The 115,343-nt window shown below is 37.3% G+C and carries 110 protein-coding genes, 1 other RNA gene, 1 pseudogene and 1 riboswitch (2 of these 113 cut by a window edge); of the genes and pseudogenes, 93 read left to right on the top strand and 19 right to left on the bottom strand.

Annotation, left to right across the window (positions count from 1 at the left end):
- The 28 genes from spoVAC to N0O92_RS06020 all read left to right on the top strand — a co-directional run.
- A protein-coding gene (spoVAC, locus tag N0O92_RS06155; RefSeq protein ID WP_315613778.1) for a stage V sporulation protein AC crosses the window boundary here: on the top strand, window positions 1-270 show its 3' portion. The gene continues 195 nt to the left of window position 1, outside the view; the window shows 270 of its 465 coding nt (coding positions 196-465); its start codon lies beyond the left edge, outside the window; the stop codon is at window positions 268-270.
- 14 nt (window positions 271-284) lie between these two features.
- Window positions 285-1,289 carry a stage V sporulation protein AD gene (spoVAD, locus tag N0O92_RS06150; RefSeq protein WP_315613777.1) on the top strand — a complete coding sequence of 335 codons (1,005 nt, stop codon included), beginning with the start codon at window positions 285-287 and terminating at the stop codon, window positions 1,287-1,289.
- A 2-nt stretch (window positions 1,290-1,291) separates the two neighbouring features.
- A complete protein-coding gene (spoVAE, locus tag N0O92_RS06145) occupies window positions 1,292-1,645 on the top strand; it encodes a stage V sporulation protein AE (protein WP_034628827.1) in 354 nt (117 codons plus the stop codon).
- Window positions 1,646-1,650: 5 nt separating this feature from the next.
- The gene (gene spoVAEA / locus N0O92_RS06140) at window positions 1,651-2,226 is read left to right on the top strand and encodes a stage V sporulation protein SpoVABEA (RefSeq protein ID WP_315613776.1); all 576 of its coding nucleotides are present in this window, start codon (window positions 1,651-1,653) and stop codon (window positions 2,224-2,226) included.
- Window positions 2,210-3,697, top strand: a complete 1,488-nt coding sequence (locus tag N0O92_RS06135) for a spore germination protein (protein WP_315613775.1) — start codon at window positions 2,210-2,212, stop codon at window positions 3,695-3,697. The genes spoVAEA and N0O92_RS06135 overlap by 17 nt, the downstream gene beginning before the upstream one ends.
- A 331-nt stretch (window positions 3,698-4,028) precedes the next feature.
- Window positions 4,029-5,348 (top strand): diaminopimelate decarboxylase, encoded by a 1,320-nt coding sequence (lysA, locus tag N0O92_RS06130; protein WP_315613774.1) that lies wholly within the window; start codon window positions 4,029-4,031, stop codon window positions 5,346-5,348.
- 144 nt (window positions 5,349-5,492) lie between these two features.
- Window positions 5,493-6,266, top strand: coding sequence for a DeoR/GlpR family DNA-binding transcription regulator (locus tag N0O92_RS06125; RefSeq protein ID WP_315613773.1), 774 nt, complete (start codon window positions 5,493-5,495; stop codon window positions 6,264-6,266).
- Window positions 6,267-6,375: 109 nt separating this feature from the next.
- Complete coding sequence (gene kduD, locus N0O92_RS06120) at window positions 6,376-7,134, top strand: 2-dehydro-3-deoxy-D-gluconate 5-dehydrogenase KduD (protein ID WP_396334471.1); 759 nt, start codon at window positions 6,376-6,378, stop codon at window positions 7,132-7,134.
- 22 nt (window positions 7,135-7,156) lie between these two features.
- Complete coding sequence (gene kduI / locus N0O92_RS06115) at window positions 7,157-7,987, top strand: 5-dehydro-4-deoxy-D-glucuronate isomerase (RefSeq protein WP_315613772.1); 831 nt, start codon at window positions 7,157-7,159, stop codon at window positions 7,985-7,987.
- A 52-nt stretch (window positions 7,988-8,039) separates the two neighbouring features.
- Entirely contained in the window at window positions 8,040-9,443 is a 1,404-nt protein-coding gene (uxaC, locus tag N0O92_RS06110) for a glucuronate isomerase (RefSeq protein WP_315613771.1), read from the top strand.
- Between the two features lie 176 nt (window positions 9,444-9,619).
- Window positions 9,620-10,372 carry an NAD-dependent epimerase/dehydratase family protein gene (locus tag N0O92_RS06105; protein ID WP_315613770.1) on the top strand — a complete coding sequence of 251 codons (753 nt, stop codon included), beginning with the start codon at window positions 9,620-9,622 and terminating at the stop codon, window positions 10,370-10,372.
- 217 nt (window positions 10,373-10,589) lie between these two features.
- The gene (locus N0O92_RS06100) at window positions 10,590-11,261 is read left to right on the top strand and encodes a rhamnogalacturonan acetylesterase (protein ID WP_315613769.1); all 672 of its coding nucleotides are present in this window, start codon (window positions 10,590-10,592) and stop codon (window positions 11,259-11,261) included.
- 15 nt (window positions 11,262-11,276) lie between these two features.
- Complete coding sequence (locus N0O92_RS06095; RefSeq protein WP_315613768.1) at window positions 11,277-12,830, top strand: glycoside hydrolase family 28 protein; 1,554 nt, start codon at window positions 11,277-11,279, stop codon at window positions 12,828-12,830.
- Between the two features lie 34 nt (window positions 12,831-12,864).
- Window positions 12,865-13,701, top strand: coding sequence for a sugar phosphate isomerase/epimerase family protein (locus tag N0O92_RS06090; protein WP_315613767.1), 837 nt, complete (start codon window positions 12,865-12,867; stop codon window positions 13,699-13,701).
- 310 nt (window positions 13,702-14,011) lie between these two features.
- Window positions 14,012-16,315 (top strand): AraC family transcriptional regulator, encoded by a 2,304-nt coding sequence (locus tag N0O92_RS06085; RefSeq protein ID WP_315613766.1) that lies wholly within the window; start codon window positions 14,012-14,014, stop codon window positions 16,313-16,315.
- Window positions 16,316-16,727: 412 nt separating this feature from the next.
- Window positions 16,728-18,266, top strand: coding sequence for an extracellular solute-binding protein (locus tag N0O92_RS06080; protein WP_315613765.1), 1,539 nt, complete (start codon window positions 16,728-16,730; stop codon window positions 18,264-18,266).
- A 431-nt stretch (window positions 18,267-18,697) separates the two neighbouring features.
- A complete protein-coding gene (locus N0O92_RS06075; protein WP_396334474.1) occupies window positions 18,698-19,591 on the top strand; it encodes an ABC transporter permease in 894 nt (297 codons plus the stop codon).
- A gap of 107 nt (window positions 19,592-19,698) precedes the next feature.
- Complete coding sequence (locus N0O92_RS06070; RefSeq protein ID WP_250097132.1) at window positions 19,699-20,574, top strand: carbohydrate ABC transporter permease; 876 nt, start codon at window positions 19,699-19,701, stop codon at window positions 20,572-20,574.
- A gap of 60 nt (window positions 20,575-20,634) precedes the next feature.
- Window positions 20,635-21,744 carry a prenyltransferase/squalene oxidase repeat-containing protein gene (locus N0O92_RS06065; RefSeq protein WP_315613763.1) on the top strand — a complete coding sequence of 370 codons (1,110 nt, stop codon included), beginning with the start codon at window positions 20,635-20,637 and terminating at the stop codon, window positions 21,742-21,744.
- Between the two features lie 22 nt (window positions 21,745-21,766).
- The gene (locus tag N0O92_RS06060; RefSeq protein ID WP_315613762.1) at window positions 21,767-22,966 is read left to right on the top strand and encodes an MFS transporter; all 1,200 of its coding nucleotides are present in this window, start codon (window positions 21,767-21,769) and stop codon (window positions 22,964-22,966) included.
- Between the two features lie 16 nt (window positions 22,967-22,982).
- Window positions 22,983-23,297, top strand: a complete 315-nt coding sequence (locus N0O92_RS06055; protein WP_315613761.1) for a cupin domain-containing protein — start codon at window positions 22,983-22,985, stop codon at window positions 23,295-23,297.
- 26 nt (window positions 23,298-23,323) lie between these two features.
- Window positions 23,324-24,856: a glycoside hydrolase family 28 protein gene (locus N0O92_RS06050; protein ID WP_315613760.1), complete on the top strand. Its 1,533-nt coding sequence runs from the start codon at window positions 23,324-23,326 to the stop codon at window positions 24,854-24,856.
- Window positions 24,857-24,888: 32 nt separating this feature from the next.
- Window positions 24,889-25,893 carry a dienelactone hydrolase family protein gene (locus tag N0O92_RS06045; protein ID WP_315613759.1) on the top strand — a complete coding sequence of 335 codons (1,005 nt, stop codon included), beginning with the start codon at window positions 24,889-24,891 and terminating at the stop codon, window positions 25,891-25,893.
- Between the two features lie 66 nt (window positions 25,894-25,959).
- Window positions 25,960-27,069, top strand: a complete 1,110-nt coding sequence (locus tag N0O92_RS06040; RefSeq protein ID WP_315613758.1) for a glycoside hydrolase family 88/105 protein — start codon at window positions 25,960-25,962, stop codon at window positions 27,067-27,069.
- A gap of 117 nt (window positions 27,070-27,186) precedes the next feature.
- Window positions 27,187-27,720: a hypothetical protein gene (locus tag N0O92_RS06035; RefSeq protein WP_315613757.1), complete on the top strand. Its 534-nt coding sequence runs from the start codon at window positions 27,187-27,189 to the stop codon at window positions 27,718-27,720.
- Window positions 27,721-27,746: 26 nt separating this feature from the next.
- On the top strand, window positions 27,747-28,406 hold the full coding sequence (locus N0O92_RS06030; protein ID WP_315613756.1) for a YesL family protein: 660 nt from the start codon (window positions 27,747-27,749) through the stop codon (window positions 28,404-28,406).
- A gap of 77 nt (window positions 28,407-28,483) precedes the next feature.
- Window positions 28,484-29,767, top strand: coding sequence for a Gfo/Idh/MocA family protein (locus tag N0O92_RS06025; RefSeq protein ID WP_315613755.1), 1,284 nt, complete (start codon window positions 28,484-28,486; stop codon window positions 29,765-29,767).
- A 29-nt stretch (window positions 29,768-29,796) separates the two neighbouring features.
- Window positions 29,797-30,750: a sugar kinase gene (locus N0O92_RS06020; RefSeq protein WP_315613754.1), complete on the top strand. Its 954-nt coding sequence runs from the start codon at window positions 29,797-29,799 to the stop codon at window positions 30,748-30,750.
- A 146-nt stretch (window positions 30,751-30,896) separates the two neighbouring features.
- Here the strand turns inward: N0O92_RS06020 and N0O92_RS06015 are convergent, their stop codons facing one another.
- Entirely contained in the window at window positions 30,897-31,781 is an 885-nt protein-coding gene (locus tag N0O92_RS06015; RefSeq protein WP_315613859.1) for a substrate-binding domain-containing protein, read from the bottom strand.
- Window positions 31,758-31,895, bottom strand: a pseudogene (locus N0O92_RS06010) (LacI family DNA-binding transcriptional regulator); the annotation flags it as partial. The pseudogene N0O92_RS06010 and the gene N0O92_RS06015, both read right to left, overlap by 24 nt.
- Before the next feature lie 112 nt (window positions 31,896-32,007).
- Between N0O92_RS06010 and N0O92_RS06005 the strand changes: the two are divergent.
- The 9 genes from N0O92_RS06005 (at window position 32,008) to N0O92_RS05965 (ending at window position 40,772) form a co-directional block, all read left to right on the top strand.
- Window positions 32,008-32,976, top strand: a complete 969-nt coding sequence (locus tag N0O92_RS06005; protein ID WP_315613753.1) for a bile acid:sodium symporter family protein — start codon at window positions 32,008-32,010, stop codon at window positions 32,974-32,976.
- Between the two features lie 99 nt (window positions 32,977-33,075).
- Window positions 33,076-34,572: a UxaA family hydrolase gene (locus tag N0O92_RS06000; RefSeq protein WP_315613752.1), complete on the top strand. Its 1,497-nt coding sequence runs from the start codon at window positions 33,076-33,078 to the stop codon at window positions 34,570-34,572.
- A 37-nt stretch (window positions 34,573-34,609) separates the two neighbouring features.
- The gene (locus tag N0O92_RS05995) at window positions 34,610-36,136 is read left to right on the top strand and encodes a tagaturonate reductase (RefSeq protein ID WP_315613751.1); all 1,527 of its coding nucleotides are present in this window, start codon (window positions 34,610-34,612) and stop codon (window positions 36,134-36,136) included.
- Between the two features lie 58 nt (window positions 36,137-36,194).
- Window positions 36,195-36,830: a bifunctional 4-hydroxy-2-oxoglutarate aldolase/2-dehydro-3-deoxy-phosphogluconate aldolase gene (locus tag N0O92_RS05990; protein WP_315613750.1), complete on the top strand. Its 636-nt coding sequence runs from the start codon at window positions 36,195-36,197 to the stop codon at window positions 36,828-36,830.
- A 147-nt stretch (window positions 36,831-36,977) separates the two neighbouring features.
- Window positions 36,978-37,415, top strand: a complete 438-nt coding sequence (locus tag N0O92_RS05985) for a peptidylprolyl isomerase (RefSeq protein WP_315613749.1) — start codon at window positions 36,978-36,980, stop codon at window positions 37,413-37,415.
- Window positions 37,416-37,483: 68 nt separating this feature from the next.
- Complete coding sequence (locus N0O92_RS05980) at window positions 37,484-38,410, top strand: NAD(P)/FAD-dependent oxidoreductase (RefSeq protein WP_315613748.1); 927 nt, start codon at window positions 37,484-37,486, stop codon at window positions 38,408-38,410.
- Between the two features lie 168 nt (window positions 38,411-38,578).
- Entirely contained in the window at window positions 38,579-39,286 is a 708-nt protein-coding gene (locus N0O92_RS05975) for a gamma-glutamyl-gamma-aminobutyrate hydrolase family protein (RefSeq protein ID WP_315613747.1), read from the top strand.
- A 333-nt stretch (window positions 39,287-39,619) separates the two neighbouring features.
- On the top strand, window positions 39,620-40,288 hold the full coding sequence (locus tag N0O92_RS05970) for a hypothetical protein (RefSeq protein WP_315613746.1): 669 nt from the start codon (window positions 39,620-39,622) through the stop codon (window positions 40,286-40,288).
- A 97-nt stretch (window positions 40,289-40,385) separates the two neighbouring features.
- Entirely contained in the window at window positions 40,386-40,772 is a 387-nt protein-coding gene (locus N0O92_RS05965) for a hypothetical protein (protein WP_315613745.1), read from the top strand.
- A 67-nt stretch (window positions 40,773-40,839) separates the two neighbouring features.
- Here the strand turns inward: N0O92_RS05965 and N0O92_RS05960 are convergent, their stop codons facing one another.
- Window positions 40,840-41,484 carry a GDSL-type esterase/lipase family protein gene (locus N0O92_RS05960; protein ID WP_315613744.1) on the bottom strand — a complete coding sequence of 215 codons (645 nt, stop codon included), beginning with the start codon at window positions 41,482-41,484 and terminating at the stop codon, window positions 40,840-40,842.
- A 211-nt stretch (window positions 41,485-41,695) separates the two neighbouring features.
- On the opposite strand from N0O92_RS05960, the gene N0O92_RS05955 reads away from it, so the two are divergent.
- The 3 genes from N0O92_RS05955 (at window position 41,696) to N0O92_RS05945 (ending at window position 43,599) form a co-directional block, all read left to right on the top strand.
- Entirely contained in the window at window positions 41,696-41,794 is a 99-nt protein-coding gene (locus N0O92_RS05955; RefSeq protein ID WP_315613743.1) for a YjcZ family sporulation protein, read from the top strand.
- A 102-nt stretch (window positions 41,795-41,896) separates the two neighbouring features.
- Window positions 41,897-42,151 carry a stage VI sporulation protein F gene (locus N0O92_RS05950; protein WP_315613742.1) on the top strand — a complete coding sequence of 85 codons (255 nt, stop codon included), beginning with the start codon at window positions 41,897-41,899 and terminating at the stop codon, window positions 42,149-42,151.
- A 212-nt stretch (window positions 42,152-42,363) separates the two neighbouring features.
- Window positions 42,364-43,599 carry a Zn-dependent hydrolase gene (locus N0O92_RS05945; protein ID WP_315613741.1) on the top strand — a complete coding sequence of 412 codons (1,236 nt, stop codon included), beginning with the start codon at window positions 42,364-42,366 and terminating at the stop codon, window positions 43,597-43,599.
- A 132-nt stretch (window positions 43,600-43,731) separates the two neighbouring features.
- Here the strand turns inward: N0O92_RS05945 and N0O92_RS05940 are convergent, their stop codons facing one another.
- Window positions 43,732-44,571 carry a hypothetical protein gene (locus tag N0O92_RS05940; protein WP_315613740.1) on the bottom strand — a complete coding sequence of 280 codons (840 nt, stop codon included), beginning with the start codon at window positions 44,569-44,571 and terminating at the stop codon, window positions 43,732-43,734.
- Window positions 44,572-44,810: 239 nt separating this feature from the next.
- On the opposite strand from N0O92_RS05940, the gene N0O92_RS05935 reads away from it, so the two are divergent.
- The 4 genes from N0O92_RS05935 (at window position 44,811) to N0O92_RS05920 (ending at window position 51,789) form a co-directional block, all read left to right on the top strand.
- Entirely contained in the window at window positions 44,811-46,574 is a 1,764-nt protein-coding gene (locus tag N0O92_RS05935) for a LytS/YhcK type 5TM receptor domain-containing protein (protein ID WP_315613739.1), read from the top strand.
- On the top strand, window positions 46,561-47,298 hold the full coding sequence (locus tag N0O92_RS05930; protein ID WP_315613738.1) for a LytR/AlgR family response regulator transcription factor: 738 nt from the start codon (window positions 46,561-46,563) through the stop codon (window positions 47,296-47,298). Before N0O92_RS05935 ends, N0O92_RS05930 begins: the two co-directional genes overlap by 14 nt.
- A 128-nt stretch (window positions 47,299-47,426) precedes the next feature.
- A complete protein-coding gene (locus N0O92_RS05925) occupies window positions 47,427-48,869 on the top strand; it encodes a carbon starvation CstA family protein (RefSeq protein ID WP_315613737.1) in 1,443 nt (480 codons plus the stop codon).
- Between the two features lie 223 nt (window positions 48,870-49,092).
- A complete protein-coding gene (locus tag N0O92_RS05920) occupies window positions 49,093-51,789 on the top strand; it encodes a GTP-binding protein (protein WP_315613736.1) in 2,697 nt (898 codons plus the stop codon).
- A gap of 84 nt (window positions 51,790-51,873) precedes the next feature.
- Here N0O92_RS05920 and N0O92_RS05915 read toward each other — a convergent pair whose 3' ends face one another.
- Window positions 51,874-52,215 carry a hypothetical protein gene (locus N0O92_RS05915; RefSeq protein WP_315613735.1) on the bottom strand — a complete coding sequence of 114 codons (342 nt, stop codon included), beginning with the start codon at window positions 52,213-52,215 and terminating at the stop codon, window positions 51,874-51,876.
- A gap of 224 nt (window positions 52,216-52,439) precedes the next feature.
- On the opposite strand from N0O92_RS05915, the gene N0O92_RS05910 reads away from it, so the two are divergent.
- The 10 genes from N0O92_RS05910 (at window position 52,440) to N0O92_RS05865 (ending at window position 65,145) form a co-directional block, all read left to right on the top strand.
- Window positions 52,440-52,667, top strand: coding sequence for a hypothetical protein (locus N0O92_RS05910; RefSeq protein WP_315613734.1), 228 nt, complete (start codon window positions 52,440-52,442; stop codon window positions 52,665-52,667).
- Between the two features lie 52 nt (window positions 52,668-52,719).
- Entirely contained in the window at window positions 52,720-55,323 is a 2,604-nt protein-coding gene (gene adhE, locus N0O92_RS05905) for a bifunctional acetaldehyde-CoA/alcohol dehydrogenase (protein WP_315613733.1), read from the top strand.
- Between the two features lie 181 nt (window positions 55,324-55,504).
- Window positions 55,505-56,824, top strand: coding sequence for a S8 family peptidase (locus tag N0O92_RS05900; protein WP_315613732.1), 1,320 nt, complete (start codon window positions 55,505-55,507; stop codon window positions 56,822-56,824).
- A gap of 120 nt (window positions 56,825-56,944) precedes the next feature.
- A riboswitch (cobalamin riboswitch) is annotated at window positions 56,945-57,138 on the top strand.
- Window positions 57,139-57,268: 130 nt separating this feature from the next.
- Window positions 57,269-59,200: a DUF4430 domain-containing protein gene (locus N0O92_RS05895; RefSeq protein WP_315613731.1), complete on the top strand. Its 1,932-nt coding sequence runs from the start codon at window positions 57,269-57,271 to the stop codon at window positions 59,198-59,200.
- A gap of 72 nt (window positions 59,201-59,272) precedes the next feature.
- Window positions 59,273-60,154: a DUF4430 domain-containing protein gene (locus N0O92_RS05890; protein WP_315613730.1), complete on the top strand. Its 882-nt coding sequence runs from the start codon at window positions 59,273-59,275 to the stop codon at window positions 60,152-60,154.
- A gap of 1 nt (window position 60,155) precedes the next feature.
- On the top strand, window positions 60,156-61,043 hold the full coding sequence (locus N0O92_RS05885; RefSeq protein WP_315613729.1) for an energy-coupling factor transporter transmembrane component T: 888 nt from the start codon (window positions 60,156-60,158) through the stop codon (window positions 61,041-61,043).
- Window positions 61,016-62,653, top strand: a complete 1,638-nt coding sequence (locus N0O92_RS05880; RefSeq protein ID WP_315613728.1) for an ABC transporter ATP-binding protein — start codon at window positions 61,016-61,018, stop codon at window positions 62,651-62,653. The genes N0O92_RS05885 and N0O92_RS05880 overlap by 28 nt, the downstream gene beginning before the upstream one ends.
- Complete coding sequence (locus tag N0O92_RS05875; protein WP_315613727.1) at window positions 62,635-63,336, top strand: ECF transporter S component; 702 nt, start codon at window positions 62,635-62,637, stop codon at window positions 63,334-63,336. The genes N0O92_RS05880 and N0O92_RS05875 overlap by 19 nt, the downstream gene beginning before the upstream one ends.
- A 123-nt stretch (window positions 63,337-63,459) precedes the next feature.
- Window positions 63,460-64,806: a flavin monoamine oxidase family protein gene (locus tag N0O92_RS05870; RefSeq protein WP_315613726.1), complete on the top strand. Its 1,347-nt coding sequence runs from the start codon at window positions 63,460-63,462 to the stop codon at window positions 64,804-64,806.
- A gap of 90 nt (window positions 64,807-64,896) precedes the next feature.
- Window positions 64,897-65,145: a hypothetical protein gene (locus N0O92_RS05865; RefSeq protein WP_315613725.1), complete on the top strand. Its 249-nt coding sequence runs from the start codon at window positions 64,897-64,899 to the stop codon at window positions 65,143-65,145.
- 61 nt (window positions 65,146-65,206) lie between these two features.
- On the opposite strand, the gene N0O92_RS05860 is transcribed toward N0O92_RS05865, so the two are convergent.
- Complete coding sequence (locus tag N0O92_RS05860; protein ID WP_315613724.1) at window positions 65,207-65,452, bottom strand: HPr family phosphocarrier protein; 246 nt, start codon at window positions 65,450-65,452, stop codon at window positions 65,207-65,209.
- A gap of 228 nt (window positions 65,453-65,680) precedes the next feature.
- Here N0O92_RS05860 and N0O92_RS05855 point away from each other — a divergent pair, with 228 nt between their 5' ends.
- Entirely contained in the window at window positions 65,681-66,427 is a 747-nt protein-coding gene (locus N0O92_RS05855) for a Cof-type HAD-IIB family hydrolase (RefSeq protein WP_315613723.1), read from the top strand.
- Window positions 66,428-66,474: 47 nt separating this feature from the next.
- On the opposite strand, the gene N0O92_RS05850 is transcribed toward N0O92_RS05855, so the two are convergent.
- Window positions 66,475-67,236 (bottom strand): LysM peptidoglycan-binding and 3D domain-containing protein, encoded by a 762-nt coding sequence (locus tag N0O92_RS05850; RefSeq protein ID WP_315613722.1) that lies wholly within the window; start codon window positions 67,234-67,236, stop codon window positions 66,475-66,477.
- A gap of 335 nt (window positions 67,237-67,571) precedes the next feature.
- On the opposite strand from N0O92_RS05850, the gene N0O92_RS05845 reads away from it, so the two are divergent.
- From N0O92_RS05845 to N0O92_RS05825, 5 genes are all read left to right on the top strand, one after another.
- Window positions 67,572-68,270: a response regulator transcription factor gene (locus tag N0O92_RS05845; protein ID WP_315613721.1), complete on the top strand. Its 699-nt coding sequence runs from the start codon at window positions 67,572-67,574 to the stop codon at window positions 68,268-68,270.
- Window positions 68,267-69,643: a sensor histidine kinase gene (locus tag N0O92_RS05840; protein ID WP_315613720.1), complete on the top strand. Its 1,377-nt coding sequence runs from the start codon at window positions 68,267-68,269 to the stop codon at window positions 69,641-69,643. Before N0O92_RS05845 ends, N0O92_RS05840 begins: the two co-directional genes overlap by 4 nt.
- A complete protein-coding gene (locus N0O92_RS05835; RefSeq protein WP_315613719.1) occupies window positions 69,636-70,385 on the top strand; it encodes a PepSY domain-containing protein in 750 nt (249 codons plus the stop codon). Before N0O92_RS05840 ends, N0O92_RS05835 begins: the two co-directional genes overlap by 8 nt.
- Window positions 70,386-70,599: 214 nt before the next feature.
- Complete coding sequence (locus tag N0O92_RS05830) at window positions 70,600-71,427, top strand: PepSY domain-containing protein (RefSeq protein ID WP_315613718.1); 828 nt, start codon at window positions 70,600-70,602, stop codon at window positions 71,425-71,427.
- Between the two features lie 344 nt (window positions 71,428-71,771).
- Window positions 71,772-71,966: a hypothetical protein gene (locus tag N0O92_RS05825; protein ID WP_315613717.1), complete on the top strand. Its 195-nt coding sequence runs from the start codon at window positions 71,772-71,774 to the stop codon at window positions 71,964-71,966.
- Between the two features lie 147 nt (window positions 71,967-72,113).
- On the opposite strand, the gene N0O92_RS05820 is transcribed toward N0O92_RS05825, so the two are convergent.
- Entirely contained in the window at window positions 72,114-73,121 is a 1,008-nt protein-coding gene (locus tag N0O92_RS05820) for a DUF3231 family protein (protein WP_315613716.1), read from the bottom strand.
- Window positions 73,122-73,294: 173 nt separating this feature from the next.
- Here N0O92_RS05820 and N0O92_RS05815 point away from each other — a divergent pair, with 173 nt between their 5' ends.
- Both N0O92_RS05815 and N0O92_RS05810 read left to right on the top strand, forming a co-directional pair.
- On the top strand, window positions 73,295-73,936 hold the full coding sequence (locus tag N0O92_RS05815; protein WP_315613715.1) for a hypothetical protein: 642 nt from the start codon (window positions 73,295-73,297) through the stop codon (window positions 73,934-73,936).
- Between the two features lie 273 nt (window positions 73,937-74,209).
- Complete coding sequence (locus N0O92_RS05810) at window positions 74,210-75,412, top strand: L-lactate MFS transporter (RefSeq protein WP_315613714.1); 1,203 nt, start codon at window positions 74,210-74,212, stop codon at window positions 75,410-75,412.
- 38 nt (window positions 75,413-75,450) lie between these two features.
- Here N0O92_RS05810 and N0O92_RS05805 read toward each other — a convergent pair whose 3' ends face one another.
- On the bottom strand, window positions 75,451-75,537 hold the full coding sequence (locus N0O92_RS05805; RefSeq protein ID WP_081727672.1) for a YjcZ family sporulation protein: 87 nt from the start codon (window positions 75,535-75,537) through the stop codon (window positions 75,451-75,453).
- Window positions 75,538-75,735: 198 nt separating this feature from the next.
- Here N0O92_RS05805 and N0O92_RS05800 point away from each other — a divergent pair, with 198 nt between their 5' ends.
- Both N0O92_RS05800 and N0O92_RS05795 read left to right on the top strand, forming a co-directional pair.
- Window positions 75,736-76,854, top strand: a complete 1,119-nt coding sequence (locus N0O92_RS05800) for an NAD(P)/FAD-dependent oxidoreductase (RefSeq protein WP_315613713.1) — start codon at window positions 75,736-75,738, stop codon at window positions 76,852-76,854.
- A 308-nt stretch (window positions 76,855-77,162) separates the two neighbouring features.
- Window positions 77,163-77,465, top strand: coding sequence for a hypothetical protein (locus tag N0O92_RS05795; protein WP_315613712.1), 303 nt, complete (start codon window positions 77,163-77,165; stop codon window positions 77,463-77,465).
- Between the two features lie 99 nt (window positions 77,466-77,564).
- Here the strand turns inward: N0O92_RS05795 and N0O92_RS05790 are convergent, their stop codons facing one another.
- On the bottom strand, window positions 77,565-78,002 hold the full coding sequence (locus tag N0O92_RS05790) for a universal stress protein (RefSeq protein WP_315613711.1): 438 nt from the start codon (window positions 78,000-78,002) through the stop codon (window positions 77,565-77,567).
- A 238-nt stretch (window positions 78,003-78,240) separates the two neighbouring features.
- On the opposite strand from N0O92_RS05790, the gene N0O92_RS05785 reads away from it, so the two are divergent.
- The 5 genes from N0O92_RS05785 (at window position 78,241) to aroD (ending at window position 81,650) form a co-directional block, all read left to right on the top strand.
- The gene (locus N0O92_RS05785) at window positions 78,241-78,756 is read left to right on the top strand and encodes a hypothetical protein (protein WP_315613710.1); all 516 of its coding nucleotides are present in this window, start codon (window positions 78,241-78,243) and stop codon (window positions 78,754-78,756) included.
- A 71-nt stretch (window positions 78,757-78,827) separates the two neighbouring features.
- Window positions 78,828-79,691, top strand: coding sequence for an alpha/beta fold hydrolase (locus N0O92_RS05780; protein ID WP_315613709.1), 864 nt, complete (start codon window positions 78,828-78,830; stop codon window positions 79,689-79,691).
- Between the two features lie 67 nt (window positions 79,692-79,758).
- A non-coding RNA gene (ssrS, locus tag N0O92_RS05775) (6S RNA) lies at window positions 79,759-79,938 on the top strand.
- 95 nt (window positions 79,939-80,033) lie between these two features.
- Window positions 80,034-80,825: an HAD family hydrolase gene (locus N0O92_RS05770; RefSeq protein ID WP_315613708.1), complete on the top strand. Its 792-nt coding sequence runs from the start codon at window positions 80,034-80,036 to the stop codon at window positions 80,823-80,825.
- Window positions 80,826-80,885: 60 nt separating this feature from the next.
- Window positions 80,886-81,650 carry a type I 3-dehydroquinate dehydratase gene (gene aroD, locus N0O92_RS05765; RefSeq protein WP_315613707.1) on the top strand — a complete coding sequence of 255 codons (765 nt, stop codon included), beginning with the start codon at window positions 80,886-80,888 and terminating at the stop codon, window positions 81,648-81,650.
- Window positions 81,651-81,757: 107 nt separating this feature from the next.
- Here the strand turns inward: aroD and N0O92_RS05760 are convergent, their stop codons facing one another.
- The gene (locus N0O92_RS05760; protein WP_315613706.1) at window positions 81,758-81,931 is read right to left on the bottom strand and encodes a hypothetical protein; all 174 of its coding nucleotides are present in this window, start codon (window positions 81,929-81,931) and stop codon (window positions 81,758-81,760) included.
- Window positions 81,932-82,169: 238 nt separating this feature from the next.
- Here N0O92_RS05760 and N0O92_RS05755 point away from each other — a divergent pair, with 238 nt between their 5' ends.
- The 3 genes from N0O92_RS05755 to N0O92_RS05745 all read left to right on the top strand — a co-directional run bounded on the left by N0O92_RS05755 (window position 82,170) and on the right by N0O92_RS05745 (window position 85,209).
- Entirely contained in the window at window positions 82,170-82,373 is a 204-nt protein-coding gene (locus N0O92_RS05755; RefSeq protein ID WP_315613705.1) for a hypothetical protein, read from the top strand.
- A 201-nt stretch (window positions 82,374-82,574) separates the two neighbouring features.
- Entirely contained in the window at window positions 82,575-84,341 is a 1,767-nt protein-coding gene (locus N0O92_RS05750) for a methyl-accepting chemotaxis protein (RefSeq protein ID WP_315613704.1), read from the top strand.
- A gap of 130 nt (window positions 84,342-84,471) precedes the next feature.
- Window positions 84,472-85,209 carry a DNA polymerase beta superfamily protein gene (locus N0O92_RS05745; RefSeq protein WP_315613703.1) on the top strand — a complete coding sequence of 246 codons (738 nt, stop codon included), beginning with the start codon at window positions 84,472-84,474 and terminating at the stop codon, window positions 85,207-85,209.
- 87 nt (window positions 85,210-85,296) lie between these two features.
- Here the strand turns inward: N0O92_RS05745 and N0O92_RS05740 are convergent, their stop codons facing one another.
- Window positions 85,297-86,559: an L-lactate MFS transporter gene (locus tag N0O92_RS05740; protein ID WP_315613702.1), complete on the bottom strand. Its 1,263-nt coding sequence runs from the start codon at window positions 86,557-86,559 to the stop codon at window positions 85,297-85,299.
- A gap of 224 nt (window positions 86,560-86,783) precedes the next feature.
- Between N0O92_RS05740 and N0O92_RS05735 the strand changes: the two genes are divergently transcribed.
- Together N0O92_RS05735 and N0O92_RS05730 are read left to right on the top strand one after the other, a co-directional pair.
- On the top strand, window positions 86,784-88,142 hold the full coding sequence (locus N0O92_RS05735; protein WP_315613701.1) for an MATE family efflux transporter: 1,359 nt from the start codon (window positions 86,784-86,786) through the stop codon (window positions 88,140-88,142).
- 167 nt (window positions 88,143-88,309) lie between these two features.
- Complete coding sequence (locus N0O92_RS05730; RefSeq protein ID WP_315613700.1) at window positions 88,310-89,119, top strand: hypothetical protein; 810 nt, start codon at window positions 88,310-88,312, stop codon at window positions 89,117-89,119.
- A gap of 52 nt (window positions 89,120-89,171) precedes the next feature.
- On the opposite strand, the gene hxlB is transcribed toward N0O92_RS05730, so the two are convergent.
- From hxlB to N0O92_RS05715, 3 genes are all read right to left on the bottom strand, one after another.
- A complete protein-coding gene (hxlB, locus tag N0O92_RS05725; RefSeq protein WP_315613699.1) occupies window positions 89,172-89,729 on the bottom strand; it encodes a 6-phospho-3-hexuloisomerase in 558 nt (185 codons plus the stop codon).
- Window positions 89,730-89,740: 11 nt separating this feature from the next.
- Complete coding sequence (gene hxlA, locus N0O92_RS05720; protein ID WP_315613858.1) at window positions 89,741-90,382, bottom strand: 3-hexulose-6-phosphate synthase; 642 nt, start codon at window positions 90,380-90,382, stop codon at window positions 89,741-89,743.
- Window positions 90,383-90,560: 178 nt separating this feature from the next.
- Window positions 90,561-90,932, bottom strand: a complete 372-nt coding sequence (locus N0O92_RS05715; RefSeq protein ID WP_315613698.1) for a winged helix-turn-helix transcriptional regulator — start codon at window positions 90,930-90,932, stop codon at window positions 90,561-90,563.
- 149 nt (window positions 90,933-91,081) lie between these two features.
- On the opposite strand from N0O92_RS05715, the gene zwf reads away from it, so the two are divergent.
- The 4 genes from zwf (at window position 91,082) to N0O92_RS05695 (ending at window position 95,099) form a co-directional block, all read left to right on the top strand.
- Entirely contained in the window at window positions 91,082-92,602 is a 1,521-nt protein-coding gene (gene zwf / locus N0O92_RS05710) for a glucose-6-phosphate dehydrogenase (RefSeq protein WP_315613697.1), read from the top strand.
- Window positions 92,603-92,752: 150 nt separating this feature from the next.
- Window positions 92,753-93,154 (top strand): YusW family protein, encoded by a 402-nt coding sequence (locus N0O92_RS05705; protein WP_315613695.1) that lies wholly within the window; start codon window positions 92,753-92,755, stop codon window positions 93,152-93,154.
- Window positions 93,155-93,300: 146 nt separating this feature from the next.
- Window positions 93,301-94,278 carry an ATP-binding cassette domain-containing protein gene (locus tag N0O92_RS05700; protein ID WP_315613694.1) on the top strand — a complete coding sequence of 326 codons (978 nt, stop codon included), beginning with the start codon at window positions 93,301-93,303 and terminating at the stop codon, window positions 94,276-94,278.
- Entirely contained in the window at window positions 94,275-95,099 is an 825-nt protein-coding gene (locus tag N0O92_RS05695) for an ABC transporter permease (RefSeq protein WP_315613693.1), read from the top strand. The genes N0O92_RS05700 and N0O92_RS05695 overlap by 4 nt, the downstream gene beginning before the upstream one ends.
- A 2-nt stretch (window positions 95,100-95,101) precedes the next feature.
- Here the strand turns inward: N0O92_RS05695 and N0O92_RS05690 are convergent, their stop codons facing one another.
- Complete coding sequence (locus N0O92_RS05690; protein ID WP_315613857.1) at window positions 95,102-96,310, bottom strand: DUF2515 family protein; 1,209 nt, start codon at window positions 96,308-96,310, stop codon at window positions 95,102-95,104.
- Window positions 96,311-96,474: 164 nt separating this feature from the next.
- On the opposite strand from N0O92_RS05690, the gene N0O92_RS05685 reads away from it, so the two are divergent.
- The 5 genes from N0O92_RS05685 to fdhA all read left to right on the top strand — a co-directional run bounded on the left by N0O92_RS05685 (window position 96,475) and on the right by fdhA (window position 101,599).
- Entirely contained in the window at window positions 96,475-97,044 is a 570-nt protein-coding gene (locus N0O92_RS05685) for a hypothetical protein (protein WP_315613692.1), read from the top strand.
- Between the two features lie 177 nt (window positions 97,045-97,221).
- Window positions 97,222-98,661 carry a DHA2 family efflux MFS transporter permease subunit gene (locus N0O92_RS05680; RefSeq protein ID WP_315613691.1) on the top strand — a complete coding sequence of 480 codons (1,440 nt, stop codon included), beginning with the start codon at window positions 97,222-97,224 and terminating at the stop codon, window positions 98,659-98,661.
- 78 nt (window positions 98,662-98,739) lie between these two features.
- Window positions 98,740-99,270: a histidine phosphatase family protein gene (locus N0O92_RS05675; protein WP_315613856.1), complete on the top strand. Its 531-nt coding sequence runs from the start codon at window positions 98,740-98,742 to the stop codon at window positions 99,268-99,270.
- A 78-nt stretch (window positions 99,271-99,348) separates the two neighbouring features.
- Window positions 99,349-100,074 carry an HAD family hydrolase gene (locus tag N0O92_RS05670; RefSeq protein ID WP_315613690.1) on the top strand — a complete coding sequence of 242 codons (726 nt, stop codon included), beginning with the start codon at window positions 99,349-99,351 and terminating at the stop codon, window positions 100,072-100,074.
- A gap of 310 nt (window positions 100,075-100,384) precedes the next feature.
- Window positions 100,385-101,599 carry a formaldehyde dehydrogenase, glutathione-independent gene (fdhA, locus tag N0O92_RS05665; protein WP_315613689.1) on the top strand — a complete coding sequence of 405 codons (1,215 nt, stop codon included), beginning with the start codon at window positions 100,385-100,387 and terminating at the stop codon, window positions 101,597-101,599.
- Window positions 101,600-101,659: 60 nt separating this feature from the next.
- Here fdhA and N0O92_RS05660 read toward each other — a convergent pair whose 3' ends face one another.
- Window positions 101,660-102,574: a ketopantoate reductase family protein gene (locus N0O92_RS05660; protein ID WP_315613688.1), complete on the bottom strand. Its 915-nt coding sequence runs from the start codon at window positions 102,572-102,574 to the stop codon at window positions 101,660-101,662.
- Window positions 102,575-102,818: 244 nt separating this feature from the next.
- Here N0O92_RS05660 and N0O92_RS05655 point away from each other — a divergent pair, with 244 nt between their 5' ends.
- The 10 genes from N0O92_RS05655 (at window position 102,819) to N0O92_RS05610 (ending at window position 113,777) form a co-directional block, all read left to right on the top strand.
- Window positions 102,819-103,070, top strand: coding sequence for a ferredoxin (locus tag N0O92_RS05655; RefSeq protein WP_315613687.1), 252 nt, complete (start codon window positions 102,819-102,821; stop codon window positions 103,068-103,070).
- Window positions 103,071-103,124: 54 nt separating this feature from the next.
- A complete protein-coding gene (locus N0O92_RS05650; RefSeq protein ID WP_315613686.1) occupies window positions 103,125-104,888 on the top strand; it encodes a 2-oxoacid:acceptor oxidoreductase subunit alpha in 1,764 nt (587 codons plus the stop codon).
- Window positions 104,889-105,755 carry a 2-oxoacid:ferredoxin oxidoreductase subunit beta gene (locus N0O92_RS05645; protein ID WP_315613685.1) on the top strand — a complete coding sequence of 289 codons (867 nt, stop codon included), beginning with the start codon at window positions 104,889-104,891 and terminating at the stop codon, window positions 105,753-105,755. It begins immediately after the preceding gene.
- 380 nt (window positions 105,756-106,135) lie between these two features.
- Complete coding sequence (locus tag N0O92_RS05640) at window positions 106,136-107,242, top strand: TRAP transporter substrate-binding protein (protein ID WP_315613684.1); 1,107 nt, start codon at window positions 106,136-106,138, stop codon at window positions 107,240-107,242.
- Between the two features lie 27 nt (window positions 107,243-107,269).
- The gene (locus N0O92_RS05635) at window positions 107,270-107,839 is read left to right on the top strand and encodes a TRAP transporter small permease (RefSeq protein WP_315613683.1); all 570 of its coding nucleotides are present in this window, start codon (window positions 107,270-107,272) and stop codon (window positions 107,837-107,839) included.
- On the top strand, window positions 107,829-109,136 hold the full coding sequence (locus tag N0O92_RS05630) for a TRAP transporter large permease (RefSeq protein WP_315613682.1): 1,308 nt from the start codon (window positions 107,829-107,831) through the stop codon (window positions 109,134-109,136). Before N0O92_RS05635 ends, N0O92_RS05630 begins: the two co-directional genes overlap by 11 nt.
- 145 nt (window positions 109,137-109,281) lie before the next feature.
- Window positions 109,282-110,061, top strand: coding sequence for an IclR family transcriptional regulator (locus N0O92_RS05625; protein ID WP_315613681.1), 780 nt, complete (start codon window positions 109,282-109,284; stop codon window positions 110,059-110,061).
- A gap of 250 nt (window positions 110,062-110,311) precedes the next feature.
- Window positions 110,312-111,664 carry an aromatic ring-hydroxylating oxygenase subunit alpha gene (locus tag N0O92_RS05620; protein WP_315613680.1) on the top strand — a complete coding sequence of 451 codons (1,353 nt, stop codon included), beginning with the start codon at window positions 110,312-110,314 and terminating at the stop codon, window positions 111,662-111,664.
- Complete coding sequence (locus N0O92_RS05615) at window positions 111,661-112,185, top strand: 3-phenylpropionate/cinnamic acid dioxygenase subunit beta (RefSeq protein WP_315613679.1); 525 nt, start codon at window positions 111,661-111,663, stop codon at window positions 112,183-112,185. The genes N0O92_RS05620 and N0O92_RS05615 overlap by 4 nt, the downstream gene beginning before the upstream one ends.
- Window positions 112,186-112,316: 131 nt before the next feature.
- Window positions 112,317-113,777: an aldehyde dehydrogenase family protein gene (locus N0O92_RS05610; RefSeq protein ID WP_315613678.1), complete on the top strand. Its 1,461-nt coding sequence runs from the start codon at window positions 112,317-112,319 to the stop codon at window positions 113,775-113,777.
- A gap of 50 nt (window positions 113,778-113,827) precedes the next feature.
- Here the strand turns inward: N0O92_RS05610 and N0O92_RS05605 are convergent, their stop codons facing one another.
- Both N0O92_RS05605 and N0O92_RS05600 read right to left on the bottom strand, forming a co-directional pair.
- Complete coding sequence (locus N0O92_RS05605; RefSeq protein WP_315613677.1) at window positions 113,828-115,036, bottom strand: CynX/NimT family MFS transporter; 1,209 nt, start codon at window positions 115,034-115,036, stop codon at window positions 113,828-113,830.
- 103 nt (window positions 115,037-115,139) lie between these two features.
- Window positions 115,140-115,343 carry the 3' end of an IclR family transcriptional regulator gene (locus N0O92_RS05600; RefSeq protein WP_315613676.1) on the bottom strand. It continues 573 nt past the right edge of the window, so only the last 204 of its 777 coding nucleotides appear in the window; its start codon lies off the right edge, out of view — the gene reads right to left on this strand; the stop codon is at window positions 115,140-115,142.

The following is a 115,343-nucleotide window of genomic DNA, read 5'->3' as shown; positions in this document are numbered from 1 at the left end:
GCAACACTTATTTTACTAGCAGCGTTAGCTACTGGATTTGGAGTATATGACAAACTAGGGCAGTTTGCAGGTGCTGGATCTTTAGTTCCGGTAACTGGTTTTTCTAATGCGATGACAAGTGCAGCGCTCGAACATAAAAGTGAGGGGTTGGTGTTTGGGATTGGAGCAAATATGTTCAAATTAACGGGTGCCGTTATTGCATTTGGTGTTTTATCAGCTTATTTAGTAGGACTAACAAGAATGCTTGTAGCGATGCTGATTAATTCGTAAAGGACGTGTTGAAGTTGGAAAGACGAGGGAAGCAAACATGGCATTTTGATCAACCTGTCTATATACAGGGGGTGGGAACAGCAGTAGGTCCCGAAGAGTTGAAAGGTCCCCTCGGAAGCAGTTTTGATGTTACGTACGATAATTTATACGCAGGGCAAGATAATTGGGAACTAGCTGAGCGCAAATTAATGCAAGATGCAGTAGAAACAGCTCTCAAGGACGCAGAGAAGAAAAGTGAAGAAATGGATTACTTTTTTGCGGGTGATTTGTTAAATCAGATCGTCACCTCCAATTATTATGCTCGGGAAATAGATGTTCCTTATTTCGGGCTTTTCTCAGCTTGTGCAACAGTGATGGAAGGGGTAGCCTTGTCGTCATTATTTGTTGATACGGGTGTAGCTAATTTAACATTAACAGCGGTTAGCAGTCACAACGCGACAGCGGAGCGACAGTTTAGATATCCGACCGAATTTGCTGGCCAACGCCCAGATACAGCGACATTTACTGTAACTGGAGCTGGGGCGGTTGTAGTGGGGAAAAAGCCTTCACTTATTAAAGTAACAGAGGCAACAATCGGAAAAGTAAAAGATTACGGAATTAAACAGCCTTTTGATATGGGGTCTGCTATGGCGCCTGCTGCTGCTGATACGATTGTGACTCATTTACAAGAAACGGGACGCGACCCCTCTTATTATGACGTAATTGTTACTGGGGATTTATCGCGTGTAGGAAGTGGAATTTTGCGCAAGCTAATACAGGATAAGGGAATGGTACTTGATCGGTACGAGGATTGCGGTGTAATGATCTACCATCAAGATCAACCAGTTTTCTCAGGAGGAAGTGGCGCGGCTTGTCCCGCTGTGGTCACCTTCGGACATTTGTTTAAAGAGATGAAAGAAGGAAGGATAAAGCGGATGCTTGTAGCTGCAACGGGGGCACTATTAAGTCCGTTAATGATCCAACAAAAAGAATCGATTCCTTGTATTTCTCATGCGGTGTCATTTGAACGGGAGGAATAGGCATGTTTGATTATCTTGCAGCTTTTGTCGTGGGGGGGATTATCTGTTTTATTGGACAAATGCTAATGGATATTGGCAAATTGTCCCCCACGCACACATTAAGTACGCTCGTTGTAGCCGGAGCATTACTCGATGGCTTTCACTTGTATGATCGGTTAATTGATTTTGCTGGAGCCGGGGCAACGGTTCCGATTACGAGCTTTGGACATGCTTTGGTTCATGGAGCTATGTCTGAGGGAGATCGATATGGTTTTTTTGGAATTGGTATGGGAGTATTTGAAGTTACATCCGTTGGAATTTCATCAACTATTTTATTTAGTTTTTTAGTCGCTATATTCTTTAAACCAAAGGGGTGATCAAAATGGAGAGACGGAAAGTCATTCTTATTACGGATGGGGATGAACATGCAAAGAAAGTGGTTGAATTTGTAGCAGAAGAGATCGGTGGAAGGTGTATTAGCTATTCGTATGGGAATCCAACCCCGATTAGTGGCGAAGAAATCGTCTCTCTTGTTTTGCAAACTCCTTATGATCCAGTACTAGTTATGTTTGATGACTGTGGTCAGCGTGAAGAAGGTATCGGTGAGAGGGCGATGCACTATGTAGCAACTCATCCACAGATTGAAGTGTTGGGAGCGATCGCTGTAGCTTCGTCTACTCATTCAAGTGAATGGACTCATGTTGATGTTAGCGTAGATCGGTATGGACATCTGACAGAATATGGAGTCGATAAGGAAGGTATACCAGATTTAGAAATAGGGAGAATAAATGGCGATACCGTTTATATATTGGACGAGCTAGATATTCCTATTGTCGTAGGAGTGGGGGATATTGGAAAAATGGCCGGATTCGATACAGTAAAAAAAGGAGCCCCTATTACGAAACAAGCAGTAGAAATAATTTTGGAACGGAGCGGATATCATGAGTCAAGCACATGAAAAAACAGAGACCCCGATATCACGTAAGATTGTTGAAAATGAGGCAGAAATAAAAAAACGACTCGGTTTTGGTACGTCATTTGATGTTGGGATTCGTACGTTTACGATTCTAGACAAGCATGTTCAGATGTATTTTGTGAATGGATTATGTGACATTCAGTTTATTATTGAGCTGCTTAAAGAATTAATGGATTTAGACGCAAGGGGAAGAAAGACGGAGACGACTAATGTAAAAATGGCAATTAGAAATCACTTGCCACATGTCCAAGTCGAGTATTCTGATACACTTGAAGATTCGATAACGAAAATGCTTTCTGGTCTTGTATTCATCGTAATCGAAGGTGAAGACCAGGCAATCGTTATTGATGTGAGAAGTTACCCTGGTCGGGGTCCTGAAGAGCCTGATACAGAGAGAGTCGTACGCGGTTCTCGTGATGGCTACACGGAGAATATTATTTTGAATACGGCTCTTACACGTAGACGGATTAGAGATGAAAGTTTACGAAACGAAATTATGCAAGTTGGAGAACGTTCTAAAACAGATGTGTGTATTTCCTACATTGATGGAATTGCTGATCCAAAAATGGTTGAGATTCTAAAAAAAGAACTTGAAGCAATAAACATTGACGGTATCTCAATGGCTGATAAGATAGTCGAAGAATATCTTGTCAAACAAGGGTATAATCCTTTTCCATTAGTAAGGTATACAGAGCGCCCAGATGTAGCAGCCAATCATTTATTAGAAGGCCATGTTTTGATTATGGTTGATACGTCACCAAGTGTCATCATTACACCGACGACGTTTTTCCACCATGTACAACATGCAGAAGAATATAGGCAAGCACCGATGATCGGTACATTTTTACGTTGGACACGTTTTATCGGAATTATGTTTTCTTTGCTCATTTTGCCTTTCTGGTTATTGCTTGTGATGCAACCAACGTTATTACCAGCAGCTTTGGATTTTATTGGGCCAAATGAAACGAATAATATTCCTGTCTTCTTACAAATTATTTTCGCCGAACTTGGAATAGAGCTGCTCCGAATGGCAGCGATTCATACCCCTTCTCCACTTGCCACGGCGCTCGGGTTAGTTGCTGCACTCTTAATTGGTGAAATTGCTATTCAGGTTGGTTATTTTACTCCTGAAGTGATCCTTTACGTAGCGATTGGTGCAATAGGGATGTTTGCGACACCGAGTTATGAACTAGGCGTGGCACTTAGGGCAACAAGAATGTTCTTAATATTAGCGGTCGCCATCTTTAAAGCGCCTGGTTTTATAATCGGTACAACATTATTTATTTTAGTTTTGGCAGCAATTCGTACGTTTGCTAAACCGTACTTATGGCCATTCCTACCGTTTGACCCTGCTGCTATGTGGCATATTCTTGTTCGGTCTACTGTACCGTCAGTTAGGTTTCGGCCAAGAATTGTCCATCCGCAAGATCCAATTAAACAAAAATCGGAATAAAAAAGGGTCAGACCCCGCTTTAGTAATCTAAAGCGGGGTCTGACCCCTACCTCATGGGGTATGTCTTCGAGTCTTGATCAAAACCCGTTCTTGTGATAAAGTATACACATTCATTTTGTATTTTATGGACTCTTCAAAGCTATGAATTTTGTATAGAGATAGTCCATATTTATCTAAACTAGGTCGTTGATATGAAATAACTATATCCTGTTGCATAGTGTAGTGGGAGACAGTACACGATTTTTCAAGCAGCTAGTGTAGGTAGCATTAGCTGCTTTTTTATAGGAGTTACAGTTAACTATGTTTTGATATGAAAAAGGGGAGACCATAGATGTATACACACGGAACGAGTCGAATAAATGATCAGGGACACTTGGAAATTGGTGGCGTAAATACAGTTGAACTTGCAAAAGAATATGGTACACCGTTGTTTGTTTATGATGTTGCATTGATCCGTGAACGTGCTTTGCAATTTCAGGAAGCTTTTAAGAAAGAAAATGTGCCTTATCAAGTTGCGTATGCAAGTAAAGCATTTAGTTGTATGGCGATGTTTCAACTTGCCGATGAGTTAGGATTAAGTTTAGATGTCGTTTCTGGAGGAGAATTATATACAGCTATTGAAGCTGGTTTTCCTATGGAACGCATTCATTTTCATGGAAATAATAAAAGTTTATCAGAGTTGGAAATGGCTGTTGATGCGAAAATTGGCTGTGTCGTAGTCGATAATTTTTACGAATTAGAAGAACTAAGTCGAATTTGTAAAGAGAAAAAGTACAATATGAACATTCTCCTTCGAATTACACCTGGGGTTGAAGCCCATACTCATGATTATATTTCTACTGGACAAGAAGATTCAAAGTTTGGATTCGACTTAGTTAGTGGTCAAGTACATGATGCTGTTAAACTAGCAAACGAAGATGAATGGTTAAAGCTATTAGGTGTGCATAGCCATATTGGTTCTCAAATCTTTGAAACAACTGGATTTGTTATGGCTGTCGAGAAAATGTTTGAACTTATTACAGAGTGGAAAGAAAGATTCAATTTCATTCCAACTGTATTAAATCTTGGTGGAGGCTTTGGGATTCGTTATATTGAAGGAGACACACCGCTACCTGCTGAAGAATATGTAACGAAGATGATTGAAGTGGTTAAACAAAAAGCGGCTGAATCGAATTTGACAATGCCGGAAATCTGGATAGAGCCTGGTCGCTCTTTAGTTGGAGATGCAGGAACAACACTTTATTCGATTGGTTCTAAAAAACATATTCCAAATGTACGCGATTATCTAGCTGTTGATGGTGGGATGAGCGATAATCTTCGTCCAGCGTTATATCAGGCAGAGTACGAAGGAGTTCTAGCAAATCGAGCAAATGAAGAAGCGACTGAAACATTTTCAATTGCAGGTAAATGTTGTGAAAGTGGCGACATGTTAATTTGGGATTTGCCTTTGCCAAAAGCAAACCATGAAGATATTTTAGCTGTATTTTGTACAGGTGCTTATGGTTATGCAATGGCTAATAATTACAATCGAATTCCACGCCCGGCTGTTGTGTTTGTTGAGGATGGAGAGGCATTTGAAGTGATTAGACGTGAGCGATTTGAAGATTTAGTTCGATTAGATTTACCGCTTGTTAAGAAAGTAACAAAATAATATTGAATCGGAAGAAGACTGTCACCCTTTTTATGACAGTCTTCTTCTTTTGATATGGATCCTTGTTCATACAAATGAGTGTTTACAATTGTTTGATTATGTTTGATAATTAATAAAGAGAATGATAGGCTTAGGAGGTTAGACATGCTATCAGTGGAACGTTACGAAAAAATACTTGGTGAGTTAGATAAAAACAAAGCCGTTAAGGTTTCAGAATTAAGCAGCTTTTTAGGGGTCACGGATAAAACAATTAGACTAGATTTAGAAACACTTGAAAAAAAGGGACTTCTTAAGAGAATTCACGGGGGAGCTGTGCTGTTAGAAGAAAAAGAAGACAGAATCTTTCCGATTGATGCAAGGCAGTCCACGAATCATGAACGTAAAATAGCAATCGCTAATGAGGCGATAAACGGCATAAAGAATGATGATACGATATTACTTGATGGGGGAAGCACAACCTTCCAAATGGCTAAATTGTTAGGTGATTTTCCTGTAAGTGTAATTACAAACGATATTAATATTGCGCACGAATTAATAAAGAAAGAGAAAGTGCAGCTAATGATGTTAGGTGGATCACGTATTGGAACCTCATCTTCTTTATATGGCGGGCAAGCTATTGATTTATTAAACCGAATACGAGTACACCAATTATTCTTTGGTGCAACAGGAGTCTCTATCGAACATGGACTTACTGTTCTTAACAGTTTCCACGTTGAATGGAAGAGAAAAATTATTGAATGTGCTGATCGTGTCACTCTTCTTGCAGATTCCACTAAGTTTGAAAAAGTAGGTTTAATTCAATTTGCAACACTAGCTGATGTTGATTCTATTATTACGGATGATAAATTAGATGTTTTAATACAGTCGAGACTACAGAGTGAGGGAACTCAGGTAATCATTAGTCCACTGAAAAGTTGATTTTTTCAAAAAGACATATTGCCACATGCTCTAACTGGTGCTATACTCGAACTGTAACGAACATAAACGAACATTTGAAGCGCGAATCAATGTAAAAGGAGGTACAGTAGTGATTAAAGATCTCTATTCATTACATGGTAAAGTAGCACTAGTTACTGGTGCAAGTCGTGGGTTAGGTCAGGGAATGGCTGTCGGACTTGCTGAAGCTGGAGCTGACGTAATTGGTGTTGGTATAAGTGATATGAGTAAAACGAGAAGTCAAATTGAAGAGCTTGGTAGGAAATTCTATGAATTGAAAGCGGATTTGTCCGAGCCAGATGCTGCTAAACAATTAGTATTAAATGCTATTAGAGAAGCGGGAAAGATTGATATTCTAATAAACAATGCAGGGATTATTCGCAGATCTGATGCTGAGAGTTTCTCAGATGAAGATTGGAACGCTGTCATAAACGTTAATTTAAATTCTGTTTTTCAGCTTTGTAGAGAAGTAGGTAATCACATGCTTGAAAATGGATCTGGAAAGATTATTAATATCGCGTCAATGCTATCATTCCAAGGTGGGTTACGAGTCCCAGCTTATACGGCTAGTAAGCATGCTGTAGCTGGACTGACAAAATCACTTGCTAATGAATGGGTAAGCAGGGGGATAAATGTAAACGCTATCGCGCCGGGGTATATGGAAACAGATAACACAGAGGCACTGCGTGCAAATGAAGAAAGAAATGCTTTCATTACTTCACGAATACCAAAGGGAGAATGGGGTAAGCCCGAAGACTTAAAAGGACCCGTTGTGTTCTTAGCGTCAGAAGCATCAAGTTATGTAAATGGTCATGTATTATGTGTTGATGGTGGATGGATGAGTTCGTAATTTAGAAAGGGGAAGTTGAAAAATGGAAATAAGACATGCAACAAGTCCAGTGGGAATCAAGCAAAATACGACGGAGCAATTAAGGAATGAATTTCTAATTGAATCTCTTTTTGTAGATGGAGAAATCAATATGGTTTATTCACATTATGATCGAGTGATTGTTGGTGGTGCTATTCCTACATCTCAAGCATTAACATTAGATGCAGGAGATGCATTAAAAACAGATTACTTCCTTGAGAGAAGAGAAATTGGTATTGTGAATATTGGACCAAAAGGAAAAGTAGTTGTTGACGGAGAAGAGTTTGAATTAAACAAACGTGATTGTTTATATGTAGGTTTGGGGAAGAAAGAAGTAACTTTCCATAGTGTAGAGCCAACTACTCCTGCGCGCTTTTACTTAGTATCAGCTACCGCACATAAAGAGTACCCAACAAAAGTTCTGCCGATTGCAGATGCTGAACCTACGAAATTAGGATCAGATAGTGAATCAAATAACCGTACAATTTATAAATACATTCATGATGGTGGACTGCAAAGCTGTCAATTGATGATGGGAATGACTTTGCTTGAGCCAAATAATATGTGGAACACAATGCCTGCACATGTTCATGATCGCCGCATGGAAGTATATTTGTACTTTGATATGGATGAGGAATCACGAGTTTTCCATTTCATGGGTGAACGAAGTGAAACACGTCATCTCGTTGTGAAAAATGAAGATGCTATTATTTCTCCACCTTGGTCAATCCATTCAGGTGTAGGTACGAAAAACTATACATTTATTTGGGCAATGGCTGGTGAAAATTACACGTTTAAGGATATGGATTTTGTGAAGATGGAAGATTTAAAATAATTTTATAAGAACAAAAATAACAACGTTGTTATTAGTGAGGTAGGAGGATTACATGTCTAAACCATTTATTCACGATGATTTTATCTTAAATAGCGAATCGGCAAAAGTTTTATACCATGATTATGCTAAAGAGATGCCAATATACGATTATCACTGTCATATTAGTCCAAAAGAAATCGCGGAAAATCGTACATTTTCTAACCTATCTGAAATTTGGTTACACGGTGACCATTATAAGTGGCGAGCCATGCGAACGCTTGGAATAGATGAGCGCTTTATAACAGGAGATGCTAATGATAAAGAAAAATTTCAAGCATGGGCAAAAGCTGTTCCGCAAACAATCGGCAACCCGCTTTATCACTGGACTCATATGGAATTAAAACGGTATTTTGACGTAGATATCTTATTAAATGAGGAATCTAGTGTAGAGGTTTGGAACCATTGCAATCAAATTTTGAAAAATGGATTAACGACTCAAAAAATTTTAGAAAAGTTCAGTGTAAGGGTTGTTTGTACGACAGATGATCCTGTTGATTCATTAGAGTATCATCAAACGATCAAACAAAACGAAGCGATTCAGACAAAAGTGCTGCCAGCTTTTAGACCAGATAAAGCTGTTGAACTTACGAGGCCTGAGTTTAATGAATATATTAATAAATTGGCAGAGGTTTCAGAAATAGGAATCACGAAGTTTGAGGACCTTTTGAAAGCAATAGAGAAACGAGCTCACTATTTCCATGAGCATGGCTGTCGCCTTTCTGACCATGGCATTGAGACATTGCCTTTTGAGTCAGCTTCTTATGAAGAGGCATCTCAAATATTTACTAAAGCTAGGACAGGAGAGTCTATTAATTCATTAGAAGAAAAGAAATATAAGACATTTACTCTTCTATTTTTAGGAAGGTTATATCGTTCCCTTGGTTGGACAATGCAATTACACATTGGTGCGATCAGGAACAATAATGAGAGAATGTTTACGAAGCTTGGTCCAGACACGGGCTTTGATTCTATTCATGATTTCGATTTGGCAAGGCCGCTTAATTCGTTCTTAAATGAATTAGATAGAGAGAATGAATTACCCAAAACAATCATTTATAATTTAAACCCAATTCATAACTATGTCATTGCAACAGCTATTGGTAACTTCCAATCGAGTGAAGCAAATGGCAAGATTCAATTTGGATCTGGCTGGTGGTTTAATGATCAAAAAGATGGGATGCTAAAGCAGATGACAGATCTTGCAAATCTAGGATTATTAAGTAGCTTTGTAGGTATGTTAACAGATTCAAGAAGCTTCCTTTCTTACCCTCGTCATGAATACTTCAGAAGAGTGCTATGTGATTTGGTAGGTGGATGGGTAGAGTCTGGTGAAGCACCCCGAGATTATAAGTTGCTTGGAAATATGATTCAAAATATTAGCTATAACAATGCTGATCATTATTTTGAAATGAAATAAAATAACAATAGGCTCTACTCTAGCAATTCAACAAGAGTAGAGCTTTTTTTATAACAACCTTACTATAGACAGTGAATTAGTGAAAAGTGGACATGTCCCTTATATTTTAAATACATAAATTTTGGATAAAAGTAGAAGTTATGTATAGAACTCATTATGAAGGGACTATACAAACAATGAAAAAAATCGTCATTATAGGTGGTGCAGGTACCGTAGGAAAGCAATTAGTAAACGGATTACGAAAACACCACCATGAAATTACGGTTATTGATCAACATAATATTTTTCAATCAAAGACAGAAATTGACTTCATTCAGGCTGATGCTACTAATTTACAAGAGCTCATGGAAAAAGTCCCCAAAGCAGATGTGCTAATTAACTTGTTAAATACTGAAACAAAGCATGCACTTGAAGATGTGGATACATTTGAAAAGATGACAAGTATCTTTTTTAAATCTACTTATTACCTTTTATATACAGCAAATCAAAAGAATATACAAAAGGTAATCTTCGCTAGTACCAATCATGTAACAGATTGTTATGAGGACGAAGGAAAATCAATTTTAGGCAGAGAGATAACCGTAAAAGACTATCCTTGTTCTAATAGTTTATATGGGGTATTAAAATTTGCATCAGAGCAAGTAGGAGCCTTATTTTCTAAGGAGGAAAGGTTATCGGTTATCAATATACGTATTGGTTCTGTACCAAAAGATGTGACAAAAGAAGAGATTGAGAAGAATGACCGGTTAAAGCATACGTTGTTAACAGATACTGATCTCATTGCTTTGTTTCAAGCCGCAATCGAATCGGATGTTATATTTGGTACGTATTATGGTGTATCGGATAATATTGGTAAACCTTGGGATATGGAAAATGCCAAAAAGGAGTTAGGGTATAAATCAGAAGAAAACACGAGTGATATATTGTAGTCAACTTATAAAGAGGAAAAAATATCTGATGGGATTGTGCCCAAAGGTCAAACGTTAGACCTTGGAGGTACAATCTTTTTTGTGTTCTGATCTAATGATTACCGTTAAAAGTAAGCGATAACAAGGTGTTTGAGAACCTAATGTAATGATTATATACGTACTCATTGGTTGCTTTTATAATCAGGAAAATACCTGCTAGAGGAGGTCATACTTTTCAATGATAACCATTTATTTAGCTGGCGATTCAACTGTCTCTAATTATGAAGTGAGTAGAGCACCAAGAGCTGGTTGGGGACAAATATTACAACGTTTAATGAAGGAAGAAATAGTTGTACAGAATGAAGCAGCATCAGGGAGAAGTTCAAAAAGCTTTATTGATGAAGGTCGATTAGACATGATTGACCCAAAAATGACCAATGGGGATTATTTGTTTATTCAGTTCGGTCATAATGACTCAAAGATGGATAAAGAAAGGTATACAGAGCCATCTACAACATTCAAATCGTACTTAACTTTGTATATTGACATTGCTAGAAAGAATCAAGCTTATCCGTTACTTATTACACCTGTTCAAAGAAGAAGTTTTAATGAAGAAGGTGTATTTCAAGAAACTCACGGAATCTACCCTGAAGCAATGAGAGAGTTAGCAAAACAACTCGAAGTTCCATTGATTGATTTAACGGAAAAGAGTAGAAAGTTATTTGAGCATTTAGGACCTGAACGGACGAAGGAATTATTTCTCTGGTTAGATCGAGGAAAGTCTTTGAATTATTTAGAAGGAGTTCAAGATGACACTCATTTTTCCGAAATGGGAGCAAAAAAAATAGCTGAGCTAGTTGTGGAAGGAATCATTGAATTAAATTTACCTATAGCAAAATACATGAAATGAGTAGGAGGGGCAATTATGTCGTCAACCATCAGTGAACTTGATATTGCATTGCCGCAAATTCCAAATCGAGATTTTATTATTACAAATTATGGTGCAGTTGGTGACGGTATTTTTGATAATACAGAGGCTATTGCCAACACCATTAACGCTTGTAAAAAGGCGGGAGGAGGAAAAGTCATCATTCCACCTGGTGTGTGGTTAACCGGTCCCATTGAGTTTATTAACCACTTAAACTTACATATTGAAGCGGGAGCAATCTTACTATTTACGAAGGATTTAAACTCGTATCCTCTTATCGTATCAAGCTTTGAAGGAGAAGAAACGATCAGGTGTCAGTCTCCTATTGATGGTGAGTTTTTACATGATATTGCAATTACGGGAAAAGGAGTCATTGACGGGTCTGGTGAGGCATGGAGGCCTGTTAAGAAATGTAAGATGACTGAAATTCAATGGAAGAAGCTGATCGAATCAGGAGGAGTCGTTGATGACGAAGGAGAGATATGGTGGCCAACAAAGCAGGCTTTAAAAGGAGCTAGCGTGATACAGGATCTGAGGAACAGTGGTTCAAAAAGTTTTGAAGACTACGAGCCAATACGAGATTTTCTTCGTCCTAACTTAGTAAGTTTTAGAAACTGTCAAACGATATTAATAGATGGGCCAACATTTCAAAACTCACCGGCTTGGTGCCTTCATCCATGGATTTGTGAGCATATTACGATAAAAAATATAACAGTACGAAATCCATGGTATTCGCAAAACGGAGATGGTTTAGATATTGAATCATGCCAGTTTGGGCTAGTAGAAAATTGTGTATTTGATGTTGGTGATGATGCCATTTGTATTAAATCAGGGAAAGATGAGGCGGGAAGGGAACTTGGCAAACGCTGCGAGGATATTATAATTCGTGGGTGCCAAGTATATAGTGGTCATGGTGGATTTGTTATTGGAAGTGAGATGTCAGGTGGTGTTAAAAATATAACAGTGAGTGACTGTTCTTTTTTTGGAACAGATATTGGATTACGGTTTAAAAGCAAAAGGGGAAGAGGAGGGATCGTAGAAAATATTTCAATAGAGAACATACGAATGGCCAATATTACGGGTGAAGCGATTGTTTTTCATATGTATTATGAACATTCCGGGAGTGAAGAGAGTTTAAAAGAGGAAGCAGTTTCTATAGAAACACCGATTTTCCGTGATATAGAAATGAAAAACATTACATGTATGGGCTGTAAAAATGCGATTATTTTAAAAGGGCTTCCAGAAATGCCTTTGGCTAATATTAAGTTTGAAGATGTGACGATAGTATCTGAATTTGGAATAAATAGTTCAGAATGTATAGGCATCCAATTTACTAACGTATTGTTGGGTGTTGAAAAAGGACCTTTACTAACATTAACAAACAATATGAATGTTGACCTAATTAATCTACAAAGTAAAAGCTATAAAGAAACGTATGTAGAAGTATCAGGAGAGAAAACAAAAAATATAACATGTTTGTTTGGAGTCTCAACTCCTAAGAACTTTGTTCAAATAGGAGAGGAAGTCAACGAGAATCAGATTAACGTGTGATAAACCATAAACAATAATAAAGGAGGAGTTACGAGTGTCCATTGGTGTTTTAGCTCATTTAGTTGGAAAGAGGCCTTATCATGAACTTGCGGAAAAAGTAGCTTCATATGGATTTGACCATGTTCAGTTAGCTTTATGGAAAGCTATTAGCGATTATGACCTTAGTAAAGTAGGAACATTAAGTCCTGGTTTAGTAAAAGATATATATTATGAATTTCAAAAACGTGGTGTTTCTATTTCTGTTTTGGCGTGTTATCTTCATTTATTTGATAGAGATGTGGAAAAACGCAAGGAAAATGTGGCACGATTTAAGGAGCTTATAAAATATGCTTCTTTATTTCATACACCAATCGTTGCTTGTGAAGTAGGAAAAGTCCAAGATGGTATGGGAACGGATGAGGATTGGAAACTGTTAAAAGCATCTCTTTTGGAATTAATAGAAGAAGCGGAAAAATGGGGTGTAATCATTGGAGTTGAACCTGCAAATGAGCACTTAATAGGTACAGCTAGACAGTTAAAGTACGTCATAGATGAGATACCTTCTAGTCATTTAGGAGTTGTGTTAGATCCGGGAAACTTACTTACAGCAGAAAACTTCCATGAGCAAGATAAGATCATAAAAGAAGCGTTTCAATTATTAGGTGACCGTATTGTCGCAAGTCATGCAAAAGATCGTATCATCGATGAAAATGGGGAGATTAAGACGGTCAGACCTGGAAAAGGAGAGTTGAACTATCCACTCTATTTTAAATTACTCCATGATTATAAGCCACATTGTGAAGTGATTTTAGAAGCGACAAAGCCAGATGAGATGGTTGAGACGAAAGAATTACTTGAAGCAATTAGAATGAGGGCATTATCTGTAAAATAAATACACTGAGCCTAGTTTCCTAGTGCATTAATGCTAGAGAACAAGGCTTTTTAGTATAATTACATAACTTGAATTTTATGAACATTTTTTATTCTATTATGTTATAATGACTTACATATTGTTTTAGGTTTTTGACAATTGTGTGACTTTTTGTTACTTGATTTGAGTAGATTGAGTAATAAGAAAGAGTTTTCTTTTTTAAATATGTAAACCCTTTCAAGTTGTTGTCTAATGTGGAAAATGGTGATTGTGGCTCCCATAAAATGTTCAAACTAGTTGGTCGGTTATCTACTATAGGGGGAGGATTCAAATGAAGAGTCAAAGTTTGCTTACGAAATTAATTGTATTTGCTAGTATTATTAGTATTATCCCCGTAGTGATCGTCGGTGTGTTTTCCTATGTACAATCTTCAAAGCACATTCAAGAAAAAGTAAATCATGAAAAGGTTCAAATTATTCAACAGGTACATTCTAATATCGAACAAGTTTTAATGACGATTCATCATAGTATTACAAATACGATTGAATCTCCACTAATGGATGATGTAATTAGGAGACCTTTATATGCCGAGGACTTTTCTATCTACAGGGAGCTCAGACAAAATTTAAGTAATCTTAGATCTTATGACACAAAAGTAGAAGAAGTAATATTATTGAATTTTCAAGAGAATTGGATTGTTAATAACTCAGGATTGTCACGGTTAAGTGATTACGAAGATCGTGAGGCTTATCTTTCTTATTTAAATGCTGAAAATGATTCGACATGGTTATTACTAAACAACCAAGAATTTTCAAAGCCAATGGCATACGGAAGCTGTGAGAATACGATTAGTTTAGTGCAAAAGCTACCAGCAAGATATAGTGAAAAATATGGGTTGGCTTTTACGAACATACCAACATGTAGTTTAGCTGATATGATTAATGTCGATGGGCTTTCAGATGAAGTGGTTATAACAGATGAGAACTACCGAATCATTGTTCATCGCAATGAAGAATTGATCGGAACATCACTTGTAGATGCTGGTTACGTCAGCTCTCTAGATGCTTTTACAGAAAAATCAGGTCAATTTAATACGGACTCTAGGGATAATTCATATACGGTGACATATCACAAATCTGATTTTAATAATTGGAACTATATCTCATTTAATTCAATTGATATGCTTACTGCTGAAAGCAAGAAAATTGGTTGGATTACCTTTTTTATGATTACTTTTATTGTCATAACATGTAGTTTGTATATTTGGATTATTAGTAAGAAACTATATTCACCTGTAAATAAACTAGTAAATTATATTGATGGTAATTGGCCAGATCAAGATAGAAAAAAGAAAAATGAGTTAGAGATTATCGAGGAACACATTAATGATCTCTTTTCTTCAAAATCAAATTTAGAAATTGAATTACGAGAACATACACAACAAGTGAAATCGCTCTTTATTCATAACTTATTTACTGGAAATTATAAGACTAGTGAAATTGAAGAAAAGCTAGAGTATTTTCAATTACAGTCCATAGTTAACCAGTGGAGAAGCATGGTTGTGTTTACGTTGCACATTGATTCATTAGATAGATCTAATTATGAATCAGCTAATGTTGAAAAAGTGGCTTTCGCAGTAAAAAGTTTGGTGGAAGACACGCTTAATAAAAAAGATCAATTACAGTCTGTTTGGGTTGAAGAAACACTAGTCACTTTGATCGGCTTTTCTGAACAAACCCCAGACAACATTCAGGATACAATGTACGATTTAACTGAAACAATACAAAGTAAAATAAAAAATTCCTTAAATATTTCAGTTAGCATAGGCATAAGCCTTCCATTTTACGAACTGATAGAAGCCAAAAGAGGTTATAAAGAAGGAATGGAAGCATTAAAGCATCGGATGAAACTCGGAAAAGGGGTCATTATTCATTTTAGCAGCATTAATTCTGGGAAACATACGGTCATTTTTGACTATCCGAAGCGAACGGAAGAAGAACTACTTGTCGCTGTAAAGTTAGCGGATAAGGAAAAAGCGTTAGAACAGCTACGAATATGGATGGAAAAAGCCTTTAAAAACACGCAATCACCTAGAGAATATCAAATATCGATGATGAGGTTATTAAATAACCTATTAATGCTTAAACAAGAAGGTGGAGTGAGTTTTCAGCAAATTGAGGTATTCCACGCATCGCTTTATGAAGAGTTGTTGAAGTTACAAATGAAAGAGGAAATTGAACAATGGTTTCAGGAACGACTAATCATACCTCTAATGAAAGTGTTTAGCGATCGTCGTGATTCTCAGTTTCAAAATTTATCAGAGAAAATCATAGACCTTATTCACCGTAATTTTGACTCAGATATTACATTAGAGGAGTGCGCCGAAAAACTTCATTATAATGCTAATTATTTGAGCAGTGTGTTTAAACAAGAAACAAATTATACATTTAGTGAGTACTTGGCCATGTATCGATTTAAAAAAGCAAAAGAGTGGTTAACGGAAACAAATATGACGGTAAAGGAAATAGCTGATCACTTACGCTATAAAAATTCACAGAATTTTATCCGATCATTTAAAAAACAAGAGGAAATGACACCAGGGCAATATCGCGAAAAATATAAAAAAACATCGTAGGAACATTAGGAGACATCACTAATAATGGTGAGAGAGATAGTAAACTCCCATTTGCAGGGTGTCTTCATTTCTTTGTACTAACCAGATAATCATTATATCAGGTATAGACGGAAACATTGATATAATAACATTGTAAGTGCTTACAAAATGATCTTTTGATTATATACTTAACCCATCATTTCGCTTAGTATCAATGGTAACAACTTCAAATTATATTAATGGATTACAACGTTGTTATTAAGTGAGTGATGGAGGTGATTTTCATAGAAGACAGAAAAAAATCGATTTCCATCTAATGATGAGAAAAAGCGAGCTAGTTTAGTTCATGAGTAGAAGAGATGTTTTTACTTAAGATGCTTCTATTTTTATTACCAGGTATCATTAGAACAAATTATAAATTGGGGGTTTGTACATGTTTAAGTCTAATAAGTTATTTATTTTAGGTTGTATGTTTGCTTTCATACTTTTACTCCTTGCTGCTTGTAATAAAAATGAAAGCGCTTCAAATAATGAGCCCGCTCCTGCAGAAGGTACGGATGCAGTTGAAACAGAAGAGCCTTTTGAGTTTTCTATTATGACTAACTTACACACAGCTGAAACACCAGCTCCGAAAATTCAAGAATTAATTGAAGAAAAAACAAACTATAAGTTAGACATTCAATGGGTTCCTGATAGCAGTTATGAGGAAAGGTTAAATACAGCTTTTGCAACAGGATCATTTCCTGATGCGGTTCGTGTTAGTTTTGCACAATTGAACCAGTTTAAAGATGCGATTAGAAACGATCAGTTTTGGGAAATTGGTCCTTATTTAGATCAATTTGAATATTTAAGTAATCTAAATGAAGAGATTCTAGCTAACTCAGTAGTTGACGGTAAGCTTTATGGCGTTTATCAAGGAAGACCATTATCGCGTCAAGGTATTATTTATCGTAAAGACTGGGCTGATAATTTAGGACTAGAAGCTCCAACTACAACTGAAGAATTTATGGAAATGGTGAAAGCTTTTACGAATGATGATCCAAACGGAACAGGAAGAAATGATACGATTGGTATGGCTGACCGTAGTGATTTGATTTATGGAGGATTTAAAACGATTGCTTCTTGGTTTGGAACTCCAAATGAGTGGGGATTAAAAGATGGAGAACTTCTTCCAGAATTCATGTTCCCTGAATATATGGAAACGTTAGAATTTTATCGTGAAATGCACTCAAATGGTTATATTAACCAAGACTTTCCAGTAACAAGTAAAGGAGATCAAACGGCGTTATTTACAAATGGTACAGCGGGTGTCTATGTTGGTTCTATGGAAGATGTAACAACTTTAAACAACGAAGCAACAGCATTAAATCCAGATATTGAATTAGATGTTCATAACTATGTTGAAGGTCCTCAAGGAGAATTTGGTGTTTGGGCAATCCCTGGTTTTAGTGAATTAATGATGTTTCCTAAATCTTCAGTTGAATCTGAAGAGAAGCTTCTTAAAATCTTAGGATTCTACGATCAACTAATGAATCCTGAAATTGCAAACATTTTATACTGGGGTATTGAAGGGGAGCATTACGAAGTAAAAGAAGGCAGAGCATCAGCTATTACGGATGATCAACAAAAGATTGATAGAGAAATTCGCCCATATTTAACAATGGAAGTTGGGGAACCAGCTACGAGTGGACGTTACTCCATTTACACAGATTATGAAGTAAGACAAAAAGCAGATCAAATGGTAATTGAGAACAATGATTATCTCATCCATAACTTGGCACTTACATTAGATTCACCAACCTATATTCGTGATGGTGATAGGCTGAAACAAATGATTGACGATGCAACAGTTCGTTACATTCTAGGTCAATCTGACGAAGCTGGCTTTGAAGCTGCGGTTGAGAATTGGAGATCACAAGGTGGAGATGCAATTATTGAAGAGTTCAATGCATCTTACCAAGAGTTAAACTAACAACTGAAAGTGGAGGTTGTCTCAGGAGGATAAGTCCTGTAGAGACAACCTTTTTTTTTTGCTTGTGAGTCCAATTCAACATAACAGTTTTAACACGTGTTTTGCAGAAGAGATAAGTACAAGAGATACAGTAGTCAGACTTTAATAGATTACGGGAACACCAACTAATTGAGTACATTGACAATGGTAATCTTTATTCACAAATAATCAAAATCTCCGGTTCTTATAAAAAACCTTATAAAACCAGTGTTTTCAGGCATTTATAACGTGATGATTATAGCTGTAATCACATAGATCCATGTAGTATGTAAATTAGAAAGCGGTTACATTTAACAATTTAGAAGTGAGAAAGGAAGTTGTATATGGAAAATAATGTAGCGTTGGAAAATTCAAAAACGCCGTTACCGAAGCCTGATAAACGGGCTGAGTTAATGAAACGGATCAAAAAAAATAAGTGGATTTATTTAATGATTACACCGGGAATCTTGTATTTCTTTATTTACAAATACATTCCGATGTATGGATTGATTATCGCCTTCCAGGATTACAAACCGTACTTAGGTATTACAGGAAGTGAGTGGGTAGGGTTTCAACATTTTGAGCGATTGTTTACTAGTCCAGATTTTTGGATGATCTTTAGAAATACGTTGGCATTATTCGGTTTACAAATACTTGTGTTTTTCCCAATACCTATAATTATCGCCTTAATGTTAAATGAAGTTAGAAATCAAATGTTTAAACGAAGTGTTCAAACATTAATTTATATCCCGCACTTTATGTCTTGGGTTGTTATTGTTTCAATCAGCTTTGTTATGTTGACGTTAGACGGTGGAATTATTAATAGCTTGCTAGAAATGATGGGTTTTCAAAAAATTAACTTCCTAATGAATCCAGATACGTTTAGACCAATGTATATTCTACAAGTAATTTGGAGAGAAGCAGGTTGGGGAACCATTATTTTCTTAGCAGCCATTGCAGCAGTTGATCCTCAATTATATGAAGCGGCAAAAATGGACGGAGCGAACCGCCTACGTCAAGCTTGGCACATTACGCTTCCGGCAATTAGAAGTGTTATCGTCGTTCTATTAATCTTAAAAATTGGTGATGTTCTGGAGCTTGGTTTTGAACACGTTTACTTATTATTAAATGCATCCAATCGTGAAGTAGGGGAGATCTTTGATACGTATGTCTATACTGCTGGTTTAAAACAAGGTCAATTTAGTTATGCAACGGCAGTAGGATTTTTCAAAGGAATCGTCGGTTTAATTCTTGTAATGTTCGCTAACTGGCTCGCGAAGAGAGCTGGCGAGGAAGGTGTTTATTAATACATTTTATGTAGTGAGGAAATCGCTACATACCTAAATTACGCGAGGAATAGGGAAGAAAATTGCTTCGCGTATCCACATTAATGTGACATTGAGGAGGAACGATCATGGTTGGAGACAAGTCATTAGGCAGTCGCTTATTTAACATTACTAATATTACACTTCTTGCGATTATTGCTTTGCTTTGTGTTTTACCTTTTATCCATGTATTAGCAGCATCATTTACGACAAGTGCAGAATTGGCAGAAAAAAGGTTTGTTTTAATTCCGACAGTTTGGAGTCTGGATGCGTATCGTTACATCTTTTCTACTGATACAGTGATGCGAGCTATGATGATTTCAATTGGGGTTACCGTTGGAGGGACAATTTTTAGTATGTTCCTTTCCACCCTTACTGCTTATGGTCTTTCACGTAAAGATTTAGTAGGAAGACGATTTATCATGTTCTTTATCGTATTTACGATGCTATTTAATGGTGGGATGATCCCAACGTTCTTAGTAGTACAGCAAACGGGTTTACTAAATTCACTGGCAGCATTAGTTGTTCCAGTTGCTATTAACGCTTTTAACATGATCATTTTAAAGAGCTTTTTCCAAAACCTCCCTGATGGGTTAGAAGAGTCTGCGAAAATTGATGGGTGTAGTGATTTTGGAATCTTATTCCGAATCGTCATTCCGTGTTCAATGCCTGCCATTGCAACGATTTCTTTGTTCTATGCTGTAACATATTGGAACACTTACATGCACGCAATCCTTTATTTAAGTGATTCATCTAAATGGCCGGTGCAAGTACTTTTAAGACAAATCGTTGTGCTTGCAAGTGGACTCAATTATGACGGAGCTGAATTTACAGATATTCCACCGCCAGAGATCACCATTAAAATGGCTGTTATCGTAGTAGCGACTATTCCGGTATTAATGGTTTATCCATTCTTACAGAAATATTTTGCTAAAGGTGCATTAATCGGGTCAATGAAAGGTTAGTCGCACAAGCTTTAGATGCAAATTACCGTGTAGAAATATATTCATAGAGTAGGTGAATAAATGATTCAAAATAGGAAGGACTTTGCTAGTGTCTTAGAAAAGTTGGATGATCAGTACCACGGGCTTTTTCATTGGCTTGCAGGACAGTATGATCCTGCTACGGGAGGATTTTATTACGCTAAAAGTTCCATCAATGATCATTATTTTAGTCCGGATATTGAATCAACAGCACAAGCGTTAAACATGTTAATACGGAATAACCTTATCGACGATATGCCAAACCAGATGAGAACACAAATGGTACACTTTTTTCAGTCAAAGCAAAAGGAAGACTCAGGATTTTTTTACGATGATTATCCAATGATGGCAAAAGATGAAGTTATGGTTCATCGAGCGATAAATTATTCGATCAATTCGTTAAAGAGACTAGGTGGTAACGCGCTTTATCCGTTACCACTGGAAGCAAAAAGTGCTCCTGATTATGTCAAGTCACCTGAGGAATATCTAAAAAAGTGGCGTAGCATTGACCTGAGTAATAGTTGGAGAGGCTGCGATTTGCTGGCAACATCTTGTGTATATTTAGAAGAGATGCCGAAAGAGAAACGGGTACCATTTTTAGAGGTAGCAGAACAGTATTTAGCTTCCATTCAACATCCACAAACTGGACTATGGGGAGAGGGAAGTCTGTACGTTCGCATTTCTGGAACATTTAAACTTCACACGTTTTACAGTAAGTTCAAAATTCCAATGCCAAATCCAGATCGAATTTATCAAAGTATTCTTACATGCTTGAAAACAGAAGAAGCTGTTGATATGTGCTATATCCGAAATCCGATTGATTTGCTTTCCTATATGAATCTCTCCATTCCTGCTCATGAGTTACTTGAGATATTGGAAATAACGGCGACCAATATTAATAAGTTAAAGAGGGAAGATGGCGGATTTTCAAGGGAGATCGAGCATTCACCACCTGCTCCTAATGTGGCCCAAGTGAAAAAGGGAGAATATTATCCGAACATGCCTGAGCCAGTTTGTTTAGGAAAGGGATTATATGAGGGAGATATGAATGCGAGTACACAAGCAACTCTGATCAGATTAAAATGTTATAGTCTTGCAGGAATTACGGCGAAGCCAATTAAAGGTTATCAAGAATTTTACAGACTTCTATAAATGAGAGAAGTGTTGCAAGGAAATGAGATTACTAAAAATACCTAAAGAAAAAAGGCTGTCGGAGCAAGCTATAATCACGCTTGTAAACCATACAATTTTTCAGTTTGGCAATTCGTTATCACTTATTTTTATCAATCTGTATTTATGGCGGTTAACGGAAAGTTTATTGATTAATGGACTGTTTAATTTAACAGCTATCCTCTCTCAAGCAGTCGCGACGATACTTATTGGCAAGATGGCTAAACAAAAAGGACATTTAGTGATTTATCGTTATGGGATTTTCTTAACCGCTTTCTTTTATCTATGTATCGTTGTCACGCAAGAAAACATGGTTCAGTATTTTTACTTATTTGCATTAGTTAGAGGGATTTCTCAGGCTGCTTATTGGCTAAGTTATTTTACATTAGCACATGAAGTATCAAACAACTTAAATCGGCATCGATACCTAGGATGGAACCAAATGTTAATGGGGTTAGCTAACCTAGTAGGTCCGGCAGCTGCTGGATTTGTTATTACTTTGTATACAGAATTAACCGGATATATTATTGTGTTTTCCATTGCCTTCTTAATGTTTATCATTGCAACGATTGGAAGCTTTCGAATTAAGAAGGTGCAGTCTCACCATAAAGAGTATTACATGAAGTATTTAAGATTATTAATCAAAAAAAAGCCCAACTTTCAAAAGTCTCTACTGGGTTGGTTTATAATTGGATTCCCCCAAGGGATATTGATGTATATCCCACCGATTTTACTCTTTACGATTTTTCCAGATGAGAGTTTTGTAGGCTACATGAATGTTTTGTTTTTAAGCTTATCGATTGTTGCTAGTTATGCGATTTCTCGTTTTGCAAACATAGAATCAACGAAAATGTATTTATTTGTTGCAGCAATAGGGATGCTAATCTCAGTTACTTTCTTACTTTGGGAGATTTCCATTTGGACTGTTGTTTTATTTATGGCAATAGGTTCTATATTTAAGCCACTACAAGGGAACACATATGCTGCGTACTATTTTACATGGCTAGATAAAATACCTTTAAAAGAAAATTTCCGTGTGGAATCAGTCGTGTTGAGGGAAGCGATCATTAATATTGGTAGGGGACTAGGGATTGTGATCTTTATGATTTTTTCAACGGAGATCAACCCAGCTTCTATTCCTTGGATACTAGTTTTTGTTATGGCTATTCAATTAGTTATTCCTCTATTAGCAAAAAATCAATAGAAAGGGGCGTTTACAAGTGACGAAAATCGGAGAATGGGAAGTAGTCGATTCGAAGATTAAAAGGAAAATTCATCAACCAGGAAACCAGATTATGATGATGGAAGTCGAGTTTGAAAAAGGGGGAGTGGGAACGGAACATAGTCATCCACATGAGCAATTTACGTATGTATTAGCGGGAACATTTGATTTTCAAATTGATGGGAAAAGAATTCTAGTGAAAGAAGGAGAAACCCTTTATATACCGAGTAATGCTGTTCATGGTGTAACAGCACTTGAGGCCGGCACTTTGTTAGATACATTTACCCCACTTAGGGAAGATCTATTGAAATAATCGTTTGTCAAGGAGGTTATGATGGCATGAGAGCATATGACATTACAGAATATGGCGCCAAAGGCGATGGTGTCACGGATAATACGAAGGCAATTGCTGCAACCATCGCGGCATGCTCTGAAGATGGGGGAGGAACAGTCAGAATCTCAGCTGGAACGTACCTTACAGGGCCGATTGTACTAAGAAGCAATATGACCTTATTTCTAGAAGCAGGTGCCCTCGTATTATTTCGAAATGATTTTGATGCGTATCAACCGGTTGAAACAAGGTGGTCTGGTTATCAATGCTACGGTTTCTCTCCACTAATTTATGGGAATGGGTTAGAAAATGTTTCAATAAAAGGGGAAGGTAGTTTTGACGGGCAAGGAACAGCTTGGTGGGACTATTATCATAAAATTAAGAACGGGGAATCGGTTGAAACAGCGGTAACACGTAAACTTGCAGAGTTAAATACAGAAAAACTAAACATGAAGACAAACTTAGTTGAGTGGAAAACACAATTTCTACGTCCTCCATTGCTGCAGTTATTTAATTGTCGCGATGTAACAATTGAAGGCATCACGTTACAAAATTCTCCATTTTGGAACACACATCTCGTCTATTGCGATCATGTAAACGTACGTGGAGTAACGTTTAAAAACCCTTCCAATACACCAAATGGTGATGGCTTTGATCTTGATTCTTGTTCCAATGTTCGTGTATCTGATTGTCATTTTGATGTTGGGGATGATTGCTTATGCTTAAAATCTGGAATTAATGAAGATGGAAGAAGAATAGGACGGCCAACAGAAAATGTAACAGTAACAAACTGTACGATGTCACGTGGTCATGGTGGTGTTGTTTTCGGAAGTGAAAACTCTGGTGGAATAAGAAATGTAACGGTTTCCAACTGTGTTTTTATCGGAACAGACCGCGGCATCAGGATTAAAACGAATAGGGCTAGAGGTGCTTACATTGAGAACATTCTAGTGAATAACATATATATGCAAGATGTCTTCTGTCCACTATCTATTAACTCTTTTTATAGGTATGGCATTGATGAGGATGATCCACTTATGACTTATGCTGAGGCCATTGCTGTGACAGAAAAAACACCAAGAGTGAAAAATATTCAAATTAGTAATGTAACGGCTAAGAATTGTTTGGCTGCTGCCGGTTTCATTTATGGACTACCTGAAATGCCAATTGAAAATGTTTCAATACAACATATGAAAGTAGAAATGACAAATGATGCAAATGAGGTAGGTGGTGAACCGGACATGGTGAAAGAAGAAGTAATCATGGCTGGGGAAGGAATATTTTGCAAACATGTTCGTGGAATCGAATTTCATAAGGTACAGATAGAAACACGTCAAGGACCGGCTGTGATTGTTGAGCAAGGAGAAGATGTTGAGTTTGATCAGGTTAGGATGAAGAAGCTGCATGCTAATACACCTGTAATCCAATTGACTAAAGTGGACGATGTATATATATCCGGACGTCAGGCAGCAAAATTAAAAGAGGGTTATGTTGACTTTGTAGATAACAACTGTGAAGAGGTGACGTTTGCAGGTAACTAATACTCATAGCTTACTAGTTGGAGGTAGTGCTGATGTGGTCTGCTAACCCATTTTTACAGAAGCTATACGAAGAAACGGTACAAACACATGTTGTAGATAGAAATAGAAATAAAGAACATATAAAGGAATGTTTGATAGAGGCATTAGGTGATTTTACGAGCCTTGAAGGAGAATTGCAACCACGGATCATTGAGAAAGTTGAATATGATTCCTATGAGAGAATGCGTCTTGAAGTGCAAACTTGTCTATCTCTAAGAATGCCTGTGTATATGCTAGTACCTAAAATGAGGTCGGCATCTCCGGTTCCCGCTGTTCTTGCTATTCATGGTCATGGCTATGGAAGCAAGGAAGTTGTAGGTTTGCATCCAGGCGGGCTTCCTAATTTAGGGGTTCCAGGAATCCATAAAAATTTTGCAATTGAGCTAGTCAAAAGAGGAGTGGTTGTCGTTGCTCCAGAGTTGATAGGATTTGGTGAGCGGAAGGTAGCAGCTACAGAATCTGCTACTGATAATTCGTGCTTTGAACTTGCTAGTCAACTGCTATTATACCGAAAAACACTTGCTGGGCTTAGAGTATATGAGTGTAGAAGGATATTAGATTACCTAAACGAATTGCCTAACATTAATCATAAGAAAATTGGGTGCATGGGTTTTTCAGGAGGTGGACTTATTGCAGCATTTACTTCTGCAATAGACGAGAGGATCAAAGCTACGGTTATCAGTGGTTATGCAAACACGTTCAAAGACAGCATTATCGCTAGAAGACATTGTCTTGATAATTATTTACCTGGGATATTACAAAACGCGGAACTGCCAGATTTAATTGGCTTAATTGCACCAAGGTCGTTATGTATTGAAGCTGGTATCCATGATCATCTCTTCCCGTTCCACGGAGTACAAAAAGCCGTGCACAAACTTGAAAAAATCTATAACTCACAAGATGCAATACATGCCTTTACCTATGATGTTTTTGAAGGTGGGCATGAAGTAAGTGGAAGCAAATCATTTAATTGGTTAGTAGATTCCTTAGCGGTATGAGGGAGAGAAAATGAACGATAAACAATAGCAAATTAAATAATAAAAAAATTTTAGGAGGAATGAACAATGGCAAATCAAGTAGCAGTTAATGGAAAAAGTGCATTAGAATGGGCACAGAGGGCAAGTGAAAGTTTAATGAATCAATATGAACCTATCAAGCTTCCACCAGCGGATAGATGGCATTATCATCAAGGCGTTTTCTTGTGTGGTGTTCATAGTGTTTGGCAAGAAACAAGAAATGAAGAATACTTTTATTATTTCAAGGAATATGTTGATAAGCTTGTTGACGAACAAGGGAACTTTTACTTTGCTAGAGATGAGCTAGATGCCATTCAACCGGGGTTACTACTTCTTCCTTTATATAATCAAACAGGAGAAGAACGTTATAAAATAGCAGCTACTAAGCTTCGGAATCTACTAGATACGATTAACAAAACAAAAGAAGGCGGCTTTTGGCATAAAGATAAGTATCCTTATCAAATGTGGCTGGATGGCCTCTACATGGCAGGACCTTTTACACTTCAATTTGGTCAACAGTTTAATGAGCCAGAATTAGTAGATTTAGTTTTATATCAAGAAGAGCTAATGAGAAAGAATACAAGGGATAAAAAAACAGGTCTTTATTTCCATGGATGGGATGAAAGTGGTCAGACACCATGGCATGTTCCAGGTTCTAATACAGCACCTGAAATTTGGGGACGTTCATTAGGCTGGTATGGCTTAGCGGTAGTAGACATTATTGGGATGCTGCCTGATAATCATCCGAAGAAAGAAGAGTTGATCGGAGTTATTCAAAATTTGGTTGAAAACTTGGTTCGTTATCAAGATGAGGAGACAGGACTATGGTATCAAATCATTGATAAAGGCCATCTTGAAGATAACTGGTTAGAAAGTTCTTGTTCAAGCTTGTTTGTTTATACGATCGCCAAAGCTGTGAATCAAGGCTATATCGATGATAAATATTTCGAGTATGCGAAAAAAGGATATGAAGGAATTATTCATCACTCTATTCAAGTAGATGACGATGATCAAGTTACGTTAACGGGCATTTGCATCGGTACATCTATCGGAGTATATGATTATTATGTTAGTCGTGAAACAAGTGAGAATGATCTGCACGGGGTAGGGGCATTTATCCTAGCAAGTATGCAAATGTACCACAATGAGTCAAAATAGGAATCAGCACCTTTCTCCTAATTGGTTACTAGTAGAGGGCTTAGAAATAGCTCTCTACTAGTAGATTAATAATGATATAGTTTATATAGCGCTTATTTAGGAAGGAAGGAACACTAAATGAAAGTTTTAGGAAAGATGCTTTTATTCGTAATGTGTTTGTTGATGATCGTTGGCTGTAATAAAAATGAAGAAAAGTACAAATTGCTCTTTTTCTCAGAAATACCGGAATCAGCACAGGAAGATATAGAGGCGGTTGTTAAAGAGGCGATCGATATTGAGGAGACTGGTTTTGAACTATTAATGTTTCCAGTAACTTATGAAAGGTTAGTTGTTGAAATTGCAGGACATAACGGTGATATTTTATTTTTGAAGGAAGAGCTTATGTCAGCGGCTTATGATCCGGTTGGGCTTATTCCTTTAGATGAAGTGCTTGATCAAGCTACGTTTGAACAAATCCCGTATGAATATAAAAATGTAGATAAAGATACAGGCGAAACACATGTTCATGCATTACCACTTAATAATGAATCTCCATTTTTAAAGAGATTAGGGATAGAATTAGAAGAGCCTTTGGTGGCTATTATACCTATTTACAGTGAAAATAAAGCGTTTTCAATCGAGTTGCTTCGATATATAATGGATGTAAACTAGTTTGCTAGTAGGGAGGAGGAAATGTAATGGAAATGAACGGATTTATGGGTAGCTTTTATCGAGTGAGTGTATTTATTTCGAGGCTGGCCTATATTAATATACTCTGGATCATGTTTACATTAATGGGTTTAGTTGTTTTTGGATTTATGCCAGCAACAGTTGCGATGTTTGCTGTTACGAGAAAATGGATCAATGGTTCAGGAGATTTTCCTCTTTTTAAGACATTTTGGGGCTACTATAAATCAGAAATGATTAAATCGAATGTATTTGGAGTCTTCTTTGTTTTTATTGGTTATATTCTTTACATGAATTTCACCCTAGTACCGGAACAGGTGCTTTGGATGACAATGTTAAGATATATTTTTCTGGTTATTAGCATAGTATATCTCATTACGTTACTCACTTTTTTCCCAACTTATGTTCAGCTTAATTTAAAAGGGACCAATTATATAAAGACATCGCTATTACTCGGTTTGGCTTATCCGCAATATGTTGTTTTAATGGTTGTTGGAATTGTTGGCATTCAATATTTAATGATGTTTTTACCAGGGTTAATACTATTTTTCGCAGCTAGTTTAATCTGTTATGTATTGACGTGGGTTATGAGAATAGTTTTTAAAAATGTTGAGAAAAAGAACCAACAGTATGAAGAAAAGCAAGCAGCTAGAGAAGTAGAAGTTATGTAGTTTGATTAAGGTGAATCAAGTATAGGGTTCACCTTTTATAAAAAGTAATAATAACAACGTTGTTAAGAGGTGGGAAAATGAAAAGAATTGTTGTTTGTGGACTAAGTAATCGAGCCATGCAAATGTTTATTAAACCAATCTTAACAAAGTTCTCAGAGGAAAACGAGATTGTTGGTTTCTTAGATCAAGATGAGAGACGAGTGGAACTCTTTTATGAGAAGTTTCCAAACTTAAGAGACGTTCCATATTATAAACCTGAGCAATTTTCTGAAATGATTCATAATACGAGACCAACTACTGTCATTGTCACGAGTCGAGATGATACACATGTCGACTACATATTACAAGGTCTGAAATTTGATTTAGATATTATTTGTGAAAAACCAATGGTCATTACAAGCCAAGATGCAAGACGAGTAATGGAAGCTGAAGAGAGAAGTAAAGGGAAAGTAACCGTAGCCTTTAATTATCGATACAACCCATTTCATCGAAAAATAAAAGAATTAGTTTTAGAAGGGAAAGTTGGAAAAATAACGTCGATTGATTTGAATTGGTATATTGATACGTACCATGGTGCGAGTTATTTTAAACGGTGGAACCGAATGAGGGACTACTCAGGAGGGTTATCCGTTCATAAATCTACACATCATTTTGATCTAGTTAATTGGTGGATTGATCAAAAGCCAATTGAAGTCTTTGCGTATGGTGGTTTGCATTATTACGGAAAGTATGGGGAAGCAAATCCGAGTCCAACTGATAACCGCTACTGTGGTACCTGTAAGGAGAAGTTATTATGTAATTACTATACTCGCTGGAGCAATCGTACGAATTCTGGTGTAGTGGAAGATGATCATGTAAAAGCAGAAGTGGAACATAATTATACAAATTACCGGCCAGATGCTTGTATTTTCGATCACGAAATTGAGATTGAAGATACGTATGTTGCAACAGTGAAATACGATCAAGGCGCCTTGTTAAGCTATTCAATCAATTTTTCGTTGCCATATGAAGGCTATAGATTAGCCATTAATGGGACAAAGGGAAGGATCGAAACCCAGGAATTTCATGAACTTAGTCGTATTCCGTTTCCTGTTTCTCGACAAACAATTGATTACTATCCTTTATTCGGATCAAAGGAGATTATCCACGTTGTCCAAAATGAGGGCGGACATGGAGGTGGGGATCCATTGATTCAAGAAGATCTCTTTTTAGGAGTAGATCCTAGTAGGCATTATGAAATCTTAGCAGGATCACGTGCTGGCGCTTATTCCATTGCTGTTGGAGAAGGGGTATGGAAATCGACTAAGGAAAATAAGCCGATTCGAATTGATAAATTATTAGAAAACTTTATATATGAATAATTTATAACATACAAACTGGAGGGGTTAAGATGGATGTTGTAACAATTGGAGAGTCAATGGCTGTTTTTAGTCCTGAGTCATCGCCATTAATGAGGTATGCAGCTACTTATTCTCGTAAATTTGGTGGAGCTGAATCAAATGTAGCGATTGGCTTAACGAGACTAGGACATGAAGTAGGATGGATAAGCAAAGTAGGAAACGATGAATTAGGAAAGGGCTTGCTCTCCTTTATTCGAGGGGAAGGAATTGATGTTAGTCAAGTGAAGATAGATGAGACTGCTCAAACTGGTCTTTATTTTAAGGAAGTAAGAAATTCAAGCAATGTAAAGGTAGAATACTATCGTAAAGGATCAGCAGCAAGTCAATTACATGTTACGGATTTAGATGAACAATATATTGCAAATGCAAGATACATTCATGTAACAGGCATTACGCCAGCACTAAGCGAGAGTTGCTATGAAACTATTATGAGAATGATCCAGATTGCAAAAGACAATAACGTCAAGGTCGTATTCGATCCTAATTTACGAAAAAAACTTTGGTCTGAGGATCGTGCAAAAGAAGTTTTACTTGAAATTGCTTCAAAAGCAGATATTGTCTTGCCGGGAATTTCAGAAGGGGAGTTTATGTTTGGAATAAGGGATGTAGATTCTCTTGGCCAGAAGTTTATAGAGCACGGAGCTTCACTAGTAGTGATGAAAGTCGGTGAAAAGGGAGCCTATTACTTTACAAAAGAGAGAAGTGAGCTTGTACCTGGTTTCCAAGTCGATCAAGTGGTTGATCCTGTTGGAGCCGGAGATGGCTTTGCTGCTGGTCTGATTTCTGGTCTATTAGATCAATTACCTTTGTATCAAGCGGTTGAACGTGGAAATGCAGTTGGAGCGATGGCGGTACAAATTCCAGGTGATTTTGAAGGATTGCCAAGCAGAGAAGAAATTCATCAGTTTCTCTACGGGGCAGAATTAGAGGATATTAGTAGATAACATAGGAGCTGTTTAAAAGTCCAGAGGTGATACTGACTCAGTTCTATTTGCCTTGCGAGGAGAAACAGACTCCTCGCAAGACTTAAAAAAAATGAATCGCTACACTTTAGAGTGCTTAAAACGAAATAGACATTTTTCTCGTTTATTTAATCATACCACCCAAAGGGAGCACAAGAGTTAGCAATATTTAATTCAGGATCTAAAATGATGTGGTCTTGAATGTCATGGCCCTCTAAGATAGAGAGAAGGGCTTTATTAATTTGTTTGGCAATTCTTGATACAGGTACACCTACAGTAGATAAAGTTACCTCTAAATTGTCTGCCTGTGGGATATTGTCATAGCTAATAATAGAAATGTCCTTTGGTACGTGAAGAGCTAGTTCGCTGGTTGCTCGAAGAATTCCACGTGTTAAATCATAACTCCCGCTGATTAGTGCTGTGACACTCGTATTATTTGAAAGGAGAGTTTTTGCAGCATGATATCCATCATGCACCTCCAGCCCATTAGTGGGAATAGCTAACTCAGGTAATTCGGATGCTTGTTTAACATTCATCGCTTCAAAAAAACCGATTGCTTTTTCTTTTTGAAGAGGGTCATTGTCAGATAAGTCTCCAATAAAAGCAATCTCTTTGTGGCCAATTTCTTGTAAGTAATGCACAGCTTGTTTAATGGCTTTTCTTCTATTAACATCAATCGTTGGATACGTTGAGTTTTCTTTCAGTCCGTAATAAAGAATCGGAACGGTTGTCTGAATTAAAGTGTCGCTAAGTACGGTTTTATTGTCTCCGAAAACTAAGATTGCATCTACCTGAAACCGATTGAAGGTAGCAATAGCTGATTCCACTTTGTTAATAGACAAAAGTGTAGTATACGATTTTCTTTCTAAAAGATCGTTAATTTTTGTAATCAGAATAGACGGAGCGACTCTTTCTACACTTGGCCAAACGACTCCAATTGTAAACGACTTTTTTTGTACAAGACTTCTTGCTGCTACGTTAGGTTGATATCCTAATTCTTGTGCTATTTTCATAATTTTTGTTTTCGTAGGTTTTTTTACTAATGGGCTGTCTCTTAAAGCCTTTGATACCGTTGAATAGCTTACTCCTGCATGCTTGGCTATGTCTTTGATTGTTACCCCCATAGTCTGCCTCCATTTTAAATTACAACGTTGTTAATCTATTTACTTATTATATCAAACTAAAGTAAGATTTATAAGTGAAACCGTAAGAGTCGAATTTAAAGTGAGGAGTATGAATATGGTTCAGATTATAAATCAGCACTTAGAAAAAGCGATGCCATTTCTTACACCATGCTGTGTCTTGTTAGGTTTATTGTTATCCAATTACATTCAGTCTTGGGTTGTTCTAGTCCCTTGGGTTTTCGCCTTTATCACGTTAGCAAGTAGCATTGGAGTACGATTAGAAAAGATTAAAAATGCGATCGTGCACCCTAAACCGATTTTTCTCTCACTAGGGATCATTCAAATTTTTATGCCATGTATCGCATTTTTGTTAGGACATTTGTTGTTTCCAAACGATTATTTAACCATTGTAGGATTAATTATTGCTTTTATCATTCCTACAGGGGTCATTAGTTTGATGTGGGTTTCCATTTATAAAGGAAATTCCTCTGTTTCATTATTAATTGTCCTAGTAAACACACTTTTAGCCCCGTTTGTTATTCCATTTTCTTTACACCTGTTTGTCGGTACGAGTATTGACATTCATACATGGAGTTTGATGTCAAATTTATTTTTAATGATTGTTATTCCGTCGTTATTAGGAATTGCTTTAAATTATATTCCAGTGTTAAAGAAGAAAGATGTGAAAGGGACGCTTGCTCCTTTTTCAAAAGTTGGCTTGTTTTTTGTTATCGCCGTTAATAGTTCCGTTGCAGCTCCTGTTTTGGGATTTAACTGGAAACTACTCTCTGTTGCAATGGTCATTTTTTGTATTGCATCCATAGGATACTTACTTGGTGTCGTTTTAGGGAAGTGTTTAAAATTTGAGAACGATGTAATCATAAGTTTATTGTTTAATAGCGGGATGAGAAATATTAGTGTTGGGGCGACTATAGCTATTTTATATTTTCCAGCACCGGTTTCCGTACCTATTGTTCTCGGTACGCTGTTTCAACAAACGTTGGCGGCATTTTATGGTCGGGTCGTTTCAAATTACTTACAGAAGAAAGAGCAAGACCAACAGCAGTATAAGTTAGTAAATTAGTTTTTCTTAATTGACATTTACCGTACCCTTTTATAAAATTAAAATAACAACGTTGTTATTTTTCTTGGACTCTATGAAATTAATAAAAAGGAGGTCAACATGAGCTCAAATTATCTTTTAGTTAATAAGGCTGATAATGTAGTTGTCACTCTTAAAAATTATGAAGCTGGGGAGACCCTGCAATTTGATAATAGAAACATCACATTAAAGGTGGCTGTCCCAACCGGTCATAAAGTGGCAATAGCAGCTATAAACAAGGGTCATAATGTAATGAAGTATGGATTTCCAATTGGGCATGCAACAGAAACGATTGAAGTGGGGGAATGGGTTCATACTCATAACACGAAAACGAATTTATCAGGAACATTAGATTATACCTTTAATCCAGATGAAATCGCTCATTCAATAAGTCAAGCAAAGCATAGAACGTTCAAAGGCTATGTTCGTGCAAATGGTGAGGTCGGAATTCGGAATGAAGTTTGGATCATAAACACAGTAGGTTGTATTAATAAAACCGCTGAACTTCTAGCAAAGACCGCAGATAATCAGTATAGGGGGGATGGCATTGACGGTGTATATCATTACCCGCATCTGTTCGGTTGTTCCCAACTCGGAGATGATCTTCAAAATACACAAAAGATATTAAGTAACCTCGTACATCATCCTAATGCTGCAGGTATTCTAGTACTAGGATTAGGTTGTGAGAACAATCATATTGCTGAATTCAAAAAAGTGATTGGTGATTTTGAAGAGAATAAAGTGAGGTTCTTAAGCGTACAAGAAGCTGATGATGAGTTAGAGGAAGGGTTAGAACTACTTGATGAAATTGTCTCCTACGCGAAAACGTTCTCACGTGAAGAAGTACCTGTATCAAAATTAAAAGTCGGTTTGAAATGTGGGGGGTCTGACGGCTTTTCAGGAATTACAGCGAACCCACTTGTTGGGTCCTTTTCGGATAAATTAATCGAACATGGAGGTACATCGATTTTAACGGAAGTACCAGAAATGTTTGGAGCAGAAACACTTCTCATGAACAGGGCAAAAAATGAAAGGGTTTTCAATATGATTGTTGATTTAGTCAATGACTTTAAAGACTACTTTATCAGGCATGACCAAGTAGTCTATGAAAATCCGTCACCAGGTAATAAAAAGGGTGGTATTACAACATTAGAAGAGAAATCACTAGGATGTGTTCAAAAAGGAGGATTCTCTCCTGTCAACGATGTGTTGCCATACGGTGGACGCGTAACAGAGCCAGGGTTAAACTTAGTTCAAGGACCTGGAAACGATCTTGTATCAGTTACTGCGTTAGCAGCTTCAGGAGCACATATTGTTATTTTTACAACAGGAAGAGGAACTCCGTTTGGTGGACCTGTCCCAACAGTAAAAATGTCTACGAACAGCAAGCTCTTTGAGAAGAAGAAAAACTGGATTGACTTCAATGCTGGTGAACTTATAAATGGGAAAGAAATGAATGAACTGACAGATGAATTGTTTGATTACATCATCGAATTAGCTTCAGGGAACGTTCGTACAAATAATGAAAAGAACGGATTTAAAGAGATTTCCATCTTTAAAGATGGCGTTATTTTATAATTCTTTTTTGCAAACTCAACAAAGGAGTGATTTTTAGATGGAGCAATTAAGCCGTTCAATAAAATTAGAAAACCTTCCTGCTCAAGTTGCATATGAAAATCAAGACCACTTGCCAGAAAAAATTATTCAATTTGGGGAGGGGAACTTTTTAAGAGGATTTATCGATTGGATGATTCACGAATTAAATAAACATGGGTTGTTTAATGGGAAAGTAGTAGCGATACAACCAACACCGCACGGGAGAGTTGTACCTAAGTTAAATGACCAGGATGGGTTATACACTCTTGCACTGCGAGGGATTGAAAACGGGCAGATCGTCGAACGTAATGAAATTATTTCGTCGATCTCTAGAGGAATTAACCCATATAGCAACTGGGAAAAAGTTCTAAAAGTAGCAGAATCACCTGACATTCAGTTCGTTTTTTCCAATACAACTGAAGCTGGTCTTACCTACTTACAAGAAGCATATGATGAGCAAAAATCGCCTTTATCTTTTCCGGGAAAAGTTACAGCCTTCTTGCACCACCGTTACAAAGTGATGAACGCTAAGCCCGATGCAGGTTTGATCTTCCTTCCGTGTGAATTAGTAGAATCCAATGGTGATGTATTAAAAGAGCTTGTTCTTCGATATGCAAAAGAATGGAGGATGTCTGATGACTTTATTGCTTGGGTCATCAATTATAATCAGTTTTGCAATACATTAGTCGACCGGATTGTGACAGGATATCCTAAAGACAACATTGAGCACTATAGAGAGCTTCTTGGTTATGAAGATGTTCTTTTGACTGCCGGAGAACCGTATCATTTATTTGCCATTGAGGCAGGAGAGGATGTGGTAGAGCGTTTGCCACTTCATCAAGCTGGCCTAAATGTGAAATGGGGAGCAATTACGCCATATCGTGAACTGAAAGTTCGGTTATTAAATGGGCCCCATACAATGATGTTTTCTGTTTGTTACTTAGCTGGTGTTGATACTGTCCTAGAAGCGATGCAGGATCCTGACTTAGGTGAATTTGTAAAAGGTGGCATGATTGAGGAGATCTTTCCTACTGTAAAGATGGATGAAAAAGAAAAGAGAGCATTTGTTAAATCAGTCATAGAAAGATTTGAAAACCCATACAACAAGCATTATTTAGCTGATATTGGCATGAATGCCATTTATAAATACAGATCAAGGCTCATTCCTTCTTTATTGGATTATATTGAACAAACGAATAAGTTGCCAAAAGTGATATTGTTTTCATTAGCTGCTCTCATTGTCTATTATCGTCCTGATAGAAATGGCGGTGATTTTCTAATTGGTAAACGAGGAAACGATGAATACACGATTCGTGACAATAAAGAAGCACTAACAGCATTAACAAAAGCATGGGATCAATTTGAAAATGGCGGTGCAGATGTTAACAGCTTAACAAGGTCAGTATTAGAAAATAAAGAACTTTGGGGTTTAGATTTAAATGAAATTGAAGGACTTAACGAATTGGTATCAAGTAATGTTTCGAGTATATTACTAAATGGCATGAAAGAAAGTGTTAAAAAGCTTGCGAAGGCAGCTACAAAATAAGCAACCATTGACAAAAATAACAACGTTGGTATTTTTCGATGTTGAGTTGGAGGAAACGATGAATTTATTAGAACAGATTACAGAAAGTGGAATTGTCGCTGTTATCCGTGGTTCAAAGCCAGAAAACATTGTTGAAATAGGTAAAGCGTTAAGGGAAGGGGGAGTTAAAGCCCTTGAAATTACAGTTGAAACACCAAGAGCCATGTCAATTATTGAGAAAGTAGCAATAGAACTTGAGAATGAGGATGTAATTGTAGGGGCAGGAACTGTCTTAGATCCAGAAACAGCACGAGCAGCCATTTTATCTGGAGCAAGATTTGTTTTTTCTCCCACAGTTAATGTAGAAACAATTAAGATGTCAAAACGATATGGGGTGCTGAGTATTCCTGGGGCGTTTACTCCGACAGAGATCGTAACGGCTTATGAACATGGCGCTGATCTAATAAAAGTGTTCCCAGCAAGTGCTGTTGGTCCATCATATATTAAAAATATAAAAGGACCGTTGCCTCATGTTCCTTTAATGGTGACAGGAGGAATTGGTTTAGCGAATGCGGCCGATTATATTAAAGCGGGTGCAGTAGGTTTAGGAGTCGGTGGGACACTTGTGCCAGCTACGATTAATGAGGAGGCACTTCTTTCTATAACAGATAAGGCTAGAGAGTTTGTGCGAATTGTTAAGCAAACAAGAGAATAAGAAAGAAAGCTGTTGAGAAGAATTTTTCAACAGCTTTTTAAATAGGGTGGAATGCTTACATATCAAACTTGCGGGGCATTTCAATTTCACATTGCAATCCGAATCGTGTACAATAAAGTGAATCTAAATAAATTGGAGGCTATACATATGAAAAAAGGTTCTATTTCTTTCGAAAATGGCGAAAAGCTTGTTATTGAATTTTTCCCTGAAGCTGCGCCAGGACATGTTGAAAACTTTGAAAAGCTAGCAAATGAAGGATTTTACAACGGACTAACGTTCCACCGTGTTATTCCTGGCTTTGTGGCACAAGGTGGTTGCCCAACTGGAAATGGTACGGGTGGTCCTGGTTACACAATTAAGTGTGAAACAGCTGGAAACCCACATAAGCACGTAGCAGGTTCACTTTCTATGGCCCATGCAGGTAAAGATACAGGCGGAAGTCAATTTTTTATCGTACATGAGCCGCAACCTCATTTAGATGGAGTACACACAGTTTTTGGACAAGTAGTAGAAGGTCTTGATTCTGTTTATCGTATTAAGCAAGGGGATACAATGCAAGAAGTGAAAGTTTGGGATGAAGAGTAAGGTATGGCAAAAAAGGGCAGACTAGGTCTGTCCTTTTTTTATTGCCGTTTTTTAGAAAGAAAGGAGAAATGACGTTGGAACACCGGACTGTAGATGTAACAATTGTTGGTGGAGGACCTGGAGGATTAAGTGCTGCGTTAGTGCTTGGAAGGTCATGTCGTAGCGTTTTGTTAATCGATTCAGGACACCCAAGGAATGAAGTAACGTATGAATCTCATGGGTTCTTAACTCGTGATGGGATTAAGCCATTTGAACTTCGTGAAATTGCTCATGAACAGATGAAAAAATATGATAATGTAACAATTGTTGACGATGTTGTTGATAAGGTTGAACAAGAAACAGACCGCTTTAAAACGACAGCACGTAGTGGAATGGTAATTTCTAGCCGCAAAATTATATTCGCAACAGGATTAAAGGAACACCTTCCTGAAATTCGGGGTTTAAAAGATGTATATGGTACATCGGTCTTTTCTTGTCCATATTGTGATGGATGGGAACATCGAGATTTCCCCCTAGCTGTTATTGGGAATCAAAAAGACCTCATTCATTATATTCGACTCATTTATAATTGGAGCCAAGATTTAATCGTAATGACAAACGGTCCTGCTATTCTAACTAAAAAAGAAATAGAAGAGGTCGAAAGCCACAACGTACGACTAGTTCAAACAAAAATAAAAGAGTTGTTCTCTGCAGATGGGTTATTACAAGAAGTTGTTTTTGAAGATGGTGAGACAATCAAAAGAAAAGCAGCTTTTATAGTGAATACAGGAGCGGAGCAAGCTACAATGATACCGAAAGACCTAGGTGTACCGCTAACAAAAAAAGGAGCTTTTGAAACGAAAGAGCATGGAAAAACGAAAATACCAGGGCTATATATTATTGGTGATGCCGCTAAAAGGTTTACAGGGTTAATGGGCGCAGCGAGTGAAGGCTATGAAACAGGTGTTCATATGAACCATGAATTTGTAGAGGAAGATTGGCTGAAAAAAGAATGAAGGTTGTGCCTGCTTTTAAGTTTAAGAGCAGGCTTTTTAAAATGTAAGCATATTGTAGGACATTTGCTATAAATATTTGTTATGTCAACTTATTAGAAACTTCTATTGAAGAATTAATTTTCATAAGTTACCTTTAGACTACAGAAGAACGAAGGGGTTGATGTAACAATGAGGCCTATAATAGGGATCTCAACATCAGAAAATAATAACGAAAATACGCTCTCACATCAATATGTGAAAGCAGTGACAAAAGCAGGTGGAATTCCGGTGATTTTGCCTAATATTGCTGAACACCATGAACTTGAGTCGCTTACTAACATGATTGACGGGCTCTTGCTTTCGGGTGGAGGGGACATTGATCCAACTTTTTTTGGGGAAGAGCCTCACCCAAAACTAGGCTTAATTCGACCTAATCGTGATGAATTCGAAATGTATATGATTAAAGATATGTTGAGGATGGATAAACCCATTTTAGCGATATGCAGAGGATGCCAAATCTTAAATATTGCTGCAGGTGGTGATATGTTTCAAGACATCTACAGTCAAATAGATGAGGATCTTTTGCAACATACGCAGGTTGCCCCAATATCTCATGGTTCTCATTTCGTTCACGTCAAAGAAGGATCCTTGCTACATCAAATTACGAAAGTGCAAAAATTTAAGGTTAATAGTTTTCATCATCAAGCAAATAGGCATATTGCAACTGGTTTTCAAATAAGTGGAACGGCTAGCGATGGAATAATTGAATCGATTGAAAGTACAGTTCATTCATTTGTTTTAGGTTTGCAATGGCATCCTGAAGGAATGTTGCCAAATGGAGATCAACATGCAAAAGCAATCTTTCAATCTTTTCTAGATGCATGTAAGAAATCGTGACACAAGGGGTGCAAACGGTCAAAAATTAACGGTTTGCACCCCTTGCTATTTCAAAAATTTGCGTGATAGCTAATCTACATTACTAGTTGTATAGTGGAATGAGCATTTGATATAATAAATAAAATTTCTGAAACAACTTGTGTACATACTTCCTCCCTTGCTCCTTTAGCAAACCTCACTGTAGAAATCTCCTAAATACGTTTAAAAACTTAATAAATTGGAAATACTAGATTATAAATAGTTTATTTTAGTAGAAACATCGTTGGGTAGTCCTCTAGTCATTCATCAGGACTGCCTTTTTTTAAGTACCATTTTTTAGGGAGAAGGTGCAAGATGAGTAAATATCGTTACGCTGAGTATTGGAAAGAGAAGGCAAAAAGTGGGGAAAATTGGCTTTCTCCTTCTACCCAAATTTATAAACAAAACGATTTGATTTTTATAGGTCAAATTTTAAATATTTATTCAGGACAGCAGGAATCTCTTCGTTTGCTTTTTCCAAATATACAAGCAGTTACAGGATTCCTTGAATATATTTTTCTACCAACCGCCTTTATTGGCTATTTTAAGATTGAAAAGATGGATCCGAAAACGATTATGCTTGGTGATGCAACGTTTTCCATATTACTTGATCAATTGCCTCTAAGAGAACAATTTGAACCAAATACAAAAGCAACGATGCAAGAAATTTTGTCTACTGTTCAAGCTAGTTGGATAAGAGAAGAGAATGAAGCATTCATGCAACTCGAACGGGCATTAAGATTGCTCGAATCAATACAAGTGGATCATGTTATTACTTCCTTTAATATCCTTCGGTCACCAAGTGGTTTGGCTACTTGGCTCGTGAATGAATATGAAAATGAGCCTATTTTAGGTATTGATTCACTTGAGGAAGAGGTGAAGATGAACATTCATGATTTTCTCCAACTAAGCAGGGAAGCGGAGTCACAACCTTTTCAATCAAAACGCTTTTTTCATACATTAGAAAGTGTCATGATTTTGTAAATTAAAATATCGAAGGAAAAGTACTCATTTACCCAATCAAACTGTGTCATTTCTCCATATTGTATTACCATATCGAAAAACTATGGAGGGATTAATCATGACACAAAAGAAAAAGCCGTTAGAACAATTGGCGCCTTTAGCTGAACGTAAACGTCCAATGCCGTTAAAACCCGTACAAAAAGAAAAAAAGCCAGTACAACCAACCAAGCCAATCGAGGATATAAAAAAGCCAGTTGAAGATTGTAAGCCAGAAGAAAAAAAGAAGCCTATTCCAGTTGAAAAACCGGTAGACGATGATAAACCTAAAAAACCTGTAGAGGATAAAAAAGAAAAACCTAAAAAAGAGGAACCAAAAAAAGAAGAACCGAAAAAAGAATTTGTTGATCCATGGACGAGACTTTTGTTTGGACCCCCTAGAAAGGTAGATGATGTAGCTGATAAAAAAGATGATCATCAACCGAGAAGAGGACCATCTTGGTTTTAACATTGTAGGAGAGGTAGCTAACCTTCTTGACTACTAAGAAAAGGATAGTAAGAGACTTGTTCTCTTACTATCCTTTTTTGGTTCCTTTTTTTGAATGTACATATTGTAAGTGATTTAAAAACGCATGTTCAGCAATGATTTCGTATCCATTGTTGTTCGGATGATAATCTCCAGCTAGAAGCTGCTGGGGGTTACGTAAAAACGGTTTATAAATATCCACATACGTAATGTGACGAGAGGAAAAGCTCCGTAACATGTCATTATAACGATGCAAATACAGATCGCTATAAGGAATGGATGGAACAGGGTTATATAAACCAATTAGCTGAATAAAATAGGTTCTTGGATTACAGGATCTAATAGTAGATATCTCATTTAGAATTGCTCTCATATGAAAAAAGTATTGATTCATACTTTTTTCGAGGTTATAAGGTTGATGAAAATGACGAGCTGCTTGAAGAAGGTCGTTTCCACCTATAGTTATAGTGATCATGTCTGCTTGAGCAATGGCATTTCTTGTTTTCTCGTTAAATGCTATATCGTGTAATAACTGACCTGAAGTTAGACCTGGCTTGGCTCGAATGTTTACATCGAGTGGGACTTGGTACAGGCATTCCAGCTTTTTAGCATAACGCTTAACAAATCCGTGAGTAAGAAAGGCTCCAACACCAACTGTTAAGGAGTCTCCAAGTGCAGTATAGGTTAAGTGCATTTGTCTCCCTCCTAACTATTCTTATTTTAGTCTATGTGAATGAGTAGGAAACGGAAAGGGCATGTAACATATGCAATAAAAATAAGTAGATAAGATAATTTTCGAAAAAAATTATACATTCACCCAAACAAGTTAAAAACCACTTGCATATAGTAACCAAGAATAGCAGTTAGATTTTGCTATTTAAGATGACGTGAAGGAGGTGTTAAGCATGGCAGGATATGCACACGGAGGTGGCTTTGCGTTAATCGTTGTATTGTTCATCTTGTTAGTAATTATCGGAGCGTCATATGTAGGGTACGGTTACTAATATGACGTTGTAACAGAAGGTGAAAATGGCTGTCCCAAATTGTTATGACGGTTTGGGGCAGTTCTTATATAAAAGTGATGTTGGTGAAAGGAGAGGAAGTAAGTGTTTGGTCTTTTTCAAAAGATTGAGAAGAAGACAGGTGTGAAGATGAGTGAAATCTTGAAGCTAGCTAACTCTGTACAAAATGCCAATTTCAGGGATGAGAAGACGGTCCGAAATTTGATTAGAGATGTTTCAAAAGCGGCAAACAAGAGTGTAAGCAAAGAACAGGAAGATCAAATCGTACAAACGATTACAAAGGATCCTGCTTCTCTTAATTTTGATACAATCGGTAAAATGATGGATGACAAGAAATAGGGCTTTTACACCGAATAATGGGATAATCCTATTACTCGGTTTTTATTTTAGAAGTTAGATAGGGAGATAAATCTATTTTAAGAGTAATGGTTAATAAAAGAAAAAGTCTGTAATAAATACTAACGAACTAAGTGAACTTTTTGTGGGAAGAACAGTACAATTGTATAAATTCATCAAATAATAAGTGATCTTACATATTGGAGGGTGATTAAATGCAGAAACAAAAATTATTAGTAAATGGTGAACGGTTAAAAAATGAACTAGAAACATTTGCAGACTTTGGGAGAACTGCTAACAATGGTGTTACACGTTTAGCTCTTTCAGAGGAAGATCGTTTAGCTCGTAATTATTTTTGTTCTTGTTGTGAAAAACTCGGGATGGTGGTAAAAGTGGATGATATGGGCTCCATCTATGCTACACTTCCTGGGCTGGAAGACAAACCTCCAATCGTAATAGGGTCTCATTTAGATACCGTAAAAAAAGGTGGTAGGTTTGACGGGGTGTTAGGTGTTTTGGCTGGGCTTGAAGTAGTTCGAACACTTGTTGATCATAACATTACTCCTCGTATCCCGATTACGATAGTAAATGTTACGAATGAAGAAGGTGCAAGATTTGAACCATCTATGATGGCATCTGGAGTGTTATCGGGGAAATTTGATAAAGCAGAGATGCTGAAGAAGGTTGATCGAGATGGAACAACGTTTGAGTCAGCATTATATGCGAGCGGATATGCTGGTGATATTCAAAATCGTCTAAAGGAAGCAACAGCCTTCTTAGAGCTACATATTGAACAAGGTCCTATATTAGAAAGTGAAGGTTTGGCTATTGGGGTAGTAGAAGCCGTGATGGGAATGGTTTGTTATGAAATTGAAATCACAGGAGAATCCGATCATGCCGGAACTACCCCCATGCTAATGAGAAAAGACGCCCTTTTTGATATGAATGATTTCATTTATGACATACGAAAGAAGTTAGATCAATTAGACAGTGAACTGGTATACACAGTTGGACGAGTGAATGTGAAGCCAAACATACATACCGTTATTCCTAATAAAGTGATTTTCTCTTTGGAAGCACGGCATAAAGATGCAAAGGTTCTTACAGAAGTGGAAAGACATATAGCTGATCAAGCAAATGTAGTTATTCAGCAAGGCAATTGCGAAGTGAAACTAACAAAAATGTGGTCTCGTGATACCGTATGGTTTGATGAGGAATTAGTCCAATTGCTTGAAGAATCAACCAAAATATTAGGATATTCATACAAGAAAATGATAAGTGGGGCAGGTCATGATGCTCAATTTATTAACACGATTGCTCCTTCAGTAATGTTATTTGCTCCAAGTAAAAGTGGAAAGAGCCATTGTGAGGAGGAAGAAACGTCTTGGGAAGAATGTGAACAAGGGGCAAATGTGCTGTTGGAATCAGTGCTAACCTTATTGAAAGACTAATTTTTTAGAAGAAAAAGTAGTGACTTGATTGGTTAAAATGAAATCAATCAGGTCTTATTTTTGTCCAAAACAAAAAGGTAGTGAGCTCAAAAAGTCTGTACTTGACTTTAAGGTCACTACCAAGAAGAGTAATTAAAGATGTGTAGCGGTAATGCTCTCGATATCTTTGCAACGAACGAGTGTTTTCTTTATATGAGGTTTAGTTGATTCTGATATGATGATGCAATTCTTTTTCTTTTTAATATCATGTACAAATCCTTTGATCTCGTTTCCTGATTTTGTACGAATGATAACTTCTTTTCCTTTCATCTTGGAAATGGTAGTACAAATACAGTCTTTCTTTTTGGGGGTGTTCTTTTTTAATTGTTTTAAGTGTTTGAGTTTTTTTAGGTGTTTTAAATCATCAAGGTCATCTAGCTTGTCGATGTCTTTTAAATGCTTTAATTTGTTTAAATCTTTTAGGTTCTTAAGATGTGGCAACCCCATAATATTCTTTAGTTCTTTGCAAATACTATCTTCTTTCTTTCTCTTTTTCTTTTTGTCATGAAGAAAATCTAGGTCAGGGAGTATTCCCTTAAGTTCTTTTTTATCAAGGATATCTTTGAAAGTAAAATCGTTCTCCGTCTCTTTCTTTTGTTTCTTCTCTTTTTTTTCTTTCTCTTCTTTCTCCACTACTGGTTCTTTTATTTTAGGAATACATTGTTCCTTTTTCGTAGGTTCTTCTTCTTTTGCTTCTTCTACTTCTTCTTCCTTCTTAGGCTCATCGTCTACTTTTTGTTCTTCATCTTTTACATTCATATCTTGTGCCTTATCTTTATTCGCTTTTTTCTTCAATTTAGATATACATAATTCTAAAAATTTTTCATGGAAATCAAATTCAGTAGCGGCTTTTGTTTCTATGTCACTACCGAGGTTCAGTAGATCAAGGTCCATTCCTAAATCATATTCGAATTCAAGTTTCTTCTTATCCATTCATTGGTCCTCCTTTTTGTGACTTTCTCTCCATTCTATGGATGAAGGTCTAGTAGTGGCAGGGTGTTTGTCTCTACGTGAAACCATTTATAGAAAATTGAGGAGATCGCCCTTGTTTGTCAAACATATATAGAAAAAAAGAAGGATACTGAGACAGATAGCTGAACAATTTTTTTTCTGCAAAGAGTCGTGTTATTTTAATAAGTAGGAAACTCATTACAATTTGGGGAGTTAGGGGTATGTGGGAACTTATTTTAGTTATGCTTGAGCGATTAGGAATTATTGTGACAGTTGCTTTTGTTATGACTCGTTTTAAATTTGTTCGACATTTAATAGAAAAACGCGAGCTTTCGCGCAAGTCTCAAATAAGCGTGGTTGTTATTTTTGGCTTGTTTGGCATTATTGGTACATATACAGGATTAAAAGTAAATCCAGAACAAGCAACTTATTTCCGTTGGGTCATTGATTTAGGAGAAGGAGAAGCAATTGCTAATTCACGAGTCATTGGGGTTGTGGTGGCTGGTTTGTTAGGAGGATGGAAAGTAGGAGTTGGAGCAGGACTCATTGCGGGGATACACAGGTACCTGTTGGGCGGATTTACAGGATTCGCTTGTGGGTTATCAACCATTATTGCTGGGGCAATGGCGGGTTACTTTTATAAGCAAAATAAAAACCATCGAATTATCTCTTTGCAAACAGCTCTAGTGGTAGGAATGCTTGCGGAAGCTGTACAAATGGGTATTATATTACTTATTGCTAGGCCATTCGATCGGGCATGGATTTTGGTGCAAGATATTGGAATACCGATGATTATAGCAAATGGAATAGGAGCAGCTATCTTTATTCTTATTATTCGCAATGTGATTCAAGAAGAAGAGAAAATGGGCTCACTTCAAGCCCAAAAAGCTTTGAAGTTAGCTGATCTAACCTTAAAGTATTTACGAAAAGGGTTAACTGAGAAATCTGCATTGCCGACGTGCCAAATCCTCTTAAACGAAATTCGAGTTGATGCGGTTTCTATTACTGACCATGAAAAAATTCTTGCTTTTGAAGGCGTGGGAAAGGATCATCATTTTCCGAATAAAAAGGTAAAGACAATTGCTACGAGACGAGTGCTTAAAGAAGGAGAGCTTGTTATAGCAAAACAAGATGAGATCGATTGTGGAGTAGAGAATTGTTTATTAAATTCTGCAATCATTGCTCCTTTAAAAGTGAAAGAACAGACAATTGGAACGTTAAAATTTTATTTCAAGTCTGAGAAAGGACCGTCTCCGACTACTATTGAATTAAGCAAAGGTTTATCAACATTACTGAGTCATCAGCTTGAGTTATCTGAAGTTGATCGGCATCTAGAACTTGCGAAGCAGGCGGAAATTAAAGCACTACAGGCCCAAGTGAGTCCGCACTTTTTGTTTAATGCGCTAAATACTATTGTTGCATTAGTGAGAACAGACCCGAAGAAAGCTAGAAAGTTGTTGATTGCTCTTTCTCATTTTTTTAGACAAAATTTAGCAGGAACAACAGCGATTGAGACATCGTTGGAGGAAGAAATAAAGCATGTAAAAGCGTATCTAGAAATAGAACAAACACGTTTCTCTGATAAGTTATCGGTTTCCTATCATATTGATGAAGATGCACTACCTATTACGATCCCACCAATGACATTGCAACCAATTGTGGAAAATGCCATTAAGCATGGTTTAAAACCATTACATGATGATAGCCTTTTGTCTATTGAGATAAAAACAGAACAAGACGCTGTGTTAGTGTCTATTAAAGATAATGGGAAAGGAATAGAGGAAGGCAGGTTACAAGAGATAGGTAGTGAGAAGGTTCGTTCAAAAACAGGAACAGGAATTGGATTGTTTAATATTAACCGAAGACTAGAAATGATGTACGGTACAAAGGCAACGTTAAAAGTGGAAAGTGAACAAAGTAAGGGTACCACTATTTCCTTTTTACTGCCGTTAAAAGGAGGAGGAATATCTGATGAAGAAAATTAAAACAATCATCATAGATGATGAACCATATAGTCGTGATGAACTAACTTTTTTATTGAAGGAATATGAGGATATAGAGATAATTGGCGAAGCAGACTCAGGGGAAAAAGGATTAGAAATCGTAATGAGGAATGAACCTGACGTTGTATTCGTTGACATTGAAATGCCACAGATGTCAGGATTGGAGTTGGCGAAAGCACTTACTAATATGAAACAGGCGCCGCTCATTATTTTTGCAACGGCTTATGCCGATTATGCAGTTAAAGCCTTTCGTGTTCAAGCTTTAGATTACTTGGTGAAACCATTTGATGAAGAACAGATTGAGGATGTTATTGGGCGAATCAAGGAGCGCTTACATAATACAGATTTTAAGGAAAAAGAGAAATCGACAGCAGCTGTTGGGAAGTTAGCTGTCGAGGATGATGGACGAATTGTTTATATTCCTCCCAAAGATATAACCTATTTGTTTCGAGAGGAGCGAGAAACGATTATTTGTACAAAAGACCGTACCTTTCGATTACGAACTCCGATTAAAGAATTAGAAGAGAAATTACGTGCGTATCCGTTTTTTCGAACACATAAAAGTTATTTAGTCAATTTAGATAAAGTGGAGGAACTAATCCCTTGGTTTAACGGGGCATTTCAAGTGAAAGTCGTTGGTAGAAAGGAGGAAATTCCAGTTAGTCGTAATTACGTAAAAGCGTTGAGAGAACAATTAGAGTTATAAATGTTGCATGTTAGACTACTTTTTTTACATGTTAGGTATCTCTTCTGACACGTTATCACAAAATCGACACAACTAGGGTGTGTCACGATATAATGAAAGCGTATTCAAAAAGAAAGAGGTGCTTATAAATGATTACTTTTTTACTATCTATCGCACTATTAATTATAGCTTATTTCACCTATGGTAAATTTATTGAAAAAATGTTTGGAGTAAAAGAATCTAGACCCACTCCAGCTTATAGCATGAAAGACGGTGTCGACTATATCCCTATGGGAACAAATCGAAATTCGTTAATTCAGCTTTTGAACATTGCTGGTGTAGGTCCTATTTTTGGTCCTATTATGGGAGCGCTTTACGGACCTGTTGCTTTTATTTGGATTGTTGTCGGTTGCATCTTTGCTGGTGCGGTTCATGATTACTTAACTGGGATGATTTCGATCCGTAACAAAGGAGCTCATTTGCCTCAATTAGCAGGGAAGTTTCTAGGTAAGTCTATGAAGCATATTGTAAATGCGATTGCTGTTCTTTTATTGCTTCTTGTTGGAACCGTTTTCGTCACTGCGCCTGCAGGGTTATTATTTAACTTAATGGGTGGTTGGATTGGACTTGGCATTATTACAGCGGTTATTTTTGCTTATTATATTTTAGCTACGATGCTTCCAGTTGATAAGATTATCGGAAAAGTTTATCCAATATTAGGAGCGTTACTTGTTATTAGTGCGATTGGTATTGGAGGTATGTTAGTAATCACTGGAGCACCTATTCCAGAGTTGACTCTTGAAAACATGCATCCAGCTGGAACAGCAGTTTTTCCAATTTTAATGATTACGATAGCGTGTGGAGCCATTTCTGGGTTTCATGCAACACAATCACCGATTATTTCTAGAACCCTTCAAAATGAACAAAACGGACGCAAAGTATTTTACGGCATGATGATTGTTGAAGGAATTATCGCAATGATTTGGGCAGCTGCAGCAATGAGCCTTTTCTATGGAACTGATTTATCTGCACTAATTGCTTCTGGTGGCGCTGGTCTTGTTGTAAGTGAAGTGGCGTTCACGTTGCTTGGAGCGATTGGAGGAACGTTAGCCGTACTTGGAGTTATTGTACTTCCAATTACGTCAGGAGACACAGCTTTCCGTTCAGCTCGTATGATTATTGCCGATTATATAAAAGTTCCACAGCTTAAGATTGCGAGTCGTTTATGGATCGCATTACCGTTATTTGTTATTTCATTTATTTTAACAACAATGGACTTTACACTATTGTGGAGATATTTTGGTGTAACAAATGCGGCCATTAGTGCGATTGCCTTATTCGTAGGGGCAATGTACTTAGCAATCCAACATAAATTCCATTGGGTGGCTACGATACCGGCAACTTTTATGACCATGGTTTCCTTAACATTTATTTTCAATGCCCCAATTGGATTTGGGTTGCCAATGACAACAGCGTATATAGCCGCAACGATCGGTACTGTTATTATTTTAGGATTGTTTGCTTATAAGATTAAGTTAAATCGTGCCGTAGAAAACTTTAAATTAGATGAAGATGTAAATAAAGCAGCTTAAAAGTAAACCTGCATCCTTTATGGGTGCAGGTTTTTTATGCTTTTCTAAGTGGGAATATGTAAAACTATTTAATAGAATTAAATATTTTACATAGTTTTGTAGTTCAAATGAAATTAAACTGACATCGATATTCAAAAAAACTTTGTTACAATAACTGAATATTGTTTGAAACGACTTAATAAAATTGATTAGACATATTCTACAGCAAGAAAGGATGCGACTTATGAAAAAAGAGAATGAACTGATCAAGAAGCATTACTATAAACAATTGATAATGAACAAGGAAACTAATCCTATTTCAATACTGGCAGAGGCTATGTTAGACGAGACGCAGAAAGAAGAAGGTGGAAATGAATGTTTTATTCGTTTCGCACAAGGAGAAGTCTACTATCATCATAAAGATTATGAATCAGCTATATTTAAATGGGAAAAAGTAGAAAATGAGTTTGTTCCTTGGGCAAAGAAAAATATTGCCGATAGTTACTATGAATTGGGCTATCTAGTAAAAGCAGAAGAGGAATATTTAGCTATACATACAGATAATGTTACTCTTGCTTCAGAAGTACAATTACAACTTTTTTCCCTTTATATGGAACAATCTCAATTGGAGCAAGCTGCAGAAGTGATCAAACAAGTTGTTGCTTTAAATCCAGATTATCTTACAGTTACTGAAATCGCTCGTACGTTCTTTGAGGAGCATAGAGATTGGGATAGTGCGATTGAATTAGCGATACAAGAAGCGATCCGAACAGAGTCAATGGATTGGTTTAATATAGTGAGTGATTATATAGACAAAGGATTAACTAAAGCGATCGAACCAAATTATTTTACGAAGCTATTACAAACGTTGTTTTTAGTAGATATAGAGAAATTTGAAAAAATATCTGTTGCTTTTTGGAAAAGCTATCAACATGGAGAGTATTACTTCTCGTGGTTGACGGAATTCAATCAGCTCTTATCGGAAATGAGTTTTCAAGATATTTCATTACAAGAACTGTCAAAGGTATATGAAGAGACTTACTCTGATCTGATTAGTGAGGGAACATATTTAATTGAAGATATTTCTTCAATAGTCTCTACTATATTAACAAACTGGTTAAAAATAACTAAAAAGTCTCAAGCATTGCTTCCAGCTACGGCTGTTCTATCCTGGAATCAAATTATTTCAGAGGGGATAGAAGGGTCTGTTGTAAAAGAGGCAGAAGCCATTTGGGCTCATGCAAGTAAAACGCCAACAGATGGTTTTCTCCCAAGTATAGATGTATTTAACTCTATCGTAAAATGGGCAAATGAACATGGGATTCAAATTGGTGAGCGTGTTCCATGGATGGTCGAACACGTAATGGACTTAGAAATGAACCATGTAATGATCGCAGGTGAACATACGGAAGGAAAATCGCAGCTGCTCCGCAATGTACTCGGACAGGAGGACATTAATGAAGCTAAAACGATTCTTTATCGCTATGGTTCTGATTCTATGTATTCTGAGATTTTAGAAAGCGGGGATTGGCTTCCACTTGATGATGATTGGATCGAACAAAGTCTCTCTAGAAAGCTAGTTGCCCATTCAGTGCCATCATCCTTTTTAAAAAATAATAACCTTGAGATTCTAACTACAAAATCAATTGATGAAATGGAGACATATGTCAATATAGCTGATAGGATTCTATATGTGATAGATATTAATACACTGAGTTTTGAATCGGATTTACTCTTACTTGAGAAAATACAAAGAAATGATCCGACCATTGCTATTGACTTTATCGTTACAAAAATGAATACGATTTACACGGAACAAGAAGTAGAGAGAATTGTTACACAATTAGAAGAGAGAATAAAAGACTCATTCCCACTTTCACAAATGTTTGATTTAAAAGACGGCTTACATGTATGTTTAAAACAACTTAGTAAAAATAAGGAACGTACAGGCGAGAGAAATCAAAAGATATTAAAGATTAGCAAACGAGCAATTGAACTCTTGTTAGAAAAACGAGTGAAAAGGGAAAAACAATTATTGGAAGAAATTACGTGGAACGAGGAAGCGATTTTAAAATTAACAGGTGCAAACAATCAATTATCAGACATTGAAAAAGAAAAGATTCAGCATATTAAAGAATCATATGAAGTTATTATGAAAGAAATGAAAGACGAGCTCAAAGTGAGGATTCCTAAAACGTTACAAGCGTGTTCACGTTTTGTGAATGAAAGTAGCAATTTCAAACAAATTCATATCGAGCTTAACAGAAAGATGAATGAGGAAATTCAGCAGTACTTACAACAAACATTTGTCCCGAAATTTGCGAATTCATTGCAGCAATGGTTAGAAATTGGGAATGTCGAATTCATTCAGAGTCAGGCATATTTAAAGGATATGACAGATGGATTTAATCGTTTATATCAGAACGATCATTTTAAATTTCAAGGCGATTTCCGAATTCTTGATGATTGGTATCGGGATATCGACCGAATGAACTACGGTGTACATGTAGAAAATATGAATATCTTGCTTAGAGTAACCCCTTCACAACTTTTATTAAAGAGTTCAGGGAAATTATTTGGGGTTCTTCCAAGTAATAAATCAATGGTAGAAAAAATGTATAAGAAGTTTATTGAAAATGAAGATTACAAACAAGTAACAGACTCCATTATCAGTCAGTACATGCTCCAGTTTGATTTATTTGGAAAAGCATTAGAAAGAGATATGAAAATGTTTTTTAGTAGTCCGTTCCGACAATTAAATGAAGCCATTATAGAAGCGGAGAGTGCAATCAATCATTATACCGAAGAACTCAACATATTAAGAGCGAATCCAAAAAAGTATAATGATCCATTAACTTTATTTAAGACACGAATCTATCAGTTAGAGTTAGTAGCTCAAGCGAGTGGGAATAACTGGAGCGAGAGTTACGTTACTCAGTGAAGATGCTAACATGTAAAATAAAAAGTAGCTGTATTAGATAAGACTCGAGAGAAGAGACTTCTTCTCTCGAGAAATAGATGATAATTAAAAACCGTCTTCACCAGCAGTATAGGGAATGTTTAGGCTTCTTTCCACGTTACGTAAACGTTGATTTAATCTTGTCATTCGATTAAAATGCCGTTCATCATTTTGATTTAACCGTATGATTTCCTCGTTTACCCTACTGATTTCTCCGTTCAAGCGTTGAATTTCTTGATTTTGACGAGTTAGTTCTGCTACTTGTTGTTGGATCTGACTTTCTAATTGAGCGACTCTTTCTTCCAACGTTTGTTGCCTCGTAAAATCAGGTTGTGTTTGGCGATAGTAATGATAAGGATATGATAAAGGCTCGTTTATAGTACTATGGTTAGAAGTAAAAGGATACATATAACAGCTCTCCTCTTTTAGGGTTTTCGTCTAGATGACTTTATTACCCTATGTAAGATCGTTGATTTTGACAGGGCTTTTGCCTAAAAAATATCTAAGAAAGAAACAGAAATTTTTTTGGGGGAAATCTCTTTTTTTGTGACAAATATCACATTCTAAATTCTGTAAGAAGAGTAAGATCAATGTAGAAAGAAAACACAATAACAGGTTAGGAGGAGAAGGAAATGATGTTATGTGAATGGAGAGATTTCCAGACAGATACTGAGACTTACACACAAGCTGATTTTGAAGAGCTAGTTAATGATGAGTTTGAAGCGATGATGTTTGAAGATGATGAACAAATTCCTGCATATGTATGGACTACAAATTATGTTTGTCTTATAAAAAAAGGTACTAGAATGATTGCTGATATATCTGTTACGAAGATTCCAAGAAATCCATATTGTGCGTAGCTTTTTTTAAAAACAATTATGTGAAATGTTTCACAAACGGAGGGGTTTAAACATGGTTGTAGATCAAAAGAAAATGGTTGAAAAAACAGATGTTCTAAAGACAGTGGATCAATTAGTTGGAAATGGCCAAAAAGCGTTAAAAGAATTTTTATCATTTGACCAAGAGCAGATAGATGAAATTGTTAAAAAGATGGCGTTGGCTGGTCTTGAACATCATATGGAGTTAGCGAAGCTTGCTGTAAATGAAACAAAACGTGGAGTGTATGAAGATAAGATTATTAAAAATTTATTTTCAACAGAATATGTTTATCATAACATCAAATACGATAAAACAGTCGGTATTATCGATGAAAATGAACATGATGGTTTAATTCAAATTGCAGAACCAGTTGGTGTCGTAGCTGGTGTAACTCCTGTTACTAACCCAACATCTACAACGATGTTTAAAGCACTCATCTCGATAAAAACAAGAAACCCGATTATATTTGCGTTTCATCCATCTGCTCAAAAATGTAGCAGTGAAGCAGCAAGAATCTTACGAGATGCGGCGATTTTAGCTGGTGCACCAGAACATTGTATTCAGTGGATTGAAGCTCCATCTATTGAGGCAACGAAAGCACTAATGAATCATGAAGGTACAGCACTTGTTCTAGCAACTGGTGGAGCAGGAATGGTCAAGTCAGCCTATAGTACTGGAAAGCCTGCACTTGGAGTAGGGCCAGGGAATGTACCTTGCTACATTGAAAAAACAGCAAATGTAAAACGTGCTGTTAATGATTTAATTCTTTCTAAGACATTTGATAATGGGATGATTTGTGCATCTGAGCAGGCTGTTATTATTGATGATGCGATTTATCAAGAAGTGAAACAAGAAATGAAAAATAATAAATGTTATTTCTTAAACGAAGAAGAACGAGCAAAAGTTGAGAAGTTAGTGATTAATGAAACAACATGCGCAGTAAATGCAGATATCGTTGGGAAGTCAGCTGCTTTTATTGCCAACCTTGCTGGTGTAACAGTTCCTGAAGATACAAAAATTTTACTTGCTGAATTAAAAGGTGTTGGACCTGAGTTTCCATTATCAAGAGAAAAGCTTAGTCCGGTTTTAGCTTGTTACCGTGCTCGCTCTACAGAAGAGGGGATGAGACGAGCGGAAGAAATGTTAGAGTTTGGTGGCCTTGGTCATTCTGCTGTTATTCATACAAATAATGAAGATATAGTGAAACAATTTGGATTAAGAATGAAGGCTTGCCGAATCATTGCCAATGCTCCTTCTTCTCAAGGTGCAATTGGAGACATCTATAATGCCTTCTTGCCGTCTCTTACACTAGGTTGTGGATCTTATGGAAAAAACTCTGTCTCTTCAAATGTTGGAACAGTGAATTTAATTAATGTCAAAAAAGTAGCACGGAGAAATGCTAATATGCAATGGTTTAAAATCCCACCAAAAGTTTATTTTGAAAAACATTCAACACAATATTTAGCCGTAATGCCTAACATTACGAAAGCGTTTATTGTGACAGATCCTGGTATGGTAAAACTAGGATATGTTGATAAGGTGTTACATTATTTACGTCAAAGACCAGACTATGTTCATTGTGAAGTCTTCTCTGAAGTAGAGCCTGATCCATCTATTGAAACAGTGGAAAAAGGGGCAGAGATGATGAGAAGTTTTGAACCAGATTGCATTATTGCACTTGGTGGTGGATCTGCAATGGATGCAGCAAAAGGAATGTGGTTATTTTATGAGCATCCAGACACTGACTTTGTTGGGTTAAAGCAGAAGTTTTTAGACATTCGTAAACGCGTATTTAAATATCCGAAGTTAGGTAGTATGGCGCAATTTGTTGCTATTCCGACAACGTCTGGAACTGGATCTGAGGTTACATCATTCTCTGTTATCACAGATAAAAAACAAAACATCAAATATCCGCTAGCTGATTATGAATTAACTCCTGATGTGGCTATTATTGATCCGCAATTTGTCATGACGGTTCCCAAACATGTAACAGCTGATACGGGAATGGATGTATTAACACATGCGATTGAGGCCTATGTTTCTATCATGGCTAATGACTATACAGATGGTCTTGCGATTAAAGCCATTCAACTAGTATTTGAGTATTTACCTCGTGCTTATCGAAATGGCAACGATGAGGTAGCGCGTGAAAAAATGCATAATGCTTCCACTATTGCTGGGATGGCCTTTGCGAATGCATTCCTCGGCATTAACCATAGCTTGGCACATAAATTAGGGGCTGAATTCCATATTGCACACGGACGTTCAAACACTATTTTAATGCCACATGTAATACGCTATAACGCAATGAAACCAACTAAATTTGCTGCCTTCCCTAAATACGAGCATTTTGTGGCAGACAAGCGCTATGCGGAGATTGCAAGAATACTGGGTTTACCAGCTGCTACAACAGCAGAAGGAGTAGAAAGCCTCGTTCAAGCGATTATTAAACTTGCAAAAGAAATGGATATTCCAATGAGTATTAAAGAGAATGGCGTCGATGAAAAAGTATTCGAAAGCAAAGTAGAATATTTAGCAGAACGTGCATTTGAAGATCAATGTACAACGGCAAATCCAAAATTGCCATTAGTAAAAGAGTTAGCAGAAGTCTATCGTTTAGCGTATAAAGGTGTGTAACAATCGCAAAAAGGTGTTCTAATGGTCTAGTAAGCCATGGAACACCTTCTTTTTTGCTGTCTACTAGTTATTTTTACTATAGTTACGAGCATATTTTTACTAGAGAGAGACAAGTACTGCGCCAAACTTCCTTTGACCTTCATAGATTACTATGATCTTAAATTTAAAGGAGGTATGAGAAGTGTTTGGCTTTCAAATGGTGCAAATGGTTCGATCTTATGCTCATAAAATGGATAAGCCGTTACGTGAGAAGGTTTTACACCTTTACAAACCATTTAAGTGGACGCCTTGTTTTTTGCATAAGATGGTAGAAGGAGCAATGAAAAGAACTCGAAGAATGAGCGTGATTATAGAATTTAAAGGTGGTTGCTACAAAGAAGGCTGCTTAAATATGAATCAAATTTTTAATAGGCATTTCGGGAGTAAAATGAGAAATGAATTTTCTGCTATATCTTGTTGTAGTGCGGATTTAACTCCTGCCGTACTAGAGGAGCTTCTGGAAGGTTGTCCTCAAATTAAGAAAATTTCTTTGAATCGAGAAGTTCAAGCTTTGCTTAATACAGCTGTCAGCTCTGCAAATGCGAGAAACGTGATTCGGAATGAGAGAGTGCTAACTGGAAGAGGAGTGACTGTTGCAGTGTTAGATACAGGAATTCATCCTCATCAAGATCTCTCGGGAAGGATTGTTGATTTCGTTGATTTTATTAATCAAAGAAGCGAGCCATATGACGATAATGGGCATGGAACTCATTGTGCTGGGGATGCTGTTGGTAATGGGGCAGCGTCAAATGGCATGTACATGGGACCTGCTCCTGAAGCTAATGTAGTTGGGGTCAAAGTATTGAATAAGGTTGGATCTGGTTCCCTTGAAACGGTCATGCAAGGTGTACAATGGTGTATCGACTATAACAATCGCAATCCAAATCAACCAATACACGTAATAAATCTGTCATTAGGTGCCCCTGCACAGCAGTATGAACATGTCTCTGATGATCCAATGGTACGTATAGTCGAGCAAGCGTGGGAAAGAGGAATCGTTGTTTGTGTAGCCGCTGGGAATTCGGGACCTGATCCATACACGATTGCGAGTCCGGGTGTAAGCGAAAGGGTCATTACTGTTGGTGCCCTTGATGATCGGGATACGGTAGACCGGAGTGATGATGTCGTTGCAAATTTCTCAAGCCGAGGACCAACGATATATGGTAGTCAAAGTCCTGATATACTTGCCCCGGGTGTAAACATTGTTTCATTAAGGTCGCCTAGATCATATTTAGATAAATTACAAAAAGGAAGCAGAATTAATACAGATTATTTTGTTCTATCAGGAACGTCAATGGCCACTCCTATTTGCGCCGGGATTGTCGCACAAATGTTACAACAACATCCAGATTTGACACCAGAGGAAGTGAAACAACGACTTAAAAATGGAACAGATTTATGGAATAACAGAGACCGGAACATTTATGGTGCCGGCTATATCAATGCAGAGCGTTCAATTTAGTACACTAAAGAGGGGTCTGACCCTTACCCCCTGGGGGTAAGGGTCAGACCCCTCTTCTATCAGTGCCTAAAAAAATATATACAAATCTATCTGTTTTTTTGTATAATAATGTCGACATAAAAATATGTAATATAAATAGGTGCTAGAACAATCGAATGATTCTTCTAGCTTAATAGGGAAGTTTGGTTAAAAGCCAACGCGGTCCCGCCACTGTAAATGAGAGCAACCTATAACATGTCACTGTCTAAGTAGATGGGAAGGCATAGGGAGCGATGATCATGAGCCAGGAAACCTGCCTATTTTTATTTTCACCACGTTCTACGAGGATAGAAGGGTGTTAAGACGGAAATAGTTTTGTTTCATTTCTGCTCCTTAACGTCTTCACCTCTATTAAGAGGTTTTTTTTATGCCAAAATAAATAAATCAGATTAGGGAGAGAAGAGAATGAAGAGTGTTACAAATTTGTTTGTGAGCTTTTTATTAGTGTTTGTACTTGCTTTTGGTGGAATTCCAACAGCTACATTCGCAAATTCTAACAATGAAACAATTAAAATAGTTGGAGATAATGAGGTTGTAGTTGATCCAACCGATTTTGTTTTGGAAGATGGAGATACAGCTTTTGACATTCTTCTGAAAGTAGTTGGAGAAGAACATGTTCAATATGAAGATCAAACGTGGGGGAAATATATTACCTCCATTAAAGGTGTAGAAGCGGAAGATACATATTATTGGGCTTTCTATATTAATGGCATTAGCTCATATGTAGGTGCAGATAGTTATGTCGTTCAAGCAGGAGATCAATTAACGTTTAAATATGTTGACTGGACGACAACATCCAATAGTGCGTCTATTACAGTTATTGGAAACGAAAATACGATTTTTGAACCAGCTAGTACACCTTTTATTGAAGGGGCAACAGCTTTTCAATTATTAACGGTCATGGTAGAAGATGTAGACTTCAGCATTCATGAACAATATGGACCGATGATTCATGGAATTGGTGGGGTAGAGGCAGAAGGGACGTATTACTGGGCATTATATATTAATGGTGAGTCTGCTCAAGTTGGAGCAGGCAGCTATGTACTAGAAGATGGAGATGAAATCTCCTTTAAGTATGAGTCTTGGGAACCGTCTGAGGAATTAGTAGAGGAACATGAACAAGGTGTAACGGAAGAAGAACAAGCCGAAGAAAAGCAAGAAGAAGTAAAAGAAGAGACTCAGCCTAGTTTCGATCAAGAGCTTGTTAAAACATCTGTTGATGCAGCAAGTGACTACATCCTAGCTGGTACAATTGGTGAATGGCAAGCTGTAGCATTAAAACAAGCGGGGAAAACGATTCCGAATCGTTATTTAGAAAAAGTGAAACAAGAAATAACGGAAGCAGAAGGACATTTTAGAAACATTACGGATTATGAGCGTTATACGTTAGGAATTTTAGCTGCAGGAGGAGACCCTACTAATTTTGAAGGGTATAATCTTGTTGAAGCTATTTATAATGGCAACGTAACTAGACAAGGGTTAAACGGAGTTATATATGGTTTAATTGCATTAGATAGTGCTAATTTTGAAGTGCCAGAAGATGCAGAGTGGACACGTGAAAAATTAGTAGATTATTTATTAGAAAAGCAAAATAATGATGGCGGTTGGGCTTGGGATTTAAGCTCAACAAGTGATGTTGATACGACATCAATGGTTCTGACAGCTCTTGCTCCTTATGTTAAGAGCAGTGAAATGTCTGCATTATCTATGAATGATAACCATGTAGAACTAGCTGTAGAAGTTGCACTTGAATTTGTAGCAGAGGCTTATCAAACTGGAAAAGTTGATAATAGTTCAACTGCTGCACAAGTCGTTATTGCCTTATCCGCATTAGGAATCGATGCTCATAGTGTAAAATTCACGAGTGATAAAGGTAGTTTAATTGAGTTTTTACTTTCTTTTCAAAATTCGGATGGCGGATTTGATTGGAAAGGTGGGGATGAAAGTGATCCATTCTCCACTGAGCAAGGATTCCGTGGAATTGTAGCTTATCAATTATTTATGCAAGGAAACAGTTCTTTGTATAATTTGCCAGTAAACGAAGTAGAACAACCAGAACAACCAGAACAACCAGAACAACCTGTCGTTAAACAACCAGAGACAGAAGAAATAGAGGAGAAAGCAGAATCTGCACCAAAGAAAGATTCTAATTCTAGCACAGAAGAACCAACTTCAACTGAAGTAGGAGCAACAAAAAAAGTTTCGCCAGAACAAACTGGAGACAGACTTCCTACTACCGCGACAAACACATATAACTGGATGTTGTTAGGAACGTTCATTTTATTAGTTGGACTGGCGCTGTATGTTTATGCTAGATCCAAGAGAATGAACGTGTAGTTTATTTACAGGCAATAAAATAGCCCTCTTGTCCTTGTACAGGAGGGTTTCTTTTTTCAAAAGGAGGTACTCATGAATAGTCTTAGAAAAAAAATGATAACGTTCCTATTTTCCATTTTGATTGTTGTTAGTTTAATTGGATGTGGTACAGCAGAAACAACTGCTGAACTAGAAGAGGAAACGCTCACAGAGGCTTTGGAAGAAATAGAGGTTGAAGAAGATGTTGTTGAAGAAGATGTATTAGAGGAAGAGCAAGTTGAGATTGAAGAGGAAATTCCGGAAGAATCTTCGGAAAAGAGAGAAGAAGCAGAAGTTGTAAAAGAAAAGGCAGTAGAAAAAAAGACTAGTAACACGCCCCCTTCAACTACTAACCAAAGTAATAACAGTAGTAGTAGTAGTAGTAGTAGTAGTAGTAGTAGTAGTAGTAGTAGTAGTTCTACTAAGTCTTCAGAAACGAGTGAGAAAACCGCTAGTGAGAAAAAATCGACGATCTCACCAACAAATGAAAAGGAACCAAAAAAGCAAACACCTTCAACTGAGAAACCAAAAGAACAGGTGACACAGGAGCAGAAGCCAACACCAAAGCCGACTCCTGAATCAGAACCGAAAAAAGAAGAAAAAGCTGAGCCAAAAGTGACTCTTATTGTCTCTGGTCCAAAAGATGTAGGAGCCATTATTAGCCAAACATCGGTTGCGATTAAAGACGGGGAAACCGTATTAGATGTTTTGGTAAATGAAGCTAGCAAAAGAAGCATTCATGTTGATTATAGTGGAAGAGGTTCGTCAGCGTATGTCGCGGGGATTAAAAACATATATGAATTTGATTATGGTCCTCGTAGTGGCTGGGTTGCAAAAATAAATGGATCCAATTTGAGTCGAAGCGCAGGGGCAACGAATGTAAGTGATGGTGATCGGATCGAGTGGATTTACACAGAAGATTATACGGGGAACTAATATGAATGCCTATTTTTACCATCTCCATCCATTTGTTACGTTTTTGTATTATGTTGGTACCATTATCCTTATCATGTTCATGCAGCACCCAATAAGTTTGAGTGCTGTCTTTTTTCTCATTTTGCTCGTGCATTACGTCCAGGATCGGTTTAGAAGTGTTAGGCGATGGGGGGTTCTCATTCTTTCAAGCGGATTGCTTGTGTTCCTAATTAATCCACTCTTTAACGAGCGAGGTCAGCACCTGTTATTTGAAATACTCAACCACCGATTCACGTTAGAGGCGATTGTCTATGGGGGAATGACAGCTTTAACGATTATGAGTATCATTGCTTTATTCGTTTCTTATAATGAAGTGATGACACCGAATAAGCTTTTGTATCTTTTTTCGAAATTTTTACCGCAATTTGCTGTTCTTCTTATGCTAACTCTTCGTTTTATTCCGTTAATGAAAAGAAGGTTAGATGAAATAACGGCTGTACAGCAAAGTAAAGGCATTTCCGTTGTTGAAGGTACTTGGAGACAGAAAGCAAAAAATGGGCTTTTATATGTGCAAGTGCTAGTAACTTATTCGCTTGAAGAGGCCATTCAGACGGCTGATTCAATGAAAGCGAGAGGGTATGGACGGAAGCAGCGTAGTAGCTATGAGCATTATCGTCTCAAAAGAGGAGATATATGCTCTATGGCCATTCTTGTCTTTTTGTTCTGTCTTACTTTAATAGGACGGTTAATGGGTTACGGTTATATAGTTGTCTATCCTGTAATGGATTCTCTTAGCTTAACGATGATTGAAATGTATTTCTTGACGGGGTTTTTACTTTTTGTTTCATTTCCATTAATGATAGAAGGAGGAGGGTATATCAAATGGCGCATATCGAGTGTAAAGATGTAACGTTTACGTATCCAGATGCTTCCTTCCCAGCTTTGAAAAATGTTTCTTTGCAAATAGAAAAAGGTCAGTTTGTTGTGTTATGTGGTCCATCAGGCTGTGGGAAGAGTACTCTTTTGCGGTTGCTTAAAAACGAAATTAAGCCTCATGGAAAACTAGATGGAGAGATTGTATTGGATGGAAATAAGGTCGATGAAACGGGACAACCTGGTAAGATTGGCTTTGTTTTTCAAGATCCCGAGAATCAAGTAGTGGCTGAGGAAGTTTTGCATGAACTTGTCTTTGGATTAGAAAACATCGGTCTCCACACGAATGAGATGAGAAATCGAGTTGCTGAAATGGTCCATTTTTTTGGTGCAGAGACACTGTTGCATCGAAAAACACATGAACTTTCTGGTGGACAAAAGCAACAGTTAAATTTAGCGTCCGTTCTTTTAATGCAGCCGAGTATTCTTTTATTAGATGAACCAATGGCACAATTGGATCCAGTAAGTGCGCGTGAATTTTTAGATATGATTGTTCGGTTAAATGAAGAGTTTGGCATTACGGTAGTTATAGCAGAACATCGTTTAGAAGAAGTCATGGCTTTGGCTGATAAGATTGTCATGTTAGATAAAGGACAGATCTATGTTGAAGGATCCCCGAAACAAGTGATGAATGTTATTTGGCGTTCAGAAAGCAAATCATCATATGTACCTTCCATTCCAGCTTTCTGTCTATCAATGAATCGTTCAGTTGAACCTCCCTTAACAGTCAAAGAAGGGAAGAAGTGGGTACAAAAAGCTGGGGTAGAAATCAAAGAGGATCTAAACGTTTTGGTCGAGAAAAAGAAAGTAGAGGAAGCCATTCACGTTAAGAATTTATACTACCAATATAATAAAGAACAGGGAGTAATTCTAAAGGATCTAAATTTTTCATTACAACAAGGCGATATCTATGCGTTACTTGGTGGGAATGGTTCTGGAAAATCGACGTTTCTTAAAGTGCTCTCTGGAATATATAAGCCGCAAACAGGAAAAGTATTTCTACAGGGGAACCAGCTAAAATCATATAGTAAAAACGATCGCATAAAAATGATCGGGTACTTGCCGCAAAATCCAAAACTATTTTTTGTTGAGGATACAATGGGAAAAGAAATCGAGGAGACGATGAAGCATTGGGGAATGACAAATGAGGTTGAGGCAACCTTGTTGGTTGAACAATTAGGTATTGATCACCTTAAAAATAAGCACCCATATGATGTGAGTGGAGGGGAACTTCAAAAGGCAGCTTTAGCCTGTTTATTAATAAGAAAACCTGACATCCTTTTACTTGATGAACCAACAAAAGGGTTAGATCCTGTTTCAAAGGAACATTTAGCAACGATTCTAAGTAAGTTGAATGAAGAAGGACTGACGATTTTAATGACAACCCATGACGTGGAATTCGCTGCAAAATATGCCACTACATGCGGGATGATGTTTCAAGGAAATATTACGTCAGAGGCTCCTCCAAAGCAGTTTTTTAAAGGGAACTTCTTTTACACGACCATGATGCAGAGGCTGTTTCGTGGAATAACGGACGAGATTGTGATATTAGAGGAGGCCATTCAACGATGCCAGGACAACAATTGAAAAAGGTCATTCTTTTTGCTTTACTTGCAACTTTTGTTGCTCTTTCAGTTTGGTGGATCGATCATTATTTGTGGTTAAGCTTTGGAATGATTATAGCAGCGCTCCTTATTTTTCTTGTTCGTTTTGAAAAGAGGGCGATAGAACCTCGTGAAATGGTTTTACTTGCTGTTTTAGCGGCGATTGCAGCTGTAAGTCGTATCCCTTTTGCCAGTATCCCTAGTGTTCAGCCGACAACCTTTGTCATTATGATGGCTGGTTTCGTGTTTGGAGCAGAAAGTGGTTTAATTGTTGGGGTTGTGGCTGCGCTCTCCTCTAACATGATTTTAGGACAAGGACCATGGACACCTTGGCAAATGCTTGCTTGGGGATTAGTCGGATTGACAGCAGGATTGCTTAAGAATTGTTCAATTATGAATAAGACATGGGGCAAAATTTCATTTGCTATTGTATGGGGTTTTTTGTTTGGTTGGATTATGAACCTTTGGGGACTCTTGGCATTTTCAGGAGGAGAAGGGGTACTGGATATAACAGCATTGCTCACTTACTTTATTGGAAGTGCGTTATTTGATGTAATGCATGCAGTGTCAAATGTGATCTTCTTATTAATGTTTGGGGGCATATGGATGAAGATCTTAACGAGATTTCAAAGAAAATATGGATTGTTGGAGAAGGAGAGTACTTGATAAGGGGAAAGTTGACCTTTAAGTGCTCTCTTTTGTTTTGTAGAAAAGGTAAATTTTTGAATAAAAGATCTCAAATGTCGGTATCCTGATGAAAGATTCAGCTAGGTGAAAAGGGGGGATATTTTGAATAAGAGAATCGTTGATGTTGCAATTGTAGGGGCTGGTCTAGCCGGATTAACAGCTGCACATGATCTTATCAATTATGGGTACTCCATTGCTATTTTGGAAGCGCGCCATCGCCCTGGTGGAAGGATCAAGACACTAGTTTCGGATGATGATGTAACGATTGACCTCGGAGCTCAATGGGTTGGGAAAAGCCACCATAGAATGTTAAATTTGATTAAGAAATATGGCTTAGAGCTAACGCCGACGTTTCAAAATGGAGATACGATTGTTGTGTTAGATGGAAAACGGAAAACGACAAAAGGAAAAATACCATACATGTCCCCCTTTGCCAAGTTCGACCTGATACAAGTAAGACGTAAGCTAAATAAAATTAGTAAAGAAATTAATCCAATTGAACCTTGGAATTCAAAGGTTGCTCAACAATTAGACGAAGTTACGTTGGAAGCGTTCCTAAAAGAACAATTCTACTCTAGTCGAGCATTTGAGTTTTGCCGATTGCTTATTGAAGAATTGCTTTGTGCTCATTTATATGAAATTTCCGCTCTTGATTTTATTTGGTGTATTAAGTCTGCTGGTTCAGTAGAGGCATTGTTAGAAGCGGAAGGATTTTGGATAAAAGAGGGAGCCGGTACATTGGTTCATAAACTCACACAACCATTGCAAGAGAATATTCTCTATAACGAGCCCGTTCGTAGTATCCATTATGATGGAAACGACGTCAAGGTCCAGTCGGAAAATGAGCAGGTTTCGTGTAAGAAAGTGATTGTCGCAGTACCTCCTAATTTTATATCCAAAATCAATGTTAATCCTCCTTTACCGGCAAGTTATGTACAAATGAGTGAAAGGGCTAGTTTACCTTCTGTGATAAAGGTTATTTGTGTGTACAGTCACCCATTTTGGAGAAGCGTTGGACTTAGTGGAATGTCTTATTCAGCCAATTCTTTGGTGACATTAACGGTGGATAGCTCTCCTGAAGACGAAAAAAAAGGCGTCTTAACAGCCATCATTGGAGGGACAGCAGCAAGAAAACTAGAAACGGTTAGTTGCGATCAGCTACATCACGCTGTAAAGGAGGCATTAGTTCAATTGTTTGGAGAAAAAGCCGCTATTCCATTAAGTATCTATGAGAAAGACTGGAGTTCTGATGTGTGGACTCGAGGTGGGTATGGTACTCATTTTCCACCAGGGGTAATTAAAAATGTCGGATATGCTCTTATGAAACCCGTTGGTCCCATTCATTGGGCAGGAACTGAGACGGCCTCTGAATGGCGTATGTATATGGAAGGGGCTGTACAATCAGGTGAGAGGGTAGCAGCTGAAGTGATTGAGAGTCTGACAACTTGAAGTATTGCTTATGTATGAACGAAGAAGGATGTAGTCATACTGGTTAGAAAAGAAAAACTAACTGATTCCGAAGAAAAAAAGGAGATACTAATGTCTATAAAGCAAGGTTTTGACTATCAAATAGCTGATAATATAAAAGGTAATTTTAATTCAGCTGAAATGTTAACCGTTATTCGACTAATTGGAAACTGCGTGCAATTCACCCTCAAAGATGGAAAAGGGTATGGTTCCATGCCGATTGAACACATGGAATTACTTTTGAAGAAAAATGATTTGCGTGCTGTTGCCAATAAGCGCACGTTAGTAAAAGATAATGACGAGGAAGCACAGATTAGTTAAGATTACACATGGAAAGAATCAATTTCCTCGCTAGTGAGGAAATTGATTCTTTTGTATGTTTTTACACTTTTTCAAATAAACCAGTTGAAAGCAAGGCGTTAAGGCCGTCTGTACTAGTGCTATCGCATACTGTAAGCTCAATTTCTTGATCGGGTTGCAATGATATAGCAATTAACCCTAACAAACTTTTCGCATCAATTTCCCAATGATCCTTTTTTATCAAGATTGTCTCAGGATATTGACTAGCCTTGTTTACTAATTGACTCGCTGTTTTTGCATAAATAGGTTGTAATACCTTCACGCGCATGGTATTCCACTCCCTTTCATTTATAAAGGTATAAATGCATATCTATATACTGTTACTATATTGTGAAATAAAAGAAACATGTCAAGGAACAAGAAGATTGCTGGTAGAAAAAATAACAATTTTTTCACGTTAGTGAGTTAGAATGAGGGGTAATTTTCCAATATTCAACGTTATCCTTTTCTGAAATCTGATAAAATAATACAAAAGAGATGAATTGGGAGGGACACAATGGAAAAGAAAGATCGCAACCTTATCAAATTAATTGCCATTGATATGGATGGAACTTTGTTAAACGAGCGTAAAGAAATCTCGGAGGAAAATCGAAAGGCTATAAAGGAAGCGGAAGAAAAGGGTGTACATGTTGTAATTAGTACGGGAAGGACAAGGATGACATGTGATGAGTTAGTTCAATCTCTTTCTCTTCAATCGTACTTAATTACAGTGAATGGAAGTGAGATATGGGATGAGAGAGGGGAACTAATTGAACGAAAGTTGTTACACACTACCTTCGTTGAACAAATGTGGCAGTTGAAACAAACTCATAATACGATTTGTTGGGCTGCTTCTGTTGATAACGTATGGAGAGACCATTTTCCAGAAGACTTCACCGCACACGAATGGATGAAATTTGGTTTTGATATTAAAAATGATGATGTAAGAAAAACGGTGTTAGCAGAGCTTGAAAAGAATCCAGAACTCGAAATTACGAATTCTAGTCCAACAAATTTAGAGATTAATGCAGCGGGGGTAAACAAAGCAAAGGCAATTGAAGTAGTGTGTAATCGGCTAGGATTTGCGATGGAGAATGTGTTGGCATTAGGTGATAGTTTAAATGATTTGGCAATGATAAAAGAAGCGGGAGTCGGAGTTGCAATGGGAAATGCGCAACCTTTTGTAAAAGAATCAGCAGATTGGGTCACATCAACAAATGAGGAAGATGGTGTTGCGAAAGCTATTCGCACGTGGGTGTTATGAAAAAGAACCAATGAACCTTTAACTGGTTCGTTGGTTCTTTTGTTTCTTTAGTTAAGTATTTTTACATTCACTTCTTGTACACCCCAATTAAGGGCATCTTGTCTATTAGGAATAAATAGATCAATTTTATTTCCTTTGATTGCACCACCTGTATCTGCCGCTACGGCATGTCCATATCCCTCCACATATACTTCTGTCCCTAATGGAATAACGGAAGGGTCAACAGAGATGACTTTTTTATCTGGATTATCTAGTAGGTTTAGTCCCGTCGCCGTAATCCCTGTGCAGCCATTACAAGATGCTGTATAGGCTGTTGCGGTCATGGTTAACTCTTGCGCCACCACTTCTTTTGTTGAAGGAGCTTCTTGTGAGTCTTGTTTGTTAGTGTTATTTCTCGCTGTGGATTGACCATTTATAGAGAGTGTATCCCCTGTAACGATAACGTTTGGATTAGAGATTTGGTTCCACTCTTGTAATGATGAGACAGAAACGTTGTATTGTCTAGCAATTGATGAAAGTGTGTCTCCTTTTTTAATTGTATATTGTTCAGCGTTATTTGCTGATTCTCTTGTTTTTACTTGAGCATTACCTGATTGAGAGACTTGTAAGGTATCCCCTGGGAAAATAAGATTGCTAGAAAGCTGATTCCATTCTTTTAGATCATTTACCTGAATGTTATTAATACTTGCGATTGACCAAAGAGTATCACCTCTATGAACGGTTACCTCTTCGGCTGACGCGCTCATACCAAATCCTAAAGACCCTAAGAGTGCAGCGACGGTTACTAATGAAACGATGTTCTTTCTCATAAAACGATTCCCTCCAAAATTCATTATGTAACTTACTGAGCTGATTCTACCATGAATTTTTTTGAGACAAAGAACAAGCTAGTAACAATTTGATTACAGATGTAACAGACGTATGGGAAAATATGTACTAGTTTGGAGATGTGGTGAGTTAAAGAGTATGGTTTGTTTATAGTAATGGAGAGGAAACTATACTGAGCTCCTAGAAAACAAGAGAAGAACACCGGCTTTCTTGACCATGTTAGCTAGAGCTAATCAATTTTTGTCAGCAACGATGTGGTAAAATAAAACTATAGTATGTGAAAGAAAAGATAAGTTCTATATGAGAGGAAAAGGTTATGGAGCAAGCAAAAATATTAATTGTTGAAGATGAAGCTAATATTGCTCGTGTTGTTCAATTAGAACTTGAACACGAAGGATATCTTACGACTATTGCTACGGACGGGGGAGCAGCTTTAGAGAAATTACAGTCTGAATCATGGTCGCTTGTGCTACTTGATGTTATGTTACCTGTATTAAGCGGGATGGAAGTGTTAAGAAGGCTGCGAGCAACCGGAGACCAAACGCCTGTCATTCTTTTAACCGCACGAGATACGATTGTTGATAAAGTTATGGGACTTGATCAAGGTGCCAATGATTATATAACAAAGCCTTTTGAAATAGAAGAATTGCTTGCACGAATTCGCGCTTGTTTACGAGTGCAATCTAAGGTTCTAGGAAGCCGAGCAAATGCTGAGCTATCATTCGCTGATTTATCTGTAAATGAACAAACAAGAGAAGTAAAACGAGGAAAGACGAATATAGAATTGACTCCTCGTGAGTTCGATCTCCTTGTATATCTGTTACGACATCCAAAACAAGTATTAAGTCGAGAACAGATAGTAGAGCAAGTCTGGGGCTTTGATTATTATGGTGATACAAATGTCGTTGACGTGTATATTCGTTATTTACGACAAAAGCTTGATAGGCCTTTTAAAAATCCATTAATTCAAACCGTTCGAGGAGTAGGATATGTAATGAAAGAAACAACATCATGAGCATTTCACGTAGAATCACGTTGTTTTCGACAGTATGGTTGTTTGTTTTGTTGCTTTTAGTCAATAGCGGGATTTATTTTTTATTCGAACATATAACACGGGAGGCAGAGTTATCAAGAGTCTCAGCTCAAGCCCAATCTATAGCAGAAGTTATTCGTCCAGACCGAGGATTAACAACGGGTCAGACCGATCTTCTGACTGCTTATGTGCCCGGAGACGGCATGATTCGTATTATTAGAGAAGATGGAAGTGAAGCGACAACCATTACGAAAAATCCTGCTTTACGAGCAATACCTCGATTTTTTACAAACGCTCAACAGTCTGAACTAGTTCAACATAATGGCAAGCCGTTTGCGATGGCAAGGTACCCTTTAATTTGGAATGATGGATCTGTTGTGACATTAGAATATAGTGAGCAAATGGATACGTTTGAATCAACGTTAGCAATTTTACGTGTTGTTCTTATTGTCGCGTCACTACTTGTTATTGTTCCCGCTTTTTTTGCAGGTAGAGCATTAAGCCGAGTGTTATTACGTCCGATTCAATCGCTAATTCATACGATGGAAGGGATTAGAAAAAGTGGAACGTTTCAACGAATCGAAGTATCCAATCAATCAAAAGATGAACTAGATCAAATGGGGGAAACGTTCAATCGCATGATTGAGCTACTTGAAACTAATTATGATAAACAGCAACAATTTGTTTCGGATGCTTCACATGAATTGAGAACACCGTTAACAGTAATTGAAAGTTACGCACGGTTATTGAAAAGATGGGGGATGTCGGATCCAGATCGATTGAAGGAAGCTGTTGATGCAATATATGATGAATCACAACGGATGAAGGGTTTGACCAAACAAATGCTTTCTCTTGCGACAGGAGAGCCCGATAAGACAGTTGAGCTACAAAGAGTGGATTTGAGTACGGTATCAAGAGAAACAGCGAAAAAGCTAGCGCAAGCGTATGAGCGTGAAATTCTTGTAAAAGCTCAAGGGGACTTTTTTATTTTGGGCGATGAAGCTAGAATAAAACAGCTACTTTATATTTTGCTAGAGAATGGTTTGAAATATAGCAGTGAGGCTTTAGAGATGACCCTTTCACATATTGATAGCGATGTAAAAGTCGATGTGACGGATTATGGTATTGGCATTCCTGAGGCGGATTTGCCACATGTATTTGAACGATTTTTTCGAGTTGACAAAACTCGTAGTCGACAAACGGGAGGGAGTGGTCTAGGCTTGGCGATAGCCAAATCAATCGTTGAAGCACATGGTGGGAGTATCTCGCTTACGAGTCAAGAAGAGATAGGAACAACTTTTGTCATATTGCTACCAGCTTTAAATGGAATGAAGGGGATGGACGAAAATGAATAGTATATGGAAGAATCGACTACTGATGGGTGTAGTTGTTGCGATTGCGATCATTGTTGTTGTTTCGTTTTTTCGGCCAGCTCAAGCTTTTATGGGGGAAGAAGAAGTTAGACAACTAGTTGTGGATCAATATGGTGGTGAGATTCTTTCTTTTACTGAAACAGAAGAGTTTGGGCAAACTGTCTATCAAATTCAGTTAGCGACAGATAGAAATCAATATGAAGTGATGGTTGATCCATATACGGGAGATATCTTATCGTTGTCACTTTCATCAGGAAATATAGAAGTGGATCATGATAATTCAAAAGATAGAGTAGACGAGAACCTATTAACTCATAGTGAAATAAGAAATATCCTTCAAAGTGAGCTGGGCGAAGAAGCGACCATACTTGAATTACAATTAACAGAACAAGATGGGGTATCTGTCTATGATGTTTTATTCCGTCAAGGACAAGCAGAAGGAGAGGTAACCATTCATGCGCAAACAGGAGAAATCCTTTTTTATGCAGTGCATGATGAAACTAGACATGCGCCAGTTCAACCTAAGCAACTAATTGGGGAAGAAGAAGCAATTCGAATTGCGCTTTCTCATGTAGAAGGTGTAGTTGATGATATTGATTTAGAAGAAGAGAACGGACGTTTATTTTATGAAATAGAAATTGAGCTAACATCTGAAGATAGTGAGGCAGATGTATTAATTGATGCGATTACGGGTGAAGTGATTGCGATCATTTGGGAAGATTAAAATGTTAAATCAGGGGTGTGAAAAAGGTGGAAAACCTTTAGCACACCTCTTTCTCTTACATTCGAGCCCCCTGAAAAAGGTGGAAAACGCACCTTTTTCAGGGGGCTCCTTACATTCTACCAGGAGTTTCTCATCATAATCTCATTTTTCTCTCCCTTTCCTTTCAGAATGGTTGGATATGATGAAAAGGAAGAAATAGAAGGAGGCGTCGTACATGAAAAAATGGACAATACTGGCCACTAGTTTGTTGGTGGTGGGAGGAGCAGCTGTTGGAGTGGCTGCAGCAGATAAAGAAGCAATGGTAGCTTATGAACCAGCACTTGTGCTTCAAACAACGGTTCAAGAGGAAGGAACTCACCAAGTTAATGTTGGAAACGATCAAAAACAACTTACAAAAGAGCAGGCAATCACGATTGCAACAGACATACTTCCTGGAAAAGTCAAAGAAGTGGAATTGGATTCAGATGATGGCAGATTAATGTATGAAATTGAAATTAAATATAATGGCAATGATTTTGATGTTGATGTTGATGCTATTACAGGTGAAGTAATTAAGATTGATGATAATTTATTAAACACACCTATTGCCAATGAAATGAAAATTGGCTTGCAGGAGGCTGAATCGATTGCCTTGGAACAGATAGGTGATGGTAGGATAAAAGAAATTGAGTTAGAGAAGAAGTATGGTCATTATGTGTATGAGGCCGAGATGAAAGTTAAAGGAGATGAACGCGACCTTTATATCGATGCTATGACAGGCGACATTTTATATATGGATGATCATGATCGGCAAACAGGCAATAGAATCCAATCAACAACCGAAGCAATAACAAAAACTAATAAAACAGAACGCCTCACACCACAACAAGCCATTTCAATTGCGGTCGAGCATGTAGGGGGAGGGAAAGTCGATGATTTAGATTTAGAATATGAAAAAGGTCGTCTTCTGTATGAGATTGAATTAGAGATGAAAAATGGGGACGATGTTGATGTATATATTGATGCTTATTCAGGAGAGGTCTTAGTAGTAGATTGGGATTAAAGTAGTGGGGTGTTCAAAAGGTACAACTACCTTGGGACGCCCTTTTTAAGCAATGGCTCCTTACGCTATGAAAGCTGGTTGTTTCCTAGCTTACGGAGCTATTGTTTTTTTCTTTTAATAGCCTTTTTTACTTAAAAAAGAGAGAGGAAGGTAAGACAAGTCCATAGATGTTTGCTATAATAAAAGAGAGTGGTAATTCTGAAAATTAGCCAACAAGCCTTCTTTTTGCGAAAAGAATGCATATGCCTATACCACTTTGAATAAATTGAATATGATTATCAGTAAGTGCTAAAAGTTGAATGATGGAAACATTTTCAACAAATATGTGCTAAGGAGGCTGAGCAATGGATTATATTATGTTTTGTGATCATTGTGGAATGCCCAAACCAATTGTAGAGCACATCATGAGGGAGTATTTCTGGATTGCCAATCAAGTATATTGCAACAATTGCGAAAAGCCAAATCAAATTCCGAAATATCTACAATCATTATCGCTAGACATGCAAAAAGATAATCATAACGGCAAAAGAGATTCGTAGAGTCGAATGGGCTAAGGGGTCCAAATTTCCTCATGTAGGACAAGCGCCTACAAATGGGCGAGGGTCATACGTGAAGATTCGTACAGCATATATTTTCCTTTATAAACAGGAGCTTTTACCATAAGGTGAAGCTCCTGTTTTATTAAATTATGTTTGTTTTGATATGATCTTCTTCCGATCACTTGATTGAGGCGGTTCCTCCAACCATTGATGTTTTAGCATAATATCTAACCCATCCTTTGCATAACTAGCAACTTCTAGTGAAAGCTTTTGGTACAAAGCTATCAAATCATAACGCATACTTGCAGTCGACGCGGTTGAATAGTTGCCTTGACCTGTAGCACTTAACACACTTTTTAGAAACATCATAAGTTTGTCCGAGAACACACGTGTAGTCGAATCTGTCACACCAACATCAGGGGAGGTAGGGGATGCTACATCTGACTTCGTTAATGTTTCAATAAAGATGTTCACATGTTTTTCTCCGGTTTCTTTTCCTTTAATAAAAAATTTTTTAACTTCTTTGTTGTCTGTTGTTTGGGCAAACCCCGTACAAATTATTTTCCCGATTGAGTTAGATTTGAGGTTTTCAAATAAGTGCAATATTTCAACTGCATTTAAAGTCCTCTTACGAAATGGATTAAGACCGTTCGAAAAATAAGATTTATCGTTAATAAATTCAACCTCTTTAGGTTTAGTAATAGAAGGAGGTCTAACAAACATTCCTTTAGAGAGACTCGTGTTAATGATATCGTTTAACAAAGCTGAATAATTTGATAAAGTTTCTGTAAAAAAGGTACGAATATCTTGACGTGTTGAGGAACCTTGGGAAGCACTATAGGCAAGGGTACTAGTTTTTCCCATTGTCTCCATAAAGGATAACATAAGGTGATCAGTAAAAAGCCTAGGAGCTCTTTCATTAACATCGCTCTCTGAAAAGCCGATTGGAATGGGTAACATTTCTAAATGAAAAATAGATTCAATTCTATGTTTGACTTGGTCGACAATCTGTAAGCTCTTTTCTATCAGGTTGTTGATTTCGTGGTCTTCAACGGTAGTGTGAAAGTACCTTAATATTTGATGTGTCATACTATTTTGTATGTATTGTGTCCATAACATACCGATCTCTGAAGCTGTTAGTGTTGGCTTGTCCATTATGCACCTCATTAAATATAATATTCTTGATTATGTTTCCACGAATAGTGATTATTATGAGAATATGTATTTTGTAATGGTAAGACATATGAGATGAGAATTATTAACTATGCATGATCTTTTCCTTTTCATCATAGGTATCAAGACAAGCATGAAAGGGAAGGAGAACAAAAGTGTCCTATATTCATGAAAATGGATGGTTTTTATTTGTTATTTCTGAGGGGCTTACGTGGGTTTTGATTGTCTTCTTTTTACTTAGTCGGTATTGGTTACGATTTGACCGTTTGAGTCAAATGTGGTTGATCTTTATTGTGGGCATCAATATATTTCAAATCTTTTTAGGTGGAATTGACTTTTATTTCACGGGTGAAATTTCATTTTTTCAGATTGTCATCGTTCTTTTTATTACATATGCATGCACATTAGGAAGTTCTGATTTTGCTCGTTTGGATCAATTCATTAAGAAGAAGTTCGATAGAGGAAGCAGAAATGTGCGAGTTGTTGAAGAAAAACGGGAGTTTAAGAAACATGTTACATATCGCTATTTGCTGTTTGCATTTCATACTGGATCCTTCTTGGGACTTCATCTTATTTGGTATATTGTCGAACGAAACCACTTTCATGGAATAGCTGAATATATTGTACTTCTCTCTAAAAATTGGTTTGAACCGGTTAGTTATGTGTTATTAGAAAATTCTCTTTACTTTGTAATCTCTTACGTTTGGATTCTCATTTATCTATTTGATCTCATCGTAATCATGAGTTATTTTGCTTTCGTATTGTTTTGGAATAATAAACAAAATTCACTTTCATAGATTGACAAGGTTCGATTGCTTCCCCTATAATGAAAAAAATGATCTAGCAAAAAATTATTAGATTATCTTCTAGTCAAGGTTCTATGAACAAGGATTGGGAGAAATCAACTGTGATTTTATAAATGTTATTAAAAGGAAATACATGGTGGCTACTGTAAACACTATTGTGGGTACAAAAGAGACCAACGCTGATAGTTCAATCAACGTTGGTCTCTTTTGTTATGTTTTCTAATAATTCAAATAATGAGATTGTTTGGTATAGGAGGATGGAAGATGAATAGATGGCTTGTTGTATTAGGAGCAGTGATAATTCAAATTAATCTAGGGGCCGTATATGCCTGGAGTTTATTTAATCAACCGTTAATGGACAAGTTTGGTTGGGCTAGGGAAGATGTAGTTGTTACATTTTCCATTACAATTGCCACATTTGCGTTAGCTACGATATTTGCTGGCCGATTACAAGATAAGATTGGGCCAAGATGGGTTGCCACGATTGGTGGTGTTTTGCTTGGACTTGGACTTATGTTAGCTAGTCAAGCAACGACCCTGTTTCAATTATATTTGTTTTATGGTGTAATTGGTGGAATTGGAATTGGAATGACTTATGTATGCCCACTATCTGCATGTGTAAAATGGTTTCCTGATAAAAGAGGATTAATTAGTGGCGTTGCTGTAGCTGGTTTTGGTTTAGGTGGTTTGATTTTTAAGCCCATTATTGAATGGCTTATGGCAAGTATGGGTGTATCGTCTACCTTTATGTCTCTTGGACTAATTTATTTAGTTCTTGTCGTTGCAGGTGCACAATTGCTTAAAAATCCACCTGCAGAGACGTTTAAAAGGAAGACGGACAAACCGATTCCAGAACTAAGTAATAACTTTTCACCAAAGCAAATGTTAGGAACGTATCAGTTTTATTTATTATGGGTTATGTTCTTATTTGGAAGTATGTCTGGATTAATGGTAATTAGTTTTGCCGTAGATATCGGTGTAGATATCGTTAACTTAGATATGGAAAAAGCAGCAAATGCTGTGATGGTCATTGCATTGTTTAATGCAGCTGGACGTATTGTATTAGGAAGGGTCTCTGATACATTGGGGCGTATGAATACCTTAATGGGGATTTATGGCTTGACGGCAATTATTATGTTTTATATGAGTACAGGATCCATGAACTATATAACATTCCTTATTTCCGTTTCACTCATTGGTTTTTGTTTTGGAGGATTTTTGGCTTTATTTCCTTCCGTAACAGCTGATTATTATGGGACACGAAATATGGGGAGCAATTACGGACTTATGTATCAAGCGTATGGGATTTCTGCATTCGTAGGACCTATAGTGGTTAAAGCGATTCCGTTAACTCAAGCATTCGTGTTATCAGCGATTGTGTGCTTGCTGGCTCTAGGGATGGCAAAAGTAGTATCTGTGCCGAAAAAGAAAGAAGAAAATAAATATATGGAACAAGAAGCATCTTAATGAAGGAGGCAAGGGAGAGATCCCTTGCCTCTTTTCTATTAAAATGCGTATGCAGAACCTACAATGACTAATAAAATGAAAAGCACAACAATTAAAGTGAAACTATTACCTGTAACGTGACTCATAAGTGAATTCCTCCTTTTGAGTGGGTACACTTTTACCGTATGTATGCGACTAGTAATTGAGTGGGCTAATGTCACGATTATATAAAGATTGGGCAAGAGCCTACTTTATTTTAAATACAATAATCTGTATTTGAGCTCTGCAAACCAATGCTGTAATATTATGAACAGAATATAATTGGAAGAGAAAAGGTGTTTTGTATGAAGACATATATCATAGTGGGAGCAGGTATTTTAGGAGCTGCAACGGCTTATCATCTGGCAAAAGAAGGAGCTAATGTCACAATTGTTGATCGCCAAGATTTAGGGAAAGGAACTGATGCCGCAGCTGGGATCGTTTGTCCTTGGTTATCACAACGTCGAAATCAAGCGTGGTATCAATTAGCGAAAGGAGGAGCGCGGTATTATCCTTCCCTTATAAAAGAGCTAGAGGAAATTGGAGAAAAAGACACCGGGTACAAACAAGTTGGTGCAATCAGTCTTCATACAGATGAAAAAAAGTTAGATAAAATGGAAGAACGTGCAAAAAAACGGAGGGACGATGCACCTGAAATGGGTGAGATCAGGCGCTTATCGCCAGCCGAAACGCAGGATCTTTTTCCTCCTATAGCAAAAGAGTATGGATCTGTTTATGTCAGCGGTGCTGCACGTGTGAATGGAAGTGCTTTATGCAGGGCATTAATTAATGCAGCTAAAAAGAAAGGTGCTACCTTTATTAAGGGAGATGCTGTGTTAACTCGGGAAGGAAATTGTGTGACTGGTATTCAATTGGAAGAGAAACATATAACAGCAGACCAAGTAATTGTCACAACAGGTGCTTGGGCAAAAGAGGTATGTGAGTCTTTAGACATTTCTTTTTTAATTAAGCCTCAAAAAGCACAGATTGTTCATTTGGAATTACCAAATACCGATACCGATGAATGGCCAGTGGTGATGCCACCAACAAATCAATATTTATTAGCTTTTGAAGGGGGGCGTGTCGTGGTAGGAGCAACACACGAAGACGACGTTGGCTATGATAGGCGTGTAACTGTGGCTGGACTTCATGAGATTTTTGATAAAGCACTTATGATAGCTCCAGGATTAGCAGATAGTACGGTTGTTGAAACGAAGGTCGGCTTCCGACCTGTAGCTCCAGGGTTTCTTCCTGTTATAGGTGCGATCCCTGGTTTTCAAGGGATTATAGTAGCGAATGGATTAGGCGCATCCGGGTTAACGGTCGGTCCATATTTAGGGGCAGAGCTTGCTAAGTTTGCCCTTGGAAGAGATACGGAAATTGATCTTAGTTTGTACAGTGTGGCAGAAGCAATAGAGAAGTAAGTAAGTTGATTATAGAAAGGGCGAATAGCTTAAATAGGAGGACTGAAAAAGAAAAAACAACTTTTTTAGAGCCCCTAAAATAGCTGTTCGTTTTTTTGTAGTTCGTTAAATATGGCATTGGATCAAAAAATAACAAAAACATATGCGAAAAGAAACAAATAGAGTCAGAGAAATATCTAGCTATCTCGCAAAAATTGTAAAAGTCTTTAAGTGAAATCAAAAAGCGATGGTTGCTCTATACATGGTTACTGAAAGAGTTTAATATGAGCAATGTAAGAAAAACAAGTAATGCCTAGGAGGTTTTTTCAATGAAAAAAAAGGTAATCCTTACAGCAGCTTCAGCCATCTTAACAGTAGGAATTCTTGCAGCGTGTGGTGATAATGAATTAGATGAGCCAACACTTGGTGAAGAATCAGAAGTAGAAACAGAAATGGATATGGATGGTTTCGATGATGCGCCAGAAGCAGATGAAGGTGTAGAAGAGCTTCCGGAGCTTAATGAAGATACAGAAGAATTTGATGCAGAACTTGAAACAGAAGAGGAAGATATAGAAGAGTTTGATAGTGAATTGGAAACAGAGTTTGATGATTCAGACGATAACGGACTTTAATATCTGTTCTTAAATAACAGAGGTTGTCTTATCAAGTTCCACCTACTACACTACAAGTAGTTGAGGATGGAACCTTGGTTAAAGACAACCTCTTTTTTTTTAATTACGTACAATCATGACGTCACACTTTGCACGTCTGGCAATATTTTCAGAGACGCTTCCAATGAGAAACCTTTCAACAGCATTTACCCCCGTAGCACCTGCAACAATTAAGTCAGCCTGATGTTTTTCTGCAACATCTTTTGGTATTCGGACTTTCGGTGAACCATAACCGAGGTCCGTAACCACGTCATCTAAACCAGCATCAAGTGCAATAGTTTTGTACTCTTCTAGAAGATCCACGCCATATCCTTCTGCTTGTTCTGCATAGGTGCGATCATAGTGTTCAATTGTGCCAGTTGTCCGGTTGTCTATAACATAGGAAATCACAAGTTTTGCGCGATCTTTGTTTGCTAAATCAATTGCTTTTTGCAATGCACGTTTCGCTTCTTTGGATCCATCAACAGCTACAAGAATAGTCTTATAATGTAAACTCATAGTGAACACGCTCCTTTTTCGTTCTTGTATGTTTCTTACTTACATCATAATGAATTTATTAAGTTTTAAAAGTGATGTTAATCACAATACTTCATATTTTTCTGTTAGTTTAAATTGAATTAAAATGACTAGAGGTATAATGTAGGAGAAAGTGATTTAAACGATAACGAAGTCTGAATACGAACAGTACACTGACATAGAAATTCGTATTTAAAAATGAAAAGAGTGAGGGATGAAGATGTTTGATCCTACAATCTTTGATAATCTAAAAGTAGGAATGGAAAATCATTTGTATGACCTTGATACAATTGAACAGTTAATTGAGATAAAAAATAGAAAAGATATTATGGATTTCTCCATTATGTCTAGGCAATTTGCTCTTGAGTTTCACTTGGCAAACCAACCGAGCATACTAGCAGAAATTGTACTTCATGCTACAATTAAAGACTTATCTGATGAAATTTTAGAAGTGAGTGGGCAAACACCAGGATGTAGTCTATTGCTTCGGTTTTCGCTTGATATAGTTGATGTGAAGAGACAATGTAATGAGATCGAAAATATTTTATTACATATATGGGATCCTGCCTTGCCTCCGAATCAAATTATACAGTTCCCATTCGAAAAAGATAAAATCTCGTACACGAACACAATTGAGCTGCAATTTAATCATAAAATAAATGAGGAACATATGGCCGATATTCCAGGATTGGTCGAACATGTCCTCTTAACATTGCAACAATTGCAACGAGTGTAAATTGGAAACCTCCTTTTTTTCGTATGAGTTAGACGCAAGAAGCAAAAGCTAGGAAATAGGAGGATCATTCGATGGAAAATAATGTTGAGTTTCACTATATTAAGACAAATGGGATAACGATACATACAGCTGTCGCTGGTCCAAAGGATGGCCCACTGGTTATTTTGCTACACGGTTTTCCGGAATTTTGGTATGGATGGAAAAATCAGATTGGGCCATTAGCGGAAGCTGGCAATCTTGTCGTTGCTCCAGACCAACGTGGCTATAATGTAAGTGACAAGCCAGAGGAAGTAGATCAATACACACTTGATGTATTACGTGACGATATTATTGGAATAATTACACATTTTAACAAAGAAAAAGCGAGTGTGATTGGACACGACTGGGGAGGGGCAGTAGCGTGGCATTTAGGTGCAACTCGACCAGAATATGTTGATACCTTAATCCCAATTAATATGCCACATCCAGCCGTTTTAGAAAAAATAATGATGAAATGTCCTTCTCAATTTATACGAAGTTTTTATATTTTACTATTTCAAATTCCATTTATTCCTGAAAAAGCGTTAGTGGCAAATCGTTTTCAACTTATGAAATCTTCTATACTTCACACGTGTTGTCCGAATTCGTTCACAGAGATTGAACTGGAACATTACATACAATCTTGGGACCAACCTAACGCTTTGACTGCTATGTTAAACTGGTACAGAGCTATTAGACTAGGTAGTCTGATGCAAGTTCCTAAAAAGGAAATAACGATCCCTGTTAGAATGTTATGGGGTAAGAATGATCCTTTTTTGTCATTAAAACTAGCAAAGGAAAGCATAAAGTTATGTTCGAACGGAGAATTGGTGCTAATTGATGATGCGACACATTGGGTTCACCATGAACAAGTAAACATTGTAAACCGGTTTCTACTAACGTATTTATCAAGGTAAGGGGGGAATTTTTTCCCCTTATGAAAATAGCTATTGAAAGCGTTGTCATTAATGTTTATAATACAGGTAGAAGCTGCTTTGTACGCAAACAATGGTTTCAACCTGTATATGTAACGAGGGAGTTTAAATGAATCGAACAGATGTCAAGCCTTCAATAAGTAGAGGAAGACAGAAATCGTTTCGCAAACACCCACTTTAGAAGTGGTGGTTTGGAACTCAGTTAAGTAGCGACAAATGCGGCCCCTATACTCACAAGAACCAGTTCCATATTAAGGAACTGGTTTCTTTCGCCTTATACAAATGTGATATAATAAATAAAATTTACGAAAAAGGAGCGACCTAATGCCAAGTTATAAAATATTGTTTCTAGATATTGATGGAACGATTTTGAGACCCGACCATACAATCGAACAATCGACGATAGAAGCAGTTAGCCAAGTACAGGAAAAAGGAATAGAGGTATTTCTAGCAACAGGGCGACCATTACATGAAATCCGTGAAATAGGAGAAACGTTAAAAATCAATTCTTTCATTGGTTATAATGGTGCTTATGCGGTACATAAAAATAACGATATTCTAAAAGAAAAAATAGAAGGTGAAATGATACAGTATTTTCTGAAAACAGCAGAAGAAAACGGACATGAAGCGATCTTGTATACAAATAAGAAAAATGTATTAACGTCTCTTGACTCGGAAATTTTGACCGAATTTATAGAATATTTCCACTTAAGGCATAATGTCCTGTATTCATCTGAATTTCTACATGACATTTTAGGAGTTTCACTTGTGAACGTAGGTGAAAAGGAACAAGAAAAGTATGAAAAATGGGGAGGCATTCACCTATCGCCTGTGAATGTAGGTGGCTTTAAAGAACATGCATATGATGTGATTAGAGATAAGGTGAATAAAGGGTACGCAGTTGAAAAAGTATTACAAGTACTTGGAATCTCTAAAGAAGAGGCAATTGCTTTTGGTGACGGGATGAATGATAAGGAAATGTTAGCTTATGTCGGGGAAGGCTTTGCTATGGGTAATGCTCAACAAGAATTGTTTGCATATGCAAAACATAAAACAACCGATGTTACGGACTCAGGTATCTTTAATGGGCTTAAATCACTAGGATTAATTAAATAAGAAGATGTTCCTCTTTTTTTAGTTGGTAAAGTTTCTTTTGGAAAGTAGGGAGAGTTGAAAATGAAAAAGATAGTAAACGTTAAAGGTGTGAATATCGGAGAAGGCATGCCGAAGATTTGTGTACCGATGGTTGGGAGCACGTTGTCAGAACTACTAGAAGAAGCAACAAATTTACAAAATATAGATGCGGAAATCATTGAATGGAGAGTGGATTTTTTTGATGACGTTATGCAAGTAGAACGCGTAAAAGAAGCTCTTACTCAAATTCAAGTAATCTTGAAAGGAAAGCCACTTATTTTTACGTTTCGTACGATGAAAGAAGGTGGAAAAAGAGAAATTGGCGATGCTGAATATGTCACACTAAATAGAGAAGTGATAAAAACCGGCTTAATCGATATCATTGACATTGAACTTTTTAATGATGAGGATATCGTGACGTCACTTGTATTAGAAGCGCATGAACACAATGTATTTGTCATACTTTCCAATCATGAGTTTGAAGAAACACCTTCAAAAGAGGAGATTGTTTCAAGGTTGGTAAAAGCTCAAGAATTAGGAGGAGACATTCCGAAAATTGCCGTCATGCCAAAGAATTCAGCTGACGTGTTAACGTTATTAGACGCAACAAATACAATGAAACATCAATATGCTGAGGGCCCTATAATTACGATGTCCATGGCAGGTCAAGGTGTGATTAGTCGACTAGCAGGGGAGATATTTGGATCAGCTATAACTTTTGGAGCGGCTAATAAGGCATCTGCACCAGGACAAGTTGCTATTGCTGAGTTACGTCAAGCGTTAGTACTTTTGCACCAAAACGCATAAACCTATATCTGTTTGAAGGTAGTCTCATGCTACACTTTGGTTAGAGCGTGTTCAAATGTAAAAAACTACATTTAAACACGCTTTTTTTTATTGATTTTTATTTAGGATTAAGGCTGACCACCTTGAGGCCTTACATCTTTTTCTTCTTGTCCAATTGCTTCCATTCCAATTTCTTCTTGAACATTCAATTGGACTTTCTTTTCAGCGAGTTCCTCATTTTTAAAGGTTAAATCAGGCTGTATGTTATTGTTCCGACTTGCTTGCTTGTTCCAATCTCCCACTATTATCACCTCCGATAGTAGTAATGGTAGTAGTATGCGATATTTAGAAATCTTTTATCAAATGAGATTCTTAGAAAATGGGAAGCATTATAAAATAATGGAAACTAGTGGATACTAAGAAAAGGAAAAAAATAGAAGAGGAGGTGTTCTTATTAACGCTTTTATATTAATCATTGTAATTGGATTGCCTCTTATTCTGTATCTTCTAGCTCGTAGATGGAATCGGATACGAAAATGGATGAACATAATCGCAGTCGTTTCAGGAGTCATTTTTGGTAACATTATAACAGTCACGATTTATACAATTATTCAATCAAATGAGGTATTCATGACAACTGTCCATGGGATTTTCTTAAATCCGTTATTTTTAGTAACAGGGGGGTATTTGGGAGTATTTGTTTTATATCGCCTAATTCTAATATCAATTGCTGAACGAATGTAGGTAAATTATTTTGATATTTATAAAAAGAGTCTTGTACATTTCCTAACTCCTGTTATAATTTGTCTAAAGGTGTCAAAAGGGGACTTTTGAATTAGGATAATAAGAGTGTTCTTGCTAATGTAAATGCTTTCTTGAAAGGGTACTGTGTGATCAAAATCCAGCGTTGATTCATCTGACAGCATGATAAAGGGAGAGGAAGAAATGAAAGCGTTTAAATTAAAGGGGTTAACGGGTAAGATTTTAACTCTGAATTTTATGATTTTGTTAGTCATAGCCGTACTATTAGGATCCATTAGTTACTACTTTTCCAAACAACAATTAATTGATGCAGGGGTGACAGATTTGCGTCATTCCATTAATGGAACTCTTGCTGTTCTTGAACAATTGAATGACCAGGTTGAGAATGGACAACTTCAACTAAGTGAGGCACAAGAAATAGCAGCTAGCTATATCTCAGGTCCATATAGTAATGAAGCAGAGAAAATGAGAGATTTTACGAAAGCCGCGTTTTTATATAAAGAACTAGGATATATGTTCGTGTATGACAGCAATCATTTCTCACTTGTTCATCCAATGGGCCTAGAAGGTCAAGATTTATCTAATTTGCAAGATGCGAGTGGTCAGTACTTAATTCAAGATTTAGTTAGAATCTCAAAAAATCCTGATCCAGAGTTAAGGACACATGTATATGATTGGACGAATGCAGACGAGACCGTACCAAGGGAAAAATTAGCCTATATGGGGTATTATGAGCCATGGGATTGGATGATCGGCATAGGTGCTTATACGGAAGAGTTTTACGAAAATCTAGGGATTTTGCAACTTGTTTCTATTGTTGTAGGAGTTATTACATTAGTTATTGGTTCTATCATTTATTATTTATTTATTCGTAAATACTTACAAGCTATACAAAATTTAAATGAGACAGCAAGAGAAATCGCAGCAGGAAATTTGGCTACGGAACTAACAGAGAGCAAATCAAATGATGAAATAGGTGAGTTAACAACTTCTTTCAACGAGATGGTCACAACCATTCGAGAAATTATTCAGCAAGTAAATGATTCGAGTGAACAAGTTGCAGCTTCATCTGAACAATTATCAGCAAGTAGTGAAGAGACAAAGTTAGCTACAAATGAAGTAACGATGGCTATGCAGTCGATCGCTTCTTCAAATGAAACACAAGTTAAGCAAATGGAAGAAGGGTCAAGCTCATTAGCAGCAATGGCTACTAATATGAGCCATGTATCAGGAATGGTTAGAAATGTATCAAAGTTATCTGTAGAAACAGCAGAAGAAGCAGAAAGAGGAAATCAAGTCATCCGTGAAGCGGTTGATCAAATGGGTTCTATCACTAAAAGTGTGAGTGATTCTTCTGAAGTAGTTAAGAAGTTAGATAACAGATCAACTGAAATTGGCCAAATTATACAGGTCATTACAGGGATATCGGATCAAACGAACCTTCTCGCATTAAATGCAGCTATTGAAGCTGCCCGAGCAGGTGAGCATGGTAAAGGATTTGCTGTAGTGGCAGATGAAGTACGAAAATTGGCAGAAGAATCGAAGAGATCAGCAAATCTTATTTCAGAACTAATCAAAGAAATACAGGCAGATTCTTCAGCAGCAATGGAAGCTATGTTAAAAGGAACGACAGACGCTGAAAACGGCTTAGTAGTTGTTAATAAGGCAGGTCTTATATTTGACACAATTCACCAATCTATTAAAAGGGTGAATGAAGATATACAGAATGTTTCAAACTCGTCCGTTGAAATCACGGAAAATACAAATAGAGTTAAAGAAACAATTGAGTCATTAGAGGAGATTGTTAGACAGACAGCAGCTAATTCACAAAATGTGGCCTCTACTTCTGAAGAACAATTAGCGTCAATGGAAGAAATTTCAGCGTCATCTGATTCTCTTAGTCAGATGGCACAAGGGTTAAGTCAAATTGTTCAAAAGTTTAAATTGTAAAAAATACGATAATCATATGAAGAAGCGCGTAATCTAATTTGCGGGCTTCTTTTACGCTTCTTTTTAACGGGCAATAATGAATTGGGGTCAATCTGTTTTAAAGTATCATCATGTAGAAGAGGGGATAAAGATGAAAAGGACGATAGCTTTTAAAGCAGTAGTAGGATCTGAAAATTACAATTTAGTTACAAAAGAATCTGATAAGGATTATAAAACTTTTGTAATTCCGACTTTTGCTGACCTATATGATCGGACCATATACACTGATAGTATGGTAAAACAGACAATTGACGAAGAAATTCACGATGTTCGGAAATTACCTACCCTTTGGTGGAAGTCTAATGTTAACTTTTTAGAAGTCCTTTTCGCAAGGGAGATTATCATCAATGACAATTCACTAGTTAAAAGAGCTGTTAACGAATTATTGGCTAGAAAACAAGATATTGCAACGATGAATCTTCCTTATTTATATAAAGCTTGTCAGGGTATGTATTTAAGCAAGTACAAATATTTAGAGAAGGGGAATAAGAGCACAAATCATCTAGTCGAGGAATTTGGATATGATACAAAATCTGCGATGCATGCTTATCGTATTCTTGATTTTGTGGAAAGGTTTTCATCTAATCATTTTCGAAATTTCCAAGAGGCGATGACTTACAATGACAATGATCGTGAATTTATGGTTGCAATTAAAAAGGGCCGCTATACTAAAGACGAAGTGAAACAATTAATAGATGAGAAACTATCTGCTTGTGAGAAGCTAAAAAATGTGTACCTCTCGCAACCTGTAAATGAACAAACCAAATCAATTGTTGAAACCATCATATACGAGTTAACAGTAGACTGTATAAAGGGGGAATTACAATGAGAAAGAGAAAGGATGCTCCGAAAAGATCGAAACCTTTTGAAGCATCCTCTATACATATATTACCGACTAGTCAGTTTGTGAATGGTACTATGAAACTGCATGTTCTGCTTGTTGCGCTTCTTTCTCGCTCTTTTTAATATCGTAACGAAGCATGATTGAAATGAGGAATGCAATAACGATTAATGCAAAGAAGACATAAAATACTGGAATATAACTTTCTGTTCTTTCACGGATTTGAGTAACTAGTACGGGGCCAAAAACGCCTCCGAGTGACCAAGTTGTTAATAAATACCCATGAATAGCACCAAGTTGTTTCGTTCCGAATAAGTCTCCAACAAAGGCAGGAAGATTGGAAAAACCCCCTCCGTAACAGCTGACAACAAGTAGAATTAAAACAGTAAAGAGAATGGCGTTTGTTGTTAGTGGGAGAGTAAAGAACGCTACAATTTGAATTGAGAAAAAGATGAGAAAAACAGTTGGTCGACCAATATAATCAGAGGCTGCAGCCCAACCAAGTCTTCCGCCACCATTAAACACACCCATAATCCCTACCATTGTCGCGGCCGCTGCTGCTGTTAAACCAACAACTTCTTGTGCCATCGGAGATGCGACAGAAATAATCATAATCCCTGCAGTCGTGTTAATTAGCATCATAGACCAAAGCATCCAAAAACGTTTTGTTTTGACAGCTTCTTTGGCTGATAATTGTTGCAAATCTTTCTTGACCACCTTTTTTCCAGAAGCCATATCTTTTTTCATTGAATCTGGCATCCAACCTTCTGGAGGTGGGGCAATATAGGAGGCTCCTAGCATCATAAGAGTAAAATAACAAATCCCTAGAAAATAGAAAGTGGATGTAATGCCAATCGATTCAATCAAGCTTGCAGCAACAGGTGCTGTAATCAGAGAACCTGCTCCAAAACCAAGAACGGCCATTCCTGTAGCTAAACCTCTCCGGTCTGGAAACCATTTGACTAAAGTAGAAACTGGCGAAATATAGCCGATACCAAGTCCAAGTCCACTAAATACACCATATGTTAGTAAAAATAAAGGTAGGGACTCCATACCAATAGCAATTCCCGAGCCAGCTTGACCGATCCCGAACAAAACAGCGGCGACCATAGCTGATTTTCTTGGACCATTACGTTCAACGAATTTTCCAAAGAAAGCAGCGGATGTACCAGCAAGTGCCATCATAATTGTAAAGGCAATGGCTACTTGAGAGCCTGCCCAACCTAATGAAGAGCTAATTGGGTTTTGATAAACACTGTATGCGTATGCTGCACCAATGGAAAGATGGATGGCAATAGCCGATAAAGCGATAAGCCATCTGTTTTTATTTGTTTGCATAAAATGTCCTCCTCCTATCTATTGTTGTAAACCCTTACATATATATATAGTATAATCCATTCGAGGAAAAATCAAACAAATTAGAAAATTAGTAAGATTTAGGAAGGTGCATTTTTGTGGAAAGTATTGGTATTACAAGGATTTCTTCTTCTAGTTTTTTTGTGAGATTTTCTATATTATTGATAATGAACTTGTAAACTGAACTAGATGACGGGGGAACCTTTATGTATCATGCAAAGACCTGGAAAGAAAAGGTCACTTTACTTTTTTCAATTTTATGGCCAATTATGGTTACGCAAATTAGTTTCTATGCAATGAATCTTGTAGATACAATGATGTCGGGACGTGTGGGAACGAGTGATTTAGCTGGGGTTGCAATAGGCTCAAGTTTATGGATGCCCATTTTTACTGGAATAAATGGAATCCTCTTAGCAGTCACTCCGATTGTTGCTCAACTAATGGGGAGCAATCAACGTGAAAAGATTGCAGATTCGGTTGTCCAGGCGCTTTATTTAGCTGTTTTGCTTTCTTTTGTAGTTGTCATTGGTGGTTTTTTCTTTTTAGAACCAATCTTACTGTTAATGAACTTGGATCCAAATGTCTATCACATCTCTTATCATTACTTAATTGGATTATCGATTGGTATTATTCCTTTGTTTGCAGCGAATGTGCTTCGTAATTTCTTTGATGCGCAAGGTTTCACGAGGATAACGATGATCATAACGGTCTTAGCTGTTCCATTTAATATCTTGTTGAATTATGGATTTATTTTTGGGAAATTAGGTTTGCCAGCTTTAGGGGGAATTGGTGCTGGTTACGCAACAGCGATTACGTATTGGATTATTTTCTTTATTAGTATTTGGATGACATTTAAAGTAGAAGTAGTGAGGCACTATCGTTTGTTTATAAATTGGGCAAGACCATCGTGGAAAGCATGGAAAGCTCAACTTGCTATTGGGATACCAATTGGCCTTTCCATTTTTTTTGAAGCGAGCATTTTTGCTGTTGTGACTCTAATGATTGGAATGTTGTTCTCAACTGTAACAGTGGCAGCCCACCAGGTTGCTTTAAGTTTTACCTCTCTAATATTTATGATACCTTTAAGCATTTCCATGGCTTTGACCATTGTTGTCGGGTTTTCAGTTGGTGGGAAACAATACGATAACGCAAAGCAATATAGCTATCTCGGTGTTTGGGGAGGAATTGGTATTTTGGCAGTTGGTGCGATTTTTCTTTATGTGTTTCGGGAGCAGATTGCTTACCTATATACACAGGATGAAGAAGTCGTTCGCATGGCAGGCCAATTCTTTATCATTGCGATTGTCTATCAAATTTCGGATGCGGCCCAATCTGGATTACAAGGCGTATTACGTGGCTATAAAGATGTGAAAATTCCTTTTATTACGGCCTTTATTTCTTATTGGTTAATAGGGATTCCATCAGGTTATTATCTTGCTGCATTTACGTTTCTTGGACCTTTTGGTTTCTGGATTGGAATTACATTAGGATTGACATGTGCAGCACTCGGGTTTTTAATACGGTTAAAATTCGTATTGAAAAAAGTGGCAGTCAATTTAGAATAAGGTAAGGAAAAATTTTGACCTACACTCCAATAGTTGGTGTTATCTAACTATTGGAGTGCAGGTTTTTTGTTTTCTTTAAATGGTAACAAAATACGTTAAATTGATAGGCACTTCTTACTTTCGGACATCATAGACTAATCATAACAGGCTAAAAAGGAGTGGGAACATTGAGTCATTTGAACGATCAATCCGAGTCAAAGGTATTTTTACAGAAGCCAAAAACGATCGGGAATCAGCAAGTCTTTTTCTCTAATAAAGTTGTTGAAGGCATCAGAACAAATATAAAAGATATAAATGAGATCAAAGAAACGTTAGGATCTCATCATATTGTTCATGAGAGTTTTTCAGAACAATTAGATGAACAGGAAACATTGAATAAACAGTTGAGATCTATGCAGGAAAATTTGAAGAAACTCGTGGAGGAAAAGAGTGAGATCCAAAATGGATTATGCTTAAAACTCGAAGAACATGAGGTAGAACGATCTTCGTTAGAGAAGAGGCTTGAAGAACTACTCGAATCCAAAGGAATGTTAGTCAACCAATTAGAAATGATTGAACGTGCAAAACAGGAGTTGCGTTCAGATCTAGTTAACCAAAATGAACGCTTACGCAAGCAAGAAGATCAATTTGAATGGATTCAAGAACAACAGTCAAAACAATGTTCTCAACAGGATGAACTTGCGCAACTAGTGAATTTACAGAAGCTTGATCATGAAGAGTTAACTCAACGTGTGAAAGAAAATGAGGAGGAACAACAGCAAATTCAAGTTAGGCTCCAAGAGTTGGTTGAACAGATGAAAACTCTATCCTCACAGCATTATGAGCAAGAAAATATGCATCTGGACCTATACACGCAACTTATTCAATTAAAAGCGATTCATACCGAAGCATCCCAATACATGAAGCAGTCTATTGCTAAATTGCAATCAGAAATCAAGCTACTTGAATTGAAGGAGCCATCTGCCACAGAAGGTTAAGAGATCAAAAAAGGAGAAGCTGCCCAATAAGGCTGCTTCTCCTTCAGAAGTTTTATTCTAAATTAGCATGTCTACCATACATCGTTTGAGAATCTAATCCCTTTTTCTCCATAAACCTTAAAATAACAGCATCGTATAGTAGAAGAAGGCTTTGTTCAAATAACGATCCCATTGGTTGAATGGTTTCATTCTCAGAGCTTTCTCCTGATTTCATTTGAGCTGGAACTTGAATAGTGATATCTGCCAATGTAGCGATTGTAGAATTAGGGGAAATGGTAACAGCAGCTACAGTCGCACCGATTTTCTTCGCTTTTTCAGTCATAGATACAAGGCTTTTTGTTTCACCCGAACCTGAACCGACAATGAAAATATCTCCTTCTTCTAGGTTAGGGGTAACCGTTTCACCTACTACATACGGATCTAGACCAACATGCATCATTCGCATCGCAAATGATTTAGCCATGAAACCAGAACGGCCTGCTCCTGCTACAAACACCTTCTTTGCTTCTAAGATCCCATCTACAAGCCTCTCAACTTCAACGTCATTGATTAAATCTACTGTACGTTGAAGTTCTTTTATAATTTCTTGTGTATACTCAACTGTTTGCATAAAGTATCACCCTACGCAGTAACTTCTTCTTTAATAAGCTTTTGCATTTGAGCAGCAGCTGCTTTTTTATCCTCTTTACTAGTAATTCCGCCTCCAACAATGACCAAGTCGGGTTGGGCTTTGATTACTTCTGGTAATGTTTCTAATTTAATTCCACCAGCAATTGCCGTTTTGGCATTTTTTACAACACTTTTGATTGTAAGTAGATCTTCGAAAGAGTTTTCTCCTTTCGCTTGTAAATCATATCCAGTATGAACACAAATATAATCAACACCGAGTGCATCTAACTCAATTGCACGAGTCTTTTTGTCTTTTACAGCGATCATGTCCACAAGAATTTGCTTTCCTTGTTTCTTCGCTTCTTCGACTGCTCCCTTAATAGACTCATCTTCTGCAGCTCCAAGAATCGTGATGATGTCTGCACCAGCTTCAGATGCTTTCATCACTTCATAGCCTGCTGCATCCATAATTTTTAAATCAGCTAAAACTGTTAATTGAGGAAACGCTGCTTTTACTTCTTTTACGGCCTTTAGTCCTTCATTAATTACGACTGGTGTTCCGATTTCAACTACATCGACAAACTCCTGTACTTCTCCTACAAGCTCGATTGCTTCTGGAATATTTACTAGGTCTAACGCTAATTGTAATTTCATCATACATCCGCTCCTCGTTATCTTTTTTAAGTACAGCTTTATTTTAAATTTTAAATTCCTAAAAAAGAAGTACGCACTTTAAAAGCATATAGTTACAAATAGGATACTGTAGGATGGGGGAGCGTTGAAAAACGGAACGCAAAAAAAATCATGCACGAGTCGTATCGTGCATGATTTTTTAATCCATTGAGCTAAGTTTTTCAAAATCCTCTGTATTTTCTTGAAGAAAAAGTTTGTAATCTTTGCCCCACTCATACATGGTTTCAAGAATGGGCATGAGTGTTTTTCCTTGTTCTGTTAAGGAGTATTCTACTTTAGGAGGGACTACAGGATAAACTTCGCGGTGAATAATGAAGTCTGATTCTAGCTCACGTAGTTGATTGACAAGGATGCGTTGGGTAATCCCTGGCATGAGAGATTTTAATTCATTGAATCGCTTTGTTCCTTCTTTCCCTAGATGCCATAAAATAAGCATTTTCCACTTGCCACCAATAACAGCGAGTGTTAGTTCTTTTTCGCAATTATACTCTTTTTTACAGACGTGACCCATTTCTTTTCCCTCCAATTCGCTTTTAACAGTATCCTATTTGATACTATGTAAACTAAAAGTGCGTACTTACATTAGAGACATTATAAGCGCTATATTGAACTATATACAAATGGTTTATCTTGAAACAGACTATTTATGGAGGGGTTATTATGAGTAAAGTGATCATGGCTAATGAATATCATGAAATGTCTAAACCTCTTGATGAGACAATGGACCCAATGACATTTATTCTATTCGGAGCTACAGGCGATCTAGCTAAAAGAAAAATCTTTCCTGCATTATATAACTTATTTTTAGATAATAGATTACCTTCCTGCTTTCTAGTTATTGGATTAGGAAGACGGCAATGGACAAATAAGATGTTTCGAGAATTAGTATTAAAATCGCTTCAAACATTCTCTAGACGGGTTATGGATGATTCAAAAAGAACGGAAGAGTTTCTAAATTTATTTACGTATTACGTATTTAATGCAAAGGGAACGGATGACTACGAGTATTTACACAAACGTGTGATGTATCTAGAAGAGGAATTGCGGTTACCTCAAAACCGTTTATATTATTTATCCGTTGCGCCGGACTTAGTTGCTGATATTACTTTGAAAATTAAAAAAAGTGGATTAAAGTCTACCAAAGGATGGAACCGAATTATACTAGAAAAGCCTTTTGGTTATGATTTAGAATCTGCTCAGAAATTGCACGAATCGTTACGTTATCTTTTTTCAGAAAATGAGATATACAGAATTGATCATTATTTAGGAAAACCAATGGTTCAAAAATTAGAAACGTTAGATTTAGGCAATCCAATATTTCGAGAGTTAGTGAATAATTACAGCATAGCTAATGTGCAAATTACCGCTAGTGAGACGGTTGGAGTGGAAGATCGAGCTGCATATTATGACGAAGCAGGAGCGATAAGGGATATGGTCCAAAACCACCTTCTCCAACTTGTGATGATGACGGCCTTTCATCTCGAACAAAAAATAACAAACAAGCATCTCGATGGAGAAAAAGCAACGATAATAAAATTTTTGCGGCAAATGGATAAAAGCGAGGTTAAGAGAAACGTCATTAGAGGTCAATATGTATCCGGGCATGTTCTACATGAACAGGTTATTGGATATCAAGACGAGCCTGGGGTAGAAAAATTAAGTCAAAATGATACCTTTATTGCAGCAAGATTATGGATAGATAACAACTTCTGGGCAGGTATCCCTTTTTATATCAGGACAGGAAAGAGAATGAAGGAAAAATCTACGAAAATTGTTGTTGAATTTTCTTCAAAGGCAATGGGGGGGAAGAGTGAAGGACAGTTTCCTAATATCTTAACCATTGCCATTAATCCTGAGGAGAAAATTTCTTTGCAACTGAATATGATGAATCCGATAAGTAAACAATCCGAGCCAGTAAGTATTGACTTTTCAGCAGAATCTGAAATGGAACGTGAAGCATATGAGTTGCTAATATACGATGCAATCAAAGGTCGATCTACATTTTTTGCGAAATGGGAGGAAGTAGAGTGGTCGTGGAAGTGGGTTCAGCCAATTTTAGAAGCATTTTGTGATGGAGATGTTCCTTTGTATCCTTATCAAGCTGGTTCTATGGGGCCAGAGGAAGCAGACAAGTTAATGAAAGAAGACCAAATGTATTGGGGAGACAATGAAGTGTATTAAAATGTATTAAAGAAAAGATTAAATTAAAATCATAGCATCTCTTTTTGGACTATGCAGAAAAGAGATGCTATTTTGTGCTGGTTCTAACTGGAATATATTTTAATTTCAAGGGGAAATTACTAATGAATATACTAAAGTGGAGGCGTGAAAATGAAACGAAACAGTATGATGGTCGCAGCTATTCTAACCTTTCTCCTCGTTGGATTTATATCTTTAGACCATGCACAGGCTTCTCCAACGATCATTGATTTTGAATTAGAAATTGAATTGAAAGATGGGACAGAATATGAGATTGAATATGACGTGAAAAAAAATCAAATCGAAGCTAAATATGCCGTTCCAGGTGAAGTCGTCACTTATGGTCAAGAAGCCCTTCCCAAAATTGAACAGATCTTTAAACAAGTAAACCTAGTACCAAATGTAGAAAAAGACGTAGTCATAAAAGAACTATTGAATGTGTTTCACATTGATAGAAAAGCTGTATCTGAATTTGAACTTGATGTGAAATTTGATGGCGGCCAAAGAATAAAAATTGATGAGAAAACACTGTGATAAATAACTTCTTCCCCTTATCTAATAGGATGAGGGGATTTTTGTGTATTTCTTGCATTTTCAGTCTTGAGACTGAAGATTTTAATTTGGAAGTCATATACAGTTAGAACGTGCATATAGAATACGATGTAGAAAGGGTGAGTTACATGGATGAAAAAGAATGGGCAATCAAAGCAACAGGTCTCGTGAAATCATTTGGGGATAACCGAGCCGTTGATGGGGTGGATTTAGCTGTTCCAGCTGGTACGGTATATGGATTTTTAGGTCCAAACGGCGCGGGAAAGACAACGACGATTCGAATGCTAGCAACGTTACTAAAGCCAGATGAAGGAAGTGCGAACATTCTTGGATATGATTTAGTGGATGAAGCAGATGCTGTAAGGTCTAAAGTAAGTTTAACAGGACAGTTTGCGTCAATTGATGAAGATTTATCTGGGTTGGAAAATCTAATCTTTATTGCGAGATTACTAGGATTTTCAAGACGACAGGCTAAAGAAAGAGCTATTGAACTTCTCGATGCGTTTGGGCTTTTAGATGCTGGCAAACGACAGGTCAAAAAGTACTCTGGAGGGATGAGAAGAAGAATTGATATTGCTGCAAGTATTGTGGTGACTCCTGATTTATTATTTTTAGATGAACCAACAACTGGATTAGATCCAAGAAGTAGAAATCAAGTATGGGATATTGTTCGAGCGCTGGTTAGTACAGGGACGACCGTTCTTCTAACGACACAGTATCTTGAAGAGGCAGACCAACTAGCAGATCGAATTGCTGTAATAGACCAAGGAAAAATCATTGCAGAAGGAACGAGCGGAGAATTAAAAGCATCAGTAGGTACAGGTGCCCTGCATGTTCGAGTGGAAGATGAAAACAAACGAAACGAGGCAGTGGAAATTCTGACAAATATTCTTACTACGTCCATTCATTTAGAATCAGATCCATGTGCCTTATCGGCAAGAGTGACAAACACAGAACGAGTTGTTGATGCGCTAGCAGAACTAAATCGATCCGGCATTAAACTAAGTGACTTTTCATTAGGTCAGCCAAGCCTAGATGAGGTGTTTCTCACGTTGACAGGTCGGCCAGTGGTAGATGAAGCGTCAAACCAGGAGGGACAATCATGACAGGAAATAGTGAAGTAGATGAGAAATTACGGATAGCGATATCAAGTCGGTCTCGTCCGAAAAAGCCAAATGGTTTCACCAATACCGGTACATTTGCGTGGCGAGCTCTTTTGAAGTTGAAATATGTACCAGAGCAACTTCTAGATGTGACAGTCTTTCCCATTATGTTCTTATTAATGTTTACTTATTTATTTGGTGGGGCTATAGCTGGTTCAACCGGAGACTACTTACAGTTTCTATTACCAGGTATATTAGCCATGACAGTTGTTACGATTACGATGTATACAGGGATGGAGTTAAATAATGACATAACTAAGGGAATCTTCGATCGATTTCGTTCTCTGCCCATTTGGCGCCCAGCTGTTTTGGTTGGAGCTTTACTGATGGACGCCGTTCGATACACAATTGCTTCTACGATTATGATTGTACTTGGATACATTATGGGTTTTCGACCAGAAGGTGGACTCGTAGGTGTTCTTCTTGCGGTTGCATTATTAATCTTGTTTTCTTTTAGTCTGTCTTGGATTTGGACCACTCTTGGATTAGTGCTTCGGACGGAGAAATCGCTAATGGGTGTTAGCATGATGGTTTTATTTCCTTTAACGTTTGTGAGTAATGTGTTTGTTGACCCGCGTACACTTCCTGGTTGGTTAGAGGCATTTGTAGAAGTGAATCCGATATCCCTTGTAGTAACTGCTGTAAGGGGATTGATGCATGGAACAGTAACGCTTGAGCAAATTGGATGGGTACTGTTGGCTTCCTTTTTACTAATCGTAATCTTTGCCCCGCTAACGATGTATCTTTATCGGAACAAAAGGTAAATTCAAAACATCTTTTTTGCTTGTTCATAAGCAAGGGAACCAATTATTATTTTTTGTAAGTTTCGGTAGTAACTAGTTGTTACATCAAAGGAATTAGGAACCCGTATGGTTTCGTAAAATGTGTCTATATCCGTTTTCTTTTCCAGGAACCAGTCAGTGTGATCAGTAAATGTGTGGGTAACATCTTGCCAAGCTTCAGATAAAGCCGGACTGTAAATGGGATCACAGAACGTAGAAGAGGACATTTTTTTCGTCCTTTTCTTTTTTTGGTCTGTGAATATAGTAGGCCAATAATCAGCACGTGAACCACTGTGAGAAGTATTTAATGCAAATGAATAGATATCTGAAAAAAGTGGACTAAGTCCAAAGAGAATGGCATATAGGTGTTTGCCAACCATGATACGTTCAGAAATTGAATCAAAGTTTTCTACTATAGTTCCTGCTAATCTTTTTCTTTTTTGTTTTTTGTACTCATATGGAAGAAGAACTTGTGTGAACTGCATAAGTTCTTGAACTTGAAATAATAAAGTGTCCAATACATGTTTTCGGAAGAATGTATTTTGGATAACTCGTTTTTCGATATAATGTTGTTCATTTATGATTAATGAAACGGTGAGGAACTGAGAATCTTGCCTCGCAAAGAAGTAATTCCAAACTGGAAGCATAAAACTAGATACATTGAAATAGGGCAGCAAGTAAAATATATTTTTCTTTTGTTTTTTACTCTCTTCATATAAAAGGAGTTGAGGGTACGCGTCATAAAAGATGAGTGCGTTCGCCGACTCCAAAAAATGAAAAAAATGATTTCTTTTCTCTTTGTTTAATGCTTCTGTTAAATCTCCTTTTAAATCGGTCATATTCCAGCCGCCATTTCGTGATACGAGATGAGCAAGAAAGGCCCAATGTATTTCGGGATACTTCTGAAAAAATTCAAAATAAGCTTTCGTTCGAGTAAGATTGTTTCGATTTTGAAGTCTTACTTTTTGTTTGATTTCATAAATAAGGGTTTGTTCGTGATGGGGAAGCAAATGAAAAGGTTGCTTCTCTTTTAAAGGTTTCGGTTTTAATTCATTTTGAAGTTCTTGTAATGCAGTTGGATTTATTCTTAGTTCTTTCCAATTTCGAATGATTTTCGATTCATAGTAATGCTTTTGATAGAAATTAGTGGCATAGTGCTGTAGTGCAAAAGGCGCATGTAGCATTTTATTCACAATACTCAAGTGATGACCTCCTCTTTCCTACTGTATGTAGCATGAGGACTTTATGATTAGAAATTAGTTGTTTACCTATGTAATCAGTTGTTATTAGACTTTTTTGTAACCTTTGAAAAAATGTGGTCGTTTTATCTTTGAATTATATTTAAGGGGTGCAAAAAATGAAGAAAAATAGAAAAGCGTTTTTTTTTGGAGTGATGATATGTAGTGCAATGATGTTGGTATCAGGATGCGGGTATTTCAACATTTCTCAACAAGAAAGGTTAACACCTATAGAAGATCCGTCCGCTAGTGAGCTAGTTAAGGAGGAAGTCTTTCAGTTTGATTATTCTTTGTTAGAGATTGATGATGAGGAATTGCTCTTTCTTTTTGATAGATTCAAGCAAACACGTGAAGTAGAGATGTTAGGGAATATTGAGCCTTTTGAAATGTTCCAATTGTATATGTACACGCAAGCAGGAGAAGATTACGAAACATTGTATTATTTTTATCCTGAAGGTTCATTGAATGTGTCGAAAGAACAATTTATAGAAGAAGGACGAAATGAAGTAACTACTCAGAATAATAGAGAATTTATGAAGAGATTTAATGAGGTAAGAGAAGTGATTATACGGACTAATGATGAATCTGCACAAATACATTTTACTTTAGAAGAGGAACGACGTGACTTCACATTCCAACTTAATCGTATTGGCGAAAGTTGGTTCGTAGTTCCGGTGCCATTGCAGTAGAATCAATAATTAGAACTTCTTTCTCAAATCAGACACGCTTAGTATTAATACAAGAAAATGTAAAAATAGTAAGATTGCACAATAGATTAAAATGGCTTTATCGTGTACTCTGTATAAGTACTTGTTGCAACAAGTACTTATACATTCAATTTACACGTGTAGAGATGAGGGACAAAAATGGCAATACCGAGTTATAACAGATCGACGATTGTTGCGCTACTGCTAGCTGGATCGTTTATTGCGATTTTAAATCAGACGCTTATGATTACTGCAATTCCTCCAATTATGCATGAAATGAACATAACAGCTAATAGTGCTCAATGGCTTACGACTGTTTTCATGCTAGTGAATGGGATTATGATTCCTATAAGTGCGTTTTTAATTGAACGATTTACGACGAGACAACTCTTTATTTCAGCAATGAGTATATTTGCATTTGGGACACTTGTTGCGGGGATTGCTCCTAACTTTGAAGTATTGTTAGTAGGACGAATGATTCAATCTGCAGGAGCAGGAGTCATGCTTCCTCTAATGACGACGGTCTTCTTAATGATATTTCCAATTAATAAGAGAGGAGCTGCAATGGGATTAATTGGTCTTGTTATATCCTTTGCACCAGCAATTGGGCCAGCATTATCCGGGTGGGTAACATCGAATTATTCATGGAGGCTATTATTCTTTATTATTTTGCCAATTGCAATCATAGACATCATTATCGCCTTTTTTGTTTTGAAAAATGTAACGGAAGTATCGAAACCGAAAATTGATGTGTTTTCTGTTATCTTGTCTTCATTTGGGTTTGGAGGACTTTTATATGGATTTACAGCAGCGGGTAATTTTGGATGGTTTAATCCAATAACGGTTACATCACTAGCAATAGGAGCCTTTGCTCTCCTTCTATTTATAACAAGGCAACTTAAAATGAAACATCCGATGCTTGAGTTTCGAGTGTTTACGTACTCCATTTTTCCATATGCTGTAGTGATCGGGATGGTTGCTTTTATGGGATTAATTGGAGTAGAAACGTTAGTTCCATTATATATGCAAAACATGAGAGAATTTACGGCATTTGAAGCGGGATTGGCTCTTTTGCCTGGAGCTTTGGTTAGTGGGATTATGTCCCCGATCATAGGTCGTTTGTTTGATAAAATTGGAGCACGTTTTTTAGTAATCATAGGACTTGCGATTATGACGGTCGCTTCATTTGCTTTTATAAATTTAGGTCCACATACATCGTTTGCCTTTTTAACTATCATGTATGCGATTAGAATGCTAGGGTTAGTAATGGTGTTGATGCCAATCCAAACCGCGGCTCTTAACCAGTTGCCAAAACGTTTAATTCCACACGGGGCGGCTATGGATAATACGATGAGAATGATTGCAGCATCAGTTGGTACGGCAATCCTAGTTTCTGTCATGACGACAACAACGATGTCTGCAGAAAGCAGGCCTGACATCGCTTATCCAGATATTCACGGCGCGAATATCGCTTTTATTGTTGTAGCTGCGTTATCGCTGTTGGCTCTAATAGCTGCGTTTTTTGTTAAATACGGAAAGCAACATCAGACTAACCATCAAGATAGCGGAGATCGACTCGAAAAAGTGAGCAGCCATTAACTAATACATTTTACAGAATCCTCACTACTCGTAGTTAGTGGGGATTTTTTTATTTAATTGGGGGGTTTGATTTTGAGAGTGGGACTAGTGCGTCATTTTAAAGTAGAACGAGGATATCCTAATAAATGGGTTACATCTGAAGAATTAATGAAATGGGCTAGTGAATATGATGAGTCGGATGTGATAGAGGGGGAAATAAATTTAGGTAATATCGATTGGCAACGTTGTTACTCAAGCGATTTAAGAAGAGCTATGAAAACGGCAACCAAAGCCTATTCAGATAAGATTATTTACTTAAAGGAGTTACGGGAAATTACTTTGTCCCCTGTCATGCGATGGGATATAAAACTTCCTGTATTCATTCACCTTGTATTGATTAGAATCGCTTGGTTGCTCGGTCATGCATCTCAAGGTGACACAAAGGAAAATGTAATTCAACGTTTGGACGTACTTCTAGATAAAGTTGAACAATCGGATGAGAATGTCCTAATTATTGGACATGGTGGAATAATGATCTTCATGAGCAGAGAATTAAAGAAAAGAGGTTTTATTGGGCCTAAATTAAAGAGACCAGCAAATGGAAAGCTTTACGTATATGAAAGAATCTGATCTCTTTTATTTAGCAAACTTGCTTTTTGTGTTATGGTATAATCTGGAATCAAATATACAAAATGTGAGGCGTTATAAATGGATAAAGTTATTTTGTTTGATTTAGATGGGACATTGTTACCCATGGACACAAACCTGTTTGTTTCAAATTACATAAAAGAGTTAGCTCCAAGAGTTGGGCATATTATCGATCCAAATGAATTTACTAAAGCTCTATTGGCAGGTACAGAGGCAATGATTAAAAACGTTGAACCTGGAAAAACGAATGAACAAGTTTTTGAAGAAACTTTTTTAGCACTCACTTCGCTAAAAAGAGAACAAATCTGGCCAGCGTTAGATGAATTCTATGAAACGGTTTTCCCAACATTATCTCATCTGTCTAATCCGACACCTATGGCAAAGCAAGTGGTGGAAGAAGCAATCAAACAAGGGTTTAGGGTGGTAATTGCAACGAACCCATTGTTCCCTAAAGTTGCTATTCATCACCGGTTAAAGTGGGCAGGTTTAGAAGAAGTTACATTTGATTTAATTACTGTATATGAGGAAATTTCATTTACTAAACCAAATAAAGAATATTATCAAGATATATGCCATCGTTTAGATGTGAAACCAGATCAATGTGTTATGGTTGGAAACGATATACAAGAGGATATGGTGACAAGTACGATTGGAATGAAAACATTCTTAGTTGAAGGGAATGTCATTGACAGAGGAGAACCTGAATACCGAATAGATGACCGGGGAACTTTAACTGAACTGTATGAGAAAATAAAAAATAAAGAGGGGATATTCAATCTAGCTTGAGGAATATAGAGCGATTAGATACATGGGCGGTCTTCGTGTATCTAATCGCTCTTTGTGCTTACCGTACTTACATCAAACAAAAGGAAATTATAAAAAAATAAAAATTTACCTAGTTAAACTTTTAAAAATCACGTAAAATAGGAAATGTATGTAAGCGCTTTAGTTGATTTCGAGAGCTAAAGGAGGTTGGAAAAATAGTATAAAATAAACTTAGCAAGCATTAACTCTTAAAGTACAGCAATAACAGACCATCTTAGAATACGAGACTTCATGTAAGGAAGATAACTATTCAGTAAAGAAGGTGTTTTGAATGAAAAATAGAGGCGTTGTATATGTTGAACCTGGAAAAGTAGAAGTTAGAGATATTGGGTATCCAGATTTAGTATTAAGAGATGGCCCGGGAGTCAATCCATTAAACGTTGGACGAAAGTGTAATCATGGTGTCATTGTAAAAGTGGTTACTACTAATATATGTGGTAGTGATCAGCATATGGTTAGAGGACGTACGACAGCACCAAGTGGCTTAGTTTTAGGTCATGAAATTACAGGTGAAGTCGTTGAAGTAGGGAGCGATGTTGAGTTTATAAAAGCGGGAGATCTCGTTTCTGTCCCATTTAACATTGCTTGTGGAAGGTGCAGAAGCTGTAAGGAACAAGATACTCATATTTGTGAGAATGTGAATCCAGACCGACCAGGATCAGCATATGGATATGTAGATATGGGAGGATGGGTTGGTGGACAATCAGAGTATGTTATGGTCCCCTATGCTGACTTTCAATTATTGAAGTTCCCAAACAAAGACCAAGCACTGGAAAAAATACTAGATTTAACAATGCTTTCGGATATTTTTCCGACAGGGTATCACGGTGCAGTTAGTGCAGGTGTAAAGCCAGGTTCAACAGTTTATGTTGCTGGAGCAGGTCCTGTGGGGCTTGCAGCTGCTCATTCAGCCCAATTACTAGGTGCATCTGTTGTGATTGTTGGAGATTTAAATAGTGAACGATTGGCTCAAGCAAAAAGCTTTGGATGTGAAGTAGTTAATTTAAGACAACATCCGAACTTAGGTGAGCAAATTGAACAAATTCTAGGCGTACCAGAAGTGGATTGCGCCATTGATTGTGTAGGTTTTGAAGCACATGGTCACGGAGCATCAGCGGGAGAAGCACCAGCAACGGTGTTAAATTCTATTATGGATGTAACGAGAGCTGGGGGACGCCTGGGTATTCCAGGTCTGTATGTAACTGGTGATCCTGGTGCAGTCGATGAAGATGCTAAGCACGGGACATTAAAAGTAAGACTTGGCTTGGGCTGGGCCAAAGCTCATACATTTGTAACAGGTCAGACACCCGTTATGCAATATCATCGAGATTTGATGATGTCCATTTTAAGTGGAAGAGCTCAAATTGCAAAAGCCGTTAATGCAACATTAATTACAATAGATCAAGCACCTTCTGCTTATGCTGAATTCGATCAAGGGGCATCTAAAAAATTCGTAATAGACCCACATGGATTTGTAAAGAAATAAAAAAGAAGTTAAGCGGATAGTCAATGACTATCCGCTTAATTTAGTAATCCATCCATTTTCTTAGAAAGTTTTTTCTATCACGCGAATCATATTAAAAAGCATGTCATTTACAGGTGTTGATATGCGATGCTTTTTGCCAAGTTTACAGACAGTTCCAGCTAAATACTCAACCTCCGTTTTTCTACGTGCTTCAACATCTTGAAGCATGGACGTTTTTCCTTCGGGAGAAAGATCTTCTTTTAAGATCTTGTCGAACTTTAAAAAGTCATCATCAGTTAACTGTACTCCCTCTTTTTGAGCTAATTCTATCACTTCTTTCATAGCTGAATACATAAAGTTATGGGCTTCAGGTATTTCTTGAAAAACTTTATATGGAGCTTTTAGAACAGCAGATGTTTGATTTATTCCAACGTTGATCATAAACTTCCACCACATAGTATGAAGCATATCTTCTGGAATTTCATAAGGGATACTCGCGCGATCAAAAAGTTGTTTAACCTCTATTACATTTGAAGACAAAGTTTCATTCTTATTTTCTCCAAAACATATTCTCCCGATATTAGTGAATGAAACAGATGTACCGCTACGTATCGCGTCAATGGCTACACACATAGCGGGGAGTATGGGGTTATTTGGGTATTTATGAGCGATAATTTCCTCACTAGTTATCCCATTCATTAAAGAGACGATAATTGTTTTAGGTCCAATATGCTGGGATAGTTCGTTTAGAGCTTGATCGAGTCCGTCATACTTAACAGCTATTAATACTAGGTCAGCTGGCTCTATTGGTGTCTCAGGGAGTATGTAGTGGAAATCGTAACGTTTTCCATTGATGGTGATCCCTTCATCTTTGTATTTCTTAATTCTTTCTTTATTTGCAACTACTTGTAAAATAGTCGGTTGCAACTCATATAATTTGCTGGCATAAGCAGCCCCGATTCCCCCAAGACCAATTAGTGAAACTTTATTTATCATTTCGTATCCTCCTGATATCATTCGAATTATTATTCAAACTTTTATTTCAAACTATACATTCTATAATCCTGCAATCTAGAATATTAATTGTTTTTAGATAATGTATGAATTATTAGAATATTTAAGTTTTGTTCAACATAGAAGAACGTAGGTGTTGTATGGTGATTAATGTTGAATTAAGATTGATTCAAATTATTACTTCTAGTCACATAAAACAAATTAATGAGAACGGGAGAGGTGTAAAATGGCAAAATATACGATTGTAGATAAAGAGACTTGTATTGCCTGTGGAGCTTGCGGGGCAACAGCACCTGATATTTACGATTATGATGATGAAGGGATTGCTTTTGTTTTGCTTGATGACAATGAAGGGATAAAGGAAGTACCAGAAGATTTGCTTGAAGATATGGTAGATGCACATGAAGGTTGTCCTACGGAATCGATCATAGTCGCGGACGAACCATTTAATAGGGAAACTGTAAAATATGAAGCTTAAACTATTAAAGCGCTTCTATATAATGGTAAACACTAATGGAGAGGAGAGGAGAAAATGAAAGATCAGTTGTCATGGAAAGTAGGGGGGCAGCAAGGAGAGGGGATTGAAAGTACAGGTGAGATTTTTGCCACTACGTTAAATAGACTAGGGTATTATTTATATGGTTATCGTCATTTTTCTTCTCGAATCAAAGGTGGTCATACAAACAATAAAATTCGAGTGAGTACACAACCACTAAATTCAATATCGGATGATTTAGATATCCTTGTAGCGTTTGATCAAGAAACGATTGATGTGAACGCTCACGAGTTAAATACAGATGGAATGATTATCGCTGATGCGAAATTTTCACCAACCCTACCAGAAGGCTGCAAAGCGACACTGTGTATTGTTCCTTTCACTGAAATTGCGACAGACTTAGGCACATCGCTTATGAAAAACATGGTAGCAGTTGGAGCAACATGCGCTATTCTAAACTTAGATCCAGAAACATTTAGACTAGTTGTAGAAGATATTTTTATGAAAAAAGGCGAAACAGTCGTTGAAAAAAATATGAAAGCGATTAGTGCTGGAGCTGAATACGCAAAAAAAGAAATCGGTACAAACATGCCTGGTCTCCAATTGAACAAAGCAGATGGGAAACGAAGAATGTTCATGATTGGAAATGATGCAATTGGCATGGGCGCTGTAGCGGCTGGTAGTCGTTTTATGGCGGCTTATCCCATTACACCAGCTTCAGAAATTATGGAGTATATGATTGAGAAACTCCCAGAACTAGGTGGTGCAGTCATTCAAACAGAAGATGAGATAGCAGCTTGCACAATGGCAATAGGAGCAAATTATGCAGGAGTCCGCTCATTTACAGCATCTGCTGGTCCAGGATTATCCCTAATGGCAGAAGCCATTGGTTTATCTGGCATGACTGAAACACCTCTTGTTGTGATTGATACACAACGAGGAGGACCTAGTACCGGACTTCCTACAAAGCAAGAGCAGTCGGATATTATGGCGATGATTTATAGCACTCATGGTGATATTCCAAAAATTGTGATGGCGCCTAGTACTGTCGAAGAAGCTTTCTATGATACTGTCGAAGCTTTTAATCTAGCAGAAGAGTATCAATGTCCTGTTATTCTTATGACAGATCTAGCATTATCTTTAGGTAAACAGACCGTGGAACCACTTGATTTTTCGAAGGTGGAAGTTCGCCGCGGGACATTTGATCCTAATTCTCCATTACCAGATCGGGTTGATGGTGCTTATTATAAGCGATATGAACTAACAGAAAATGGTATCTCAAGTAGAGTGATACCGGGGATGAAAAATGGGATTCATCATGTAACTGGTGTAGAGCATGATGAAACGGGAAAACCATCAGAAAGTCCACAAAATCGTAAGGATCAAATGGATAAACGGATGCGTAAGCTTGCGCAATTGCCTACTACTTTCTCTAACCCGATTCATATCAACCAACAGTATGATGAGGCAGATTTGTTGATCGTTGGCATTAATTCTACTCGTGGAACAATAGAGGAAGCAATACAGAGACTTGAGTTAGAAGGGATCAAAGTAAATCATGTACAAGTTCGTTTGTTGCATCCATTCCCTTCTGAGTCACTAAAGCCTCTTATCCATCAAGCAAAGAAAGTTGTTGTGATTGAAAATAACGCTACCGCTCAGTTAGCGAATATCGTAAGGATGAATGTGGGTGGGGTTGAGGTCGAAAGCATACTTAAATATGATGGGAATCCTTTCTTACCGAAGGAGATACATGAACAATGCTCTTTATTAATTCAGAAAAGCAAGGAGTTGGCTTAAATGGCAACTTTTAAGGATTTCCGGAATAAAGTCAAGCCTAATTGGTGTCCAGGATGTGGTGATTTCTCTGTTCAAGCAGCTATTCAGAGAGCAGCTGCAAATGTTGGAATCGAACCAGATGATTTAGCTGTAGTCTCAGGGATTGGATGTTCGGGACGAATATCAGGTTATATTAATTCTTATGGTCTGCATGGAATACATGGAAGAGCCTTGCCGATTGCACAAGGTGTAAAAATGGCAAATAAAGACCTAACTGTTATTGCATCTGGTGGAGATGGTGATGGTTTTGCTATAGGAATGGGTCATACCATTCATGCAATTAGAAGGAATATAGATGTGACGTACATTGTAATGGATAATCAAATCTATGGATTAACCAAAGGACAAACTTCGCCTCGAAGTGAAATCGGGTTCAAAACGAAAAGTACTCCGAATGGTTCTATTGAATCTTCCTTAAATATTATGGAAATGGCTTTAACAGCAGGTGCAACGTTTGTTGCCCAAAGCTTTTCAAGCGATTTAAAGGAATTAACGGCTTTGATTGAAAAAGGTATTCAACACAAAGGTTTTTCTCTTATTAATGTGTTTAGTCCATGTGTTACTTTCAATAAAGTAAATACGTATGAATGGTTTAAGACGAACATTACGAAGCTAGCGGATGTCACCGATTATAATGAAGAAAACCGGTTGCTAGCAATGCAAACGTTAATGGAACATAACGGGCTCGTTACAGGATTAATTTACCACAATAAGAAACAACCATCTTATCAAGAGATGCTCCCAAACTATTCAAATGAACCACTTGCACATCAAGATCTACAGTTAAAAGAGGAGCAATTTAATAAGATGGTGTCACAATTTATGTAATGTTATCTTGTGAAAAATCATAATAGGTCGGTTAAAAAAAGCACATGAATTTTGATATGTGCTTTTTTTTGAACAATTTCCTACATGTTTCTAGTAAGTTAAAGGGTTTAATAAATGAAGATAGAATATTATACAATATTCTAAAAGAGTTCTTTTATTTCAAAAAAAAAAATCATTTGTTGTTTATAGAAGAATTGCTTGGTTGTTCTGTTATAAAAAGAGAATTACAATTTAAGTAACAACATAATAGAATATTCAAAATAAATTAAGTTAAAATTTTATCCTAAAGAGGAGGGGCGTCTCAATATAGTCGAAAGCGGTTTATAAATGGGGATTGGACCAGGTAATTTTAATACATATTAATTGGGGGGTAATCATTTATGAAAAGGTTTACAAAAAAGTTCTCGTTTGTTAGTGTCATGTTTTTGCTATTATTATTGATTTCAGCTTGTGGTTCTAGTGACAGTAGCAGTAGTCCGGTGGAAAACGATGGAGATAACAATACCGATGAGCAAGAAGAAACAACGGCTCCTTCTGCTGATGCGATCACATTTAGCATGGGTCATATGAACTCAACAGAACACGTTCAAGATTCCATGGCCATGAGACCATTTAGTGAAGAAGTAGCAGAAGCAACAGATGGCCGTATTAATTTTCAAATTTATCCTGGTGGAGCGTTAGGATCACCAGCAGAAACTTATGACAATATTGTAACCGGTATCATGGACTCTGGTTGGGGACTACAAGGCTACAATGCAGGAAAGTTTGAAGTGCATTCTGTGATGTTATTGCCGTTTTTAGCTGATGGAAATGGTGAGAAATTAAGTGTCATTGCACAAAAACTATATGATCAATTCCCAGAGATTCAAGCTGAATATGATGATGTTAAGTTAATGTGGGTACATGCAGCTGATCCATATGCAATCGTAACTTCTGGAAAGCAAGTAACTAGCTTAGAAGACTTACGTGGATTACGTTTAAGAACTCCATCAGTCGAAGGTGGAAAGATGATTGAATCGTGGGGAGCAACTCCGGTATCAATGCCTGCTCCTGAAATTTATGATTCATTGCAACGTGGTGTCATCGATGGGGGAATTCTTCCTATAGCAGCATTAAAAGATTTTAACTTATTTGATGTAGTTGATTATGTAACAATTGGTAACTTCAGTACTGGTTTATTCTACACTGCTATGAATAAGAACAGTTGGGATCGTATCCCTGCTGATGATCAAACGATTATTGCAGATATGATTGGTGAACCAATGGCTCGTACTGCTGGAGAAGCGTTTGACTTCCAAGAGGAGCAAGCTAGACAGAAAGCAGAGGAAGAAGGAATTGAATTCTTAGAGCTAGATGAGGCAGAACTTGAAAGATTTAAAGAAGCAGCACAAATTGTAACAGAAGAGTGGCTTGCTAATATGGAGTCAAAAGGAATTGACGGCCAAGCGATTCTAGATGAAGCTTTAAGATTAATGCAAGAAAACTAAGCAAGTTATTCATACTGAGGTGATTTTATGAGCTCGAACGCAAAGGAAGTTCAAAAGGAATTGTTAGGATCTGAGGATCCTAACAATTCCTCATCATCAGAACAGACTAGTAAATTGGGGAAATTTGTTCATTCTCTAAATAACGCTACACATCGAGTTTCGATGCTCGTCCTCTTTCTAATGATGTTTCTAACTACGGGAGATGTTATTGGGCGTTACTTTTTTTACAAACCAATAACAGGAACATACGAATTAACGGGATTGGCAATGGTCATTGTGATCTTTTTAAGTTTAGGTAGAACGCAATTGAAAAAGGAGCATATTTCCATTGACTTTTTAACGAGTAAGCTACCAGTCAAGATTCGTGAATCATTAAATGTTTTTACATCGACTATCATGCTAGCTTTATTAGGGATTACATCTTGGCAATTGTTTGCCTACGCGCAACGATTTGGTGTCCAAACAAGTGGTGATTTAGGTATTCCAATGAAGTATTTTGCGATAGTAGCTGCTATTGGGGTTTTGTTTTATGCTCTAACAATTATACTGAATATCTTGCAATCTATTAGTAAGGTGGTGCAAAAGAATGAGTCCTGAAATGATTGGTATGTTAGGAATAGCTTTATTATTGGTTCTTATTCTTTTGAATGTCTCTGTAGGACTTTCATTATTTCTAGTAGGGTTCCTAGGGGTGTCACTACTTACTGATTGGAGTGTTGGATTAGCTCAGTTAGGGACTGCTGCGTTTGGGACTGCTAATGCGTATAGCTTAAGCGTTATCCCATTGTTCATTTTAATGGGAATGTTCATGTCGAGCACCGGATTAGGGCAAGATCTATTTAAAGCTGTTGATAAATGGTTAGGTCATACTAGAGGTGGATTGGCGATTGCAACAATTGGAGCAAGCTCCATTTTTGCTGCTATTTCAGGTTCAACCAATGCAACAACGGCTACAATGGCTAGGATTGCCATTCCTGAGATGGACAAATATAAGTATCAACCGTCGATGTCTACTGCAGCTGTTGCAGCAGGGGGAACATTAGGTATATTAATCCCACCGAGTGTTATTTTGATTTTATATGGGGCATTAACTCAAGTTCCAATCGGACCTTTATTAATAGCAGGAATTGTTCCTGGTCTTCTATTAGCTGTAATCTATATGATTACCATTAATATTCAAGTTCGGTTAAAACCTGAGTTAGCACCTAGATCTCTAGAGTCATCAACATTCAAGGAGAAAATTCGTTCTTTATCTACGGTTTGGCCATTTCTAATCATCTTTATGGTCAGTATTGGTGGAATTTATTTTGGAGTTTTCACTCCGACAGAAGCTGGTGGAATTGGAGCAATTGGAGCGTTTTTAGTTACTCTAATTACAAAAAAACTAACATGGGAGAAGTTGAAAACTTCTTTAGATGATACGATTCGTTTATCAGTTATGATCTTTTTAATCTTAATTGGAGCTAGCATTTTTGGTCGCTTTTTAGCACTAAGTCAAATTCCAATGAAATTAACATCCATGGTTGGTTCAGCAGATGTTTCTCCATATGTGATTTTATTATTAATTTTGTTAGTGTATTTAATTCTAGGAATGTTTATGGAAGGGATAGCGATTATGGTACTAACACTTCCAATCGTTTATCCAATGATTACTCAGCTTGGTTTTGATGGGCTTTGGTTTGGGATTATCATGGTAATGGTATTAAATATTGGTGTCTTAACGCCGCCGCTTGGCTTAAGTGTTTATATCATAAGTGGAGTAGTGAAGGATGTACCAATAACCAAAATTTTTAGAGGTGTGACACCGATGGTTCTTGTAATGGTTGCCTTTACCATTCTCCTAATCATCTTTCCTGAAATCGTGACCTTCTTGCCTGAAATATCACGATCCTGACGCTCGTAGCAAGAGACCTCCTTTATTATATAATTACCTAATTTTATCTAGGTTTATATAAATGGAGGTTTTTTTATTTGAAATAAAAATCGCCAGGTGATTAAATTAAATGTACGTATTGTAAAAAGAAATTGGAGAGAAAAAAATGAGGGAACTAAATTTAGAACCGATTCAATCCGTGGAACGGGCTATTCATATATTAAATTGCTTTAGTTATGAGAAGCCAGAACTAACAATTGAAGATATCATGATTAAAACAAAGCTTGCCAAAACAACGACATACCGACTTCTTTGGACACTAGAGCGCAACTATTTAATACAGTACAATCAGACAACCAACCGGTATCGATTAGGCACAGGCTTACTAGAATATAGCGGCATTGTCTTTGACAACCTCGATATTCGAAGGGAAGCAGAGCCTTACTTGCTAGCATTATACGAAGAGACCGAACACTCCGTTATTTTAGCTCAACCTCAAGCTGAAACGATTCAATATTTAGTTCGATATGATAGCGAAGATGGATTGCAGCCTAATAATTATGCAGGAAGGAAACGTATATTACACAACGGAGCATTTGGCATTGTGTTGTTAGCTCAAATGGACAAGAATTTTGTAGAAAAGCTTTTGGAAGACTATCCTCTTGAATCACGTACTCCAAAAACATTGACAGATCCAACGTTATTCTTTGAAAGACTTCAAGACATAAGGGAACGTGGTTACTATGTAGACGTGGATGAAACGTTCATTGGATATACGGCGATTTCCGCACCTATTTTTAATGGAAGCAACCAAGTTATTGCTTCTGTTGGGATTTCTGGTCCGAGTTTCAAAATGGAAGGTGAAAGAAGAGAACAATTAATTTCTACAATTAAAAAAGCAGCTTATTCGATATCTTTACAAATGGGTCAGATAAAATTGAAGTAAATGAATTGTTCAATCGTGAACTTTCTGAAATAACCTATTATATAGATAGAGATCGATTTTTTGTAATTTACCTCCCCTTGATAAAACAAGGGTTTTTTTGCGTCGCAACACTTTATTAGAAAATTCATTTAATATTGACATAGAAGATTAAATTGGATATATTTAACCTATGAATTCATTATAGAAATCGTTAGTTCACAATGCGGATTGTAAGCGCTTAATTACGATACCTTTAAAGGAGGAAGTTTCAATGATTAAAAGAGAACTAGATGAGAAACTTATTCAGCAGTTAAAGGAAAAAATGAAAGAAGGATTGTTACCACAGTGGGTCATAACAGATCCGGATATTTATGAACTTGAAAAAGAAAAGGTATTTGGTAAAACATGGCAATTTTTAGCTCATGAGACGGAATTTAAAGAAGTAGGAAGCTATGTTACTAGATGGATGGTTAATGACCCTATTTTATTAGTGAAAGATAGTAAGGGTGAAATTAAAGCGTATCTAAATTCCTGTACTCATCGAGGAACCCAATTATGTACAGCAGATCGCGGTAAAAAGAAAACGTTTACTTGTCCGTATCATGGATGGAGTTATAATTTAGATGGAAATTTAGTCGGCATTGTTGCTGGAAATAAAGTGTATGGGGAAGAAATGTGTAAAGATGAATGGGGCCTTCGTAAGGTTCCAAGATTAGAAAGTTATCGTGGGATGATTTTTGGTTGCTTGGACCCTGAAGCAGAATCATTAGAAGACTATTTAGGTGAAATGAAATGGTATTTTGATATGATGCTAGGTCGAGGAGACGGTGGAATGGAAGTGATTGGTCTTCCGCAACGCTGGGTAGCAAAAGCGAACTGGAAATCAACAGCTGAGAATTTTGCTGCAGATCCATATCATGTTCAAACAACTCACCGTTCAACAGTTGAGATGGGAATTAGCCCAGAGGATCCACTTTATGCAGGGTATGGACACCAAGTTGTTATGAAAAATGCACATGGAATTAACGTTATTACATCCAAAACTGGCCGTTCTCGTGCTGAATTTCAAGGTATGCCGAAAGAAATGTGGCCAATGTTTCAAAGGAACTTAACACCTGAGCAAGCAGATATATTGGAACGAGTTACTGTTTTTGTTGGTGGAGTTTATCCGAACCTATCATTTGTAAGTCCGATCCATGGCACAGAGGGACACTTGCATAATTATCTTAACTTTAGAGTGTGGAGACCCCTTGGCCCAGATAAGGTAGAAGTTTGGTGTTGGTTTATGATTGATAAAGCTGCTCCAGAAGAATATAAAGCAGATGCCTATAGAGGCTATCTAGGTTCCTTTGGTCCAACAGGAACATTAGAACAAGACGATACGGAAACATGGGCCCGGATTGTTGAAGTAAGCGGAGCTTCTATGATGAGAGATAAGGAATTAAATTATAATAACGTAAGCAATTATTTAATGGGATTCAGTCATGTTGAGGAAGACGAGTCGTTCCCAGGACCAGGAACCGCCTATCCGACTACCTATATTGATGCGTTATCTCGTAGAATGCATGAACACTGGTTAGATTTACTTACAGCAGAGACTTCTGCAAAGGAGGAAGCGAAATGAGTAATGAAGTGAAAGCTCAAGTTTCTCTTGAAGTAAAAGATCAAATCACGAATCTTCTTTACCAGGAAGCCTATTATCTAGACAATCGAATGTATAAAGAATGGCTCGAACTACTATCTGATGATCTAGAATATAAAATGCCATTACGTGAAACGGTTGAAGGAGTAAATATCGATAACATTTCCGTTGATTCTGCTTTTTATGAAGAAACGAAGGCGTCCCTTAGAACTAGGGTAAACAGGCTTTATACAAAATCAGCCTGGGTTGAAAATCCTGCTACACGTCAACGTCATTTCATCTCAAACATTGTTGTAGAAGCTGGTGACAATCCAGATGAATTCAAAGTTCGGAGTTATTTCCTTTACAAAAGAAGTAGAGGTTCTACTATTGACTTAGAAGAAATGTTTGGTCAAAGAAATGATATAGTAAAGAAGATAGATGGAGACTGGAAAGTATGCTCTCGTACAATCATTCCAGACCAAGCCGTCATTACTACGATGAATATGAGTATGTTTTTGTGAAAAATTCTATCATTTTGTTGCATCTATCAGAACGTCACTCTTTATGGAAGGTGTAGAAAAAGATACACTTGATGTAAGCGTTTGCTAGGGTGGAGTATACCTTATTACATCTTTTTTAAGGAGTGGCTTACATGCAAAACTATGAACTATTAAACAAGAGTTATATTAACGGCCAATGGGTAGATGGAGGAAGTGAACGTTCATATGATATTACGAATCCATATGATGGCTCCCTTATCACTTCAGTTAAATTAGCTACATCGAACCAACTCGCAGAAGCATTTGAAGTCGCAAAAGTGGCTCAGAAACAATGGGCTAAAAGCACAGTGGAAGAGCGTAGAGAAGTGCTACATAGAGCGGCTGAGTATTTAAAAGAAAATAGAGATGAAATTGTTAGCGTCATTGGCCGTGAAACAGGTGGGAGTGTCTTGAAGGCGAATGTGGAACTACATCTAACACTTGAGTTTCTAGAAGAAGCACTTAAGTATGCGGATGAAGTAAATCAAGTTCGAGAAGTTCCAGGCCATGTGGAAGGAAAGTTGAATCACATTCACCGTGTTCCATTAGGCGTGATTGCGTCAATCTCACCATTTAATTTCCCTATGAATCTATCGATGAGAACGATCGCTCCTGCGATTGCACTAGGAAATAGTGTCGTTCACAAGCCAGATATCCAAGTAGGGTTGAGTGGTGGTGCCATTATTGCTAAGGCGTTTGAAGAAGCAGGACTGCCTAGTGGCGTGCTGAACGTCATTCAAACAGATGTGGATGAAATTGGCGATGAAATGCTAGAAAACCCGAACTATCAACTCGTAAGTTTTACAGGTTCAACAGCTGTTGGTCGTAAAATTGGAGAAATTGCTGGACGTAACTTAAAGCGCGTGGCACTTGAACTTGGTGGAAACAGCCCATTAATCGTCTTGTCGGATGCCGATGTCGATCGTGCGGTAGAAGCTGCGATCTTCGGGAAATTCATTCACCAAGGTCAGATTTGTATGATTATTAATCGTATCATTGTGCATCAAGATAAACATGATGAATTCGTGCAAAAATTTGCCGAAAAAGCAGCGGCTCTCCCTTACGGAGATACAAGTGATCCGAAAACGGTTATTGGGCCTTTAGTAAATGATAGACAAATGGAAAAAGCACTTCAGTTTATCGATCAAGCTAAACGTGAAGGAGCAACAGTTGCCCTAGAAGGACAGCGTATTGGAAATGTGTTAACGCCATTTGTGTTCACGGATGTAGATAATTCTAGCAAGCTAGCGCAAAGTGAATTGTTCGCCCCAATTGCGACCATTATAAAAGCAGAGTCAGATGAGCAAGCGATTGAGTTTGCGAATGATACAGAGCACGGTTTAAGTTCAGCGATCTTTACAAGTGACTTAGAGCGTGGGGAAGAGCTTGCATTGCAAGTCGATGCCGGTATGACTCATATAAACGACCAAACGGTCAATGACGCTCCTCATATTCCATTTGGAGGGAACAAAGCAAGTGGATTAGGACGCTTCGGTAACCCGTGGGTGGTGGAAGAGTTTACAACAATGAAGTGGGTATCAGTTCAGACGAAGTATCGCCAGTTTGCGTTTTAAAATAAAATATAGGTCTGCTCTTTCGGTAAAGAAAGGGCAGACCTTTTATTTTACGCTCTTAATTTCTCTGGCTCAGCTTGAAAGACATATTGATTACGACCTGCATTAAATCCGAAAACTCCCATTGCAATAATCATTCCAAAAATTAAAATAAATGCTGGAATCCAAGAATGGAACAGGTCAAAGAAAAGACCGATTAATAATGGGCCCATTGCCGCAATTAAATAGCCTGCTGATTGAGCCATTCCAGAGAGATTAGAGGCATCATACGCATTTTGAGACCTTAGTCCAAATAAGCTTAATGAAAGGCTTATACCTGCTCCTTGTGCGAGTCCTAATAAGGACATGTAAAGGGACATGACTCCAACGGAACCCCCAAAATAGATTCCGGAGAACCCAATAAGGTAAAGGAGCGCTATGGATAAAGCAATACCCCGTTGATTTGCAAGGCGTCCTGCTAAGATAGGGACAAGTAAAGTAGCTGGAAGTCCTACGATTTGTGTTAAAGTTAACAACCAACCTGCAGTAGGAATATCGATGCCGCGACTAACGAGGATCTCAGGAATCCAAGCAATAATGCAATAGAAAATACATGACTGAAACCCCATAAATAAAGTGACTTGCCATGCCAATTTTGACGTCCAAATTGAACTTTTAGAATGATTACTAATAGCTGTTGGCCTTTTTTGGTTTCTGGTTTGAGGAAGCCAAGCTAGCACGGCCATTCCAGACAAGACCGCCCAAATAGCTAAGGATTGCTGCCATCCAAGGTTGAGACCTTGAGCTAATGGGATGCTTACCCCAGATGCGAACGCTGCCATAAGAGCCATTGATGCTGAATAAATTCCGGTCATGACTCCCATTTTCTCAGGATATCTACCTTTAACAATTCCAGGGATTAAGACATTGCAAATCGCAATACCTAAGCCAAGCATGGCTGTTCCAAAGAACAAAGCAGAGACCATTCCTGTTGAACGGAGAAGGATCCCACTTGTTAAAATTATTAGTGCAATTAAGACTGTAGTTTCGTTACCATATTTTCTCCCAATTCTAGGAGCAAGTGTTGAAAAGACGCCAAAGGCGAGTAAGGGCAAAGTCGTAAGTAAGCCGATTACACTGTTCGATAAGTTGGTATCTATTCGAATGATACTAATTAATGGTCCAACCGCGGTGATAGACGACCGTAAATTAAAAGCAACAAGAATAATTCCAATGAGAAATAATATAGCTTGAAAAGAGAGCAATCTTCGTTTACTCATATACACCTCTTTCTAAGGGAAACCTCTATCAACTTAATATATAGAATGTGTTAATTGTAACACTGTCATGACTGAATATGTAAGTTTACTATTTTGCGAGTTCTTACTTGATAACTTCGTTTGTACTGTCTGAAATTTTAGTTGCAGCCACTTTTACTAATTTTATCAGAACCTCGGCTTTTAGCTGACTGATTCTAGTCGTTGGTCCTGCTATACTAACAGAAGCTACAACACGTCCCCTAGAGTAGATAGGGGCTGCAATTGAAGTGACGCCATGGTGTAGCTCTTCGTTACTAACCGCGTAACC

This window comes from Alkalihalobacillus sp. MEB130, from assembly GCF_032335535.1.
Taxonomy (GTDB): Bacteria; Bacillota; Bacilli; order Bacillales; family Bacillaceae_D; genus Halalkalibacter.
Note: the sequence above shows the minus strand (reverse complement) of the source record. Positions and strands in the feature narration are given on the sequence as shown.

What these genes read in the sequence shown, in the direction of transcription:
- N0O92_RS05810 (WP_315613714.1), top strand. Translation starts at nt 74,210, where the DNA reads ATGAATAGATGGCTTGTTGTATTAGGAGCAGTGATAATTCAAATTAAT.
- N0O92_RS05890 (WP_315613730.1), top strand. Translation starts at nt 59,273, where the DNA reads ATGAATAGTCTTAGAAAAAAAATGATAACGTTCCTATTTTCCATTTTG.
- N0O92_RS05850 (WP_315613722.1), bottom strand. Translation starts at nt 67,236, where the DNA reads ATGAGAAAGAACATCGTTTCATTAGTAACCGTCGCTGCACTCTTAGGG.
- N0O92_RS05860 (WP_315613724.1), bottom strand. Translation starts at nt 65,452, where the DNA reads ATGCGCGTGAAGGTATTACAACCTATTTATGCAAAAACAGCGAGTCAA.
- N0O92_RS05915 (WP_315613735.1), bottom strand. Translation starts at nt 52,215, where the DNA reads ATGTATCCTTTTACTTCTAACCATAGTACTATAAACGAGCCTTTATCA.
- N0O92_RS06105 (WP_315613770.1), top strand. Translation starts at nt 9,620, where the DNA reads ATGAAAAAAATCGTCATTATAGGTGGTGCAGGTACCGTAGGAAAGCAA.
- N0O92_RS05975 (WP_315613747.1), top strand. Translation starts at nt 38,579, where the DNA reads ATGAGGCCTATAATAGGGATCTCAACATCAGAAAATAATAACGAAAAT.
- N0O92_RS05875 (WP_315613727.1), top strand. Translation starts at nt 62,635, where the DNA reads ATGCCAGGACAACAATTGAAAAAGGTCATTCTTTTTGCTTTACTTGCA.
- spoVAE (WP_034628827.1), top strand. Translation starts at nt 1,292, where the DNA reads ATGTTTGATTATCTTGCAGCTTTTGTCGTGGGGGGGATTATCTGTTTT.
- N0O92_RS06030 (WP_315613756.1), top strand. Translation starts at nt 27,747, where the DNA reads ATGGAAATGAACGGATTTATGGGTAGCTTTTATCGAGTGAGTGTATTT.
- N0O92_RS05865 (WP_315613725.1), top strand. Translation starts at nt 64,897, where the DNA reads ATGTCTATAAAGCAAGGTTTTGACTATCAAATAGCTGATAATATAAAA.
- N0O92_RS05680 (WP_315613691.1), top strand. Translation starts at nt 97,222, where the DNA reads ATGGCAATACCGAGTTATAACAGATCGACGATTGTTGCGCTACTGCTA.
- N0O92_RS05910 (WP_315613734.1), top strand. Translation starts at nt 52,440, where the DNA reads ATGATGTTATGTGAATGGAGAGATTTCCAGACAGATACTGAGACTTAC.
- N0O92_RS05960 (WP_315613744.1), bottom strand. Translation starts at nt 41,484, where the DNA reads ATGCACTTAACCTATACTGCACTTGGAGACTCCTTAACAGTTGGTGTT.
- N0O92_RS05685 (WP_315613692.1), top strand. Translation starts at nt 96,475, where the DNA reads ATGAAGAAAAATAGAAAAGCGTTTTTTTTTGGAGTGATGATATGTAGT.
- N0O92_RS06125 (WP_315613773.1), top strand. Translation starts at nt 5,493, where the DNA reads ATGCTATCAGTGGAACGTTACGAAAAAATACTTGGTGAGTTAGATAAA.
- N0O92_RS06135 (WP_315613775.1), top strand. Translation starts at nt 2,210, where the DNA reads ATGAGTCAAGCACATGAAAAAACAGAGACCCCGATATCACGTAAGATT.
- zwf (WP_315613697.1), top strand. Translation starts at nt 91,082, where the DNA reads ATGAGTAAAGTGATCATGGCTAATGAATATCATGAAATGTCTAAACCT.
- N0O92_RS05605 (WP_315613677.1), bottom strand. Translation starts at nt 115,036, where the DNA reads ATGAGTAAACGAAGATTGCTCTCTTTTCAAGCTATATTATTTCTCATT.
- N0O92_RS05970 (WP_315613746.1), top strand. Translation starts at nt 39,620, where the DNA reads ATGAGTAAATATCGTTACGCTGAGTATTGGAAAGAGAAGGCAAAAAGT.
- N0O92_RS05795 (WP_315613712.1), top strand. Translation starts at nt 77,163, where the DNA reads ATGAAAAAAAAGGTAATCCTTACAGCAGCTTCAGCCATCTTAACAGTA.
- fdhA (WP_315613689.1), top strand. Translation starts at nt 100,385, where the DNA reads ATGAAAAATAGAGGCGTTGTATATGTTGAACCTGGAAAAGTAGAAGTT.
- N0O92_RS06015 (WP_315613859.1), bottom strand. Translation starts at nt 31,781, where the DNA reads ATGAAAATAGCACAAGAATTAGGATATCAACCTAACGTAGCAGCAAGA.
- N0O92_RS05615 (WP_315613679.1), top strand. Translation starts at nt 111,661, where the DNA reads ATGAGTAATGAAGTGAAAGCTCAAGTTTCTCTTGAAGTAAAAGATCAA.
- N0O92_RS05845 (WP_315613721.1), top strand. Translation starts at nt 67,572, where the DNA reads ATGGAGCAAGCAAAAATATTAATTGTTGAAGATGAAGCTAATATTGCT.
- kduI (WP_315613772.1), top strand. Translation starts at nt 7,157, where the DNA reads ATGGAAATAAGACATGCAACAAGTCCAGTGGGAATCAAGCAAAATACG.
- N0O92_RS05820 (WP_315613716.1), bottom strand. Translation starts at nt 73,121, where the DNA reads ATGGACAAGCCAACACTAACAGCTTCAGAGATCGGTATGTTATGGACA.
- N0O92_RS06005 (WP_315613753.1), top strand. Translation starts at nt 32,008, where the DNA reads ATGGTTCAGATTATAAATCAGCACTTAGAAAAAGCGATGCCATTTCTT.
- N0O92_RS05880 (WP_315613728.1), top strand. Translation starts at nt 61,016, where the DNA reads ATGGCGCATATCGAGTGTAAAGATGTAACGTTTACGTATCCAGATGCT.
- N0O92_RS05800 (WP_315613713.1), top strand. Translation starts at nt 75,736, where the DNA reads ATGAAGACATATATCATAGTGGGAGCAGGTATTTTAGGAGCTGCAACG.
- N0O92_RS06100 (WP_315613769.1), top strand. Translation starts at nt 10,590, where the DNA reads ATGATAACCATTTATTTAGCTGGCGATTCAACTGTCTCTAATTATGAA.
- N0O92_RS05630 (WP_315613682.1), top strand. Translation starts at nt 107,829, where the DNA reads ATGAGTCCTGAAATGATTGGTATGTTAGGAATAGCTTTATTATTGGTT.
- N0O92_RS05895 (WP_315613731.1), top strand. Translation starts at nt 57,269, where the DNA reads ATGAAGAGTGTTACAAATTTGTTTGTGAGCTTTTTATTAGTGTTTGTA.
- N0O92_RS05835 (WP_315613719.1), top strand. Translation starts at nt 69,636, where the DNA reads ATGAATAGTATATGGAAGAATCGACTACTGATGGGTGTAGTTGTTGCG.
- N0O92_RS05885 (WP_315613729.1), top strand. Translation starts at nt 60,156, where the DNA reads ATGAATGCCTATTTTTACCATCTCCATCCATTTGTTACGTTTTTGTAT.
- N0O92_RS06065 (WP_315613763.1), top strand. Translation starts at nt 20,635, where the DNA reads ATGATTCAAAATAGGAAGGACTTTGCTAGTGTCTTAGAAAAGTTGGAT.
- N0O92_RS05830 (WP_315613718.1), top strand. Translation starts at nt 70,600, where the DNA reads ATGAAAAAATGGACAATACTGGCCACTAGTTTGTTGGTGGTGGGAGGA.
- uxaC (WP_315613771.1), top strand. Translation starts at nt 8,040, where the DNA reads ATGTCTAAACCATTTATTCACGATGATTTTATCTTAAATAGCGAATCG.
- N0O92_RS05940 (WP_315613740.1), bottom strand. Translation starts at nt 44,571, where the DNA reads ATGGATAAGAAGAAACTTGAATTCGAATATGATTTAGGAATGGACCTT.
- N0O92_RS05650 (WP_315613686.1), top strand. Translation starts at nt 103,125, where the DNA reads ATGAAAGATCAGTTGTCATGGAAAGTAGGGGGGCAGCAAGGAGAGGGG.
- N0O92_RS06080 (WP_315613765.1), top strand. Translation starts at nt 16,728, where the DNA reads ATGTTTAAGTCTAATAAGTTATTTATTTTAGGTTGTATGTTTGCTTTC.
- N0O92_RS05750 (WP_315613704.1), top strand. Translation starts at nt 82,575, where the DNA reads ATGAAAGCGTTTAAATTAAAGGGGTTAACGGGTAAGATTTTAACTCTG.
- N0O92_RS05780 (WP_315613709.1), top strand. Translation starts at nt 78,828, where the DNA reads ATGGAAAATAATGTTGAGTTTCACTATATTAAGACAAATGGGATAACG.
- hxlB (WP_315613699.1), bottom strand. Translation starts at nt 89,729, where the DNA reads ATGCAAACAGTTGAGTATACACAAGAAATTATAAAAGAACTTCAACGT.
- N0O92_RS05790 (WP_315613711.1), bottom strand. Translation starts at nt 78,002, where the DNA reads ATGAGTTTACATTATAAGACTATTCTTGTAGCTGTTGATGGATCCAAA.
- N0O92_RS05670 (WP_315613690.1), top strand. Translation starts at nt 99,349, where the DNA reads ATGGATAAAGTTATTTTGTTTGATTTAGATGGGACATTGTTACCCATG.
- N0O92_RS06025 (WP_315613755.1), top strand. Translation starts at nt 28,484, where the DNA reads ATGAAAAGAATTGTTGTTTGTGGACTAAGTAATCGAGCCATGCAAATG.
- N0O92_RS05955 (WP_315613743.1), top strand. Translation starts at nt 41,696, where the DNA reads ATGGCAGGATATGCACACGGAGGTGGCTTTGCGTTAATCGTTGTATTG.
- N0O92_RS05840 (WP_315613720.1), top strand. Translation starts at nt 68,267, where the DNA reads ATGAGCATTTCACGTAGAATCACGTTGTTTTCGACAGTATGGTTGTTT.
- N0O92_RS05995 (WP_315613751.1), top strand. Translation starts at nt 34,610, where the DNA reads ATGGAGCAATTAAGCCGTTCAATAAAATTAGAAAACCTTCCTGCTCAA.
- hxlA (WP_315613858.1), bottom strand. Translation starts at nt 90,382, where the DNA reads ATGAAATTACAATTAGCGTTAGACCTAGTAAATATTCCAGAAGCAATC.
- N0O92_RS05620 (WP_315613680.1), top strand. Translation starts at nt 110,312, where the DNA reads ATGATTAAAAGAGAACTAGATGAGAAACTTATTCAGCAGTTAAAGGAA.
- N0O92_RS05705 (WP_315613695.1), top strand. Translation starts at nt 92,753, where the DNA reads ATGAAACGAAACAGTATGATGGTCGCAGCTATTCTAACCTTTCTCCTC.
- N0O92_RS05930 (WP_315613738.1), top strand. Translation starts at nt 46,561, where the DNA reads ATGAAGAAAATTAAAACAATCATCATAGATGATGAACCATATAGTCGT.
- N0O92_RS05770 (WP_315613708.1), top strand. Translation starts at nt 80,034, where the DNA reads ATGCCAAGTTATAAAATATTGTTTCTAGATATTGATGGAACGATTTTG.
- N0O92_RS06035 (WP_315613757.1), top strand. Translation starts at nt 27,187, where the DNA reads ATGAAAGTTTTAGGAAAGATGCTTTTATTCGTAATGTGTTTGTTGATG.
- N0O92_RS05945 (WP_315613741.1), top strand. Translation starts at nt 42,364, where the DNA reads ATGCAGAAACAAAAATTATTAGTAAATGGTGAACGGTTAAAAAATGAA.
- N0O92_RS06045 (WP_315613759.1), top strand. Translation starts at nt 24,889, where the DNA reads ATGTGGTCTGCTAACCCATTTTTACAGAAGCTATACGAAGAAACGGTA.
- N0O92_RS06060 (WP_315613762.1), top strand. Translation starts at nt 21,767, where the DNA reads ATGAGATTACTAAAAATACCTAAAGAAAAAAGGCTGTCGGAGCAAGCT.
- N0O92_RS06020 (WP_315613754.1), top strand. Translation starts at nt 29,797, where the DNA reads ATGGATGTTGTAACAATTGGAGAGTCAATGGCTGTTTTTAGTCCTGAG.
- N0O92_RS05925 (WP_315613737.1), top strand. Translation starts at nt 47,427, where the DNA reads ATGATTACTTTTTTACTATCTATCGCACTATTAATTATAGCTTATTTC.
- N0O92_RS05785 (WP_315613710.1), top strand. Translation starts at nt 78,241, where the DNA reads ATGTTTGATCCTACAATCTTTGATAATCTAAAAGTAGGAATGGAAAAT.
- N0O92_RS05715 (WP_315613698.1), bottom strand. Translation starts at nt 90,932, where the DNA reads ATGGGTCACGTCTGTAAAAAAGAGTATAATTGCGAAAAAGAACTAACA.
- N0O92_RS05655 (WP_315613687.1), top strand. Translation starts at nt 102,819, where the DNA reads ATGGCAAAATATACGATTGTAGATAAAGAGACTTGTATTGCCTGTGGA.
- N0O92_RS05625 (WP_315613681.1), top strand. Translation starts at nt 109,282, where the DNA reads ATGAGGGAACTAAATTTAGAACCGATTCAATCCGTGGAACGGGCTATT.
- N0O92_RS05985 (WP_315613749.1), top strand. Translation starts at nt 36,978, where the DNA reads ATGAAAAAAGGTTCTATTTCTTTCGAAAATGGCGAAAAGCTTGTTATT.
- N0O92_RS06070 (WP_250097132.1), top strand. Translation starts at nt 19,699, where the DNA reads ATGGTTGGAGACAAGTCATTAGGCAGTCGCTTATTTAACATTACTAAT.
- N0O92_RS05980 (WP_315613748.1), top strand. Translation starts at nt 37,484, where the DNA reads ATGACGTTGGAACACCGGACTGTAGATGTAACAATTGTTGGTGGAGGA.
- N0O92_RS05735 (WP_315613701.1), top strand. Translation starts at nt 86,784, where the DNA reads ATGTATCATGCAAAGACCTGGAAAGAAAAGGTCACTTTACTTTTTTCA.
- N0O92_RS05920 (WP_315613736.1), top strand. Translation starts at nt 49,093, where the DNA reads ATGAAAAAAGAGAATGAACTGATCAAGAAGCATTACTATAAACAATTG.
- N0O92_RS05935 (WP_315613739.1), top strand. Translation starts at nt 44,811, where the DNA reads ATGTGGGAACTTATTTTAGTTATGCTTGAGCGATTAGGAATTATTGTG.
- N0O92_RS05990 (WP_315613750.1), top strand. Translation starts at nt 36,195, where the DNA reads ATGAATTTATTAGAACAGATTACAGAAAGTGGAATTGTCGCTGTTATC.
- N0O92_RS05640 (WP_315613684.1), top strand. Translation starts at nt 106,136, where the DNA reads ATGAAAAGGTTTACAAAAAAGTTCTCGTTTGTTAGTGTCATGTTTTTG.
- N0O92_RS05965 (WP_315613745.1), top strand. Translation starts at nt 40,386, where the DNA reads ATGACACAAAAGAAAAAGCCGTTAGAACAATTGGCGCCTTTAGCTGAA.
- N0O92_RS06075 (WP_396334474.1), top strand. Translation starts at nt 18,698, where the DNA reads ATGAAACGGATCAAAAAAAATAAGTGGATTTATTTAATGATTACACCG.
- N0O92_RS05825 (WP_315613717.1), top strand. Translation starts at nt 71,772, where the DNA reads ATGGATTATATTATGTTTTGTGATCATTGTGGAATGCCCAAACCAATT.
- N0O92_RS05755 (WP_315613705.1), top strand. Translation starts at nt 82,170, where the DNA reads ATGAACATAATCGCAGTCGTTTCAGGAGTCATTTTTGGTAACATTATA.
- spoVAEA (WP_315613776.1), top strand. Translation starts at nt 1,651, where the DNA reads ATGGAGAGACGGAAAGTCATTCTTATTACGGATGGGGATGAACATGCA.
- N0O92_RS05740 (WP_315613702.1), bottom strand. Translation starts at nt 86,559, where the DNA reads ATGCAAACAAATAAAAACAGATGGCTTATCGCTTTATCGGCTATTGCC.
- N0O92_RS05700 (WP_315613694.1), top strand. Translation starts at nt 93,301, where the DNA reads ATGGATGAAAAAGAATGGGCAATCAAAGCAACAGGTCTCGTGAAATCA.
- N0O92_RS05645 (WP_315613685.1), top strand. Translation starts at nt 104,889, where the DNA reads ATGGCAACTTTTAAGGATTTCCGGAATAAAGTCAAGCCTAATTGGTGT.
- aroD (WP_315613707.1), top strand. Translation starts at nt 80,886, where the DNA reads ATGAAAAAGATAGTAAACGTTAAAGGTGTGAATATCGGAGAAGGCATG.
- N0O92_RS06085 (WP_315613766.1), top strand. Translation starts at nt 14,012, where the DNA reads ATGAAGAGTCAAAGTTTGCTTACGAAATTAATTGTATTTGCTAGTATT.
- N0O92_RS05745 (WP_315613703.1), top strand. Translation starts at nt 84,472, where the DNA reads ATGAAAAGGACGATAGCTTTTAAAGCAGTAGTAGGATCTGAAAATTAC.
- N0O92_RS05695 (WP_315613693.1), top strand. Translation starts at nt 94,275, where the DNA reads ATGACAGGAAATAGTGAAGTAGATGAGAAATTACGGATAGCGATATCA.
- N0O92_RS05610 (WP_315613678.1), top strand. Translation starts at nt 112,317, where the DNA reads ATGCAAAACTATGAACTATTAAACAAGAGTTATATTAACGGCCAATGG.
- N0O92_RS06000 (WP_315613752.1), top strand. Translation starts at nt 33,076, where the DNA reads ATGAGCTCAAATTATCTTTTAGTTAATAAGGCTGATAATGTAGTTGTC.
- N0O92_RS06050 (WP_315613760.1), top strand. Translation starts at nt 23,324, where the DNA reads ATGAGAGCATATGACATTACAGAATATGGCGCCAAAGGCGATGGTGTC.
- N0O92_RS05855 (WP_315613723.1), top strand. Translation starts at nt 65,681, where the DNA reads ATGGAAAAGAAAGATCGCAACCTTATCAAATTAATTGCCATTGATATG.
- N0O92_RS05805 (WP_081727672.1), bottom strand. Translation starts at nt 75,537, where the DNA reads ATGAGTCACGTTACAGGTAATAGTTTCACTTTAATTGTTGTGCTTTTC.
- adhE (WP_315613733.1), top strand. Translation starts at nt 52,720, where the DNA reads ATGGTTGTAGATCAAAAGAAAATGGTTGAAAAAACAGATGTTCTAAAG.
- N0O92_RS05660 (WP_315613688.1), bottom strand. Translation starts at nt 102,574, where the DNA reads ATGATAAATAAAGTTTCACTAATTGGTCTTGGGGGAATCGGGGCTGCT.
- N0O92_RS06095 (WP_315613768.1), top strand. Translation starts at nt 11,277, where the DNA reads ATGTCGTCAACCATCAGTGAACTTGATATTGCATTGCCGCAAATTCCA.
- N0O92_RS05635 (WP_315613683.1), top strand. Translation starts at nt 107,270, where the DNA reads ATGAGCTCGAACGCAAAGGAAGTTCAAAAGGAATTGTTAGGATCTGAG.
- N0O92_RS06040 (WP_315613758.1), top strand. Translation starts at nt 25,960, where the DNA reads ATGGCAAATCAAGTAGCAGTTAATGGAAAAAGTGCATTAGAATGGGCA.
- lysA (WP_315613774.1), top strand. Translation starts at nt 4,029, where the DNA reads ATGTATACACACGGAACGAGTCGAATAAATGATCAGGGACACTTGGAA.